This is a genomic window from Streptomyces sp. NPDC003027, from assembly GCF_053591435.1.
Genome location: NZ_JBSFTU010000021.1, coordinates 1 through 113,080 on the forward strand (window position 1 = coordinate 1; position 113,080 = coordinate 113,080).

A 113,080-nucleotide genomic window follows, 5' to 3' on the forward strand; every position below is an offset into this window, starting at 1 on the left:
CCGCGGGGGACGCGGCCGGGGGGGGGCCCGCCCCCGAGGCGGGGATGGGGCCGGGGGGGGGGACCGCGGGGGGGGGGGGGGGGGCGCGGCGGGGGCGGCGCCCCGCACCCGTCAGGTGACCGCCGCCGGGAACGTCCGGCGGGCCGCGTGGGCGTCGACGGCGCAGGCCCTCTCGACCCCGTGGCCGACGGCGGCCGGCATCAGGCTCCCTTCCTGGCGACGGCGAAGATGCGGCGGAACGGGAAGACCGTGCCGCGCGGGCCGGGCGGGTAGGCGGCGCGCAGGAGGTCGCGGTACTGGGTGAGGAAGGCTTCCGTCGCCTCCGGGTCGCCTTCCAGCGCGGTCAGGACGGGGCGCAGCGCCGTGCCCTTGACCCAGTCCAGGACGGGGTCCTCGCCCGGCAGGAGCTGGGAGTAGGTGGTCTCCCAGACTTCGGTCTCGCAGCCGAGGTCGGTGAGCCGGTGCAGATAGGCGGCCGGGTCGAGGATGTGGACGAAGCGGCGGCCTTCGCCGCCGAGGCGGTCGCGCCACCGGGGGGTGTCGCAGAGCTCCCCGAGCAGGGCGTGGCTGGGTGAGGTGAAGTTGCCGGGGACCTGGAAGGCGAGGGTGCCGCCGGGCCGGAGGCCCTCGATCCACGGCGCGAAGGACTCGGGATGGTTGGGGACCCACTGGAGCGCCGCGTTGGAGACGATCAGGTCGTACGGCTCGTCGGGGGTCCAGTGCGCGGCGTCGGCGGGCCGGAAGTCGAGCCAGCCGCCCCCCGCCGTCGTGCCGGCGTAGTCCTTCTCGGCCCGCTCCAGCATGTCGGGCGAGAGGTCGAAGCCGGTGATGTGGGCGTCGGGCCAGCGTTCGGCCAGAAGCACGGTCACATTGCCCGGTCCGCAGCCGAGGTCGGCGACCCGAGCGGGACGGTCGCCGTTGGGCAGTTGCGGTATTCGGGCGAGCAGGTCGAGGAACGGACGGGTGCGGTGGCCGGAGTGGCGGAGGTACTGCTGTGGGTCCCATGTCGGCGCGACAGAAGCAGAAGCTGGTCCGGAATGCATGTGCGAAGCCCCCTTGCTGGAACGAGTTACCGAAGCGGAACGAGGTTCCGGCCCGGTCCTTCCCCATAGTCCAGCGGAATATATCTTGACGTCAAGAGACTTTATGTCAACAGACCGTTTACACTGATCGTCATGGAGGACGAGGTCGACCGTCTGGTCGCTGCATGGCGCCGCGAGCGCCCCGACCTCGACGTGGAGCCGCTCGAGGTCCTGAGCCGGGTGTCACGGCTCGCCCGGCACCTCGACCGCGCCCGTCGGCTCGCCTTCTCCGAGCACAACCTGGAGCCCTGGGAGTTCGACGTCCTCACGTCGCTGCGCCGCGCGGGCGCGCCCTACCAGCTCTCCCCCGGCCAGCTGCTGACCCAGACGCTGGTCACCTCCGGCACGATGACCAATCGTATCGACCGGCTCACCAAGAAGGGCCTGGTCGAGCGGCTGCCCGACCCCAGCGACCGCCGAGGGGTGCTGGTCCGCCTCACCCCCGAGGGCCGCGACCGGGCCGACCAGGCGCTCGCCGGCCTGCTCGCCCAGGAGCGGGCCATCCTGGCCCAGCTCTCCGGCAGCCAGCGCGGCGAACTGGCCGGTCTGCTACGCCAGCTGACCGCCCCGTTCGACAACATCCCCGGCTAGGGCCGGTTCGGCGGGCCCGACGCCCGCCCGGCGGGCCAGGGCGACCGCCGCCAGCGTGGAGTGCACGCCCAGCTTCCCGAGCACGTTCTGCATGTGCGTACGGACGGTGTGCGGGGAGAGGAACAGCCGCTCGGCGACCGCCTTGCGCCCCAGGCCCGCCACCATGCAGCGCAGCACCTCCCGCTCGCGGGGCGTCAGCGACTCCACCAGCTCCTCGCTCTCGGTGCGGTGCCTGCGGGCCGCCGTCAGCTCCCGCAGCACGCCGGTGAGCAGCGCCGGCGGCAGATGCGTCTCGTCGCGCAGGACGCCGCGGATCACGGCGAGCAGCCGCTGCAGCGAGCAGTCCTTGGCCACCCAGCCCGTGGCGCCGGCCTGGAGCGCGAGGGCCGCGCGGCGGGCGTCGTCCCGCTCGGCGAGCACGATCGTACGGACGGCCGGGCGGCCGCCCTCGCCGACGCCCGCGACCAGCGAGATGCCGTCGACCACGCCCTCGGCGTCGTCCGGTACGGCGCGGGCGACGGCGGGCGGACCGGGGGCCGCGCCCAGGTCGGCGTCGACCAGCATCACGTCGTACCGGCGTCCCTCGGCGGCGGCGCGGTCCAGACAGCGCAGGGCGGCGGGGCCGCTGCCCGCGGCGGAGACGTCGACGTCGGGCTCCGCCGCGAGGGCGGCGGCCAGCGACTCGGCGAAGATGCGGTGGTCGTCCACCACCAGGACCCGGATACGGACCACGGACACCCCCAAGTGTCGAGGAAGGACCGGCGCGGGCACAGCGCCGGGGAGGAGGTCCGTCGTCGCACGGCCGCCGCCGTGCAGTGATCCTTACCCCACCCCGGGCGCCGTACCCGACTGGTCTCACCCCTGATCAGCACCGGCCCCCACCGGTGCTGCGCATCAGAGTACGGGCGGGGCGCCGTGGCGGAAGCCGAATCGCGGAACTGGTGGAAGACGGGGGTGACGCAGGGGTCGCTTGTGTCCGATCGTGGCGGAAGTCGTCGTTTCCCGGGGCATGTTCCGGGTGACGGGACCGCTGTCCAGGCCCGCGCCCGGGAAGCCCGTCGGCCCTCGCCCCCTCGCCCCGGCCCGTCGCTCAGAGCCTGCGCGCCCCCTGCGACGGCACCGCGGGGAAGATCCTCGGGGGCGCGAACCCCGCCTCGGCGAAGGCCTTCTCGACCGCGCCGCCCACCGCCCGGGCCGCCGCGGACTCCACGAGCACGATCGCCGAGCCGCCGAACCCGCCGCCCGTCATCCGGGCCCCGAGCGCGCCGGCGGCGTTCGCCGCCTCGACGGCGACGTCCAACTCGGCGCAGGAGACCCGGAGATCGTCCCGGAGCGAGTGGTGGCCCTCGGTGAGGACCGGGCCGACCGCCCGGACGTCCCCGGCGTCGAGCAGGGCGATCGTCCGCTCCACGCGGTGGTTGTCCGAGACGATGTGCCGGACATAGCGCCGAACCGTTTCATCATCCAAACGTGCGAGAGTGTCGGACAGGTGCGCGTACGGCACGTCGCGCAGCGCGCGCACGCCGAGCGCCCGCGCGCCCGCTTCGCACCCGGCGCGCCGCTCCGCGTACGCGCCGTCCCCGAGCGCGTGCTTCACACGGGTGTCCACCACCAGGAGCCGCAGCCCCCGGGCGGCGAGGTCGAACGGCACCTGGCGGTAGGAGAGATCGCGGGTGTCCAGGTGCAGGGCGTGCCCCTCGACGGAGCAGGCGGAGGCCATCTGGTCCATCACCCCGCACGGCACGCCGACGAAGGCGTTCTCCGCGCGCTGGGCGAGCACGGCGATCTCCGGCCGGCTCAGACCGAGGCCGAACAGGTCGTTGAGCGCCAGACCGGTGACGACCTCCAGGGCGGCGGACGAGGAGAGCCCCGCGCCGGTGGGGACGGTGGACGCGAGGTGGATGTCCGCCCCGGTGACCGCGTGCCCGGCCTCGCGCAGGGCCCAGACGACACCGGCCGGGTAGGCGGCCCAGCCGGTGCCGGAGAGGGGTTCGAGCGAGCCGGCGTCGAGCTGGACGATGCCGCCCTCGACGTCGGCGGAGTGGACGCGCAGCACCCCGTCCGTACGACGGGCGACGGCGGCGACGGCCGTGTGCGGCAGGGCCAGCGGCATCACGAATCCGTCATTGAAGTCGGTGTACTCGCCGATCAGGTTCACCCGCCCCGGGGCGGCCCAGATGCCCTCCGGCTCCACCCCGTACAGCGCCTCGAACTCCCCCATCACGCTCATGCGCTTCCCTGCTCCCTCTTCCTCGCGAACGCCCACGCGTCCTGCACGATGTCCGCCAGGTCCGGGCGGGACGGATTCCAGCCGAGGCGCTCGCGCGCCGTGTCGGCCGAGGCGACGAGCACCGCCGGGTCACCGGGCCGGCGCGCGGCCATGACCTCGGGGACCGGGTGCCCGGTCACCTTGCGCACGGTCTCGACGACCTCCCGCACGGAGAAGCCGTTGCCGTTGCCGAGGTTGCAGATCAGGTGCTCGCCCGGGTTCATGGCGCCCAGGGCGAGCAGATGGGCCTCGGCCAGGTCGGCGACGTGGATGTAGTCGCGGACGCAGGTGCCGTCGGGGGTGGGGTAGTCGTCGCCGTAGACGTTGATCGCCTCGCGCTTGCCGAGGGCGACCTGGAGGACGAGCGGGATGAGGTGCGACTCGGGGTCGTGCCGCTCACCGCAGGCCCCGTAGGCGCCGGCCACGTTGAAGTACCGCAGCGAGACGGCGGCCAGGCCGTGGGCGGCGCACTCGCCGCTGATCATGTGGTCGACGGCCAGCTTGGAGGCGCCGTACGGGTTGGTCGGCGCGGTCGGCGCGGACTCGGTGATCGGCACGGACCGGGGCTCGCCGTAGGTGGCGGCGGTGGAGGAGAACACCAGCTTGCGGACGCCCGCCTCGCGCATCGCGGCCAGCAGGGCCATCGTGCCGCCGACGTTGTTCTCCCAGTACTTCCCCGGATCGGCGACCGACTCGCCGACCTGGGAGAAGGCGGCGAAGTGCAGGACTCCGTCGTAGGAGGGGTCCAGCCATCGGGCGGCGTCCTGGATGCGGCCCTCGATGAAGTTCGCCCCGGCCGGGACGCCCTCGCGGAAGCCGGTGGAGAGGTCGTCGAGAACGGTGACCTCGTGGCCCGCCTCCAGCAGGTGGGCGGCCACCACGCCGCCCACATAGCCCGCTCCACCCGTCACCAGATATGTGCTCACTTGCTCGCAACCTCTCGGAGTCTGTCTGCCGCGGACTCCGGTGGCACGTCGTTCATGAACGCGCCCATGCCGGACTCGGTGCCCGCGAGGTACTTCAGCTTGCCAGAGGCCCGGCGGACGGTGAAAAGCTCCAGGTGCAGCGCGAGCTCCTCCCGGTGTCCGCCGGTGAACGGCGCCTGGTGCCAGGCGGCGATGTACGGCGTCGGCGGCTCGTCCGGGCCGAAGATCCGGTCGAAGCGCCGCAGGAGCTCCAGGTAGACCTGGGGGAACTCGGTGCGGGCCCCCGCGTCGAGCGCGCGGAGGTCGGGCACGCGGCGCGCCGGGTACAGATGGACCTCGTAGGGCCAGTGGGCGGCGTACGGCACGAAGGCGATCCAGTGCTCGGTCTCCAGCACGACCCGTACGGCGTCGGCCCGTTCCCGCGCGACGACGTCGTCGAAGAGGTTCTGTCCGGTCCGGGCGCGGTGCTCGGCGGCGTTGCGCCGCATGAGGGCGGTACGGGCGGTGGTGTACGGGAACGCGTAGATCTGGCCGTGCGGGTGGCCGAGGGTGACGCCGATCTCGGCGCCCCTGTTCTCGAAGCAGTACACCTGCTCGACCCCCGGCAGCTCGGCGAGTTCGGCGGTCCGGTCGGTCCAGGCGTCGAGCACCAGGGCGGCCCGTTCGGGGGTGAGGTCGGCGAAGGAGGCGTCGTGGTCGGAGGTGAAGCAGACGACCTCGCAGCGTCCGGCGCCGCCGGCGAGGGAGGAGAAGCGGTTCTCGAAGACGGCGACCTCGTAGTCGGGGGCCGGGATCTCGCTCAGCCGCCCGTCCCGGGACGGGCAGAGCGGGCACTCGTCGGCGGGCGGGTGGTACGTCCGCCCCTGCCGGTGCGAGGCGATGGCGACGACGTCCCCGAGAAGCGCGTCGTGACGGAGCTCGGAGGAGGACGCGACGGGGTCGAGGGGCCGCGCGTCGACGGCGTCGCGGACGGCGTCGACGGCGGTGTCGTAGTAGATGAGCTCGCGCCCGTCGGCGAGGGTGGTGACGGTCTTCTTCACGGGGTGTCCTCAGGCGGGGGAACCAAACAGAACCACGCACAAGGAACCACAATCAAACATCCCAGTCAACGCCGAACACCGGACCGGTGTGGCCATGGGCTCGGTGGCGGCCCCCGGACGGAATGCCGTGAGAGCAGTGCTCCCTAGGGCAGCTCCCGCCGGGCGCCCGGCACGGGGGCGTGGTCCAGCAGGCCGGTCCGCGCGGCCAGGGCGGCGGCCTCGAGGCGGGAACCCACCCCCAGCTTCATCAGCACCCGCTGCACATGCGTCCGCGCCGTACTCGGCGCGATCCCCATCCCCGCCGCGATCCCCCGCGTGTCCTCCCCCTCCGCCACCCGGAGCAGGACCTCCACCTCCCGGGGCGTCAGCATCCCCAGCAGCCGCTGCCCCTCGTCGTCCGGCTGCGCCGCCGGGTTCAGGAGCTCCATGAACGCGCCCTGCAGCAGCTGCGGCGCCACCGCCGCCTCCCCCGCCCGCGCCTTGACCAGCGCCCGCTCGACGCCCTCGATGCGCTCGTCGTGCCGTACGTACCCGGACGCCCCGGCCGCGAAGGCCGCCGCGATCCCGCGCGGGGAGGGCACCGGCCCGAGGACGACCACGGCCACCTGCGGCCGCTCGCGCTTGATCCGGACGATCGGGTCGAAGACTCCCGGCTCCGCCGGGGCGGCCGTGCCGAGCAGGCACACCTCGGGTGCCCGGCTCACCACCAGCTCCGCCGCGCCCGCCACCGGGGCGGCCGCCGCGAGCACCCGGTGCCCGCGCAGTTTCAGTGCCGAGGCGAGCGCCTCGGCCAGCAGTCGGTGGTCGTCGACCACCATGAGCCGCACGCCCATCGAGCCACCCCTCTGTCCCCCCTGGAGCCGCGTACCGGCCCAGCCACCCTGATGCCCCGGCAAGTTACACGCTCCCCCCGGCGCACGTGCGCCGAACGGCGTCCCGTACCTACGGAAGTGGGCTCCTCCGGAGGATCGGAGGAGCCCACTGCGGTGGCCGGCGGGGCGATGCTCAGCCCGCGAGCCGGAAAGCGACCACCAGGTACTTCTTGTCGTCCGTCGACGAGGACTCACGGGGCTTGCTCAACAGCGTCTGCGAGATGAACAGCCGGCCGGCGGCGTACCGGTACTCGGATCCGTTCTCGCTGAAGCTCGTCTCGGCGTCCCGTACGGGCTCGTCCGACGGGTTCTCCAGCAGCGTGGTCTGCTTCATCGTCCCGCCGTCGATCTTGACGACCTGTCCGCCCTTGTCGTACGGCGGAACCTTGTAGGCGATGATGTCGCCGCCGTCCATCCGCAGCGGGACCAGCGTGTACCGGTCGCCCGCGTCCGCCTTCTCCGGCGTCGGCTTCCCGGTGGCCAGGTCGAACGAGACGATCTCGTTGGTCTCGTCGCCGTACTCCCCGGTGGAGCCCTCGTGCTCCTCGGTCGGGAGGTAGATCCGGCCGTTGCCGACGACGACCCTGACGCACGACTCGACCTTGGTGGAGCGGCAGCTGGCCGCGTAGCGCTCCGAGTCCGCCGCGATCTTCACCTTGAGCTTGCCGGTCTTCTCGTCGAGGGAGAAGAAGTCCGAGATGCCGCTGCCGTCACCGGCCGCGTCGCCGACGTCGGCAGCCACGACCAGCGGCTTCGTCGACACGATCGACGCGTACTCCACGCCTGCGGGCATCTTATACTGGGAGATCGGGGCGCCCGTGAGCGGGTTGAGGTTCTGGATGACGACGTACTGGCTGCCGTACTCCCCGCACTTGCGCGCCGCGACGAGGCCCTCACCGCCGCCGTAGCCCATGTCGTAGCACTGCTGGGCGTTGGCCTCCGGCTTCCAGCGCGGGTTGCCGTTGGCCAGGTCGAAGGCGGCGCCGCCGTCGGTGCCGCCCGCCGCGACGGTCGTCCCGCTGAGCGTGACCTCGCTGAACCTCACCTTCTGGTCGCCGGCCGTACCGCCGGTGACGGCGGTGGACCACACCAGCTTGCCGGTGCCCAGGTCGACGACGCCGATCTCGGTGCACGGCTGGTAGAAACGCGGCCCGACGCGCTTGGTCGCCTCGAAGAGGACGGCCGTCTTGTTGTCGGCGGTGACGTGCCGCGAGGTGCCGCAGACCTGGCCGGGCAGCGGGAGGGTCCAGAGCGGGCTGCCCTTGTCGAGGTCGTAGCCGACGATCGAGTTGACGCCCGTCTTGACGAACGCCTTGTCCGTGATCCACGAACCGGACATGTCGGTGAGGTCGGTGACCTTGGGCTGGGGCAGCTGGAAGGCGAGCTGCGACTTGGGGTTGTCCGGCGCCTTCTCCTTGCCGCCACCGCCGAGCCCGTCGCCGCCCTTGCCCTGGGACGAACCGGAGCCGCCGCCCGCGGTGTTGTTCGTCTCCTCACCGTCGCCGGAGGCCGCGTACCAGATGCCGGCGCCGATGATCAGCACGACGGCCACCGCCGCGGCGATGATGATCTGGAGCTGCGCCGAGAGCTTCTTGCCGCCCGAGGGCGGGGGTGCCTGCGGGTACGGCTGCTGGGTCGGGTACCCGTACTGCGGCTGGGTCGGCGGCTGCTGGGGATAGCCGTACTGCGGCTGGGTCGGCGGCTGCTGGGGGTAGCCGTACTGCGACTGCGCCGGGGGCTGCTGCGGATAGCCGTACGAGGGATCGGCCGGCGGCTGCTGCGGCTGGGGGTAGCCGTACGGCTGCTGCTGCGGCGGGGGCGTCGGCGCGCCGAACCCGCCCGGGGGCGGATCCTGCGGTGCGCCGAACCCGCCCGGCGGAGGGCCCGGGGGCTGGTTCGGCGGCGGAGGTGGCTGTGTCATGGCGTGGATACCTCTGGAGTGTCGGGAAAACGGGCGGAAACCGGTGTCACTTGCCGAAGGCCAACAGCGTCTCCCTCTCCTGCTCCTCGGCGTCGGTCGAACCGACGACGAGACTCTTCACAAGGATGTACCGGCCGTTCTCGTACAGCGCCGGGGAGTCGTGGAACCGCGCCTCCACCCGGCCCGCCGAGCGCGGCACCCGGAGCAGTTCGACGGGCTCGGTCGCGCCCGGTGCGACGGTGGCCAGCGATCCGGGCTCGCCCACGATCGAGGCCATCCGCAGGACGAGGGAACCGCCCTCCATCCGCAGCGGCACCGTCCTGCGCCCCGCGGGTCCCTGGATGCGCCGGGTCTCGGCGCCCGTACGGAGATCGAAGGCGACGACCTCGTTGCGGGCGTTCTTGCCGCGGGTCCCGGCGGTCGCCAGATAGAGGGTGTCGCCGTCCACGACGACCTGACAGCGCTGCAGGTTGCCCTGGTGGGCGGTGTCGTCGGTGCATCCGTCGGCGAACGGGCCCTCTCCTCTGAGGGACGCGCGCTTGGTGCCGTCCTCGTTGAAGACGGCGACGCCGTACTCGCCCGTGGCGAGCTTCCGGCCCGCGACGACCAGCGGTCGCACGGAGTAGACGGCGCTGACGCGGAAGCCGACGGGGGTCCGGTACTTCCACTTCGACTTACCGGTCACGGGGTCGACCTCGTGGATCTCCTCCTGCGGCTTCTCGTGGTCGGAGGTCGGGCAGGACACCGCCGCGACGAGCTTGGGCCCGCCCGCGTAGGCGTAGGGCTGGCAGCCGTCGCCGGGCCATCTGCCGAACAGCTGCTTGCCGTCGCTGAGCCGGTAGGCGGTCGAATAGCCGTGCCGGCCCGCGGTGACGGTGTCGCCGCTGATCGCGATCGAGTACTCGAAGAAGAAGTCGAACGTGCCCTCCTTCACGATCTTCCGCTGCCAGCCGGCCTTGCCGGTGCGCAGATCGACCATCTGGAGCCGGCGGCATTCGTCGTTCTCCGCGTGGAGGCGGTCCTTGAGCGCGAGGACGACCCTGCCGTCGTCCGAGGCGAGTTGCGGTGCCCGGCAGATCTCGGTGTCCAGTGTCAGGCGCCACTTCACCGTGCCGTCGGCCACCGAGTGCGCGGTGACCGAGCGGTACAGGGCGGTGACGACCGTGTCGCCGACGAGCCACGGCCCGAAGACGTCGCCGCCCAGGCGCGGTATGTCCATGTCGTTCTTCCGGACCCAGAGCACGGAGGCGTCGCCGGGGGCGCGGCCCGCGTTGTAGCGGGCCGCGTCCGCGGCGTCGGGCGGCGGCGGGCCGACCGGCCCGGTCGGCGGGGCGGACGGCGTGGCGCTCACGGTCGCCCTGCCGTCCTCGCCGCCCTTGCCGTCGGGGGCGCCGCCGAGGCCGTACCAGCTCACCCCGGCCACGACGAGGAGCCCCGCCACGACGGACGCGACCAGCGCCTTGGAGCGGCGCCGGCCGCGCGGCGGCGGGGACTGCGGTGGCGGGGACTGCGGTGGCGGGGATGGGGACGGCGGCACCGCCGCCGGTCCGGTGGCGCCGCCCCCGTACGGGTTGAGCCGGCCGTAGGGCCCGTACGACGGTGGGGGCGGCCCGGGTTGTCGCGGTGTCGTCATCGGAGTCGGACAGCCCTCACTTGCTGAAGGCCATCATCGTCTTGGTCTCCTTCTCCGCCTTGTCGTTGCTGGCGCTCACCCGCCCGCTGGAGATCACGAAGGTGCCGTTGCCGTAGGCGTAGCCCGCGTCGTAGAAGCTGTTCTCGATCTGGGCCGTCGCCGCCGGGTGCTGGAGCAGGGTCTTGGGCGCGCCGCCGGTCGGTGCGATGGTGGCGACGGTGCCGCCCTTGTCGTACGACGGGTCGATGTACACCAGGACCTCCGAGCCCTCCATCCGCAGCGGGCTCATCGGCTGGTTGCCGGGCGCCTTCGAACGCCACTTGGGCTTTCCGGTGTTCAGGTCGAAGGCGACGACCTCGTTGGGGGTGCCGTAACCGGTCTCGGTGGCCATGTAGAAGGTGTTGGCGTCGGCCGCGACACCGGTGCATCCCGCGAGGTTCTTGCCGAAGACGACGAAGGAGCCGCCGCAGTTGGGGGCGTACTTGTCCTTTCCGCCCTGGATCTGCGAACGCAGTTTGCCGTCGGCGGTGAGGGAGAAGATCGACCACTTCTTCTCGTCGCGCTGGGTGGCGGAGACCACGAGCGGGTTGACCGAGTAGACCTTGTCGACCTCCCAGTTGGCCTGGAGCCGGAAGCTCCACCTGGGCTTGCCGGTGTTCGGGTCGACCTCGCTGACCTGCTGCTGCTTCTTGTTCACATCACCGCTGGGGCAGCTGTCGGCGGAGATCAGCTTCTCGCCGCCCGCGAAGGCGAAGGCCTTGCAGCCGCTGCTGGGGGTGGCGAAGAGCTGCTTGCCGTCGGCGAGGGAGAAGCCGTACGCGGTGCTGCTGCCGGCCGCCGTGACGGTGTTGCCGCTGATGGCGAGGGTGTTGTCGTCGAAGGCGAACAGGCCGGTGGCCTTGGGTACGGACCGCTTCCAGCCGGCCTTGCCGGTCTTCAGGTCGACCTTCTGCAGCTCGGTGCACTTGGCGCGGTCGCCGTCCTTGTCCTGGACGCCGAAGACCATGGTGCCGTCGGCCGCGGGCTGCGGCGGGGTGGCGCACAGCTCGTGGGGCAGGTCGAGGTGCCACTTGGCGGAGCCGTCGGTGAGGCTGTAGCCGTCGATGCCCTTGTACATGGCCTTGACGACGACGTCGCCGACGATCCACGGGCCGAAGACGTCGGAGCCGTTCTTGGGCAGGTCGACGCTGTTCTTGAGCAGCCAGTTGATCTTCGCCTCGCCGGGCTGGCGGCCCGCGTTGAGGTCGTCCTGCCCATTGCGGCCGTCCCCGTCGCCGCTGCCGTCGCCCTGGTCGACGGAGGCGGAGCCGGACGGCTGGGCGGTGGCGGTGCCGGACGGCTTGGCGACCGGCTCCTTCTCGTCGCCGCCGCTGAGGGCGAGCCAGGTGCCGCCGCCGATGACGAGCAGGCCCGCGACGGCCGCGGCGATGATGACGCCGGGCTTGCCCTTGAAGGGGTTGTCGCCCCCGGGCGGGGTCGGCGCGGCCGGGTACTGCGGCTGGCCCGGGTAGCCGCCGTAGGGGCCGGGCTGCTGCTGACCGTACGGGCCCGGCTGGCCGTAGGGGCCGGGCTGCTGCTGGGCGTACGGGCCCGGCTGGCCGGCCTGCTGCGGATAGCCGTAGCCGGGCGGGGGCGCCTGCTGCGGGTAGCCGTAACCGGGCTGCTGCGGCTGGTCGTACGGGCCGGCGGGCGGCGGCGTCTGACCGCCGTACGGGCCGGGCGCGGACGGCGGCGTCTGCGGGGCCTGCGGCGGGGTGGGCGGCATCGGTGGGACGCCTTGGTTCCCCTGGTCCGGATCCGGTGCTCCGAAGCCCGGCGGCTGATTGCTGGGCGGCTGGGTCATCAGCGTTCCCCCTTGATGTGAGCGGGTTTTCTTTCTACCACTCAGGGGATGGCGCAAAAGTGACCGGTCCGCCCCTTGTACCCAAGGGAGGACCGGCCCGTGATGCCCTCGTTACGCGTCCTCGGCGAGTTCGAGCCAGCGCATCTCCAACTCCTCGCGTTCCGTGGCCAGTTCTCGCAGCTCCGCGTCCAGCTTCGCCACCTTCTCGAAGTCTGTGGCGTTTTCGGCGATTTGAGCGTGCAGCTTCGTCTCCTTGTCGGAGAGCTTGTCCAGCTGGCGCTCGACCTTCTGCAGCTCCTTCTTCGCGGCGCGGGAATCGGCCGCCGAGACGGTCCTGCCGGAGGCGGCCGGCTTCGCGGCCGGGGCGGCCGGGGCCGGCACCGACGCCTCGACGGCCCGGCGGCGGCGCTCCAGGTACTCCTCGATCCCGCGCGGCAGCATCCGCAGGGTCTGGTCGCCGAGCAGCGCGAACGTCTTGTCGGTGGTGCGCTCGATGAAGAACCGGTCGTGCGAGATGACGACCATCGAGCCGGGCCAGCCGTCGAGAAGGTCCTCCAGCTGGGTCAGGGTCTCGATGTCGAGGTCGTTGGTGGGCTCGTCGAGGAAGAGCACGTTCGGCTCGTCCATGAGGAGCCGCAGAAGCTGCAGGCGGCGGCGCTCACCGCCGGAGAGGTCGCCGACCGGCGTCCACTGCTTCTCCTTGGCGAAGCCGAACTGCTCGCACAGCTGACCGGCCGTCATCTCCCGGCCCTTGCCGAGGTCGACCCGGTCGCGGATCTGCTGGACCGCCTCCAGGACCCGCAGGGAGGGAGGCAGCTCGGTGACGTCCTGGGAGAGGTAGGCCAGCCGTACGGTCCTGCCGACGACGATCTTCCCCTCGGCGGGCTGCTTCTCGCCCCGGGTGACTGCCGCTTCGGCGAGCGCGCGCAGCAGCGAGGTCTTTCCGGCGCCGTTGACGCCGACCAGGCCGATCCGGTCGCCGGGGCCGAGCTGCCAGGTGAGGTGCTTGAGCAGCGTCTTCGGTCCGGCGGTGACGGTGACGTCCTCCAGGTCGAAGACGGTCTTGCCGAGCCGGGCGTTGGCGAACTTCATCAGCTCGGAGGTGTCGCGCGGCGGCGGCACGTCGGCGATCAGCTCGTTGGCGGCCTCGATGCGGTAGCGGGGCTTGGAGGTACGGGCGGGGGCGCCGCGCCGCAGCCAGGCGAGCTCCTTGCGCATCAGGTTCTGCCGCTTGGTCTCCTCGGTGGCGGCGATGCGCTCCCGCTCGGCGCGGGCGAAGACGTAGTCGGAGTAGCCGCCCTCGTACTCGTGGACGGTGCCGCGCTGCACGTCCCACATACGGGTGCAGACCTGGTCGAGGAACCACCGGTCGTGGGTGACGCAGACGAGCGCGGAGCGGCGCTCCTGGAGGTGCTTGGCCAGCCAGGCGATGCCCTCGACGTCGAGGTGGTTGGTGGGCTCGTCGAGGACGATCAGGTCCTGCTCGTCGATGAGGAGCTTGGCGAGCGCGATGCGGCGGCGCTCGCCGCCGGAGAGCGGGCCGATGACGGTGTCGAGACCGTGCTCGAAGCCGGGCATGTCGAGCCCGCCGAACAGCCCGGTGAGCACATCGCGGATCTTGGCGCTGCCGGCCCACTCGTGATCGGCCATGACGCCGATGACCTCGTGCCGGACGGTGGCCTTCGGGTCGAGGGAGTCGTGCTGGGTGAGGACGCCGAGGCGCAGCCCGCCGCTGTGGGTGACCCGGCCGGTGTCGGCCTCCTCCAGCTTGGCGAGCATCCGGATGAGGGTGGTCTTGCCGTCGCCGTTGCGGCCGACCACTCCGATCCGGTCCCCTTCGGAGACGCCGAGAGAGACGCCGTCGAGCAGGGCACGGGTGCCGTACACCTTGCTGACAGCCTCGACATTGACCAGATTGACGGCCACTTTGACTCCTGTACGGGGGGATCGATCGACGTCCAAGGGTAGACGGCCGAACGGGTGGGAAGTCGTGCGGTGATCATCCGCCGGTGCCTCCGGCCGCCCGGCGCCGTGACCGACCCCCTGGACGCGCGGGCACGGCCGCTCAGAAACGCCCTGGTCGGACCTGGCGCCGCCCGGGCTTGACCGGGCCGGACGCGCTGCCGGGGCGCCCGGCACACTCGACCAGCAGCCAGCCGAGCAGGGCCATGGCGACGGCGGCCGGGGCGGTGATCCGGACGGCGATCAGGGTGGCGGCGTGGCCCTCCAGGAGGCCGGCGAAGCCGGTCATGGAGAGGCCGAGGACGCCGAGGAGCGCGAGGGTGATGCCAAGGGCCGCGAGCGGAGCCGAGCCGCCTTCCCGGCGGGGCGGCACCGGTTGTTCGAAGCGGCGGAAGACCGCCACGAGCAGCGCCGTGAGCAGGGCCGCGGCGGCGATGCGCGGAAGGAGCTGAAGCCACCAGGCAGCCGTGGCCGGCTCCGGCGGCTCCACTCCGAGGGCGAGGACCACGCCGTAGACGCCGAGCATCGCGGTGAGGTGCCAGAGGAACGCCGTCATCGCGACCCCGTTGGCGGCGACGACCTTGTGCCAGACGCCGGCGCGGGCCGCGAACCGGCTCCCGGGCCCCTTGAGGAGCTCGACCGCGCCCACCAGCCACAGGCCGTGGAAGAGCAGGGCGAGGGTGGGCGGGGCCATGTTGGAGACCTTCTCGCCGGGCATCCCCACCATCGACAGGGGGTACGGCCCGAGGGCGACCAGGAGGCCCGCGCCGGCGAGGCCCGTCGCGGCGAGGACCCCGGGCAGGCGGATCATGCCGTCCGCCCGCAGGAAGCCGAGCTGGTGGACGGCGAGCCAGACGAAGGCGAAGTTCAGGAACTCCACGAACGGCACCCCGGCCGCGAACCGCAGCGCGTCGACGGCGACGGCCGCGCCGACGAGGCCGGCGAAGGCCCCCCAGCCGTACCGCTCGTGGAGCTTCAGCAGCGGCGGGGTGAAGGCGACCATCGCGAGGTAGATGCCGATGAACCACAGCGGCTGGGTGACCAGCCGCAGCGCGACCCCGGTCAGTCCCCCGTCGCCGCCCGCCAGTTGGACGGCGAGCGCGGCGGCGCCCCACACCCCGATGAACACCATGGTGGGCCGCAGCAGCCGCTGGAGCCGGGCGCGCAGGAAGGTCGCGTACGGGGGCCGGGAGCGGTGGGCCAGGGCGTGCGAGAACCCGCCGACGAAGAAGAACACGGGCATGACCTGGAGTCCCCAGGTCGCGACCTGGAGCTCGGGGACGACGGCCAGCAGGTTGTCCACCCGGCCGTCCGAGCCGACGACGGCCATCAGCCAGTGGCCGAGGACGACGACCCCGAGCGAGGCGACCCGCAGCAGGTCGATGTACCGGTCCCGGGTCGCGGGCGTGGCGGCGGCGAGCTTCCGAGCGCTGATTCCCATGCGGGTACGGTGCCGGGCCCGCGCCGCCGCCCGTCAGGGCGCGAATACTCAGCCGGCGGATGAGTACGAGCCTGGCATGATCCAAACGAAAGACCCTAGAGCTCGCCGAGGACCGTCGCGCCCGGGGCCGGGGACGTCGCCGTGCGTGCCGTGCGGCAGGTGCCGGAGGCGGTCAGCGCGGCCTCGACCGCCTCCGCCGCCTCCGCGTCCTTCACCAGGAACGCCGTCGTCGGGCCCGAGCCCGAGACCAGGGCGGCGAGGGCGCCGGCCGCCGTGCCGGCCTCCAGGGTGGCGGACAGCGACGGGCGCAGGGAGACGGCGGCCGGCTGGAGGTCGTTGGTCAGGGTCGCGGCCAGCGCGGTCGCGTCTCCGGTGCGCATCGCCTCCAGGAGGGCCGGGGACGCGACCGGCTCGGGCACGTCCACGCCCGCGTTGAGGCGGTCGAACTCGCCGTAGACCGCCGGGGTCGACAGGCCGCCGTCCGCCACCGCGAAGACCCAGTGGAACGCGCCGCCCACCGGCAGCTCCGTCAGCCGCTCGCCCCGGCCGACCCCGAGCGCCGCCCCGCCGACCAGGCTGAACGGCACGTCGCTGCCGAGTTCGGCGCAGATGTCGAGGAGTTCGGCGCGCGAGGAGTTCAGGCCCCACAGCGCGTCGCAGGCGAGCAGCGCGCCCGCACCGTCCGCGCTGCCGCCCGCCATGCCGCCCGCGACGGGGATGTCCTTCGCGATGTGGAGGTGCACGTCCGGTGAGATGCCGTGGCGGGCGGCGAGGAGCTCGGCGGCCCGCGCGGCCAGGTTCGTCCGGTCCAGCGGGACCTTGTCGGCGTCCGGGCCCTCGCACGTGATGGTCAGCTCCGCCGCGGGCGTCGCCGTGACCTCGTCGTACAGGGACACGGCGAGGAAGACGTTGGCCAGGTCGTGGAAGCCGTCGGGGCGCGCCCCGCCGACCGCCAGCTGGACGTTGACCTTCGCGGGCACGCGCACCGTGACGGCGCCCGGGGTCGCCGTACCGCCGCTCACGCCTTCGCCTCCGCGATCCGCGCGAACTCCTCCACCGTCAGCGCCTCACCGCGCGCCTGCGGCGAGATCCCGGCCTTCACCAGCGCCTCCTCGGCGGCGGCGGGCGAGCCCGCCCACCCCGCGAGCGCGGCGCGCAGGGTCTTGCGGCGCTGCGCGAAGGCCGCGTCGACGACCGCGAAGACCTCCGCCTTGGAGGCGGTGGTCGCCACCGGCGCCGTACGGCGGACCAGCGACACCAGGCCCGAGTCGACGTTCGGCGCCGGCCAGAAGACGTTGCGGCCGATCGATCCGGCCCGCTTCACCTCGGCGTACCAGTTCGCCTTGACCGACGGCACGCCGTACACCTTGTTCCCGGGCCGGGCCGCGAGCCGGTCGGCGACCTCCGCCTGGACCATGACGAGGGTGCGCTCGATCGTCGGGAAGCGGTCCAGCATGTGCAGCAGGACGGGCACGGCGACGTTGTACGGCAGATTGGCGACCAGGGCCGTCGGCGGCGGGCCCGGCAGCTCCTGGACATGCATGGCGTCGGAGTGGACCAGCGCGAAACGGTCCTTCTTCGCCGGCAGGCGGGCTTCGATCGTCGCCGGCAGGGCACCGGCCAGCACGTCGTCGATCTCGACGGCCGTCACCCGGTCCGCGGCCTCCAGCAGGGCCAGGGTGAGCGAACCGAGTCCCGGGCCCACCTCCACGACCACGTCGTCGGGGCGCACCTCGGCCGTGCGGACGATCCGCCGGACGGTGTTGGCGTCGATGACGAAGTTCTGGCCCTTCTGCTTCGTGGGGCGCACGCCGAGGGCGGCGGCCAGTTCACGGATGTCGGCGGGGCCGAGGAGGGCGTCGGGGCTTTCGGGGCCGGTGGTGGTGCTCACCGGTACAGCCTACGGCCGCAGTGGGGCCACGGACTCGCCCCCCGCTGCACGTAGAGCTTCTTCGCCCGGTACGTCTGTTCCGAGGCGGGCGCGTTCTGGGCGACTCCGCTGCCGCCGAGGGAACGCCAGGTGCCGGGGTCGAACTGGTACAGCCCGCCGTACGTGCCCGACGGGTCGACGGCGGTCGGGCGGCCGCCGGACTCGCAGGCGGCGAGGGCGCCCCAGTCGAGCCCGTCCGCGCCCGCCACCGACGTGGGCAGCGGCCGGGTGCCGACCCGCACCCGCTGGGTGACGGGCTCGCGGACGATCTCCTCGCCGGTCCTCCTCGGCTTCTGCCGGACGCCGTTGACGGTCCGCAGCATGTAGGTGACCCGGCGTACGCCCTGCGCGCCCTGCCGTTCGACCACCTCGGTGCCGACGAACAGGCCGGGGTCGCGGGTGCGCTCGACGGCGTAGGGGATGGGCTCCTCCCGTACCTCCTTGCTGCCGGTGATCCGCATGACGGTGATCGTCTGTCCGTCGCGCGGGAAGGAGCCGGGCGGTACGGAGGTGGTGTCCTGGCCGGAGAGGGTGATCCCGGCCTGCTCGACGGCCTCGCGGACGGTGGCGGCGTTGGTGCGCAGGGTCCGCTCGCGCCCGTCGGCGAGGAAGGTGACGGTCCGCTCGGTGCGGATGTCCAGGGCGAGGCCCTCGCGGGAGATGGGCGCCGAGCGGGAGACGGAGAGGTACGCGCCCTCGGCCCGGACGCCGAGCTGGCGCAGAGCCTCCTCGACGGTCCGCGCGGTGGTCCACACCTGGCGGCGCTGACCGTCGAGGGTGAGCGCGACGGGCCTGCCGTAGCGGACGACGACCTCGTCCCCGCTGTCCAGGGCCTCGCCGGGGGCGGGGGCGACGAGATCGTGCGCGCCGACGGCCAGGCCTTCGTCGGCGAGGAGCTCGTCGACGTCGTCGGCGAAGGTGTGCAGGGTCCGCGGGGCGCCGTCGACGGAGAGCCGGACGGCCTTGTCGTCGGCGACGAAGGCGCTGGTGCCGCCGGCCAGGAAGGCCACGACGAGGGCCTGCGGGACCAGGCGCCGCAGGCCGTCCCCGGTGCGCGGGGCCGCCTTGCGGCGCCGGCCGGACCGCCGGGCCTCGGCGCGGGTCGCGGCGACAGGTGCGGGGGCCTGGCCGGGGACGACGAGCGGCGCCGCCAAGGTCGGCTGCTCGTGGACGGGCAGCGCCGCGGCCCGGTGTCCGCCGCGCGGGGCTCGGTGACTGCCCTGGGAAGTGCTCACGAGGCCGGGACCCTAGCGGAGGCCCGGTCACTCTCCAAAGCGACTCGACTACGCCCCGTATCCGTTATTCAGCGGTTATCGGTCAGTAATCGAAGGCGGCGGCGGTGTTGGCGGCGATCGCCGCGCTCATCTCGTCCTCTCCGATGCCGCGGACCGCGGCCATCGCCCGGACGGTGACGGGGACGAGGTAGGGGGCGTTGGGCCGGCCCCGGTAGGGCGCCGGGGTCAGGAACGGGGCGTCCGTCTCGACCAGGACCAGCTCGGCCGGGGCGACGGCGAGGGCGTCGCGCAGCGGCTGGGCGTTCTTGAAGGTGACGTTGCCGGCGAAGGACATGTAGTAGCCCTTGGCGGCGCAGATCCGGGCCATGTCGGCGTCGCCGGAGTAGCAGTGGAAGACGGTCCGCTCGGGCGCGCCCTCCTCGTCGAGGATCCGCAGCACGTCGGCGTGGGCCTCGCGGTCGTGGATGACGAGCGCCTTGCCGTGCCGCTTGGCGATCTCGATGTGGGCGCGGAAGGAGCGCTCCTGGGCGGCCATCCCCTCGGGGCCGGTACGGAAGTGGTCCAGGCCGGTCTCGCCGACGGCACGGACCTGCGGCAGGGCGGCGAGCCGGTCGATCTCGGCGAGCGCCTCGTCGAGCGCCGCGTCGCCGCCGGCCTCCCGGACGCCCTGCCGCGACCAGCCGTCCGGATCGCCGAGGACGATCCGGGGCGCCTCGTTGGGGTGCAGGGCGACGGCGGCGTGCACGTTGTCGTGCGCGGCCGCGGTCTCGGCGGCCCAGTGGGAGCCCTTGATGTCGCACCCGACCTGGACGACCGTGGTGACGCCGACGGCGGCGGCCTTGGTGAGGGCCTCCTCGACGGTGCCGGACTGCATGTCCAGGTGGGTGTGCGAGTCCGCCACCGGCACCAGCAGGGGCTCGGGCAGCGGCGGCGGGGCGTCCTTGGAACTCATGACCCCGATCGTACGAGGGGTCACGCGGTCGCTCGCGACGGGCCGGGCCTGCGCGGCGGTCAGGGCACGGCGGGCGCTACGGGGCCGGCGGCTTGCGGTGGAAGAGGTCGGACAGATGCCGGTGGCGGGGTTCCTGCGGGGTGTCCACGTGGACCGGTCCCGGAGCGTCCCGTTCCGGCCGCTTGGCGCGCTCCGTACTCCTGCGCCTCTCCCGTACCTGCCCCCGCTCCAGCTCCTGGCCGATCGGGCCGGCCGGACCGATGGGGTTCGCGGGGGCGGCGCGCCGCTCGGGCCGGGGCTCGTGCGGGTGGTGGGCCTGTTCCCACGAGTCGAGCACCGAGGACACCTGGCCCGCCTTCATGATGCGGACGACATGACCGCCGCAGTTCAGGCAGGTCGGGCTCGACAACGGGGACGGGACCCGCTTGCCGTCGGCCTTGTAGAAGACGAATTCCTTCCCGGCGGCGTCGATGTGGTGCTCGATGTCGTACGCCTGCTCCCAGCCGTAACCGCAGCGCATGCACGCGAAGGCGTACGCCTCATGCGCGACGGTGATCCCGGTGCCGGTGATCTCGCTCATGCCAGCTCCTCTCCACTGGTCCAGTGGACGCCTTTTCGGGCCGGAGCGCATCAGCGCCGGTCGAACAGGGAGAAGCTCTTTGCCTTCCCCTTGCCCGAAGGCCCTCAGGAGGCCCGCCGCGCGGGTTCAGCTTTGCCTTTCACGATAGACCTTTACCCTTCCCCGGGCCTGGCGCCGCCGCGTTCTTCGCCGCGACGACGGCGTCGAACACCTCGCGCTTGGGCAGGCCCGTCTCGGCGGCGACCGCCGCGATGGCCTCCTTGCGCCGCTCCCCCGCCTCCTCGCGCACCCGCACCCTGCGCACCAGTTCCTCCGCGTCCAGGGCGGCCGGATCGGCGGGCGGAGCGCCCTCGACGACGACGGTGATCTCACCCCGTACGCCCTCGGCCGCCCAGGCGGCCAGTTCGCCCAGCGGGCCCCGCTTGACCTCCTCGTACGTCTTGGTCAGCTCCCGGCAGACGGCGGCGCGGCGCTCGGCGCCGAAGACCTCCGCCATCGCGGCGAGGGTGTCGTCGAGCCGGTGGGGGGCCTCGAAATAGACGAGGGTGCGGCGCTCGTCCGCGACCTCGCGGAGCCGGCCGAGCCGCTCACCGGCCTTGCGGGGCAGGAAGCCCTCGAAGCAGAAGCGGTCCACGGGCAGCCCGGACAGGGCGAGGGCGGTCAGCACGGCGGAGGGCCCGGGCACCGCGGTGACCTTGATGTCGCGTTCGACGGCGGCGGCGACCAGGCGGTAGCCGGGGTCGGAGACGGACGGCATGCCCGCGTCGGTGACGAGCAGCACCCGGGCACCGCCCGCCAGCGCCTCCACCAGTTCGGGCGTACGGGCGGATTCGTTGCCCTCGAAGTAGGAGACGACCCGGCCCGAGGTGTGCACGCCGAGGGCGCGGGTCAGGCCGCGCAGCCGCCGGGTGTCCTCCGCCGCCACGATGTCGGCGGTCTGGAGCTCCGCCGCGAGCCTCGGCGGCGCGTCCGCGATCTCCCCGATGGGTGTCCCTGCAAGTACCAGCGTTCCTGTCACATGGGCCATCCTCGCAGCCCGGACAGGCGACTCGCACAGGCACGTTCCCTACGATGGCGCGGTGACCAGTACCGCACCTGAGGCCCTGCAGGGTCAGCACGCCGTGGAAGAGCCCCCGCCGTGGCAGCAGCGTCTGCGGCGCTTCGGCTACGCGCCCCCGGCCGGGAGCGCCGCCGGGCCCGGGCTGCGGGAGCGTCTCGTACCGCCGTACACCCGGCCCTCGGAGCGGCTGTGGTCGCTGCTCGGGATCTCGCCGGGCGGCGCGGACCGGCTGTGGCGGCTGGCCCCCTGGGGCGGTCCCCTGCTGGTGGCGGCCTTCGCGGGGCTGCTGCGGTTCTGGAACCTGGGCAAGCCGCACGCGGTGATATTCGACGAGACGTACTACGCCAAGGACGCCTGGGCGCTGATCAACCAGGGGTACGAGGGGGCGTGGCCGAAGGACGTCGACAAGACGATCCTGACGGACCCGGGCTCGGTCGTGATCCCGACGGAGCCCGGCTATGTGGTCCATCCGCCGATGGGCAAGTGGGTCATCGGCGTCGGCGAGAAGCTCTTCGACTTCACGCCGTTCGGCTGGCGTTTCATGGTGGCGCTGCTCGGCACCCTGTCGGTGCTGATGCTCTGCCGGATCGGCCGGCGGCTGTTCCGCTCGACGTTCCTGGGCTGTCTGGCGGGCACGCTGCTCGCCGTGGACGGTCTGCACTTCGTGATGAGCCGTACGGCGCTGCTCGACCAGGTGCTGATGTTCTTCGTCCTCGCGTCGTTCGGGTGTCTGCTGATCGACCGTGACTGGGCGCGGCGAAGGCTGGCGGCGGCGCTCCCGGTGGACGAGGAAGGGCTGCTGCGGCCGGACGCGACGGTCGCGGGGACGTTGCGGCTCGGGTGGCGGCCGTGGCGGCTGGCGGCGGGGGTGATGCTGGGTCTGGCGTTCGCCACGAAGTGGAACGGCCTCTACATCATGGCCGCGTTCGGTGTGATGGCGGTGCTCTGGGACGCGGGCGGCCGGCGGACGGCGGGCGCGGTCCGCCCGTATCTCGCGGTGTGCAGGCGGGACCTGGTGCCGGCGTTCGTCTCGGTGGTCCCGGTCGCGATCCTCACCTACCTCGCCACCTGGACGGGCTGGATCGCCTCGGACAAGGGCTATTTCCGCAACTGGGCGGCCGAGCAGGACAAGCTGACGGGCGGCGGTCTCTGGGCGTGGCTGCCGGACTGGCTGCGCAGCCTGTGGCACTACGAGACCGAGGTCTACAACTTCCACGTCAGTCTGACCTCGCACCACACCTACCAGTCGAACCCGTGGAGCTGGATCGTCCTGGGCCGGCCGGTGTCGTACTTCTACGAGAGCCCGTCACCGGGCGAGGCGGGCTGCCCGGCGAACGCGACGGAGAAGTGCGCCCAGGAGGTCCTGGCGCTGGGCACACCCCTGCTGTGGTGGGCCGCGTGCTTCGCGATCCTCTACGTCCTGTGGCGCTGGTTCTTCCGCCGGGACTGGCGGGCGGGCGCGATCGCCTGCGGCATCGCGGCGGGCTGGGTGCCGTGGTTCCTCTACCAGGAACGCACCATCTTCCTCTTCTACGCGGTGGTCTTCGTGCCGTTCCTGTGCCTCGCCGTGACGATGATGATCGGGGCGATGGTGGGGCCGCGGGGCTCCTCGGAGAGACGGCGGACCTTCGGGGCGGTGGGTGCCGGAGTCCTGGTGCTGCTGATCGTCTGGAACTTCATCTACTTCTGGCCGCTCTACACCGGGCAGGCGATTCCGATGGACCAGTGGCGCAACCGGATGTGGCTCGACACCTGGGTCTGACGGCTGCTTGACTGCGGCGACCACCTGGGGAGGGGAGCGCCGAGATGCGCAGTGGAGCCAAGGTCGCCATAGTCGGGGGAGTCTTCGTCGTCGTCGCGGGCGGTATGGGGTACGGGGGCTACAACCTCTGGAACGGGATCAGCGGGGGTGCGGGCGGCTCCGGGGTGAGTTCCCGGGCGGGGGCCGAGGAGAAGCGGACCGGGCCCCTCACCGAGGACGAGATCACGCGGACCGCCGAGGAGTTCCTGGCCGCCTGGGCGGCCGGGGAGTCGGACCGGGCCGCGCAGTCGACCGACGACCCGGTCGAGGCGGGGCCCGCCGTGCTCAACCATCGCGAGGGGGCGATGGTCTCCAAGGCCGTCATCACCCCCGGCGCGGCCGTCGGCGCGAAGGTGCCGTTCACGGTCAGCGCCACCGTGACGTACGAGGGGCGGTCGGCGCCCTGGACGTACGCCTCGGAGCTGACCGTGGTGCGCGGGCTGACCACCGGGCGGCCGCTGGTCGACTGGACGCCGGCCGTCATCCACCCCAAGCTCACCAAGGGCACGACCCTGCGGACCGGGACGGCGAAGAGCGCCGCCGTCAAGGCGGTCGACCGCCGGGGCGTCGAGCTGACGAAGGAGAAGTACCCGTCGCTCGGGCCGGTCCTCGACCAGCTCCGCGAGAAGTACGGTGAGCGGGCCGGCGGGACGCCCGGGGTCGAGACCTGGATCGAGAGTCCCACCGAGGGCGTCGCGAACACCACCCTGCTGACCCTCGCCAAGGGCAGGGAGGGCGAGCTGAGGACGACCATCGACGCGGACGTGCAGGCGGCCGCGGAGCGGGCGGTGGCGCGGTACGGGCAGGCGTCGGTGGTCGCGGTCAGGCCGTCGACGGGCGAGGTCCGGGCCGTCGCCAACAGCCCGGCGGGCGGTTACAACACGGCCTTCCTCGGCAAGCAGGCGCCCGGCTCGACCCTGAAGATCGTCACGGCCGCGCTGCTCCTGGAGAAGGGGCTGGTGAAGGCGGACCGGGCCACCGAGTGCCCGAAGTACGCCCTGTACCAGGGGCGCCGCTTCCACAACCTGCGGGAGTTCGAGCTCGGGAACGTCCCCTTCGCGAAGAGTTTCGCCCAGTCCTGCAACACGGCCTTCATCAAGAAGATCGACGACGTCGGGGACGACGCGGCGCTCGGCGAGGAGGCCCGGGACGTCTTCGGGATCGGCCTCGACTGGCAGACCGGAATCCCGTCCTTCGACGGCAGCGTCCCGGCGGAGACGGGCGGTGAGGCGGCCGCGCAGTACATCGGTCAGGGCACCGTCCAGATGAACGTGCTGAACATCGCCTCGATCACCGCCACCACGAAGGACGGAACGTTCAAGCAGCCGTTCCTCGTGCCCAGGAGCCTGGACGACCGGCAGTTCGCCACCGCGTCCCGCGAGCTGCCCGACCCGGTGGCCCGACAGCTGCGCGACATGATGCGGCTCACCGCGACCGGCGGCACGGGTGCGAAGGCGATGGCCGGTGTGGGCGGCGACAAGGGCGCCAAGACGGGATCGGCCGAGGTGGGCGGGCAGTCCACCTCCAACAGCTGGTTCGCCGGCTTCTCCGACGACCTCGCCGCCGCGGCCGTCGTCCAGGAGGGCGGGCACGGCGGGGACGCGGCGGGGCCGGTGGTGGCGAGCGTGCTGAAGGCGGGGTAGGGGCGGGAAGGGGCTCGGGCGCCACTGCGGGCGGCGTCCGGGAAAGGTGCTCGCACGGCCCGTACGCGTGGAGCGGTGCCGCTGCGGGCGGGCGCGGGCGTCGAGCGCGGGCGTCAGGAGGGGGGAGCCGAGATCACCATGACCACCTCGAACTCCTCGACCGACCGCAGGGTCGCCCGCGTCTTGGTGGTGACCTCGCCCCGCATCGCGGCGGCGGGGCCCCGGGATGCCGCGAAGCTGCCCCGGTCGGCGTAGATCGCGCCCACGATGCCGCGCCCGCCGGCGCGGTCGATGAGCAGTGATCCGCCCAGGAACCCCGGCATGGCCTGGAGTCGGGGCAGGACACCGTCCCTGAAGGAGTCGACCAGGGGGTCCGTGTGGGACGGGTCGAACTCCACGCGGGTCAGCCGGAAGCAGGCGCCCTCGCCGACCGACTCGGCTCGCTGCGCGACCGCGGCCTCCCAGTTGTCGACGGTCAAGGTGGTGGCGAACGGCGACAACATCTCGGACCGCAGCTGCCCCATGCGCTCGGCACTGCTCCGCAGGGCTTCCTCGTCCTGCCACCACGTGCCGACCATGAGCTTCCCGAGCTCCCGGTCCACGAACACGCCCGCCCCAACGAAGCCCGGCGTCTGCTCCAACGGCTCCCTGCCTTCCGTGGTCAGCTTGCGCACGGCCTCGTCGAGCTTGGCCGGATCACCCGTCGCATAAGTCGTCCGAACGAACATGACACCCTTTCCCCACTGGACCGATTCTGTTCTCCATACGACGGCCGCCACGCGCCTTCGGCAAGGCGACCGGGGCGTTCGGGTGTCCGCCCGCGGCCGCTCCGGGGTCGCGTCGCCGCCGGGGGCATCGGCGACATACCGAGGGCCCTGCCCCCACCGTGGTGGTGGGGGCAGGGCCCTGAGGTGATGACGGCGCCGTGCGGCGCTCCTACATGTAGTAGCCGAACAGGTCGGCGATCACATGCGCGCTTCCGTTGTTCACCCGGAAGTCGATCTTGCCGTTGACCACCGGGACGGTCACCAGGTTCGCCACCGTCTGGCCGGTCGTCCAGTTGAGGTTGGACGCGTTCGGCAGCGGGGTCCCGTCCGGCCACACGGTCATGAAGCCGGGGGCCGTCGGGGCCGTGACGGTGACGTTGAGGACCACGGCCTTGGCGTTCGCCAGGGTGTGGCCGTCGTTGAGGTTCAGCACCAGGTTGCTGCCCGCGGCGAGCGGTGCGGCCTTGGCCGTGCCGAGCGCGGAGCGGGTGTCGAGCAGCCGGCTCGGGCCCGCCGTGTGGAAGGACGAGCCCTCCGCCTGGGTGTAGTAGCCGAAGACGTCGGCGATGAAGTGCACGGTGCCGTTGCCGAAGTTGTGCAGGTTCACCTTGCCGTCGGCGCCGATCGGCAGGACGACCATGTTCGGACGGGTCTGGCCCGTGAGCCAGTTGATGTTCGAGGCGGTCGGGCGGGCGGCGCCGCTCGGGTACGCGATCAGGTGGCCGTTGGAGGCCGGCGCGGTCGCGGTGACGTTGAGGACCACCGCGGTGGCGCCCGTGGCGGGCACCCCGCCGGCTCCGGCGACCTGCAGGGAGACGGTGCCCTTGCCCGCGACCGGGGTCTTGCCCGCGACGCCGATGGCGTTGCGGGTGTCGAGGATCCGGGCCGGGCCCTTGGGCGTGTAGGTGCTGCCGCCGTCGGCCGTGGAGTAGTAGCCGGCGACGTCCGCGATGAGGTGGGTCGTACCGCTGCCGTGCGTGTAGAGGTCGATCGACCCGTCCTTGCCGACCGGGACGGTCACCAGGTTCGGGATGGTCTCGCCCTTGAGCCAGTTCATGTTCGACGAGACCGGGCGGGTGGTGCCGCTCGGGTACGCGATGAGGTGGCCAGTGGCGGTCGGCGCGGTCGCGGTGACGTTGACGACGACCGCGGTGACGCCGGTGGCCGGGACGCCGCCGACGCCCGCCACCTTCAGCTTGACCGTGCCGGACGGGGCGACCGGGGTGGTCCCGGGGCGGCCGACGCCGTAACGGGTGTCGAGGACACGGGCCGGGGTGAGCGCGTTGAACGTGGCGGCCGGGGAGCGCGGGACGGCCTGGCAGAGGCCCTTGACGATCTCGCGGCCGTTGGGGGTGCCGAGGCCGGTGGCCAGGTCGTAGCCGGCGGTGGCCTGGTAGAGCCCGCTGAAGTTGCCGGAGTCCGTCAGGTTGTTGTGGCCGGTGGTGACGTCACGGAACGCGGTGTCCGGGAGCTTGTACAGCGCCGGGTGGACGTAGCCGACCGAGCCGTTGGCCTGGCAGGCGAGGTCCTGGTTGGCCTGGGCCATGAGCGCGGCCCAGACCGGGGCGGCGCCGCTGGTGCCGCCGATGACCCACCACCACTGGCCGCCGTCCTGCCCGAAGGCGACCGGATAGCCGGTGGCGCTGTCGCCCACGGCGGAGACGTCCGGCACCTGGCGGCAGACCGTGCCCTCGCCGGCGGCGCAGGCGTCGCTGTAGCCGAGGCCGCTGCGGTTCTGGAAGCCGTCGGAGGGCACCGTGTGGTGCCGCGAGACGCCGCCGCCGGATCCGGTCCAGGTGGTCTGGTCGGCGACGGAGGTGCGCATGGTGGTGCCGCCGACGCCGAGGACGTACGGCGAGTTGGCCGGGCTGTCGGCCACCAGCTGGTCGCCGTTCGGCTGGTCGGGGACGCCGTTCTGGTCGTGGTCGAAGTAGCAGCCGGTCGAGCCGCTGTCGCCGGAGGCGGCGACGACGGTCTGGCCCTGTGCCGCGGCCTGCTGGAAGGCGAGGTTCTCGGCGTCCATGACCTCGGCCGGGGTGTTCATCTCGCAGCTGCCCCAGCTGACGGAGACGACCTTGGCACGGTTGTCCGTGACGATCTTGCGGAAGACGTCGACGCCGTCCTTCCAGGTGTTCGGGCCCTGGTAGACGAGGATCTTGGACTGCGGTGCCAGACCGATGACGGTCTCGACGTCGAGCGCGGTCTCCATGCCGGCGCCGGTGTCCAGGCCCGCGGGCTCCTGGGGCCCGCCGTTGACCCGGATGTCGGTCACCGGCACCTTGGTGCGGTGGCAGGCCTGGTAGCTCGCGATGTCCCGCCGGTCGTAGTTCTCCAGCGAGTAGATGGCGACCGTGGTGCCGTTCTGCACGTTCGGCTGGTCCGCCATGTTGTACTGCGCCGCCAGGGACCGGGCGCTCCAGTAGTCCTTGGTGTCGTACATCGGCGGGTACTCGGGGTCGGACGCGTCCGCGAACATGTTCTTGATCTCGGCGCACATCGTCCCGGTGGTCCCGGTCAGCCGGGGCTGGCGGGCGACCTCGCCCGAGTCGCCCGTCCGCTGCACGCGGGCCGCCCGCTTCGAGCCGGTGTTGCGCGGCTCGTACGCGCCGAGGGTGCTCAGGCCGACGACACCGCGGACGGCCTTCGCCGTCTCGCCGTCGAACCGCGGGGCGGCCGTGTTGGTGAGGCCCTGCTCGCCGTTCTCCAGCCGGTAGCCGTCGAACTCGGTCGCGAAGGCCTTCGCGGCCTCGCCGACCGACGCGCGCACCGGCAGGGTGAGGCCGTCCGCCTCCAGTTCGCCGACCGTGAGGCCCTTGGCCTCCAGCTCGGCGCGGACCTTCGCCACCGCGGCCGGGTCGGCGCCGAAGGTGGCCGCGAACTCGCCGGTACCGAGGTACTGGCGGTACAGCGGCGACTTCGGGTCCGAGACCCCGGCGACGAAACGGTTCAGCGCGGCCTGGTCGCGCGGCTGAAGCACGATGCTCAGGTCGAGCGTCCGGCCGGCCGCCGGGTCCGCCGTGCGGACGGCGCCGTGCGGAACCTTCGGGGCCGAGCCGACCCGCTTCGGGGCGGGCTCGTCCTCGGTGGCCGCGTACGACGCCGGCATCCCGGCTGCGGTGACGGCCAGGGCGGCGACGGCCGCCGCGCCCCATCTGAATGCCTTCTCACGGGCGGTTCGGCCCATGCACACTCCCTCTCACGATCCCCGTCGCCGGCCGCGAGAGCAGGGCGAGACCGCGGAAGGGGTGCGCACCGGCCCGCGTGCGGGCACGGCGCGAGCATGGAGTGGCGGTTCGTGGGTCCGGGCACGGCCCGGGACCGAACTGCGTGAAGCCCCCCCGGCGGTGTCACCGCTCCCGAGCGGCGGACGACGGCCAGGAGTGAATCTCTATCAGGAGCGAAAACGGTTCAGCGCACCGGGTTTCGATGGTTACCGGACCGTGATCATGACATATCGGTACGCAGGTGACGCCGCCGGAGCTTCGGGGTGGCTCACACCACCGAGCGCACCGCCCGCACCAGGGCCTGGGCGCGCGGGTCGGCCGTCACCGTCCTGCGCATCCCGTTCGTGACGTAACCGAAGGCGATCCCCGACTCCGGGTCGGCGAAGCCCAGCGAACCGCCCCGGCCCGGGTGGCCGAAGGAGGTGGGGCCGAGGAGCGGGGAGGCGGGTCCGTGGAGCATGTGGCCGAGGCCGAAGCGGGTGGAGACGATCAGGACGCGGTCGGGTCCGGTGGACTCCTCGGTCCGGGCGAGCGTCAGGGTCGCCGGGGCGAAGAGGCGGACGCCGCCGTCGACGGGGCCGAGGGTCGAGGCGTAGAAGCGGGCCAGCGCGCGGGCCGTGGAGACACCGGCGGAGCCGGGGAGTTCGGCCGCCCGGTAGACCGGGTCGTTCTCGTCGGGCTGCGGGTCGATCGCCCCGAAGGCGCGCCTGGTCAGCGAGTCGGGGTCGCGGTACGCCTCGGTGACGGAGCGCTTGGGGCGCAGCTTCAGGGCGCCGCCGCCGGGCGGCTCGGTCTCCTCGACCGGGCCCAGGCGGCCGACCCGGTGGGCCTCGTCGTGCGGCAGCCCGATCCACAGGTCGAGGCCGAGCGGGCGGGCGATCTCCTCGGCGACCCAGCGGCCGATGGTGCGGCCGGTGACCCGGTGGACGAGGCCGCCGAGCAGCCAGCTGAAGGTGTGGGCGTGGTAGCCGTGGGCGGTGCCGGGTTCCCAGACGGGTGCCTGGGCGGCGACGGCGGCCTGGGCGGTCTCCGGGTCGACGGCCTCGGCGAGGGTCAACGGCCGGTCGAGGACCGGCACTCCCGCCTGGTGCGCGAGCAACTGCCGTACGCTCACGCGGTCCTTGCCGGCCGCCTTGAACTCCGGCCAGTACGTGCCCACCGGGGCGTCCAGGTCGAGCTGGCCGCGCTGGTGCAGCAGCAGGGGTACGGCGGCGGCGACGCCCTTGGTGGCCGAGCGGACCACCTGTGCGGTGTCCACGGCCCAGGGGGCCTGCCGGGCGTCGCCGTCGGCGTCCCGGGCGCCCGCCCACAGGTCCACGACCTTGACGCCGTCGCGGTAGACGGCGACGGCCGCGCCGCGCTCCCCCCGGTGTTCGAAGTTGTGCAGGAACGCGTCCCTGACCGGCTCGAATCCCGCCGCCACCGTGCCCCGGACGTCCACGTCCCACACTCCTTCTCGTTCACTGCTCCCGCCCCATGGTGCAACGCCGGCGGTGAGGGCCCGATTCCGGGGCGGTCAGGAGACGGACTGCGGGACGAACCCGTACGGCAGTTCCAGGCGGTGGCGGCCCATCAGCTCGGCGTCGGCCAGGATCTTCCCCGTCGGGCCGTCCGCGGCGATCACCCCGTCGCCGAGGATCACCGACCGGGGGCAGAGCTCCAGGGCGTACGGAAGGTCGTGGGTGACCATGAGGACGGTGACGTCCAGGGAGCGCAGGATGTCGGCGAGCTCGCGGCGCGAGGCCGGGTCGAGGTTGGAGGAGGGCTCGTCCAGGACGAGGATCTCCGGCTCCATCGCGAGGACGGTCGCCACCGCCACCCGCCGCCGCTGCCCGAAGGAGAGGTGGTGCGGCGGCCGGTCGGCGTACCGCGCCATGCCGACGCGCTCCAGCGCCCGGTGGACGACGGACTCCAGGCGTTCCCCGCGCAGTCCGGCCGCGGCCGGTCCGAAGGCCACGTCCTCGCGCACGGTCGGCATGAAGAGCTGGTCGTCGGGGTCCTGGAAGACGATCCCGACGCGGCGCCGGATCTCGGCGAGGTTCCGCTTCTCGACGGGCAGTCCGGCGACCGCGACGGTGCCGGCGCCCGCGGTGAGGATGCCGTTGAGGTGCAGGACGAGGGTGGTCTTGCCGGCGCCGTTGGGGCCCAGGAGCGCCACCCGCTCGCCGCGTTCGACGGTCAGGTCGACGCCGAAGAGGGCCTGGTGTCCGTCGGGGTAGGCGTACGCGAGGCCGCGCACGTCGAGGGAGGGGGGAGGGGTCATGGCATCCGTCCGAGGAGGCAGATCAGGAGGGCCGGGCAGGGGTCATGGCGTCCGTCCGAGGAGGCAGATCAGGAGGGCCGCGGCGGGCAGGGCGGCGGCGTGGAGCCACTGGGCGCGGGTGGCGGTCACCTCGTCGATGACCGGCATGGAACCCGCGTACCCCCGGCTGACCATCGCGAGGTGCACGCGTTCGCCGCGCTCGTACGAGCGGATGAAGAGCGCACCCGCCGAGGTGGCGAGGACGCCCCAGTGGCGGACGCCTTTCGCCTCGAAGCCGCGCGAGCGGCGGGCGATGGACATGCGGCGCATCTCGTCGGTGATCACATCGCCGTACCGGATCATGAAGGAGGCGATCTGGACGAGCAGGGGCGGCAGTCTGAGCCGCTGGAGGCCGAGGAGCAGGGCGCGCAGTTCGGTGGTGGAGGCGAGGAGCACGGAGGCGGCGACGCCGAGGGTGCCCTTGGCGAGGACGTTCCAGGCGCCCCACAGACCGGGGACGGAGAGGGAGACGCCGAGGACGGTCGTCTGCTCGCCCGGGACCACGAAGGGCATGAGGAAGGCGAACGCCACGAACGGGACCTCGATCACCAGGCGCCGCAGCAGGTAGCCGGCCGGGATGCGGGCGACCGCCGCCACGCCGCCGAGCAGGGCGGCGTGGAGGGCGAAGGCCCAGACGGCCTCGCGGGGTGTGGAGACGACGACGATCACGAAGCCGAGGACGGCGACGAGCTTGGTGTGCGGGGGCAGCGCGTGGACCGGCGAGTCTCCCGGCCGGTAGAGCTTGTGCGCGTGCCCCGCACCCATGTCAGACGCTCTCGGTCGTACGGGACTCGGCCTCGGCGGCCTTGCGGCGGCGTACGGCCCAGAAGGCGCCGGTGCCGACGGCGAGGGTCGTGCCGACGCCGATCACGCCGGCCAGGCCGCCCGAGAGGCGGGCGTCCTCGACGTCCTTGACGCCGTAGTCCGCGAGCGGCGAGCCGGCGGCGGCGTGTTCCTCGACGTTCTTGTCGATGCCCTGGTCGGCGGCGACCTTCTCCAGGCCGTCCGGGTCGGCGGAGGCGTAGAAGGAGACGAAGCCGGCCAGGAGGAGTGCGGTGGCCAGGCCGCCGATCCAGACCTTCTTCGGGGAGCCGGCCGGGGCGGGCGCCGCGGCCGGGGCGGCGTCGACCAGTTCTCCGTCGACGCGCAGCTTGAGCGGGGCGGTCAGGCCGCGGGCGCCGTACACGAGGTCGGGCCGTACGGCGACGACCGCGCCGACGGTCAGCATGGTGATCACGGCCTCGCCGACGCCGATCAGGGTGTGGACGCCGACCATCGCGGTGAGCACCTTGCCGATCGGTACGTCGGTGGTGCCGCCGATCGCGTAGACGAGGGTGAAGGCGGCGGCCGCGGCCGGTACGGAGACGAGCGCGGCGACGAAGGAGGCGGCGGTCACCGAGCGGCGGGTGCGCGGCAGCACGAGGACGAGGCCGCGGAAGAGGGCGTAGGCGACGACGACCGTGACCACGCCCATGACGGTGATGTTGACGCCGAGCGCGGTCAGGCCGCCGTCGGCGAAGAGGATGCCCTGCATGAGCAGGACGACGGCGATGCAGAGCACGCCCGTGTACGGCCCGACCAGGATGGCGGCGAGGGCTCCGCCGAGCAGATGTCCGCTGGTCCCGGCGGCGACCGGGAAGTTCAGCATCTGCACGGCGAAGACGAAGGCCGCGACCAGCCCGGCGAGCGGCGCCGCCCGCTCGTCGAGTTCGCGGCGGGCTCCGCGCAGGGAGACGGCGACGGCGCCCGCGGCGACGACTCCGGCGGCGGCCGACACGGGGGCGTTGATGAATCCGTCGGGTACATGCACGGCGTCGATGATAGGCGCTACCTGCAAAGGGCTTGCAAGAGCGCACAGGTCACAGAAGCGCTCGACCCGCACGCCCCGAAGTATGGGACATTAGGGATAAATGAGACGAGTGTGAGGAGTCGGCCGATGCACCCCGCCGCGGATGACCATCCCGTCGAAGATCACGCCAAAGGCAGGATCATCACCGACGCCCCGCTCTCCCGACCCGTCCCCGTCGCCCTGCGCTTCGACCCGCACTCCGACCCCGCCACCGTGCGCTTCGTCTTCCCCGGCAACATCGAGTGGTCCTTCCCGCGCGCGCTCCTCGAGACCGGGATGCGCGCCCCCGCCCGCCGCGGGGACATCGGGGTGTGGCCCTGCGGCCGGGTCCAGACGATCGTGGAGTTCCACACGGCGGACGGCGTCGCGGTGGTCCAGTTCGACTCCACCGCGCTGCTCCGCTTCCTCCGGCACACCTACGCCGTCACCACGTCGCGTTCGACACGGTGACGGCGCGGGGGTGCCTCGCCGGTCCTCAGGACCGATCGGCGGATCAGCTCTTCACGAGCTCGCGCTCCTGGCCGGGGGCGGCGTCCCGGGACGCCGCCAGCCCCTCGCCCTCCACGTCGACGTTCGGCAGCGCCCGGTCCAGCCACTTCGGCAGCCACCACGCCTTGTGGCCGAGCAGCGCCAGCACCGCCGGGACGATCGCCATCCGGACCACGAAGGCGTCGAAGAGGACGGCGATCGCGAGACCGAAGCCGATCATCTTGATCATCTGGTCGGTCATGCCGATGAAGCCGGAGAAGACCGCGATCATGATCACGGCGGCGGCGGTGACCACCCGGGCGCTGTGCCGGAAGCCGGTGACGATCGCCTCGGCGGGGCGCTCCCCGTGGACGTACGCCTCGCGCATCCGGGTGACGAGGAAGACTTCGTAGTCCATCGCGAGACCGAAGACGACACCCACCATGAAGATCGGCATCATCGACATGATCGGGCCGGTCTGCTCCACCCCGAACAGCGAACCGAGCCAGCCCCACTGGAAGACCGCGACGACCGCGCCGAGGGCCGCGACCACCGAGAGCAGGAAGCCGAGGGCCGCCTTCAGCGGGACCAGGACGGACCGGAACACGACCATGAGCAGCAGGAAGGCGAGTCCGACCACGAGCGCCAGGTACGGCACGAGCGCGTCGTTCATCTTCTGCGAGAAGTCGATGTTCATCGCCGTCTGACCGCTGACCAGGACGTTGTCACCGGTCGCCCCGCGGATGTCATGGACCAGCTCCTCGGTGGCGACCGAGGAGGGGCGATCCTTCGGGATCACCGTGATCATCGCCGTGTCGCCGGCCTTGTTGGGCGTCGGCGGCATGACGGCCACGACGCCGTCCAGGCCCTCGATCGCCTCCGCGGTGGAGTCGGCAGCGGCCTTGTCCCCGTCGACGACGACCATCAGGGGGCCGTTGAATCCCGGGCCGAAGCCGTCCGAGAGCAGGTCGTACGCCCGGCGCTCGGTGGCGGAGACGGGCTTGGCGCCGTCGTCCGGCAGGCCCATCTCCAGCGAGGCGGCGGGCAGCGCGATCGCGCCGAGGCCGAGGACGCCGACGAGCAGGACCATGATCGGACGCCGGAGGACGAACCGCGCCCAGCGGGTGCCCGCGTTGGGCTTGCCGCCCTCGCTCTCGGTCTTCCTCCCCTGGCCCTTGCGCTCCTTGCGGCCCAGGACCTTGGCGCCTGCGAACCCGAGCAGCGCCGGTACCAGGGTCAGCGCGATGAGGACGGCGATCACGACCGTGCCGGCCGCGGCGAAGCCCATCTTCGTCAGCATCGGGATGTTGACGACGGCGAGACCGACCAGGGCGATGACGACGGTCAGACCGGCGAAGACGACGGCCGAGCCGGCCGTGCCCACCGCGCGGCCCGCGGCCTCCTCGCGCTCGCGGCCCTCGGCCAGCTCGGCGCGGTAGCGGGAGACGATGAAGAGGGCGTAGTCGATGCCGACCGCGAGGCCGATCATCATCGCGAGGGTGGAGGTGGTGGAGCCGAGGTCGAGGGCGTTGGCGAGCGCCGTGATCGTCGAGACGCCGATGCCGACGCCGATGATCGCGGTCAGCAGCGGGAGTCCGGCGGCGACGAGCGAGCCGAAGGTGATGACGAGCACGATGCCGGCGATGATCACGCCGACGATTTCGCCCGCGCCGGTCGCCGGCATGGTCTGGAGCGCGTCACCGCCGATCTCGACGGTCAGCCCCTTGCCCTGCGCGTCCTGCCCGGTCCGCTCCAGGGCCTCACGGGTCGCGTCCGTCAGCTCCATGCCGGAGACCTTGTAGCTGACGGAGACGTACGCGGTCGAGCCGTCCCGGGAGACCGCCTGGGCGGTGTACGGGTCGGTGACGCGGGCGACCTGGTCCGAGCCGGCCTTCAACTCGCCGACGACCTTCTGGACCTCGGCCTTGTGGGCCGGGTCGGTCATCTTCTGGCCGTCGGGGGCCTGGAAGACGACCCGGGCGGTGGCCCCGTCGGCGTTGCCGCCGGGGAAGCGCTGTTCGAGCAGGTCGAAGGCGCGCTGGGCCTCCGTGCCGGGTATCGAGAAGGAGCTGGAGGTCGCTGCGGGCGCGGTGGCGGCACCGGCTCCGGCGAGCGCGAGGAGCGCCACCCAGAGCAGGGCGACGAGCCGTCGGCGCCGGAAGGCGGACCGGCCGAGCTTGTAGAGGAACGTGGCCACGGGGGCGTACTCCCGGTGTTGAGGGTGACAGGGCATGGGGAGCCGGCCCGACGGCGTGAGCGGTGCGCGGCGTCAGGAGGGTGCGGGTGGGGACGTATCGGTGGCACCGGCCGGGGAAACCGGTGCGAGCGGGGCTGTCAGACGCCGAGTGAGGGGAGCACGACGGCGTCGAAGTAGCCGCTGAGGAAGGCGTGGTCGACCGCCCGGTCCTCGATCAGCGGGCGGGCGACGAACGCTCCGATCAGCATGTGGGGGACGAGCCTCAGGGCCGGGTTGTCGGCGCTGACCTCGCCCCGGTCCACCGCTCGCCGCAGCACTTCGTCGAGTCCGGTCATCTCGGGTTCGATGAGCAGCTCGCGCAGCGCCTGGAGCAGTTCGGGGTTGTCGTGGACGGCATGGGCCAGGCCCCGCATCAGCGCGGAGTCCTTCTCCATCTGGCAGTCGTCGGTCCGCTCCAGCAGTGCCCGGAAGTCGCCGCGCAGGGAGCCGGTGTCGATCTCGGCGAGACTGACGGGCTTGTTGTGGCGCAGGGCCCTGGCGACCAGTTCCGGCTTGCTCCCCCACTGGCGGTAGAGGGTGGCCTTGCTGGAGTGGGTGCGGGCGGCGACGGCGTCCATGGTGAGGGCGTCGTAGCCGACCTCGCGCAGCAGGTCGAGCACGGCTTCGTACAGCTCCGCCTCACGTTCCGGTGTGAGCCTGCTGCGCGCCATGCCGTGACCTCCGTCGCTACGGATACGTGAACGAAACGGTTTCGTACAGCTCGAAGATACCCAGCCTTCGAGCGAAACGAAACCGTTTCGTACGTGGCCTGGGCCACAACGCGTACGCACGTACGAGTTGCCGCGCCCCCGCCACGCGGAAAGCATGAGGAGGTGAGTGAAAGCGCCGCGTACCTCCGCTTCCCGCATCTCCACGACGATCTGCTGTGCTTCGCGGCAGAGGACGATCTCTGGGTCGCCCCGCTCGTGCCCGAGGGCCGTCCGCCCGGCCGGGCCTGGCGGCTCACCGTCGACCGGACGCGGGTGGGCCACCCGCGCTTCTCGCCCGACGGGCGTCACATCGCGTACACGAGCTGGCGCAGCCTCGACCCCGAGATCCATCTCGCGCCGGTCGACGGCGGGCCGTCCCGACGCCTCAGCCACTGGGGATCCACCGACACCCGGGTCTGCGGCTGGTCGCCCCCGGACAAGGACGGGAAGTCCGACATCCTCGCCGTCTCCTCCCACGGCCAGCCCTTCTCGTACTTCTCCTGGGCCTACACCGTCCCCACCGACGGCTCCCCCGGCCGCCGGATGCCCTGGGGCCCGGTCTCCGACATCGAGGTCGCCGACATCGACGGGGAACGCCGCACCCTCCTGCTGACCGGCAAGCCGCCGCACGAGCCCGCCGCCTGGAAGCGGTACCGGGGCGGGGCCATGGGCCGGCTGTGGCTCCACGGCGAGCAGCTGCTGCCGGACATCGGCGGGCACCTGGACTCGCCGATGTTCGTCGCCGGGCGGATCGCGTTCCTCTCCGACCACGAGGGCGTCGGCAACCTCTACTCCTGCCTGCCCGACGGCACCGATCTGCGGCGCCACACCGACCACGACGCCTTCTACGCCCGGCACGCCGCCAGTGACGGGCGCCGGGTCGTCTACCAGTGCGCGGGCGACCTGTGGATCGTCGACGCCCTGACCCCGGACTCCGTCCCGCGCAGACTGGAGGTACGGCTCGGGGGCCCGCGCGCCGGGCGGCGCCGCTACCAGGTCCCGGCCGCCCACCACGTCGACGCGATCTCGGTCGACGAGACGGGCCGGGCCAGCGCGGTCTCGGTCCGCGGCAGCCTGTACTGGCTCACCCACCGCGACGGGCCGGCCCGCACGATCACCGACACTCCGGGGGTACGCGTCCGGCTGCCCGTGATGCTGGGCAGCGGCGGCCAGGTCGCCTACGTCACCGACGCCGAGGGCGAGGACACCGTCGAGGTCGCCTATCTGCCGCGCGCCAGCGGCGACCGGGAGCCGCGCCGCCTGGCCTCCGGCGAACTGGGCCGGGTCGAGGAGCTGGTCTCCGACCCGGAGGGCGAACGGCTCGCCCTGGCCTCCCACGACGGCCGGCTGCTCCTCATCGACGCGAGCGAGGAGTCGAACGGCGAGGTCACCGAGTTGATCCGGTCCCTCAACGGACCGGTCCGCGATCTCGCCTTCTCCCCCGACGGGGCCTGGCTCACCTGGTCGCACCCCGGCATCGGGCGTTCCCTGCGCCAGATCAAGATGGCCAGGATCTCCGGCCCCGGCGCCCGCACGGTCGTCGACGTCACCAACGGCCGCTTCGAGGACGAGAACCCGGTCTTCACCCGCGACGGCCGCTATCTCGCCTTCCTCTCCTGGCGGGGCTTCGACCCGGTGTACGACGTACACACCGGGGACCTGTCCTTCCCGCTGGGCTGCCGCCCCTACCTCGTACCGCTGTCCTCGACCACCCCGTCCCCCTTCGCGCTGCTGCCCGACGGGCGCCCGGCGGCCGGAGGCCTGGACCCGGGCGACAGCGAGGCGGAGAGCGGCGGGGAGGGCACCGTGATCGTGGAGGTGGAGGGGCTGCCCGACCGGGTCACGCCGTTCCCGGTGGCGGCCTCGAAGTACTCCGCGCTCCATCCGGTCAGCGGCGGCGGGCTCGTCTGGCTGCGCTGGCCCATCTCCGGCGCGCTGGGCGAGACGTTCGCCAACCCGGCCGACACCACGGGCCGGCCCACCCTGGAGCACTTCAACATCACCAAGGCCCGCAAGAGCGAACTCGTCCAGCATCTCGACTGGTTCGCGGTCAGCGGCGACGGGACACGGCTCGTCGTGGTCGACGAGGGCGAGCTGCGGGCCGTGCCGTCCACCGAGTCCGGCGACAGCGACTCGACGGTCTACCTGGACCTGCGGCGGATCCTGCACGAGGTCGACCCGGAGGCGGAGTGGCGGCAGGCGTACGGCGAAGCGGGCCGGATCATCCGCGCCTACTTCTGGGAGCCGGACATGTGCGGGGTCGACTGGACGGCGGTCCTCGACCAGTACCGCCCGCTGGTCGAACGGGTCGCCTCCCCGGACGAGTTCGCCGACCTGCTCCGTGAGGTCCTCGGCGAGCTGGGCACCTCCCACGCGTACGTCACTCCCGCGCGCCGCAACGAGGGCCCGCCGCACTACCAGCGGCCGATGGGCCTCCTCGGCTCCAACCTGGTCTGCCGGGACGGCCGCTGGATGGTCAAGCGCATCCTGCCCGGCGAGTCCTCCGACTCCAAGGCGCGCTCTCCGCTGGCGGGTACGGGCATCCGCGAGGGCGCGATCCTCACCCATGTGGACGGCCGGCCGGTGGACCCGGTGTGCGGCCCGTACCCGCTGCTCGCGGCCTCCGGTGGTACGACGGTGGAGCTGACGTTCCAGCCCGCGGAGGGCGAGGGCCGGGCGCGGCGGGTCGCGATCGTGCCGCTCGTCGACGAACGGCCGCTGCGCTACCAGGACTGGGTGGCGAAGCGGCGCGCGGTGGTGCGCGAGGTCAGCGGCGGCAAGTGCGGCTACCTCCACATCCCCGACATGGGCGGCTCGGGCTGGGCGCAGTTCAACCGCGACCTGCGGATGGAGGTCTCCCGCCCGGCCCTGATCGTGGACGTGCGCGGCAACGCGGGCGGGCACATCAGCGAGCTGGTCGTCGAGAAGCTCACCCGCAAGATCCTGGGCTGGGACCTGACCAGGAACGCGCAGCCCGTGTCGTACGCCTCGAACGCCCCCCGAGGCCCGGTCGTCGCCCTCGCCGACGAGGCGACCTCGTCGGACGGCGACATGATCACGGCGGCGTTCAAACTCCTCGGGCTCGGTCCGGTGGTGGGTCAGCGGACCTGGGGCGGGGTGGTCGGCATGACCGGCCGCCACCGGCTGGGCGACGGCACGCAGATCACGGTGCCGATGAACGCGGCCTGGTTCCCGGAGTACGGCTGGTCCGTGGAGAACCACGGCGTGGAGCCCGATCTGGCGATCCTGCGCACCCCGCTCGACTGGGCCGAGGGCCGCCACGCCCAGCTCGACGACGCCGTCGAGCTGGCGCTCTCCCTCCTCGAACAGACCCCGGCGGCCACCCCGCCCGGCTACTCCGACGTCCCCGACCGCTCCCGTCCGAAGCTCCCGCCGAGGTCCAGCTCGTAGGCGGTCCCCGCACGTCCGTCGAGCGTCACGCTCCCCACGGCCCCGAACCCGACGCGCCCGAGCACGGCCCTCGACGCCGGATTGTCGAGGGTCGTGGCGGCCGTCAGCCGCCGCAGCCCGTACACCTCCACGGCCAGCCGGCACACCTCGCGCACGCCCTCCGTGGCGACCCCACGGCCGGTGGCCTTCTCGGCGACCCGGTAGCCGAGCTCCGCGCTCCCGTCGGCCACGTCGACCAGATTGAACCGCCCGAGGACCTCCCCGCCGTCCCCGACGAGGACATGGAAGTGGCACGCCCCCGCCTCCTGCTCGTCGAGCAGGGCGCGGTGCCGCGCGTCGAACTCCTCGAACCAGGCGTCACCCCGGTCGGGCACGGACGCGGCGAAGAACCCCCGGTTCTCCCGCTCGAACGCGAGCAGAGCGGGGGCGTGTTCGGGTCGGAGTCGCTGCAGGTCGGCCATGGCCGCCAACGTACGCGGTGGGGCGCCCGGCGGTCACCGGCTTCGCGGAACGCGCGAAAAGGCGCACCCGGCGTCCCGGGTGCGCCTGTTCAGCGGACGGACGTCAGGCGTCGTAGTCCTCGTCGAAGCGGCGCTGCGCCTCCTGCGGGGAGCGGCTCGGCTCCTCCTCGGAGCGGCCGCTCTTCGCCCGGGAGGCACGCTCGGACGCTTCGTCCCTGGCGTTGCTCATCCTCTGCTTCGCCTGCTGGGTCGCCTGCTGCGCCTTGTCCTTGAACTGTTCTGCCTTGCCCATGAAGTTCACTCCTCGATGGGTGAGAGGGGTCGGGGCGGGTCGCCCCTTGGGCCTCGACCAGCGTGGCACGGCAGAACAATCCGCGCATTTCGATCGGTTACTCCCCGCTACCGCCGGGAGCCGCCCCCCGTGCGCTCCTGCTCGTCGGCCGCGCCTCCCGCGCCCACCAGCCCCTTGGGGACACCGGCGAGGCGCGGGTCGAAGCGGCGCATCTCGCGCTGTCCGACGGTGGCGATGATCCCGGGCAGGCAGCCGCGGAACGACTGCATCCCGCGCAGCCACCACTGGGCGTACACATGTGCCGAGCGCCGCTCGATGCCCGCGACGATCCGGTCGACGGCCGGGCCCAGGGGATAGGTGCGGTTCGACGGCCAGGGCAGCCGCCGGCGCAGCTCCTTCATCACATCGTCCTGGTCCGCGCCCCGGACCATGTCCGTGTCGGTCCAGGAGAGGTAGCCCACGCCCACCTTCACCCCCTTGTAGCCGACCTCGGCGCGCAGGCTGTGCGCGAACGCCTCCACGCCCGACTTCGACGCGCAGTACGCCGTCATCATGGGCGCCGGCGTGATGGCCGCGAGCGAGGCGATCTGCAGGAAGTAGCCCCGGGACTCCATCAGTACGGGCAGGAAGGCCCGGCCGGTCACCGCGCCGCCGATGAGGTTGACCTCGATGACCCGCCGCCAGGCGACCGGGTCGGAGTCGACGAACGGTCCGCCCGCGGCCACACCCGCGTTGGCGACGACGATGTCGACCTTGCCGAAGCGCTCCTTGACCTCGCCCGCGACCCGGGCCATCGCCTCGTGGTCGGTGACGTCCGCGTGCCACCAGTCGGCCTCGGTGTGCAGCCGGCCCGCGACCTGCTTCAGCTCCTCCGGCTCCAGCCCGACCAGCGCGACCTTCGCGCCGCGCGCGGAGAGCTTGCGGGCGAGGAGTTCACCGACACCGCGGGCCGCTCCGGTGACGACCGCGACCTGCCCTTCCAGACCCACCCTGCTCATGCTTGCTCCTTCACACCCAGGTATGTGACGGACAGTTCGCGGATCCGCGCGGTGACGGCCTCCGGCGCCTCCACCGGAGTCATGTGCCCCATCCCCGGCAGCTCGACGAGACCGACGCACCGTGGCAGCGCCGCCGCCATGGCGCGCGAGTGGGCGGGCGGGGTCATCCGGTCCTCGGTGCCGACGAGCACGGCCACGGGCAGTTCAAGACCCCGTACGCCGGCTTCGAGATCGAGCTCGGCGAGGACGTGCGACCAGGCCACCCGGGACCTGCGCGGGCAGGCGTGCACGATCCGGGCGCAGGTGGCGACCCGCTCGGGCGCCGAACCCGGCCCCATGGTGGCGTACTTGAGGAGCCTCTTCGACACGGGCGTCACCGGACCGAGAGGCAGCCTGGCACCGAGGATCCCCCCGGTGAGCCGGGTCCTCAGGCCGCCCGCCCGCAGCGGTACGACGAGGGATTCGGCGGTGAGCCGTGCGGGGCCCGTGGAGCAGAGCAGGACGGCGGCCGCGTGCTCCCGGAAGCCGGGCCGGCCCGCGGCGGCCATCAGCGTCATGCCGCCCATGGAGTGCCCGGCCAGGACGGCCTTCTCGCCGGGCTCCAGGGTCGCGGCGAGGACGGCTTCGAGGTCGTCGGCGAGCGCCCGCGTCGAGTATCCGGAGCGGCCGACCGGGGGCGTACGGCCGTGGCCGCGCTGGTCGTAGGCGATGACCCGGTGGTCGGCGGCGAGGTCCCGTATCTGCTCGGCCCAGAAGGCGGTCGAGCAGGTCCAGCCGTGGGCGAGGACCACGGCGGGGGCGCCCTCGGGCCCGTGCGCCTCGACGTGGACGCGCGAGCCGTCGGCGGAGACGGCGGTCAGCTCCCTGGGGGGTGCGAGCCGGCTCATTTGACCGTCTCCTTCTCCAGGGGGGTACGGGCGGGCTCCTGCGCGGGGGCGGGGCGCAGCACCTCGTACTCCGCGAGGTCGACCCGGCGGGTCTCGCGCCGGAACTCGCCGGTCGTGCCCGGCCAGAGGGTGGTGTTGCGCCCGTTGGCGTCGAGGTACCAGCTGTCGCAGCCGCCGGCCTTCCACACGGTCCGCTCCATCCGGCCCTGGACCTTGCGGTTCCAGGCACCGACGGCGGACGGCCGGGCGGCGAGGGCGGCGCGCCCTCCGAGGACGTCCAGCTGGCGCATGTAGTCGGCCAGGTAGTTCAGCTGGGACTCGATCATGAGGATCATGGAGGAGTTCCCCAGGCCGGTGTTGGGGCCGATGATCGTCATCCAGTTGGGGAAGCCGGCGGCGGTGGCACCGCGCAGCGACTCCATGCCGTCCTTCCAGGTCTCGGCGAGCGTGCGCCCGTCGGCGCCGACGACCCGTTCGGCGATCGGCATGTCGGTGACGTGGAATCCCGTACCGAAGATGATCGCGTCGACCTCGGTCTCGGTGCCGTCGGCGGCCACGACGGTCGAGCCGCGGACCTCGCGCAGGCCGGAGGCGACGACGTCCACGTTGGGGCGGGCGAGGGCCGGGTAGTACTCGCTGGAGAGCAGGATGCGCTTGCAGCCGATGCGGTACGACGGGGTCAGCTTGGCGCGCAGCGCCGGGTCCTTGATCGCGCGGGCCATGTTGGCCTTGGCGAGGGACTCGACCAGGCCGAGTTCGTTGGGGCGCTTGGTGAAGGCGCTGACCTGGAGCTCCCGGATGCCCCAGAGGATGCCCCGGCGGGCGGTCCCGGTGGCGGGGAGCGTGCGGTGCAGCCAGCGCTCGGCCCCCGTGATGGCGCGGTCCAGGCGCGGCATCACCCAGGGGGGCGTGCGCTGGAAGAGGGTGAGCGTGCCGACCTTCGGCTGGATCGCGGGCACGATCTGGATGGCGGAGGCGCCGGTGCCGATCATGGCGACGCGCTTGCCGGTCAGGTCGTAGTCGTGGTCCCAGCGGGCGGAGTGGAAGACCTTGCCGGGGAAGCCGGCGAGGCCGGGGACGTCGGGGATCTTGGGGTCGGAGAGCGGGCCGGTCGCGGAGACGACCACGTCGGCGGTGAGGGAGCCCCGGCTGGTCTCGATCTCCCAGCGCAGCTCGTCGCCGTCCCAGCGCATCCTCATCACCTCGTGGTTCAGGCGGATGTGCGGGCGGAGCCGGAAGGTGTCGGTGACGTGCTCCAGATAGGCCCGGATGTGGCGCTGTCCGGAGAAGGTCCGCGGCCAGTCGGGGTTGGGTGCGAAGGAGAAGGAGTAGAGGTGCGAGGGGACGTCGCAGGCGCAGCCGGGGTAGCTGTTGTCCCGCCAGGTGCCGCCGACGGAGTCGGCCCGCTCCAGGACGACGAAGTCGGTGATCCCCTCGCGGCGCAGCCGGACGGCGGCTCCCAGGCCACCGAACCCCGATCCGATCACCGCCACTCGTACATGCTCGTGCTTCGCCATGCCGCCTCCCGTGCGCCCGGCCAAGATTCCGCCAGCAATCACTGGCACGATTGGGAGAGTAGAGCAGCTCCTTACCGAGCGGTAGGGGTTGGACGAGGGAAAGTTACCGACGGTACGTCATAGGCTGGCGGGCGTGGCAGAACGATCGGAGCAGGCGAGGAACCGGGCGGCGGACCGGACGGCGGGGGTACGCGAGTACCGCATGGAGGAGCTGGCGGCCGCCGCCGGCATCACCGTGCGCACCCTGCGCTTCTACCGCGAACGCGGCCTGATCCCGCCACCCCGCCGCGAGGGCCGGATCGCCTGGTACGACGACCACCACCTGGCCAAGCTGCGCACGATCGCCGCCCTGCTCGAACGCGGCCACACCCTCAACGGCATCGCCGACCTCAACACCGCCTTCGAGAGCGGCAAGGACGTCAGCGAGGTCCTCGGCCTCGGGGAACCCACAGAGGAGGAGCCCGTCCGGCTCACCCCGCAGGAACTGGCCGACTACTTCGCCGGCGAGGTCACCCCCGAGAACCTGATGGCCGCCCTCGACCTCGGGTACATCGCCACCGACGGCGACACCATCGTCCACCTCAGCCGCCGGCTGCTCGACGTCTCGGCCACCCTGGTCAAGGAGGGCATCCCGCTCGCCGCCGTCCTGGAGGCGGGCCGCGCGGTCCGTGAGCACGCGGACGCGATGGCCGGGATCTTCACGGAACTGATGCGGACGCACGCCGAGGAGAAGGACGTCGAGCGGCTGCGGCCGCTGGCCAAGAGCGTGGTGGACGCGGAGCTGTCGATGGCGCTGGACCGGCGGCTGCGCGAGCCGTCCTGACGCATCCGCCACGGGCGCGCGCCGATCGCATGACCGGCTGACAGGTTCTTCAAAGGTTCTTCATCATCTCCGCCGTACGGTCGGCCTGCCCGCCGCACCCGCGGCCGGGCCCGACAGGACATGCGGGAGAACCGATGAGGACGAACCGGGTACTGCTGGCCGCCGCGGCGTCGGTGATGGCGTTCGCGCTGACCGGCTGCGGCGGCGACGACGGCGGCTCGAAGGTTCCCACGGCGGGCGGTGGGAGCGCCTCGGCGGGCACGGGATCGGGCTCCGGCTCCGGGGACACCGCGGGCGGCGGAAGCGAGCAGAGCGAGATCGCCGAGTACGTCGCCGTCAAGCGCAAGTGGGTCGCGTGCATGCGGGAGAACGAGATCGACCTCCCCGACCCGAACTCCCTGGGCCAGGTCGACACGGGCGACAACCGCGGCCTCAAGCTGAACCCGAAGTTCGCGACGGCCCAGGAGAAGTGCGAGGAGTTCAACGCCACCGTCCCCGCGAGCGTCGAGAAGGCCATGCGCCCCAAGCTCACCCCCGAGCAGATCAAGGTGCAGCGCGAGTACGCCGACTGCATGCAGAAGAACGGCGCCCCCGACTTCCCCGACCCCGACGCCGACGGCTACGCGCCGGTCGACAACGACGACTCCCCCGACTGGGACCAGTCCTCGGCGGGCGCCAAGCGGGCCGCCCGCACCTGCGCGCCGATCGTCGGCGACCCGGTCGACCAGGGCCCGGGCAAGGGCTGAGCATGAGCGGGACGTTCAGCATGGAGGAGACGGAGCCGGGCACGGAGGTGGCAGTGCCCGACGCCCCCGCCGGCCCCGGGCGGCGCCGACGGCGCACCCTGCTGCTCGCCGCCGCCGTCGTGACCGTCGCGGCGGTCGCCGTGGTCGGCGCGCTCGGTCTCGGCGGCGGCGGGGACGAAACTCCCGGCGCCCCGCCCCGGGCGGGCTCCACCGTGCAGGTGACCCGGGGGACACTGACCGAACGCACCGCCGTGGACGGGCAGTTGGGGTACGGCACGGAGATACCGCTGCCGGTCAAGGCGACCGGCACGGTCACCTGGCTGCCCGAACCGGGCACGACGGTCGCACGCGGCGAGGAACTGCTGCGGGTGGACGACCGGCCCGTGGTGCTGCTGTACGGAACACTCCCGATGTACCGGGAGCTCGGACTGGCCGCACCGCAGCCCCCGACGGACGGCAGCGGTGGCGGTGGCGGTGGCGGGCAGAGCCTGCCGTCCAAGAGCGGGTCCTCCGGGACCCCCGATCCCTCCGGGTCGCCGGCGCCGGGGGGCGCCGGGACCGGAGGTTCGGGCGGCGGAACGGGCGGCGCGAGGGGAGGGACAGCCGGGACGCAGGCGCCGAGGGAGCCGCGCGGCATGGACGTCATGCAGTTCGAGACCAACCTCGCCGCCCTCGGCCACACCGGCTTCACCGTCGACGAGAGGTTCACCACCGGAACCGCCCGCGCGGTCAAGCGCTGGCAGAAGTCGCTCGGACTCCCCCAGACCGGCACGGTCGGCGTCGGGGACGTCGTCTACTCCTCCGGCACCGTACGGATCGGCCAGGCCGGCGTCCGGCTCGGCTCCGCCGTCGGCGAGAACGCCCTCACCTACACCGGTACGGCACGCAAGGTCGTCGTCAACGCCTCCGCCCGGGAGGCCTCCTGGGCCGTTCGCGGCACGGCCGTCACCGTCAAGCTGCCCGACGGGCGACCCGTGAAGGGCAAGGTCGCCGCGGTCGGCAAGGCCGCGACCGCGCCCGAGGGCGGAGGCGGGGACGGCGGCGACACCGGGGCGCCGACGATCCCGGTGACCGTCACCATCGAGGACCAGAAGTCCGTCGGACAGCTGGAGAGCGGCCCGGTCAGCGTCGAGTACGTCGGACGGGAACGCAAGGACGTGCTCACCGTCCCGGTCGCCGCGCTCGTCGCGCTCGCCGAAGGCGGCCACGGCCTGGAGACCACGGACGGCACCTTCGTCGCCGTGAAGACGGGGCTCTTCGCCGACGGCAACGTGGAGGTGAGCGGTCCCGCGGTCCGCGAGGGCATGAAGGTGAGGATCCCGCAGTGAACGACCGGTCCGAGGCCGTCGCGGTCGTCGAGTTCGACGCGGTCTCCAAGACGTATCCGGGCGGGGTGGCGGCGGTACGGGACGTGAGCCTGCGCATCGGACGCGGCGAACTCGTCGCGATCGTCGGCCCGTCGGGCTCGGGCAAGTCCAGCATGCTGAACCTGATGGGCAGCCTCGACCGCCCGACCGCGGGCCGCGTGCTGGTCGACGGCCACGACGTGGCGAGCCTGACCGACCGGGAGGTCTCCGCGCTGCGGGCCACCCGGATCGGCTTCGTCTTCCAGCAGTTCCACCTCGCGTTGGGCGTACCGGTCCTGGACTCCGTCGCCGACGGCCTGCTGTACGCCGGTGTCCCGATGCGCCGGCGCAGGGCCGAGGCCGCGGCCGCGCTCGCCCGCGTCGGGCTCGACCACCGCGTCCACCACCTCCCGCACCAGCTGTCGGGCGGCGAACGCCAACGCGTCGCGGTCGCCCGGGCGGTGGTCGGCGAGCCGGCGGTCCTGCTGGCGGACGAACCCACCGGCAACCTCGACTCCGCCTCGGGTGCCGCCGTACTGGCGCTGCTGCGCGAGCTCCACACCGCCGGGACCACGGTCGTGATCATCACCCACGACCGCGAGATCGCGGCCGCGCTCCCCCGCCGTATCGACATGCGCGACGGCCGCGTGGTCGCCGACACGACAGCGAGCACGACGATCGGGGCGCCGCGTTGACGGACCGTACGAGAGACCTCCCCGGCCCGGACGACCGCAACGGCCCGGACGACCGCAACGGCCAGATCGACCGGGACGGCCAGGACGTCCGCGACGGCCAGGGCGATGGCAACGGTCTGGACCGGCCGCGGTCCGGCCCCGCCCTGCGGCCCGCCCGGCTGCGCCCCGTCGACATCGTGCGGCTCGGCGGAACGGGACTGCGGACCCGGCCGCTGCGGGTGTTCCTGTCCGCGCTCGGCATCGCGATCGGCGTCGCCGCCATGATCGCGGTGGTCGGCATCTCCGGCTCCGGACAGGCGGAGGTGGACCGGCGGCTCGACGCCCTCGGCACCAATCTGCTGCGGGTGGCGCCCGGCAACTCCCTGAACGGCGAGAAGGCCGAACTCCCGCTGGAGACCGTCCGCATGATCGACCGCGTACCGCCCGTGCGGCAGGTCGCCGCCACCGGCGCCGTCGACGCCCACGTCTACCGCAACGAGCACATCGTCGTCGGCCGTACCGGATCCCTGGAGGTCCTCGCGGCCGGCTCCGAGCTGCTCCCGGCCGTCGGCGGCCGGATCGGCAAGGGCCGGTGGCTGGACTCCGCGACCGAGAAGTACCCGGCGGTCGTGCTCGGTTCCACGGCCGCCAACCGGCTCGACGTCCACACGCCGGGGACGCGGCTCTGGATCGGCGGGCGCTGGTTCTCCCTGGTCGGCGTCCTCGACCCCGTACCCCTCGCACCCGAGCTGGACGCCGCCGCGCTGGTCGGCTGGCCCGCGGCCCGCACGTACCTCCGCTTCGACGGTCATCCGTCGACGGTCTACGTCCGCGCCGAGGACAGCCGGATCGCGGCGGTACGCGCGGTGCTCCCGGCCACGGCGCACCCGGAGAAGCCCGGCGAGGTCCAGATCTCCCGGCCCTCCGACGCGCTCGCCGCCCGCGAGGCCACCGAGTCGGCGCTCACCGGCCTGCTGCTCGGGCTCGGTGGCGTCGCCCTGCTGGTCGGAGGCGTCGGCGTCGGCAACACGATGGTCATCTCCGTCCTGGAACGCCGCCCGGAGATCGGTCTGCGGCGCGCGCTCGGCGCGACCAGGGGACAGATCCGCACCCAGTTCGTGACGGAGTCCCTGCTCCTGTCGGTGATCGGCGGACTCGGCGGCACCGTCCTCGGGACGCTGATCACCGCCCTCTACGCCCTGTCCCGCGACTGGCCGACGGTCGTGCCGGTCTGGGCGACGGCCGCGGGCGTGGGGGCCACACTCCTGATCGGCGTGATCGCGGGGCTGTATCCGGCGGTCCGAGCGAGCCGGCTGGCACCCACGGAAGCACTGGCCGGCACCTGAACGAGACCGTCCGGGGGTGAAAAGCGGCCAAGCTTTTCCACCGGCCCACCGGCGCGTCCTTCTGTTTCCCGGCGGGCCGGAATTCCCACCTCCGACGGAGCGGAGCGATCCGTTGCGGACCGGCGCTCCGTCCACCCGCTGACGGGGCGCCGGAGGCCGCCCCGAGCCGCCCTGGAACGGAATTCAGGCACTCCCCATAAGCGATCAAGAAAGGGCCGCGGAATGCTTCCGACCGGCTGCCACCGAAAAGCAGCGGCGCTTTTTCGACGCCGTTGAAATCCAGGCGGCCGCCCGGCAATTCTTCTTCTGCACTCGAACGAACCCGTCCCGCTCACCGAGTGGGCAGCAGACCAGAGTTCAGGAGAGATTGATGCGTCTTCGGACGAAGCTCGCCGCGGTGGCCGTCGGTGCCGTCGCGGCCACCGGTGGCCTTGTCATGCCTACAACGGCCGCTATCGCCGCCCCGGACGGTGCCGCCGCCTGCACCAACCCCGGCTGGTCCAACAAGGACGGTCGGGCCGGCAAGACCAACACGAACAACGTCAACATCCGCTCCGGCCCCACGACCGAGTGTCAGTCCAACGGGCAGGCCCAGACGAGCCACAGCCTCACGCTGCACTGCTGGGTGTACGGCCAGGACGGCACCTGGTCGCACGTCCGCGACAACAGCACCGGCGTCTCGGGATGGATCAAGGACAGCCTGCTGGTCAACTACGGGTCGAACGTCAAGTGCTGACCCGGCGCTGATCCGCGCTGACACGCGCTGACCTCGCGCTCACGGCCGTGACGGCCCGCGCGACGGGCCCCCCTTCCCGCCCCCAGGGCCCGGGAGGGGGGTCCAGTGCTCCCCCGGCCTCCCACCGGGCTCTCACACCCGCCCCGCCGACCGGCCGCTCCGGCTCTCCTCCCGCGGGCCGGATCCGCCCGTGGGCGCCGGCAGCACGACCGTGAAGACCGTCCCCACGCCGACCTCGCTCGCCACCTCGATGGCCCCGTGGTGGTCCGCCACGATCTGACGGGCGATCGAGAGGCCGAGACCGCTGCCCCCGGTGGCCCGCCCGCGCGCCGCGTCCGCCCGCCAGAAACGGTCGAAGAGATGCGGCAGATCGTCCGGCGGGATGCCACTGCCGGTGTCCCTGACCGCGATCCGCACCATCTCGTCCCGCTCGGCCAGTTCCAGCCGGACGCCGCCCCCCGGAGCCGTATGCCGCACCGCGTTGCCGACCAGGTTGCTCAGCGCCTGACGCAGCCGCCCGGGATCGCCGTACAGCGGTACGGGCCCGGCGGCAACGGTGTCGAGCCGGACCCCGGCCGCCGCCGCCAGCGCGCTGTGCGCCGTACGGCAGGTCTCGATCAGCTCGCGCGCGTCGAGTTCGGTGCGGTGGTACGTCAGGACGCCCGCCTCCGCCAGCGCCAGGTCCTGCAGGTCGTCGACGATCCGCTGCTGGAGCAGCACCTCCTCGTGCAGGGAGTCGAGCAGCTCCGCGTCGGCCTCCAGCACCCCGTCGCGCAGCGCCTCCAGATAGCCGCGCAGATTGGCCAGCGGGGTGCGCAGTTCGTGCGCGATGTCACCGACCAGCCGGCGCTGGCGCTCCTCGCTGGCCTGGAGGGAGTCCGCCATACGGTTGAAGGCGCGGCCCAGTTCCCCGATCTCGTCCTTCCCGGAGACCGGCACGCGCCGCCCGAGGTCCCCCTCGCCGAGGCCCCGGGAGGCCCGGGTGAGAGCCCTCACCGGCCGCAGCACGGCACGGCTGAGGAGCAGGGCGCAGGCGACGGCGGCCGCCGCGACCCCGGCCGACACGGCCGCGGTCGGGCCGACGGCGAGGCTCTGCCCCGCGTCGTCCAGGGCACCGAGGTGGACGGTGAGCGGCTGGGGGGCGACGGCGGCGGTCCGCTCGTGGAAGACCCTGCGCAGGCAGGCGGTCCGCTCGTCGCCCAGCACCGAGGCGCAGGTGCCGACCGCTTCCACATCGGCCTCGAAGGCGGCTTTCGAGGCGGCTTCCCCCTTGACGCAGGCGGCGGCTCCGCCCGTGGCTCCCGCCGCCTTCCCCCGGTCCGTGAAGACGGGCACGCCCATCTGGTCGGTGCTCACGTCCACCTCGTGGCCCGCCCGGGTCAGGCACGCGGCATAGGTCACGCCGGCGACGTAGTCACCGATGGCGCCGGCGGTCACCTTGGCCAGCGAGGGGAAGAAGTCCCAGGAGGGAAAGGTCAGCTCGGGGCGGGGGTCCACGAGGAGCGGCGGCGCGGTGCCGCCCGGGCGCGGGTCCCGGCCGAGCAGCGCGTCGGAGTCGGCGATCTGCCCTTCGGCGTCGCCGCTGATCCGGATGCGCTGCCCGGTGTCGCGGGCGAGGGTGCGTACGGTCCCGGCGACGCCGTCCCAGGTGCCGTGCGTCCGCCCGTACCGCAGCAGTTCGTCGGTGATCCGCGCGAGGTCCTGCCGGTCGGCGGCGGCCGACTCCTGGACCTGCCGGGTGGCCTGGCGCAGGGTCAGCCAGGCGGTCGCGGCGGTGGCGGCCACCGCGACGAGGAGGATGAGCGCCAGCACCCGTATACGGAAGCTCACGCCCCCTCCCCGAACGAGTGCCGACCCCGGGGGGAGGGCCCCCGGCGAGGCGGTTCGTCGCCGGGGGGTCCCGACGACCCGCGCGGGTCGTCACCCGGGGCGCTGGACCCGTCCGCCAGCCGGTACCCCCGTCCGTACACCGTCTCCAGATGCCGCGGCCGCCCCGGATCGGCCTCCAGCTTCCGCCGCAGGTTCATCACATGCGCGTCGACGGTCCGCTCGAGGACGTCCCGGTCGAAGCCGAAGACGCGCTCGATGATCTGCGCCCGGGTGAAGACCCGGCCCGGCTCGCGGGCCAGGGTCTCCAGGATGGAGAACTCCTTCGAGGTCAGCGCCACCGGCCGCCCGGCGACCCGGACCTCGAAGCGCGCGGTGTCCAGCTCCACCTCGCCGACGCGCAGGAGCGTGGGCTCCCCCGCCCCGGCTTTCCTGGCCCGGCGCAGCAGCGCCCGTACCCGGGCGGTGAGTTCGCGGGGGCTGTACGGCTTGGTGAGGTAGTCGTCGGCGCCGAGGTCGAGGCCGAGGAGCATGTCCTCCTCGGTCGTCCGGGCGGTCAGCAGCAGAATGGGAACATCCGATTCCGTACGCAGAATGCGGCACACGTCGAGTCCGTCGACGAGCGGAAGCATCACGTCCAGAACAATGAGATCCGGCCGGGTCGAGCGGGCCCGTTCCAGTGCGGCCCGGCCGTCGGCCACGACCTGCACCGCGTTTCCTTCTCGTTCCAGGTAAATCCGGATCAGCCGGGACTGTTTTTCGTCGTCCTCGGCGACCAGAATTCGCGCGCTCAACGTCTCTCCCCACCCAGGCCCTGCGGCATTCCAGCACGGTAATACAGAACGCCCCCGGGAAAGCGCACGCGACCGAAAACCGCCCCCGCCTTCTACAGCCCGTAGACCGCGGTGACGGGCGCGTGGTCGCTCCACCGCTCGGCGTGCGCGGCGGCGCGCTCGACGTACGCCTTCACGGCCCGGTCCGCGAGGCCGGGCGTGGCGATCTGGTAGTCGATGCGCCAGCCGCTGTCGTTGTCGAAGGCGCGGCCGCGGTACGACCACCAGGAGTAGGGGCCCTCCTGGTCCGGGTGGAGGGCGCGGACCACGTCGACGTACCGCGCCTCGTCGAGGACACGGGTCAGCCACGCGCGCTCCTCGGGGAGGAAGCCGGCGTTCTTGCGGTTGGCCTTCCAGTTCTTCAGGTCGGCCTCGCGGTGGGCGATGTTCCAGTCGCCGCAGACGACGACCTCGCGCCCGTCGGCGGCGGCGCGCTGCCTCAGCTCCTTCAGATAGGGCAGGAACTCGCCCATGAAGCGCAGCTTCTCGTCCTGCCGCTCGGTGCCGACCTCGCCGGAGGGCAGGTAGAGACTGGCGACGGTGACGCCGGGCAGGTCGGCCTCGATGTAGCGGCCGGCGGCGTCGAACTCGCTCGACCCGAACCCCACGCGCACCTGGTCGGGTTCGCGCCGGGTGTAGAGGGAGACACCGGCGCGCCCCTTGGCGGCGGCCGGGGCGTGCGCGGTGAACCAGCCCTCGGGCGCCCGCACCTCCGCGGGAAGCTGGGATTCCTCCGCGCGGACCTCCTGGAGGCAGACCACGTCGGCGGAGGTGCCGGCCAGCCACTCCACGAAGCCCTTCTTGGCGGCGGCGCGGAGGCCATTGACATTGACGGACGTCACAGTGAGCATCCGGGGAGAATACCGACACTCCCCGCTCGCATAGATGTACGATACTCCGCATGCATATTCGTCCAACTCCGTACGACCATCCTGACGCGGTCAAACTCAACGACGCCGTCCAGCTGGAGTACGCCGCCCGCTACGACGACGAGGGCGATGTCACACCGCTCGACGCGAGCATGTTCATACCGCCCGTCGGTCTCTACCTCCTCGCGTACGACACCCAGGACCGCCCCGTCGCCACCGGCGGCTGGCGCACCCAGGACGAGAACGACGAGGGCTACTCCGACGGCGACGCCGAGCTGAAGCGGATGTACGTGGTCCCCGAGGCGCGCGGTCTCGGCCTGGCGCGCCGGATCCTCGCGGCCCTGGAGGAGGACGCGCGGGCGGCGGGCCGGACGCGGATGGTCCTGGAGACCGGCACCATGCAGCCGGAGGCGATCGGCCTGTACCGGTCGAGCGGCTACGAGCCCTGCGCCAAGTTCGGCCACTACCGCGAGTACGAGAACAGCCGCTGCTTCGCCAAGCTTCTCTGACGCGCTCCTGACAAACGTCTCACCATCTGGCACGCTGCCTCACGCATGTCTGTCCGCACCGTTCTCATCCCCACCTGCCCCGGCAGAAGGAGACCTGCGTGAGACGCCATCGCACAGCCCTGACCGTCCTGTCGGCCGTCGGAGCCCTGCTCACCGGAGCGCTGACCGCCACGACGGCGCAGGCGGCCGACGCCGCCCCCGCCACGACGGCCGCCCCCGCCGCCCGCTCCGTCACCGCGACGGAACAGCAGCGGGCGAGCACCTTCTGGACGCCGGCCCGCATGCGCGCGGCCGCCCCGCTGGACCTCGACGCCACCCCGGGCGCCCCCAGGCAGGTCGCCCGCTCGGCCACCCCGACCACCATCGCCCCCACGACCTCGCCGACCGGGATCAGCCCCACGGCCTTCCCCCAGCAGGGCGGCCCCTGGACGGGCGGCGGTGCGGTGGTGAAGACCTCGGGCCGGGTCTTCTTCACCTTCCAGGGCCGTACGGCCTCCTGCTCCGGCAACGCGGTCACCAGCCAGAACGCCAGCACCGTGATCACGGCCGGGCACTGCGTGAAGTACCAGGGCGCCTGGCACACGAACTGGGTCTTCGTCCCGGCGTACGACAACGGCAGCGCGCCGTACGGCCAGTGGACGGCGACCAAGACGCTCACGACCCCGCAGTGGGAGGCGAGCGAGGACATCAACCACGACGTGGGCGCGGCGGTCGTCGCCCCGCTGAACGGCCAGAAACTGACCTCGGTCACGGGCGCCCAGGGCATCCAGTTCAACGGCGGTTACAACAAGCCGATGTACGCCTTCGGCTTCCCGGCCGCGTCCCCGTACGACGGTTCGAAGCTGATCCACTGCTCGGGGAACTCCTCCAAGGACTTCCTCTTCTCCCAGGACCACAGCCTGGCCTGCAACATGACGGGCGGTTCGAGCGGCGGCCCCTGGTTCACCGGCTTCAACGAGGCCACGGGCACCGGCCTCCAGGTCTCGGTGAACAGCTTCGGCTACACGTTCCTCCCGAACCGCATGTTCGGCCCGTACTTCGGCAACGACGCGAAGGCCCTGTACGACCGGGCCCAGGCATCCTGATCCACGCACCGAGCCGGTGGGCCCCAAACCCCTTCGCTCCTCACCGGAGCGAGGGGGTCTTCATCAACAACGAAGATCCCGCCCGATCTTTCGATCGGACGGGATCTCGTCACCATTCCCGAGCTGACTCAGAAACAGTCGCTTGTGGACCTGTGGGGATTTGAACCCCAGACCCCCTCGATGCGAACGAGGTGCGCTACCAGACTGCGCCACAGGCCCTTGCGACGTGTGAAACATTAGCATCCCGATCGGCGTACTCGGAAATCGCCTCACTCGTTGGCCGCGCGGGGCCTGTCCTCGTCCGCGTACTGGTCGAACAGGGGGGTTCGGCCGTGATCGCGGGTGCGTGGCTTGGGGGTCGTGCGTTGGCGTGGGGCCTGTTGCGGGGCGGGAGCCGGGGGCGGGGTCGGGTCCGCGGCCGTGGAGGAGCGGGCCGAGCTCCAGGTCTCCGGGTCCGTGATGTCGACGCCACCCGTGGCGCGCGGGGCGACCGGGGCCGTGACGTACGTAGGGAGCGGGACCGGGACCGGGTCCCAGCTGTCGCCGCGGGCCGGGCCGCGCTCGCGCTGCTGGTCCACCCACTCCGCGTGGTCCGTCTGCTCGACGAGCGCGCGGCGGCCCGCCTCCTGCGGGGAGACCGCGGGGGCCGGTTCCGGTTCGGGGCGGCTCGTCTCGCCGTCCGGCTCCGGCGCGGACGGCCGCCGTTGCGGCCGGCTCTCGCGCAGCCGCGCGGCCGCCGCCTCGGCGCGCCGCCGGTCCATCACGTACACGAAGCGCCGCCGCTCCTGTGTGCGCAGATGCACGATGTACGCGCTCAGGAGCACCGCCGGCACCCCGGGCGCCCACAGGAACGCCAGGCCGCCGACCGCCGCGACGATCGCGCCGAGGGTGAAGGCGAGGAAGAGGACCACCGTGGTGCGCCGACGCCTGGCGAGGACCTTGCCGCGCCGGGCGCGCTCGGCCGCCGCCTTGGACGGCCGCCGGACCGGGGCCGGTTCGGGGATTTCGAGCCGCGCCTCCGTCCTGGCCGGGGGCGCGGAAAAGGCCCGGACGTCGACCGAACTGAGATGCTCGGTCGCCGCGTCCGGGTCCACGTCGGGTTCCACGTCGTCCGCCGTACGGTCCCGTTCCTTCAGCTCCTTGGCGTACCGGCGCTCCATTCCCGCCCGTCCGGACAGCAGCCGGATGGCGGTGCTGAAGCGTTCCGTCGGACGAGCTTCGTTCAGCTCGTCCTGCCTGCGGAGCCACATCGGCACCAAGTAGGCGGCCCAGGCCCCGACGATGACTGCGTAGATGAGGCCGCTGCTGCTCACGCCTCACACCGTAGAGGGGTTCGCGCAAGGGCATCGGCCAATTGGCCCGGTGTGTCGCACGATCTGGCTGATATCACTGAACTTTTTTGTGATTGTTCAGTTCGATTGATGCCCGGCCGATGGTCCACTGCCGACCGAATTCGAACGTCTATTTCATTTCTCCGGGCTTCGCCGACTCCTGCCGCTGCGTCCGGTGCCAGCGGCGCAGCAGGCCCTCGGGCACTTCCTCGGCGGTGAGCGCGAAGACGAGATGGTCCCGCCACGCCCCGTCGATGTGGAGGTAACGGGGGCGCAGCCCTTCCTCCCGGAATCCCAATTTCTCCACGACCCGTCGCGACGGGCCGTTCTCGGGTCGAATGCAGACCTCCATCCGGTGCAGCCCGACCACCCGGAAACAGTGGTCGACGGCGAGTGCCACCGCCGTCGGCATGACACCCCGCCCGGCCACGGCGCTGTCCACCCAGTAGCCGACATGGCCCGAGCACATCGAGCCCCAGGTGATCCCGGCCACGGTGAGCTGGCCGACCAGCTGCCCTCGGTACTCGATCACGAACGGCAGCATCCGGCCCGCGTTCGCCTCGTTCCGCAGATGGCGCACCATCTGGCGGTACGTGGGGCGCTGGGCGACCGGGCCGCCCGGCCCGGCCGGAGGGATGGTGGCCTCCCAGGGGCGCAGCCAGTCGCGGTTGCGCCGGTTCACCTCGCGCCACACCCGCTGGTCACGCAGCTTTATCGGACGGAGGACCACATCGCCGTCCGAGAGCACCACGGGCCAGGTCGTGATCATGACGGCCGGCCCGGATCCGACCCCGGTCTTGGGTGGTCGCCGCCGCGGAGCTGGTCGACGGCGTGGACGAGGAGCGGCTCCAGGACGGCGAGGCCGTCGCGGACCCCGCCGGGCGAGCCGGGGAGGTTGACGATCACCGTGCCGCCCGCGACGCCCGCGAGGCCCCGGGAGAGGGCCGCGGTCGGCACCTTCTCCCTGCCGTAGGCGCGGATCGCCTCGGGGATGCCGGGGATCTCGTGGTCGAGGACCCGGCGGGTGACCTCGGGGGTCGCGTCGGTCGGCGAGATGCCGGTGCCGCCGGTGGTGAGGATGACGTCGTAGCCCGCCTCGACGCCGGCGCGCAGCGCCGCCCCCACGGGCTCGCCGTCCGGGACCACCTGCGGGCCGTCGACGGCGAAGCCCATCCGCCGCAGGCCCTCGGCGAGCAGCGGGCCGCCCTTGTCCTCGTACACCCCGGCGGCGGCCCGGTTGGAGGCCGTCACGACCAGTGCGGCGTAGGGCGCGGAGAGCGCGCCGCCGAGCGCGGACCGCCCGGCGCCGGGTGCCGGGGCGGCCGGGCCCTCGGCCGCGTGCTCCGCGCGCGCGCCCTCACCGGAGGGCCCGTGGTGCGCCTCCGACACGCGCCCCGCGCGCACGCGCGGCACGGTGGCCGCCGCCTCGCCCGCCGGGGGCCGGATCCCCGCCGTCATGCCGTCGGCTCCGTCCGCGTCCACGTGCCCGACTTGCCGCCCGTCTTCTCCTCGACCCGTACGTCGGAGATGACCGCGCCCTTGTCGACCGCCTTGATCATGTCGACGACGGTCAGGGCGGCCACCGAGACCGCCGTCAGGGCCTCCATCTCGACGCCCGTGCGGTCCGTGGTCTTCACCGTCGCCAGGATCTCGACCGCGTCGTCCGCGACCGTCAGGTCGAGTGTCACGCCGGAGACGGACAGCGGGTGGCAGAGCGGGATGAGGTCGGGGGTCTTCTTGGCCCCCATGATCCCGGCGATACGGGCCGTCGCGAGCGCGTCGCCCTTCGGGACGCCCTCGCCCCGCAGCAGTTCGATCACGCGCGGCGAGACGAGGACGCGGCCACTGGCGCGCGCGGTCCGCGCCGTCACGTCCTTCGCGGAGACGTCGACCATGCGGGCCGCACCCGCCTCGTCGATGTGGGTGAGTCCTTGCTGCGTGCTCATGGCTGTGACGCTCCCGGTCGCTGTGTGGGAAGTCACGGTACCGCCACCAGGCCCTCCTCAGCCGAGGAGGACCACGTCCAGCTCGCTGCCCGGCTCCACCGATTCCCGCTCCTCCGGTACGACGAGCAGGGCGTCGGCGTGGGCGAGCGCGGCGATCAGATGGGAGCCGGCGCCGCCCACCGGGGTGACGGTGCCGGACTCGGCGTCGTACCTCCCGCGCAGGAACTGGCGGCGGCCGGCCGGTGAGGTCAGCGGCCGGTCCGCCTCCAGGACGGCGCGCACCCGGGGGCGGTGCAGGTCCCCGAGGCCCATCAGCGCCCGGATCGCGGGCCGGACGAAGATCTCGAAGGAGACGTACGAGGAGACGGGGTTGCCCGGCAGGGCGAGCAGCGGGGTGTGCTCGGGGCCGATCGTGCCGAAGCCCTGGGGCTTGCCCGGCTGCATCGCGAGCTTGCGGAAGTCGACCCGCCCGTCGGCGGTCAGCGCCTCCTTGACGACGTCGTACGCGCCGACGCTCACGCCGCCCGTGGTGACGATGAGGTCGGCGCGGATCAGCTGGTCCTCGATGGTGGCCCGCAGGGTCTCGGCGTCGTCGGTGACGGCGCCGACGCGGTAGGCGATGGCTCCGGCGTCGCGCGCGGCGGCGGCGAGCGCGAAGCTGTTGGAGTCGTAGATCTGGCCCTCGCCCAACTCCTCGCCGGGCTGGACCAGTTCGCTGCCGGTGGAGATCACGACCACGCGCGGGCGGGGACGCACCCGCACCGTGCCGCGACCGATCGCGGCCAGCAGCCCGACCTGCGGCGGCCCGAGGACCGTGCCGGCCTCCAGGGCCAGGTCGCCGGCCTGGACGTCGCTGCCGCGCGCGCGGACGTGCGCGCGCGCCTCCGCGGCGCGGTGCACCCGGACCTCGCCGCCCGCGCCCTCGGGGGCGGCGCTGGCGGCGCGCATCCCGCTCGCCGCTCCCCCGCCCGTGCCGCCGTCGGTCCACTCGACCGGGACGACGGCCTCGGCGCCGGGCGGCAGCGGGGCTCCGGTCATGATCCGGGCGGCCTCGCCGGGGCCGACGACGGGCAGGCCGCCGGCACCGGCCGCCACGTCACCGACCACGGTCAGAACGGCAGGGAACTCCTCGGTGGCACCGGCGACGTCGGCGACCCGGACCGCGTACCCGTCCATGGAGCTGTTGTCGAACGGGGGCAGCGCCACCGGCACCGTCACGTCCTCGACCAGGACGCAACCCTGTGCGTCGGGCAGTTGCAGCTCGATGGGTTCGAGCGGAGAGACCGCCGCGAGGATGTCGTCCAGGTGCTCGTCGACGGACCAGAGACCGTGCGAGGGCCCCTCGCAGGGACCGTGGGACGGACCGCGGGACAAGCCGTCGGACGCCGGTGCCGTACTGCTGCTCAAGGTGACTACATCTCCTCGTCGACGTAACTGCGGAGCCAGGTCCGGAAGTCCGGTCCCAGGTCTTCACGTTCGCACGCGAGTCTGACAATGGCACGCAGATAGTCCCCGCGGTCACCGGTGTCATAGCGCCGGCCCTTGAAGACGACGCCGTGGACCGGGCCGCCGACCCGCTCGTCCTTGGCGAGCTTCTGCAGCGCGTCCGTCAGCTGGATCTCACCGCCGCGCCCCGGCTCGGTCTCCCGCAGTATCCCGAAAACGGCCGGATCCAGGACATAGCGGCCGATGATCGCGTAGTTGCTCGGCGCCTCCTCCGGATCGGGCTTCTCCACCAGGTCGGTCACCTTCACGACATCGGAGTCGACCGTCGCCTCGACCGCCGCGCAGCCGTACAGGCCGATCTGCGCGGGCTCGACCTCCATCAGCGCGATGACGCTGCCGCCCTCGCGCTCCTGGACCTCCACCATCCGCGCCAGCAGCGGGTCGCGCGGGTCGATCAGGTCGTCGCCGAGGAGGACGGCGAACGGCTGCTCGCCGACGTGCGGGGCGGCGCAGAGGACGGCGTGGCCGAGCCCCCGCGGGTCGCCCTGACGCACGTAGTGCATGGTGGCGAGGTCGTTGGACTCCTGGACCTTGGAGAGCCGCTCGGCGTCGCCCTTGCGGGTCAGCGCCTCCTCCAGCTCGTAGTTCCGGTCGAAGTGGTCCTCCAGCGGGCGCTTGTTGCGGCCGGTGATCATCAGGACGTCGTGGAGCCCGGCCTCGACGGCCTCCTCGACGACGTACTGGATCGCCGGCTTGTCGACGACCGGCAGCATCTCCTTGGGCGTCGCCTTGGTGGCCGGGAGGAACCGGGTGCCGAGGCCCGCGGCCGGGATGACAGCCTTGGTGATCCTGGGGAGGGACTGAGTCATGCGGAGCACCTTAGCCGCTCGTAATGAGAGGAAGATGGGGGTCCCATCAAGTTCCTCCGCATAAGAGCAGGTACGAGAAGGTCGTTGAATCCAGGGAGCTCCACAGTGAAAGCCGACATGTCCGGAAAGGCTGTTCTGCGTCTTCAGTTGCTGGCCGCCCGCGCCCTGCTGAGCAGCCATGATGCCGAGGCCGCCGCCGAGCGGCTCGGCCGGGGTGCGCTGGAGCTGCCCGAGTTGGCGGGGGCGTCGACGGTCGCCGCCTATGTGTCGGTGGGCCGGGAGCCGGGCACGCGCGCGTTGCTGGACCTGCTGCGGGCGCGGGGGACGCGCGTGCTGCTGCCGGTGCTGCTGCCCGACAACGACCTCGACTGGGCCGCGTACGAGGGGCCGGAGCGGCTGGCGAAGGCGGGCCGGGGCCTGCTGGAGCCGACGGGGCCGCGGCTCGGCCCGGACGCCGTGTGCGAGGCGGACGTGGTGCTGCTGCCGGGGCTCGCCGTCGACGAGCGCGGGATGCGCCTCGGCCGGGGCGGCGGTTCGTACGACCGGGTCCTCGCCCGGCTCGCGCGGGCGGACGCGCATCCGGCGCTCGTGGTGCTCCTCTACGCGAACGAGGTGGTCGCCCGGGTCCCGGAGGAACCGCACGACCACCCCGTGCACGCGGTGGTGACCCCGCAGGGGGCCCGGCGCTTCACGCGCCTCTAGAAGGCCGTCAGGACCTGTCCGGCCGATCAGCGCCGGACAGGGCCCGGGAGGCCGTCAGGGCCTCAGGGCCTCAGGACCAGCGTCTCCTTCGTCGAGGCGTCGACGGCCGCCTTGCCGAAGGACCAGTCGAGCAGCTCGCCGTTCACCCACTTCTCCGTCTGGTCGGCGTAGTGGGAGTGGTACGCGTGCCCCGAGGCGCCGGTCAGGTTGATCCAGCGCGACCGGTCCCAGTCGCCGACGTTGACGACCATGCGCATCGACGGCACCCAGATGACCTCGTAGCCGCCGGCCGCGTTCCAGCCGGTCGCGTTGACCGCGGCCTCGCCGCCGCCCAGGTTCCACGGGCCGCGGTTGAGCATCGTCCGGATGAAGTCCGGACCGGCGGTGCCGAGGGTCTTGTTCTCCAGGGTCAGCTGGTGCAGCCGGCCCCAGCTCCAGGTGGAGACGTCCTTGCCGAGCTTGGCGGTCAGCTCCCAGCGGGCGTCCTCCATGGCGCGGGCGAGCAGCTGGTCGCGGTTCTCGGTGGCCTGGTCCGTGCGGTTGGCCTCGGTCTTCCACCACTCGCTGTCCTCGTCCTTCAGCAGCGGGCGGACCACCTCGTACCAGCGGTCGCCGCCGTCCGGCTGCGCCGACTCCGCGTCCCGCTGGCCGCACTCGCGTACCAGCCTGTTCTGCTCGTCGACCGGGCCGGTGGGGTCGGCCGGGCGGACGTTGATGCAGTCCCCCTCGGCCCGCAGCTCCTTGGGCAGCTTGTCGCCGAAGGCGAGCTTGAGAACGTTGCGCCACACCGCGTTGAAGTACGCGGCGGCGGCCGAGTCCGGCTCCTGGGTGTAGTCCCAGCCCTCCAGCAGCTTCTGCGCCTCGCGGACGTACCGATCCGAGATGTCGATCTTCAGCAGGAGCGGGTTGAGCAGGGTCGCGATCTCGCTGCGGTTGTCCATCTGCATGGTCCGCATGTCGTCCGGCGAGATCTTCCCGCCGTCCTTGGTCTTCGACTCGATGAGGTCGTTGATCCGCTGGCTGCGCGAGCCGTACCCCCAGTCCTTCGTCAGCAGGGCGGGGTACGCGTCGGCGCCGGTCACGGCCTGGTTGGCGGTGACGATGTAGCCGCGCTCCGGGTTCTCCTCGTAGGGCAGCTCCTCGTAGGGGATGTAGCCCTTCCATCGGTACGAGGAGTCCCAGCCCGGCGCCGGGAGTGTGCCGTCGCCCTTCGCGCGCTCCGGGATCCTGCCCGGCGCCTGGTAGCCGATGGTGCCCTCGGTGTCGGCGTAGATCAGGTTCTGGGAGGGGACCTGGAACTTCTTGGCCGCGGCGCGGAACTCCTTGAAGTTCTTGGCGCGGTTGAGCTCGAAGACGGCGTCCATGGACGTGCCGGGCTCCAGGGCCGTCCACTGGAGGGAGACGGCGTAGCCGGTGCCGCGGTCGGGTGCGGCGTTGCCGACGGGGGCCTTCTGGCCGACCTTCTCCAGCTCGGAGGAGCGGTCGGAGACCACCGGGCCGTGGCCGGTCGAGCGGACCGTGATCAGCCTGCTGCCGCCGCCCGCGATCTTGATCGTCTCCTCGCGGGTCGTGAACGGCTTGGTCCGGCCGTCGACGAGGTACCCCTCGCCGCTGACCTTCTCGAGGTACAGGTCGGTGACGTCGGCGCCGAGGTTGGTGAAGCCCCAGGCGATGGTGTCGTTGTGGCCGATGACCACGCCGGGCATGCCGGAGAAGGTGTAGCCGGCGACGTCGTAGCGGCAGGTCGCCGAGACGGAGCGGCAGTGCAGTCCCATCTGGTACCAGAGGGACGGCATCTGCGGCGCGAGGTGCGGGTCGTTGGCGAGCAGCGGCTTGCCGGAGGTCGTGTACTTGCCGGCGACGACCCAGGAGTTGGAGCCGATGCCGTTGCCGTTGGGGCCCAGCAGCGCGGGGATCTCGTCGAGCGAGTCGGAGAGCGCGCCGAGCTGCGACTGCATGCCCTGGAGGGCGCTGTCGACGGAGCCGCCGTTCGTGGAGCCGCTGGTGCCGTTTGAGCCGTTTGAGTCGTTTGCGGACGCCGTGGAGCCGCTGGTGTCGGAGTCGCCGCTCCCCGAGGCCTTGGCCTTCGGGTCGAACTCGCCCTTCGCCTCGTCGACCGCGCCGCCCTCGACGATCGGCTGGTGCAGCTCGTACGGGTACGCCGGGTACAGCTGCTTGATCTGCGCCGGGCTCAGCCGGCTCGTCATCAGCGAGCGGTCGATCTCGTCCTTCATGTTGCCGCGCAGGTCCCAGGCCATCGCCTTGAGCCAGGCCACGGAGTCGACCGGCGTCCAGGGCTCGATCTCGTACGTGTGGGAGAAGGAGAGCGCCGCGTACTCCACCGAGACGTCGGAGGGGTCCCGGTCCTTGAGGTAGGCGTTGACGCCTTCCGCGTACGCCTGGAGGTTCTTCTTCGTCTCCGGCGACAGGACCTTGTCGTACTCCTCGCGCGCGATCCGGTGCCAGCCCAGCGTGCGCAGGAAGGCGTCGGTGTTCACCTGGCTCTTGCCGAACATCTCGGAGAGCCGGCCCGACGTCATGTGGCGCCGGACGTCCATCTCGTAGAAGCGGTCCTGCGCCTGGACGAAGCCCTGCGCGCGGAAGAGGTCGGCCTCGGTGTCGGCGTAGATCTGCGGGACGCCGTACGCGTCCCGCTTGACCTCGACCTGACCGGAGAGCGCGTCGAGCCGGATCGTGCCCGTCGTCTGCGGGAACGAGCCCCGGACGGTGCTGACGCCCCAGTACCCGCCGAAACCGACGCACCCGACCAGGGCGAGGACCAGGACGAGGACGAACAGGCGGGCGCGTCGCCCCTTCTTCTTGGCGGGGGACGCGGTCGTGTTGGAGGGCATCGCTGTCCTTCGAGGGGCAGGGTGTTCCTGGAGTACGGAAGCAACCTTAGGCGCAGGGCCGGGCCGGGCCGGACTCGGTGTGGGCGCGAGGGGCCGCGCGCGCGTCCGCCTGGCACGGGACGGGTGGTCGAGGAGAGGCCGGGACGGCGTCAAGAGAACGTTAAAGATTAGGTAAGGTAACGAAGTGTCGACTGCTGGAACGATCCGGCTGCGCGCGAGGGGAAGGAACGGCCACTGACTGTCCACCAGCTCAATGAACTCCTGCTCATCTGCTCGCTCGTGCTGCTCATCGCTGTCGCGGCGGTGCGGATCTCGTCCCGGAGCGGGCTCCCCAGCCTGCTGCTGTATCTCGGGATCGGGATCGCCATAGGGCAGGACGGCATCGGCAACGTCGCCTTCGACAACGCCGAACTGACCCAGGTGATCGGCTATGCCGCCCTCGTGGTGATCCTGGCCGAGGGTGGCCTGGGGACGCAGTGGAAGGAGATCAAACCCGCGTTGCCCGCGGCGGTCGTGCTGTCGACCGTCGGCGTCGCGGTGAGCGTGGGCATCACGGCGACCGCCGCCCATTACCTGGTCGGCCTGGAGTGGCGGCAGGCCCTGATCATCGGCGCGGTCGTCTCCTCGACGGACGCCGCCGCCGTCTTCTCCGTCCTGCGCAAGGTGCCGCTGCCCTCCCGGGTGACCGGTGTGCTCGAGGCCGAGTCCGGCTTCAACGACGCCCCCGTCGTCATCCTCGTCGTCGCCTTCTCGACGGTCGGTCCGGTCGACAGCTGGTATCTCCTCGTCGGCACGATCGTCCTGGAACTGGCCATCGGCACGGCCATCGGCCTCACGGTCGGCCTCCTCGGCGCGTACGGGCTCCGGCACGTGGCCCTGCCCGCCTCCGGCCTCTACCCGATCGCCGTGATGGCCATCGCGGTCGTGGCGTACGCGGCCGGCGCCATGGCGCACGGCTCGGGCTTCCTCGCCGTCTATCTGGCCGCGCTGGTGCTCGGCAACGCCAAGCTGCCGCACGCGCCCGCCAACCGCGGATTCGCCGAGGGGCTCGGCTGGATCGCCCAGATCGGCATGTTCGTCCTGCTCGGACTGCTGGTGACGCCGAGCAAGCTGTTCGCCGACTTCTGGCCCGCGGTGGTCATCGGCCTGGTCCTGACGATGGTCGCCCGCCCCTTGGAGGTCCTCCTCAGCCTGCTGCCCTTCCGCATCCCCTGGCAGGAACAGGCGCTGATGTCCTGGGCCGGCCTGCGCGGAGCGGTCCCCATCATTCTCGCGACGATCCCGATGGTCTCCGGGATCGAGGGCAGCGAGCGGGTCTTCAACATCGTCTTCGTGCTCGTCGTGGTCTACACCCTCGTCCAGGGCCCGACCCTGCCGTGGCTGGCCCGTGCGCTGAAGCTGGGCGACGGGGCGGAGGCGGCCGACCTGGGGGTCGAGTCGGCGCCCCTGGAGCGGCTGCGCGGACACCTGCTGTCGGTCGCCATCCCCCCGGGCTCCCGGATGCACGGCGTCGAGGTCGCGGAGCTGCGCCTTCCGGCCGGGGCGGCGGTCACCCTCGTCGTACGCGACGACAAGAGCTTCGTACCGGGTCCGACCACCGTCCTGCGGCGCGGGGACGAGCTGCTCGTGGTGGCGACCGATCCCGTGCGGGACGCCGCCGAGCGGCGGCTGCGGGCCGTGGGGCAGGGCGGAAAGCTCGCCGGATGGCTGGGCACGGGCGGGGCCACGGCGGTCACCGAACACCGGCGGCACGGCCACCGGCATGGCGAGGACGGGACCGACGGGCGGACCCATCGGCCCATCCGCAAGCGAACGTCCGGTTAATCACAGGCATCGATCGTACGAGAAGGGCGTTTTCTCAGGCGGGACGGCGCTCTTCCCTGTACCATGAAGGCACACCTGATCGAACCAACTCTGCCTGACGCAGAGCTGGCGCGACCGTATGGCGGCCGAGGCACCCTTCGCAGTGGAGCCCGGCATCTACCGCAGTTCCGCGCATGAGGACAGCTCTCGGCGACACCCGCACCACCGTGCACGGGGCGCGCTACCAGGCGGCAGAAAGGCAAGGACCGTGGTGTCCACGGTCACCTCCGACAAGCCTGCGGCGGCTGAGACGTCTGCGACGTCCGACACATCCGTAACACCTGCGACGTCCGTAACACCTGCGACGTCCCAGCCCCCCGCCGAGAACACCGGCCGGGTGGGGAAGCCCCGCAAGCGGGCCGGAAAGCGGGCGGCCGGTTACGGCCGGCTGCTGCGCACACCCGGCGCACTGTCGTTCCTGCTGCCCGGCTTCGCCGCCCGGCAGCCGTTCGCGATGCTGACGATCGGCATCGTCCTGCTCGTCCAGCACACCACCGGCTCGTACGGCAGCGCCGGCGCCGTCGCCGCCGCCACCGGCGTCTCGATGGCGCTGTTCGCCCCGCAGAGCGGCAAGCTCGCGGACCGCTTCGGCCAGCGCGCCGTCCTGATCCCCGGCGTCCTGATCCACTCGGCCGCCGTCGCCACCCTGACGGCGCTCGCCCTGGCCGGCGCCCCGATGTGGGCGCTGTTCCTCGCCGCCGTGCCGGCCGGTGCCTCGGTGCCGCAGGTCGGCCCCATGGTGCGCGCCCGCTGGGCGGCGAAGCTGGAGGGTTCGCCGCTGATGCCGACGGCCGCGGCCTTCGAGTCGGTGACGGACGAGTTCACGTTCGTCGTCGGCCCCGTTCTGGCGACGGCGCTGTGCACCGGCGTCCACCCCGCCGCCGGTCTGATCGCCGAAGCCTCGCTGACGCTCTTCGGCGGCCTGTTCTTCGCCGCCCAGCGGCGCACCCAGCCCGCCCACGGCCTGGTCGCGGCGGCCTCCGCCGGACCGCGCGTCTCGGCGCTCTCCATCCCCGGCGTCCGGGTCCTGGCCATCGCCTTCCTGGGCATCGGCTCGGTCTTCGGCGGCATGCAGGTCTCCCTGACCGCGTTCTCCGAGGAGATCGGCAACCCCGGCGCCAACGGTCTGCTGTACGGGATCTTCGCCGCGGGCAACATGCTCGCGGGCATCGCCTGCGGCGCCGTCGCCTGGAAGATCGGCCCGCGCAAGCGCCTGATCCTGGGCTACGCCGGACTGACCGTGGCGGCCTCGCTGCTCTGGTCCGTCCACTCCGTGCCGCTGCTCGGCGCCCTGGGTCTGGTGGTCGGCCTGTGCATCGCCCCGGCCCTGATCACCGGCTACACCATCGTCGAGACCCTGGTCCCGGCCAACGCCCGGACCGAGGCGTTCACCTGGCTCACGGGCGCGGTGGCCCTCGGCCAGGCCGGCGCCGTCACGGTCGCCGGCCGGCTGGCCGACGGGCACGGCGCGAGCACCGGATTCCTGGTGCCGCTGGTGGGCACGGCGCTCGCGCTGGCCACGCTCCTCGCGCTGCGTTCGCGCCTTGCCCCCCAGGCGTCCGGACGGGTCGCCGCACGTGGTATCGGTCACCGAGTGCCGGTGACGGTGGACTGATCCCGCGGAATAGGTCACTATGGATCGTCGTTAGCACTCGATGAGTGTGAGTGCCAGGAGGAAGACAGTGCCGACCTACCAGTACCAGTGCACCGAGTGCGGCGAGGGCCTCGAGGCGGTGCAGAAGTTCACCGATGACGCGCTGACCGAGTGCCCGAGCTGCAAGGGACGCCTCAAGAAGGTGTTCTCGGCGGTCGGCATCGTGTTCAAGGGCTCCGGGTTCTACCGCAACGACAGCCGCGGCTCGTCGTCCAGCAGCTCGCCCGCCGCCTCGTCGTCGAAGCCGTCCACGGCTGCCACCTCCGCGTCCTCGGACGCGAAGCCGGCCGCGTCGTCGAGCACGACGTCCAGCACGTCGAGCGGCTCCAGCTCCGCCAGCTCGGCCGCCTGAGCCTCCGTCTTTCCGTAGCCCCTTCCAAAAGCCCCACCGCTGTGCGCGGTGGGGCTTTTTGGCGTTCCGGGCTCCGGCTCCGAACTGCCTCGGGTCACCCTGAGGGGTGAGGGAGTTGTCCACAGGAGCGGGTCGGTCCACAGGCCGGAGCGGGAGGCGCGCGAAGCCGGGAAGGTGGGGAGCGGCTCTTCGGATCTCCTGACAGGTGGTGCTCGCGATGACGACCTCCCCCGGCCACACCCGGCCTCACACCCCCAGCCACACCCCCGGCCACACCCGGCCTCACACCCCCGGCCGCACCCACACCTATGGCCCGGTCGGGACCGACACGCACAGCCGGGCCCGGCCCCCTTTCCTCTCGCCCGTTCCGGCGACGTGCGGTGTTCCGCAGTTCGAACCTCTACGGGTGCGGGGCGGGCGGCAGCGTCTGCGACGGGCCCTGCGGCGCAGGAGGCGTGCGCCCGCCGCCGTGCTGGCCCTGACCGCGGCGGCGCTGGCGGTGGCCGGGGCCGGGGAGGTGTCCGCGGATCCTCCGCCGCACCGGGAGGCGCGGGAGCGGCCCCGGCCTCCCGCGGTGCGGCTGGTGTCCGCTCCGGTACGGATCGCCGACGCGGCGGCCGTGGCGCTGCTGCGCCCCGGTGACCGCGTCGACGTGATCGCGGCGCCGGACTCGGCGGCGGGCGAGGCGGGGAAGCCGCGTGTGGTCGCCACGGCCGCCCGGGTGGCCGACGTCCCGCGCCCGGGTGGGGCGCGTCCGGACGGTGGGGCGCTGGTCGTCCTGTCCGTGCCGCGGTCGACGGCGACGGCTCTGGCCGGTGCGGGGATCACGTCCCAACTGGCGGTGACCCTGTGCTGATTCGTACGGGCAGCGTGCCGGGTAGCCGGTCCGGGTGCACCGATTGGACGCCTCCGCGCCGGTCGCGGCCTAATGGCTCCGTCAACTGCACACGCGGCGAAAGGCATCCGGGTGACCCCGAAGAAGGAGAGCGTGCTGGCGGGCTTCAAGGCCTTCCTGATGCGCGGGAACGTGATCGACCTGGCGGTGGCGGTCGTCATCGGCGCCGCGTTCACCAACATCGTGAACTCGGTGGTGAAGGGGGTCATCAACCCTCTGGTCGGCGCCTTCGGGACCAAGGACCTGGAGAGCTACAAGTCCTGTCTCAAGGCACCGTGCACCATGGTCGACGGCGAGATGCGGGGTATCGAGATCCAGTGGGGCCTGGTCCTCAGCTCGATCCTGAGCTTCCTGATCACCGCGGCCGTCGTCTACTTCCTGATGGTCCTGCCGATGGCCAAGATCCTGGCCAAGCGGGCGGCCCACGACAAGGCGAAGGAGGGCGTCCAGGAGACCATCGAGGTCAGCGAGCTGGAGGTCCTCAAGGAGATCCGCGACGCGCTCGTGGCGCAGCGCGGCGGGGACGGTGGCTCGGGCGGCACGCCGGGTGGCACGCCCGGCGGTGGCCCGGGCGGCGGTGGCCCGGGCGGCGGTGGCCCGGGCGGCGGCTCAGCGGCCGGGGGCGGCACGGGGGCGCACATCACCCCTTAGCCGACGGCTCGCGCCGGCGTCAGAGGTGGTGCGGCGGCTTCTCGTCGAGGAAGCGCGCGAGATCGGCGGCACTGTCGCCGCCGTGAGGAGGCCGCTCGCCCCACCCGCGGTCCGTGTCGTCCGCGGACTGCTGGTCCAGCGGATCATCGAAGATCAGTGCCGGCTTCGGTCGCGGTCGTGGATCGTCGTCGGACTGCTTCGCGTTGCGCGGGCCGTGGGTGGGGGCGGTGCTCATACGTCCAGGGTACGCCCGGAATTCGGCCTCGCTCCCGGGTGATTTGGGGGTCATCGGCGGTCCCTCGGGCCGAGCTCCCCGGCTGGCGACGACCAGGATCGACAGCCCCACGATCCTCAGCCCGACGGTCGTCAGCGCGCGTGATCGCGAGCCCGACGGTCGTCAGCGCGCGTGATCGCGAGCCCGACGATCGTCTGCGCGCATGATCGTGAGCCCGCGATCGTCTGCCCCGCGCCTGCCGAGCCCGACGGTCAGGGCGGGGAACGGTCGGCGCCGGAGCCGAGGGGCGTGGTACGCAGGGGCCATGACGAAGCACGACGCACTCACGGACGTGAGCGGCCTCCGGGTCGGCCACGCGCACGTGGCCGGGCCGGACGCGCTCAGCGGCACCACCGTCGTCCTCGCCCCGGAGGGCGGGGCCGTGGCGGCCGTGGACGTACGCGGCGGGGGCCCGGGCACGCGGGAGACCGACGCGCTCGACCCGCGCAACGTCGTCCAGCGGATCGAGGCCGTGGTCCTGACCGGCGGCAGCGCGTACGGCCTGGACTCGGCGGCCGGTGTGATGGCCTGGCTGGAGGAGCGGGGCCGGGGGGTGCGGGTGGGGCCCGACCCCTCGCATGTGGTCCCGGTCGTCCCCGCGGCGTGTGTCTTCGACCTGGGCCGCGGCGGGGACTTCACCGCCCGTCCGGACGCGGCCACGGGGCGCGCGGCGGTGGAGGCGGCGGCCGCGACGGAGCTCCACGCGCGCGTGGAGACCGGGGCGGTCGGCGCGGGCACCGGAGCCGTCGTCGGCGGGCTCAAGGGCGGGGTCGGTACGGCGAGCACGGTCCTCGCCTCGGGCATCACCGTCGGCGCCCTGGTCGTGGCCAACGCGGTGGGGTCGGCCGTCGATCCGGAGACGGGGGTGCTGTACGGGCGGTACTTCCAGGGCCGTCCGGACTATCCGGAGCCGGCCGTCCACGAGGCGGCGCGGCGGCGTCTCGCCCAGGCGCGGGCGACTTACGCGGCGCCGCCACTCAACACCACGCTGGCGGTCGTCGCCACGGACGCCGCCCTCACCCGCGCGCAGGCTCAGAAGCTGGCGGGCACGGCGCACGACGGCATCGCGCGGGCCGTTCGCCCCGTGCACCTGCTGAACGACGGGGACACCGTCTTCGCCCTCGCGACGGGGGAGCGGGAGCTGCCCGCCGAGGCCGGGCCGCTCGCCCTGAACGACATCCTGGCGGCGGGCGCGGACACCGTGACCCGGGCGATCGTGCGGGCGGTCCTGGAGACGGCCGCGGGCGTGTCGGGCCCGGGCGGGGACTTCCCCGCGTACCGGGAACTGTACGGCGGGACCGGCGACCCCGACTTCCCCTGACCGGAAGGCAGTTGGGGCCCGCGGCGAGGGGGACGAGGGGGCGCGCGGGAACTTCGCTTACGCCCCCGCCGTTTTCCCGAACACCGGACACGATGTCAGACCCAGGCACTACGTTAAGCAAGCACCAAGTGACATGCGGCGACGGCCTGGAGACCCTCTTGAACGATCCGCGTGATCCTCACGTTCCGTACGAGACGACCGAGACGCACGTCGAGCGGCTCCTCGGCCGGGCGCTCAACTCCTTCGATCTCCCCGACACGACGGTCGAGCACCTGGAGACGGCGCTCGCCCACTCCAGCGCGCTGCACTCCTCGCACCACAGCGCGTCGCTGCACCGCTCCATGTACCGGCACACCTATCTGCTCGCCGACGGCACGGCCCTGACCCTGTGGGAGCTGGTCCACAACACCGGCCGGGACGGCGCCGAGCGCCACGAGCTGTACGCGGAGGAGGGCGAGGCCCGGCTCGCCGCGTCGCGACTGCTGCCGACCGGCCTGGACCCGGGCTGGGACGTGGAGCGCGCCGACGGGTTCGACCTCGACGACGGCGACCTGGAGTCGCTGAGCGCGCTGCTGGCCCGGCCGATACCGACCCAGCCCCGGATGTACGTCCCGGACAACTCCGCGGACCACGCGCGCCGGGTGCTGCGGCGCGCGGAGAACGCGGACCGGCCCGGCGAGGGGACGGCGCGGCGGCTGAGACTGGCGTTCGCCCACCACATCACGCAGGCGTTCGGACGCCAGTGCCCGGCGGAGAGCCGCCGGGGTGCCGGATTCACGCTCTACGAGCACGCGTTCCTGCTGCTCGACGGCAGCGAGTTGAGCCTGTGGGAGGTCGAGCACACGGCGACACCGGACGGCCGCCACATGTGCGAGGTGTACGAGGGCGAGCGAGCGGCACGCGACGCGATGGAGCACCGGGCGCGGGTGCGCTGACGGTCTCAGGTCGCTGCGGGGCCGCCGAGCCGCCTGACTGACGGAAGAAGGAAGGAGTGGGCCGCGCCCCGCCCGTGCCACCTGCGTGGACGAGCGGGGCGGGCCTCACTTCCCCGCGGGTACGGCCGTGCCACGCGGAAGGGTCGGTCAGCCCCGCGCGGCTCGACGTGGGCTCACCTCACCGGCGACGCGGAAATCCTGCCGACGCCGCCGGATGGATGCCATGTACGTGGTCAGAGACACGACGACAATCGTGACGCTCAGGCCGAGGATCAGCAGGTCGACGCTCGGCACCTGGGTCAGCGCATAGGCGATGCCCGCGATCACGACGCAGACCCCCAAGCCCTTGAGGGAATTCATCTCTCTCCTTGATTCATTTCCACGCGGATACGCGTGTCACATAAGACTTCACGATGGATGAGGCAAGCCAGTACGTCCGCACGACGGTGAACACCAGCTCCGGAATGAGCAGGGCCTCGACGAGCATCGCCTTCCAGCCGAGATTCCGTACGCGAAGGGCCGGATAGATGATCCAGAAGGCGAAGAGCGCCAGGAAGAGTGGCTGCTGGGAGAAACCGTGCTTCGCGGCTAGCACCAGTTGTGTCGATCCCCACCCCAGAATGTAGATGGCGCCCAAGAGGCCCAGAATCACAGTCGAGATGGAGTGCCAGGTGAATTTCGTCCACCCTCGGGCACGCAAGGTGTCCACGGTGCCACGGCTCCACCGCTCACGCTGCTGGATCAGCTCGCGCAGGGTGGGCATGAGGTCGGTGTAGGCGATGCAGAGCTGGTTGGCCGTGACCTTCCAGCCGGACTCCTTGAGCGCCAGCGTGGTCTCGTAGTCCTCGACCAGATTGGCGTGGTCCTCCCAGAAGACCTCGCCCCGCCAGTCGAGAAGGCTCTGCAGGGCTTCGGCCCGGTAGAAGGAGCCGGCACCCGACATGGTGTGGACGTCCCTGCGGTAGCGGGCGTTGGCGGCTCGGCCGTACTCGATGATCTGCATGCCGAGCAGGTAGCGCTGCCACGGGTTGCGCCACAGGCCGGTACGGCCGAGGCAGGCGGCACTCACACCACCGAGCTCCGGGTCGGAGGCGATGACGTTGCGGGCTCGCTCGACGAACCGCGGGTGCAGCTCGGTGTCGGCGTCCATGACGAGGACGTGTCGCACCCCGCCGGTCAGCCGTCCACCGACGGACTCCCTGAGCCACTGCAGGCCGTGGTTGAGCGCACCCGCCTTCTTGTGCGGGTTGTTCGGAAGGTCGAGGACCACCGTGAGGGGCGAGTTCGGGTCGTCGGCGAACTGGCGCGCGAACTCCTCGGTACGGTCGGTCGAGTTGTTGACCACCACGATGATGAGGTCGGGGCGCCGGCTCTGGCCGGCCAGGGACTCCAGCGACGTGAGGACGCCGACTTCCTCGTTCCGCGCCGGGACCAGGATGACGGTGTCGTAGAGGGTCTCGCCCCCCTCATGGGGGGACACGCGGCCTCGACGGTGCCGACTGCCGGACGCGCGCGGCGCTTCAACGCGCGCGCGACGCACACGAGTGCCTGACAAAAGCCTTCTCCCCCACCCAGATCAAGCGCCCAGGATCGTCATACTGTGTTGATCCTGTGAAAGCATGTCGAGAAGATACCGCACGCGCGTACGACCATCCGCCCGGAAGGGACGCGACCGCGCGTGGAGGGTCTCCGCAGGTGAACCAGGGCGATCACACAGCTGAACGCCTCGCATCAACCTCGTCCGGCAAAACGCGACAAGCCAGACGCTTCGACACACAGGCGGAGCGCCGATCGGTGATCGAGATCACTCCCGCAGGACCGCGGCCCCCCGGCCCCGCCCCCAAGGCCATGGCGCGTGAGTCCGGGTGGCGACAGAGATGGGCGAACCGCGCCCAATCGGTCACACCGGTGATCTTTTAAGCGTCTCCCGAATTGTGGTCAATCATGGTTACGATGACGCCGCTTATAAGACTCGACCAGTCGCAGACCTGATGCGAAGCGCGCGTTTCCGAAATCGCACTTGCATCTCACCAAGGAGCTTCCGTGAGCCGTGCCCGCCGCCAACGCCCTCGTCGCGCGTGGACCGTGCTCAAATTGCTGCTCGTCGTGGCGGTACTCGCCGGTGGCGCCACCGCGATCTATCCCATGTGGCGTGCCGCCAATCCCGAACCCACCGAACTCACCGTCCGCTACAAGACCGATGGCTCGGCCACGGACACGGTGGCCAAGCCATGGCTGGAAGTCACCAACACGTCCGACAAGACCGTGCCTCTCAGCGACGTGACACTGCGGTATTACTTCGCCGCCGATGACGGCGCCACATACGGATCCAATTGCGTCCAGACGTACGTCGGTTGCACGAACGTCACCGCGAAGATCGGCGCACTGACCGATCCCGCGTCCACCGCCAGCCATTACCTTCAGATCGGCTTCTCGTCCGCGGCCGGCAGTCTGAAGCCGGGTGAGACCACCCAGGGGATCGGGCTTCAGCTCTACCGCCTCGACCACAAGGCGCTGAACCAGGCGGACGACCACTCGTTCAACGGCGAGCACACGCACTACACCGAGTCGAAGCTGGTGCCGGCGTACCTCCGTGGCACGCGCGTCTGGGGCGACGAGCCCGGCGAGGGCACCACCGCGCAGGGGCAGGGCGCGCCCTCGGCCGCCGCCGGCTCCGTGCCGGCTCGGGCCGTGAGCGCGCCGCCGGCGGGCGTCCTGTTCGACAACTTCCACTACACCGGTCCGAACGACCCCGCGCTCGCGGCCAACGGCTGGGAGGTCCGCACCGGCGAGGGCGGCCCGGGCATCAAGGACACCTGGGCGCCCTCGCACATCAGCTTCCCCTCCACAGCGGACACCAAGGGCGGCCAGGCACTCCAGCTGCGGCTCACGACCGACGGAACCAAGCAGGGCACCAAGCAGTCCGAGCTGCTGACCACCAAGCCCGACTTCTCCACGGGCACCCTCGCCGCCCGCGTCCACTTCAGCGACAAGCCGACGGACGGCCGCGACGGCGACCACATCAACGAGTCCTTCTTCGCGATCTCGCCCGACCACCGGTCGACGAAGTACAGCGAACTCGACTTCGAGTACATGCCCAACGGGGGTTGGGGTGCCGTGGGCCCCCGCCTGGACACCACGAGCTGGCGCAGCAGCACGCAGGGAGACCGGGTCACCCGCTCCCTGGAGAACAAGTCCCTCAAGGGCTGGCACACCATGATGATCAGCGCCGTGGACGGGAAGGTCGTCTACTCCATGGACGGACGCGAGCTGTTCAGCCACGGCAGCGAGCACTTCCCGCGCGAGCACATGAGCATCCACTTCAGCGCGTGGCTCGTCGACCTTCCCTTCAAGGGCGACCGCACCTGGGACATGCGGGTCGACTGGACCTACTACCAGGCCGGCCAGAAGGTGTCCCTGGAGGACGTCGAGAAGGCAGTGGACGGCTTCCACGCCGACGGCACCAACTACGTGAACACCCTGCCCAAGTCCTGACCGAACGCGGTACGCGGGAGGGGCGGTGCGCTGGTGATGCGCACCGCCCCTCCCGCTGCGGTCATGCGGCGCCCTGTCCGTGGGGCCGGGCCGGGTCAGGCCGCCACGGCCACCTTCGTGTCGGTGCCGGCCGGCTCCGGGTTGTCGCTCGGGGCGGCCTCGGGGGCCGGTCGGCGTGCGCCCTTGAGGAGGACGACCAGGGCGGCGCTGACGAGTGTTCCCGCCACGATCGCGACCAGGTAGAGCAGCGGGTTGCCGATCAGCGGGATCACGAAGATGCCGCCGTGCGGGGCCCGCAGGGTGCACTCGAAGAGCATCGACAGGGCGCCGGTGACCGCGCCGCCCGCCATCGCCGACGGGATGACCCGCAGCGGGTCGGCCGCGGCGAACGGGATGGCGCCCTCGCTGATGAACGAGGCTCCGAGGACCCAGGCCGCCTTGCCGTTCTCCCGCTCGGTCCTGGTGAACAGCTTCCCGCGCACGGTCGTGGCGAGTGCCATCGCGAGCGGCGGGACCATTCCGGCGGCCATCACGGCGGCCATGACCTTGAGGGAGCCCTCGTTGGGGTTGGCGAGGCCGCCCACGGCGAAGGCGTACGCGACCTTGTTGACGGGGCCGCCGAGGTCGAAGCACATCATCAGGCCGAGGATGACGCCCAGGATGATCGCGTTGGCGCCGGAGAGGCCGGACAGCCAGTCGGTCAGCGCCTTCTGGAGGCTCGCGATCGGCTTGCCGATCACCAGGAACATCAGGAAGCCGACGACGATCGACGACAGCAGCGGGATCACCACCACGGGCATGATGCCCCGCAGAGCGGTGGGCACCCTCGCCTTCTGGATGGCGAGGACCGTGCCACCGGCGATCAGACCCGCGGCGAGACCGCCGAGGAAACCGGCGTTGATGGTGAGCGCGATGGCACCGCCGACGAAGCCGGGGACGAGACCGGGCCGGTCGGCCATGCCGTAGGCGATGTAACCGGCGAGGACCGGGACGAGGAAGCCGAACGCGAGGCCGCCGATCTGGAACATCAGGGCGGCCCAGCTGTCGGCCTGGCCCCAGGCGAAGTACTCGGCGACGGAGGGCGCCTTGTCGATGTCCCAGCCGCCGACGGCGAACCCGAGGGCGATGAGCAGACCGCCGGCGGCGACGAACGGCACCATGTAACTGACGCCCGACATCAGCCACTTGCGGAGCTTGGTGCCGTAACCCTCGTGTGGCCCGCCCGCGTTCTCGACGGGAGTGCCGTGCTTCGCGGCGGCGGTGACCTCGCCGCGGGCGGCCTTCTCCTTGACCTCGGCGATCAGTTCGGCGGGCCGGTTGATGCCGGCCTTGACGCCGACGTCGACGGTGGGCTTCCCGGCGAACCGCTCCTTGTCGCGGACGGGCACGTCGTGCGCGAAGATCACGCCGTCGGCCGCGGCGATGACGGCGGGGTCGAGGCGGGTGAACCCGGCGGACCCCTGCGTCTCGACGACGACCTCGGCCCCCGAGGCCGGACCGGCCTTCTCCAGGGACTCGGCGGCCATGTAGGTGTGGGCGATACCGGTGGGGCAGGAGGTGACGGCCACGATCCGGAAGGCCGGCGCGGCCCTGTCACCGGCCGCTCCCGCCGGCTCCCCGGCGTCCGCGTTGCCCGCACCACGCGGGGCGGCGGGGGCGGCCGGGGCCGCCCCGTCGGCGGCGGGCTCCGTGGCATCCGCCTCGCCCGAGGCAGGCTCCGAGGCGGGCGCCGTGCCAGGCTCCGAGGCGGGCTCCTCGCCGGAGACGGGCCCGGTGACCGACCCCCCGCCGGAGCCCGTGCTGGACGACCCTCCGGCGGCGGTCGTACCGCTCGCCGCCCCTCCCGGGGTGGCGTCGCCCGCGATCAGCGCCGCCGCCTCCGCCGCCGAAGTCGCCCCGCGCAGCGCCCCCGTGAACTCCTCGTTCATCAGCTGGCGGGCCAGGGACGACAGGATCGTCAGATGGGCGTCGTCGGCGCCCGCCGGGGCCGCGATCAGGAAGATCAGGTCCGCCGGGCCGTCCGGGGCGCCGAAGTCGACGCCCTCGCGCGAGCGGCCGAAGGCCAGGGTCGGCTCGGTGACGTGCGCGCTGCGGCAGTGCGGGATGCCTATGCCGCCGTCCAGGCCGGTCGGCATCTGGGCCTCGCGGGCGGCGACGTCCGCCAGGAAGCCGTCGAGGTCGGTCACCCGGCCGAGCCCCACCATGCGCTCCGCGAGCGAGCGGGCCGCCGCTTCCTTGGTGCCGACGGACAGGTCGAGATCGACCAGGTCCGCGGTGATCATCTTGCTCATCGCGGGCTCCCTTGCTCGCTGAGTACTCGGTCGAGGGGTACGTCCGCGGTCACGGTGACCGCCGACGGGTTCAGATCGGCAGGCGTCGGCATCTCACTGCCCGGCAGCTGGACAGCCGCGGCGCCGTGCGCCACCGCCGCCGCCAGGGCGTCCGGGCCTTCGCCGCCCGCCGCGAGGAATCCGGCCAGGGAGGCGTCGCCCGCGCCCACGTTGGAGCGGACCGCCTCCACGGACGCCGTGCCGTACCAGGTGCCGGTGTCCGACACCAGCACCTGGCCGTCCGCGCCCAGGCTCGCGAGCACCGCGCCCGCGCCCCGCTCCCGCAGCTCCTCCGCCGCCTTCACGGCGTCGCCGACGGTGGCCAGCGGACGGCCCACGGCCTCCGCCAGCTCCTCCACGTTCGGCTTGACGACGTCCGGCCGGGCGGCGAGCGCGGCGAGGAGCGAGGGCCCGGAGGTGTCGAGCGCGATCCGGGCGCCCGCGCCGTGCGCGCGGGTGACCAGCTCGGCGTACCACTCGGGCGCGAGGCCCCGCGGCAGGCTGCCGCAGCAGGCGATCCAGTCGGCGGCGGGCGAGTACGCGCCGACCGTGGCGAGGATCGTCTCGGACTCCTCCGCGTTCAGCTCCGGCCCGGGCGCGTTGACCTTGGTCAGCGTGCCGTCCGGTTCGGCGAGGGCGATGTTGGAACGGGTGTGTCCGGCGACCGGCACCGGCGCCACCTCGATCCCCTGCCCGGCGAGGAGCTGGGCGACCAGCGCGCCGGGGGCTCCGCCGAGCGGGACGACGGCGACCGTACGGTGTCCGGCGGCGGCCACGGCCCGGGAGACGTTGACGCCCTTGCCGCCGGGGTCCATCCGCTCGGCGGAGGCGCGGAGCACCTCGCCGCGGTCCAGGGCCGGTACTTCGTACGTCCGGTCCAGCGACGGGTTGGGGGTGACGGTGAGGATCATGCGCGTACGACTTCCGTTCCCGCGGCCTCGATCGCCGCGGCGTCCTCGGGGCTGAGCCCGCTGTCGGTGATGAGCAGGTCGACGTCGGCGAGGTCTCCGAAGCGGGCGAAGTGCTCCTGGCCGTGCTTGGCCGAGTCGGCGAGCAGCACGACCCTGCGGGCGGAGGCGACGACGGCCCGCTTGACGGCGGCCTCGGCGAGGTCGGGGGTGGTGAGACCGTGTTCGGGCGAGAAGCCGTTGGCGCCGAGGAAGGCGACGTCGGCGCGGATCTCTCCGTACGCCCGCAGCGCCCACGCGTCCACGGCGGCCCGGGTGCGGTGCCGGACGCGCCCGCCGACGAGGTGGAGATCGATGCCGGGGTGGTCGGCGAGGCGGGCGGCGACGGGCAGGGCGTGGGTGACGACGGTGAGCCCGCAGTCGAGGGGGACGTCGGCGGCGAGCCGGGCGACGGTGGTTCCCGCGTCGAGGACCACGCTTCCCGCCTCGGGCAGTTCGGCGAGGGCGGCCCGGGCGATCCGGTCCTTCTTGTCGGCGGCGGTGGTCTCGCGTTCGGCGAGGTCGGGTTCGAAGTCGAGCCGCCCGGCGGGTATCGCGCCGCCGTGCACCCTGCGGACGAGTCCGGCCCGGTCGAGGGCCTTGAGGTCGCGCCGTACGGTCTCGGCGGTGACCTGGAACTCCTCGGCGAGGGAGAGGACGTCGACGCGTCCGCTCTCGCGGGCGAGCCGCACGATCTCTTGCTGTCGCTCGGGTGCGTACATGTGGCTTTACGTCCGTTCCATGCCCGAACCTGTGGTTTCACCAGCAGGCTACGCCCGCGTGTCGGCAAAGTAAACACACTCGGGCATACGGACGGACACGATCGGGCAGTCGACGACAGCAGAAGACCCGGGCCCCTGGCACCCGGGTCTCCTCGGTACGTCACCGGTTCAGTGGATGAGCGCCGGCTCCTTCGCGAGCTCCTCCACCAGTTCGTCCTCCACCGCTTCCGCACCCTCCACGTGCTGCTTCGGCTTCGCCGGCAGGGCGAACATCACCAGGAAGATCGCGACGAGCACCGCCACCACCCACCCCAGCGCGTTCTGGAACGCGTCCGCGAACACCGTCCCGATCTCCCCCGGAGCCGCCGCCAGCCGCTCCTCGTCGATCACGCCGTAGAAGACGACCGACACAAGACCCAGCCCCAGCGCGTTGCCCATCTGCCCGGTCGTGTTGATGAGACCCGACGCCGAACCGGCGTGCTCCCTGGGTACGTCCGACAGCACCGCGTCCGTCAGCGGGGCGACGATCAGTCCCATGCCCAGGCCCATGATCACGAGGGGCGCGATCATCTGCCAGGGGTGGACGGAGGTGCCGTACCGGCCGGCCTCCCAGAGGTAGAGCAGCACACCCGCCGCCATCGTCAGCGCGCCCGCCTGCAGCACCTTCCGGCCGAAGCGCGGCACCAGCTTCTGCACCGACAGGCCCGCCGCCACCGAGACGGCGATCGAGAACGGCACCCCGGTCAGACCCGCCTTGAGCGGGCTCCAACCCAGCCCGATCTGCATGTACAGCGTCCAGACCAGGAAGAAGATGCCCATCACGACACCGAAGGTCAGCTGCACCGCGATACCCGCCGCGAAGCTCTTCACCTTGAAAAGCGACAGCTCGACCAGCGGGGAGCCGTCCTTCCTCGTCTTGTACTTCTCGTACGCGACGAGGGCGCCGAAGACGACGAGGCTGCCGGCCATGCACAGGTGGCCCCACAGCGGCCAGTCCAGCTCACGGCCGCGCGTCAGCGGATAGATCAGCATCAGCAGCGCGAGGGTGACGAGCAGGACGCCGACCAGGTCGAGGCGGAGCGCCTTGGGAGCCTTGGACTCGGTGATGAACTTGCGGCCCAGGATCAGGCCCGCGATGCCGACCGGCAGGTTGATCAGGAAGATCGGCCGCCACTCCAGGCCGAAGAGGTTCCACTGCGTCAGCAGTGCGCCGAGCAGCGGCCCGGACACGGCGCCCAGGCCGATGATCGCGCCGAACATCCCGAAGACCTTGCCGCGCTCGTGGGCGGGGAAGGTGACGTGGACGATCGACAGGACCTGCGGCACCATCATGGCCGCCGCCGCGCCCTGGAGAAGGCGGGAGGCGACCAGCATCTCCGGGTTGACGGCGAAGCCGCAGAGGGCGGAGGCGAGGGTGAAGGCGCCCGTGCCCAGGAGGAACAGCCGCTTGCGGCCGTAGATGTCACCGAGCCGGCCTCCGGTGATCAGGCCGGCGGCGAACGCGAGGGCGTACCCGGCGGTGATCCACTGGATGGCCCCGAACGAGGCGCCGAGGCCGCGCTCGATGCTGGGGATCGCGATGTTGACGATCGTGGCGTCGACCAGGTCCATGAAGGCGGCGGTCATGACGATGGCGAGGGCGATCCATCGCCTGCGGTCGGTGCCGGGTCCGGCGGCGTCGTGTGAACTCATAGGAAGAAGGTAGAAGTCATCTAGGTCAGTCCATGTCCTAGATGAGCGGCATCCTGGTCTCCATGACGGACACCCCCGCACGACTCCTGAATCTGCTGTCGCTCCTCCAGACGCCGCGCGAGTGGCCCGGCAGCGAGCTGGCCGAGCGGCTCGACGTCTCGCCGCGCACGATCCGCCGGGACATCGACCGGCTGCGGGAGCTGGGCTACCCGGTCGAGGCGTCGAAGGGCGCGGTGGGCGGATACCGCCTGGTGGCCGGTACGGCCATGCCACCACTGCTCCTCGACGACGAGGAGGCCGTGGCGATCGCGGTGGGCCTGCGAGCGGGCGCCGGCCATGCGATCGAGGGCGTGGAGGAGGCGTCGGTACGGGCTCTGGCGAAGCTGGAGCAGGTACTGCCGTCCCGGCTGCGGCACCGGGTCTCCACGCTGCAGCACGCGACGATCCCGCTGACCCGGGGCGACGGGGCGACGGTCGCCCCCTCCACGCTGACGGCGCTCGCGGGGGCGGTGACGGGGCAGGAGAGGCTGCGCTTCGGCTACCGCGCCGGGGACGGTACGGAGTCGAAGCGGCTGGTGGAGCCGTACCGGCTCGTGTCGACCGGGCATCGGTGGTATCTCGTCGCGTACGACCTGGGGCGCGAGGACTGGCGTACGTTCCGGGTCGACCGGGTGAGCGACCCGTTCGCCACGGGCGCCCGTTTCGCGCCGCGTGAGCTGCCCGCGGGCGGGGCGGCGGAGTTCATGACCCGCTCGATGTCGCGGACGCAGCCCGAGTTCGAGCTGAACGTCGACTTCGCCGCCCCCGCCGAGTTCGTCGCGGCCCGGCTCCCCTCGCACCTGTCCCCCACCGCCACGGGCCCGGACACCTGCCGGCTGCGCTCCCGCACGGCCGACTCCGTCGAATGGATCGCGCTCCGCCTCGCCCTGGTCGACTGCGACTTCACGGTCCACGCGCCGGACACGCTGGTCAGGTACGTGAGGGACCTCGCGGCCCGGCTGGCGTCGTCGGTGGCCTGAGTCGCGTGCCGGCCGGCCCGGCAGCCGAAAGTCGGGCCCCAGCGGCCACCCGCGGCCCGGCTCGCCGCGCTCCGAGGCGTCCCGGCCCGGAGCCCCGGGCCCGGTCTGCCGGCGGCCACTCCGGGGCCTGTCCGGCGGGTCGGGGCCGGTCAGGTCCTCGGGAGCCGTCCTGCCGATCGGGCCGGACGCACCTAGGCCACCGCGTCGAATCCGGTGTCGCGGGCCATCTTCTTCAGTTCCAGCAGGGCGTGCTTCTCGATCTGGCGGATGCGCTCGCGCGTCAGGCCGTGCTCCTTGCCGACCTCCGTCAGCGTGCGCTCCCGGCCGTCCTCGATGCCGTACCGCATCCGGATGATCGAGGCCGTGCGGTGGTCGAGCTTGTCGATCAGGTCGTCGAGCTCCTCGCTGCGCAGCAGCGTGAGCACCGACTGCTCCGGCGAGACCGCCGAGGTGTCCTCCAGCAGGTCACCGAACTGCGTCTCGCCCTCGTCGTCCACCGACATGTTCAGCGAGACCGGATCCCGCGCCCAGTCGAGGACGTCCACGACGCGCGCCGGTGTCGAATCGAGCTCCGCCGCGATCTCCGCCGGCTCCGGCTCACGGCCGTTCTCACGGTTGAACTCGCGTTGGACGCGCCGGATCCGTCCCAGCTCCTCCACCAGGTGGACGGGGAGCCGGATCGTGCGCGACTGGTCGGCTATGGACCGCGTGATGGCCTGCCGGATCCACCACGTGGCGTACGTGGAGAACTTGAAGCCCTTGGCGTAGTCGAACTTCTCGACCGCGCGCACCAGGCCCGCGTTGCCCTCCTGGATCAGGTCGAGCAGGGGCAGTCCGCTGCGGGGATAGCGGCGGGCCACCGCGACGACGAGGCGGAGGTTGGACTTGATGAAGAGGTCCTTGGCACGCTCGCCCGCGGCGACGAGCGCCTCGAGCTCCTCACGGGACGCTCCGGCCGCGTCGCTCTCGACCTCTCCGTCGAGGATCTGCTGGGCGTACACACCCGCCTCGATGTCCTGGGAGAGCTCGACCTCCTTGGCGGCGTCGAGCAGGGGCGTACGCGCGATCTCGTCGAGGTACATGCCGACCAGGTCGCGGTCGGCGATCTCCCCGCCCACGGCGCGAACGCTGCTTGCCCTCGAGCGGCTGCCGCTGGGGGCGGACGAACGACGGGCGACGGCACGGGTTGCCATGCGTGCTCCCTTGCTGAGTAGGTCGCGACACCCTTACGGGTGCCCTGCATCCGACGGAAACAACGACTGGAATCGGGACAGAATTCCCACGCACCGCATCGATTTTCGCGATCATGCAGTACCCTGTGCCGCCGCCGGGGCGCTCGCACGGTGCCGGATCGTACAGAGGCGCAGGTCAGCGCGGTAAGGAGGCTGGACGCCGTGCCCGCCGACGGGTGAACCGCCGCGTCCGCCCCGCCCGTGAAGACGGCGCGCGCACTCTTCTGGTTGCTCCGCGCCGGCCCGGGCGCGGGCGGGTCAGCCGAACTGCACCGAGCGCTTGGCGAGGCCCATCCAGAAGCCGTCGATGACGCTCCGGCCGCCGTCCAGGTCCCCCGCCGCGTCCGCGGCGCCCAGCGTCACGAAGAGTGGCGCGAAATGCTCGGTGCGGGGGTGGGCGAGACGGCCGGCCGGGGAGGTGTGTGCGAAGTCGAGGAGCGCGTCGACGTCCCTGGCCTCCAGCGCCCGGCGGCCCCAGTCGTCGAACTCCGCCGACCAGCCCGGCACCCCGCCGCCCGCGTGCCGCAGGGCCGCCAGGTTGTGGGTGAAGAAGCCGCTGCCCACGATGAGCACCCCTTCGTCCCGCAGAGGCGCGAGCCTGCGCCCGATCTCCATCAGCTTCGCCGGGTCGAGGGTGGGCAGGGAGATCTGGAGTACGGGAATGTCGGCGTCCGGGAACATCTCCACCAGCGGTACGTACGCGCCGTGGTCGAGGCCCCGGTCGGGGACGTCCTGCACCGGCGTACCGGGCCCGTGCAGCAGCTTGCGGACGGACGCGGCGAGCGCGGGGGCGCCGGGGGCCGGGTAGCGCACGCGGTAGTAGTGCTCGGGGAAGCCCCAGAAGTCGTACACGAGCGGCAGGGTCTCGGTGGCGCCGAGGGCGAGCGGAGCCTCCTCCCAGTGCGCGGAGACCATCAGGATCGCCCGGGGGCGGGGCAGCCCGGCCGACCAGGCGGCGAGCTCGCCGGGCCAGACGGGGTCGTCGGCGAGTGGCGGGGCGCCGTGCGAGAGGTAGAGGGCGGGCATCCGTTCGAGCGTGGCGTCCATGACGACCGCCTCCCAGAATTCGGCAAGCGCGAGGTGCTTTAAGGTTCAAGCTCATCTGACATGACAAGCTTAGGCCTCATTTAGTTCAACTTTCAAGGATGGGTCGTAGGATAGATACATGACCAACGCATCCAAGAGCGGGCCCCGCTGGCTCAGCGACGAGGAGCAGGGCGTCTGGCGCGCATACCTCCACGCCACCACCCTCCTCGAGGACCACCTCGACCGCCAGCTCCAACGCGACGCCGGGATGCCGCACATCTATTACGGACTCCTCGTCCAGCTCTCCCACGCACCCCGGCGGCGGCTGCGGATGACCGAGCTGGCCAAGGGCGCGAAGATCACCCGCTCCCGGCTCTCGCACGCGGTGGCCCGCCTGGAGAAGAACGGCTGGGTGGCGCGCGAGGACTGCCCCTCCGACAAACGCGGGCAGTTCGCCCACCTCACGGACGAGGGCTTCGCGGTCCTGGAGCGGACCGCGCCCGGCCATGTCGCCGCCGTACGGCAGGCGATGTTCGACCGGCTCACCCCGCGCCAGGTGGAGCAGCTCGGCGAGATCATGCGGCTGATGGCGGAGGGCCTGGAGCCCTCGGACCCCAACGCGGACCTGCCCTGGCTCCGCTGAGGAGCCAGGGCAGGCGGCGTGGTGCGGGGGACGGAGAGTCGTACGGGACCCGTCCCTGCGGGCAAGGCCGGGGCGCCCGGGTCGGGAGCGCCGTGCGGCCGGGCTCAGTGCGCGATGGCGGGGATCTTCACCTCGTCCTCGACGCCCTCGCCGGTACCGGTCCCGGCGACCGCCCCGGCCCCCGGCTTCCCGGTGTTGATGAAGGTGACGGCGATCGCGGCCGAGACGACCAGGATGCCGACCGCCCACCAGATGGCCGCCGCGTAGCCCTCGACCATGCCCTGGAGCTGGAGCAGCTTCTGGGCGGCCGGGGTGGTGGCGCCCGCCGCGTTGTCGGTGAGGAACGCGGTCGTCGCCGAGGCGGCGATGGTGTTGAGCAGTGCCGTACCGATGGCGCCGCCGACCTGCTGGGAGGTGTTGACCATGGCGGAGGCCACACCGGCGTCCCGCGGGTCCACGCCGTGCGTCGCCAGCGACATCGCCGGCATGAACGCCGTACCCATGCCGAGGCCGAGCAGCAGCTGCGCGGGCAGGATCAGACCGGCGTAGGAGGTGCCGACCTCCAGCTGGGTGAGCAGCAGCATGCCGGCGCCCGCGGTCAGGAAGCCGGGGCCCATCAGCCAGCGCGGGGGAACCCGCGTCATCAGCCGCGTACCGATCTGGGTGGAGCCGACGATCATGCCCGCGATCATCGGGAGGAACGCGAAGCCCGTCCTGACCGGCGAGTACCCCTTCACGATCTGGAGGTAGTACGTCAGGAAGAGGAACAGGCCGAACATCGCGATGACGGCGAGACCGAGGGAGAGGTAGACACCGCCGCGGTTGCGCTCGGTCAGGACGCGCAGGGGCAGCAGCGGGGACTTCACCCTCGCCTCGGTGAGCACGAACGCGGCCAGCAGCACGGCCGAGCCGACGAAGAGGCCGATGGTGGTGGCGTCGGACCAGCCCTCGGACTCGGCACGGGTGAAGCCGTAGACGAGCGTGACCAGGCCGAGCGTGGACAGGACGACGCCCGGGATGTCGAGCGGCGAGCGGTTGCGGCCGCCGGCCGGCTCACGGATCACGAGGTACGCGCCGACGGCGGCGACGATCGCGAAGGGGATGTTGACGAAGAAGGTCCAGCGCCAGTCGAGGTACTCGGTGAGGAAGCCGCCGAGGATCAGACCCACGGCGCCACCGCCACCGGCGATCGCCCCGTAGATGCCGAACGCCTTGGCGCGCTCCTTGGTGTCGGTGAACATCACCGCGAGCAGCGACAGCGCGGCCGGCGCGAGCAGCGCGCCGAAGGCGCCCTGGAGCGCGCGGGCGCCGAGCATCATCGCCTCGCCGGTCGCGGCTCCGCCGAGCGCGGAGGCGGCGGCGAAGCCGATCAGGCCGACGACGAAGGTGCGCTTGCGGCCCCACAGGTCGGCTATGCGGCCGCCGAAGAGCAGTAGACCGCCGAAGGCCAGGGCGTAGGCCGTGATGACCCACTGCCGGTTCCCGTCCGAGATCCCCAGGTCCTGCTGGGCGGAGGGCAGCGCGATGTTCACGATCGTCGCGTCGAGCACGACCATCAGCTGGGCGAGGGCGATGAAGACCAGCGCTTTCCAGCGCCTGGGATCCGTTTCGGACATGGGGGTAGCCACCTCTTGGTGCGTAAAGGGAAAAGCGGACGTACTGAGTGACGTACTAAGGGACGTGCTGAGTAAGGAAGTTCAGGAAGCCGAGGGAGTTACGGGACGGAGGACCGTGTGCGGGACGGCCGGCTCGCGGTCATGACGGGCGGGGTCGGTCACCGCCCCGCAGATCCTCCAAGGTGGCGGCCGAGCCGGGCAGGACGGAGCGCGCGGGCGCTTCGAGGCCGTCCAGGAACAGCTGTAGATGACGGTGGACGAAGCGGTCCATGTTCAGGCAGGCGGTGCCCGGGAGCGGGCGGGTGAGCTGGGAGAGGGCCACCATCAGATCGCCGACGCCCACGTCGGCGCGGAGCCTGCCCGCCCGCTGCGCGCGGGCGACGAGATCCTGGACGGCCTCCTCCAACCGCTCGCGCCCGGCGTCCAGTTCGGGGTGGTCCTTGTCGAAGGTGCCGTCGAGCATCGGGCAGAGGGCGCCGATCCGCTCGTCGGCGGCGGCGTGGGTGAAGCGGCGCAGCGCCTCGAAGGTGTCGGCCTCCTCGGCGACCGCCCGCTCCGCCAGCTCGGTGGTGCGGGCCATGACGGAGACGACGACCTCGCGGATGAGCTCGGAGCGGTCCGGGAAGTTGCGGTAGAGCGTGGCGTTACCGACGCCGGCGCGGCGCGCGATCTCGTCCAGGGGTACATACGGGCCGAACTCGACGAACATCTCGCGGGCCGCGGCCACGATCCGCTCGCGGTTGCGCAGGGCATCGGCCCGCGGGCGCGGGGCACGGCGGGCGGGTGCGGCGCCGGCGGTGCTGGTGCTCACGCCACGGCCTCCTTCGGTGTTCCTTGGGTGGTGCTTCAACGTTCCTTCGGCGCCCTGGCGACGGTCGACGCCCACGGTTGCCACCGATCCGGGGATTGGGTCCCCGTTTCCTCGGACACGGGCGTAAACGGGGAGGGACTCCCCGGTTATTTCCGCCTCGACATGTGACCTGGGTCACGTATGCCCGGAAGTCCGGAATACCCACGATCGGGCCACCCGGCGCGCGCCCCCGCACCTCCCGCCACAGGCTGATCGAACAGTGCGGCACGGATCACCCGTGGAACGGATCCTCAGGGAGGCGACCGTATGCAGCAGTCCAGCCGGCGGATACGCAGACCCGTCACCCTGGCCGCGGCGGCGGCCCTCACGCTCGCCGCCCTGGCCTCCGCCAGCACGAACCTGCCCGGGCCGGCTCCGGCCTCGGCCGGACCCGTGGCCACCACGCCGGGGAACTCGCCGCTCGAACCGTGCCGGATCGCGACGACGATGGGTGTGCAGATGTCGGAGGGGCTGCCCACCGCCCCCGGATACGCCCGCTCCACGGGCCGCCTCAGGGCCCTCAACCTGATGATCGACTTCCCGGACGCGCTCGGCGAGGGCACGGCGCTCGGCCGGTACGGCGAGTTCTTCCCCCAGACCACCGACTGGTTCCGCACCAGCTCCTACGGACGGCTCCGCTACCACCCCGAGACCCCGATACGCGACTGGCTGCGGATGCCGAAGCCGTTCTCCTCGTACGGGATAGAGCGCGGCGCACCGTACGAACCGGGCTATCGCTCGCTCGTCGAGGACATCGTCAAGGCCGCCGACCCGAAGGTGGACTTCAGCGCGTACGACCTGGTCAACATCCTGGTGACCCCGAACGCGGGACCGTCGGCGCTGGACACCGTGCTGTCCGTCACCTTCTCGGGGAACGACGACGCCCCCTACGCGGACGGGGTCCCGCTCTCCCACACGTCCTTCGTCTACAGCCGCCAGGACGACGGCTCGGGGACGTACGCCGAGACCGGCTACCGGGTCCTGCCGCACGAGAACGGCCACGCCTTCGGGCTTCCCGACCTCTACACCGTGGACGGCGGCGGCACGGTCGGGCACTGGGACATCATGTCCGAGGACTGGGGGGCCAACAACGACTTCCTCGGCTGGCACAAGTGGAAGCTGGGCTGGCTCGACAACCACCAGGTCGGCTGCGCGTCCCGGCCGGGCACCACCGAGTACGCGCTGACCCCGCTGGCCACCGCCGGGGGCCTGAAACTCGCCTTCGTACCGCTCTCCGGCACCTCCGGCTACGCCGTCGAGGTCCGCACCCAGGACGGCAACGACGAGGCCGTCTGCCGGCCGGGGGTGCTGATCTACCGCGTCGAGTCGGACGTGGACACCGGGCACGGCCCGGTGACGGTCGCGGACAGCAGGCGGGACAGCGGCGGCTGCACCCGGCGCCCGAACGTCCACGCGGAGCTCTCGGACGCTCCGTACCGGCCGGGCGAGAGCTTCACGGACCGGGCGAACGGGATCAGGATCACGGTGCTCGACAAGGACGGGAAGGGTCGCCACCGCGTCCGTGTCACGCGGAGCTGACGCGGCGCGGGGGGCGCGTGCGGCGGCCCGGTTCCGCGGTGCGTTCGAGGCTCCTACGCGAACGCGGTGGTGGCCCTCAGCTCGCGCTTGAGGATCTTCCCGGCGGGGTTGCGGGGCAGCTCGGTGTCCCGTACGACGATGTGCGCGGGCACCTTGAAGCCGGCGAGGGACGCGCCCACGTGCGCCCGCAGCTCTTCGGCGGTGACCGACGCTCCCTGGCGCAGCCGTACCACCGCGGCGACCTCCTCGCCGAGCGCGGGGTGCGGCACCCCGAGGACGGCGGCGTCGACGACGTCGGGGTGGTCGTGGAGCACGGCCTCGACCTCGACGCAGTACACGTTCTCGCCGCCCCGGATCACCATGTCCTTGAGCCGGTCGACGACGGTGACGCGCCCCTCGCGCAGGTGGGCCAGGTCCCCGGTCCGGAACCAGCCGTCCTCGGTGAAGGCGTGCCGGGTGGCGTCCTCGTCGCCCCAGTAGCCCCGGAAGAGGGACTGGCCCCGGAGTTGGAGCTCGCCCACGCCGTCGGCGTCGGGCCGGTCGATCCGCACCTCGACGGCGGGGGCGGGCCGGCCCACGCTGCGCGGGTGCGCGCGGTACTCGGCACCGAAGTGGGCGAGGACGCCGCCGCAGGTCTCGGTGAGGCCGTAGCCGTTGCGCGGCTCGACGCGGTCCCCGTAGCGGGCGGTGATCCGGGCGACGATCTCCGGCGGGGCGGCGGCGCCACCGGTGTTGAGCATGGTGAGGCTCTCCAGCGGATCGTCGGTGCGCTCGGCCAGGTCGAGCAGTTGCAGGGCGGTGGTGGGCACGCCGGCGTAGTGCGTGACCCGGTGCTCGCGGATGAGCGCGAGGGCCCGGGCGGGGTCCCACTTCCGCATGAGCACGAGGGAGCCGCCCGCGGCCATGACGGAGAAGAGGGAGGTGAAGGCGGCGACGTGGAAGAACGGGAAGGTGGTGAGCGAGACGGGAGCGGCGCCCTGGCCCGGGATCGTGCCGCGCGCGAGGGCGGAGGCGGCGGCGAAGTACCGCGGGTTCATCGCGGCCCCGGCCTGGGCGAGGTGCGTGGCGACGGCCCCCTTCGGCCGGCCGGTGGTCCCGGAGGTGTAGAAGATGGTGGCGTCGTGCTCCGGCAGCACGTCGACGAGGGGTGGCCCGAGACGGGGGTCGGTGTCGGGCACGTACGCCTGGAACCCCTCCGGCGCCTCCCCGTGGAAGACGATCCCGGGAACGCCGTGCTCGCGGGCCCAGCGCTCGACCCTGCCGGCCCGCTCGCCGTCGACGAGGAGGATGCCGGGCGCGCAGTCGTCGAGCGCGTACGTGAACTCCTCCTCGGTCCACCAGGCGTTGAGGGGGACGGCGACGAGCCCGGCGAGCTGGGCGGCCCAGAAGGCGATCTGCCACTCGGGGTGGTTCCGCATGGCGACGACGGCCCGGTCTCCGGGCCGCAGGCCGTGCTCGTCGACGAAACTCCGGGCCAGGCCGCAGGCGGCGTCGAAGAACTCCCGATAGGTCAGCGTCCCGCCCTCGGACACCAGGAACGGCCGGTCGCCGTACGCCCAGGTGACCTCCACGAACTCCCGCAGCGTGCGGGCCCCGTCGACATACACGCCACCCTCGACGGCGAACGGCGCCCCGTCGGCGGTCAGCCGCGCGTCGGCGTCCCGCGCCGCGCCCCCTCCGGACGACCCGGCGTGCGTCGCCACGACCACCCTCACCTTCCACCAAGCGCCCGCTCGGCCCCTGCCGGGCCTCGGGCGGAATCCTATGCGGCCGATGTCGGCCGCCCGTGCGATCATGCGGCGAACTCCGCGACGACGATCGCGACGACACTGCTCCTGGGGGGACCGGGAATGCCACGACCGCCGGTTACTGCGCCGAGATCCGCGCCGTACACCGCTCTGCTCGCCACAGTCACGCTGGTGCTGTCCCTGCTGCTGCCGATCCTGCCGAGCGGCACGGCGGCGACGGCACAGGCCGAGGACCTGCCGGACCTCGCCGACTGCGTGACCGTGCCCGTGAACGACTACGGCTCGGCCCCGACGGCCACGGCATCGGCCGAGACCTGCAAGGCGTTCACGGCGCCCACCACAGGCCCGTACGACGTGTTCGGCGTCACGGAGGCGGAGGGCCGGCGCGCACGCCTGACGGTGTACGACGCGGCGGGCGCTGCCGTCTGCGCCCCCGACGGGGGCTGCCGACTGACGGCAGGCGGCACCTACCGGGTGGTCACCGACCAGCTGACCCTGGTTCTCGACCGCTCCTCGGCACAGGGGTGCGTCCCGGCGTCGCCCGGCCCCCTCACGGGTTCCGCCGAGGCGCCCGGCGCGATCAACTGCCTGACGCTGTCCCTGCCCGAAGGGGCGCACGTGGAGGCCCTGACGCCGAAGGGGTCCGCGCACACAGCCGAGGTCGTGGACGGAACGGGCACGAAGCTCTGCGACGCGGGCGGGCTGAGTGCGACCACGTGCGAGCTGACCGGTCCCGCACCGCACCGGCTGCTGGTCTCCCCCAACGATGTCGAGGCGCCGACCAGCGAGTACCGCCTCGCGCTGTACCGCACGGATGTGCCCAACGAGTGTCCGGTCGTCCCGGTCGGCGACTTCACGGCGTCGAGCCCCAAGGCGACGGTCGCCGGCGCGGCCGATGTCTTCGCGTACTGCTTCACGATCACGGCGGACGACCACCCGAGGCACGAGTTCATCAGGACCGAGGCCCTCGACGGCGCGTGGGTCAGAACGGGCCCGGCCACGGGCGAGCCCAGCAGGGTGTCGTCGGCCGAACACTCCGTCCTGGACGCGAACGGCGTGCGGGTGTGCGGCGCTTCCTGCTCCCTCGCGCCGGGCGCCGCGTACACGGTGCTCGTCCGCGCCCAGCTCTGGGGCGGGTTCTCCCTCGTACGCCGCGACCTGACCAGTGACCGGGGCTGCGTGGCGCAGCCCGCTGCCGCGGTGGGTGGTCCTTCGAAGGGCGGCCCGCTGGGCATCTCGGGGACGATCACCTGCCACCAGGTGACCACCGACGACGCCGGGGACGTGCTGTACGTCGATGTCCGGGACGTCAAGGCGGGTGCGACGGCAAGCGTGTACGACGAGGCCGGCCGGGTGACCGCGTGCGGCACCACCTCGTGCACCGTCACCGGAGCCACGCGCTACAAGGTCCTCGTCCACGCTCCGTACCGCCCGGCACCCTCCTACCGTCTCGACGTGCTGCGCATCGCCACCCCGGCGGGCCCGGCCTCGGAATGCGAGAAAGTGCTGAACCTCCGCGACGGGTACGGGCCGATCAGGGGCACGTTGGACGAGGAGCACACCGCCGTCTGCGCTTCGCTGCCCACCGCGTCCCACGATGACCTGTGGGTGTGGGTCAGAGACCCCGCGGGGACGGCGACGACGGCCGTCCCCTCACTGTGGGACGCGAAACTGAACAACACGTGCCACGCCGAGCGGGGCGGCCGGCGCTGCACGCTCGGGGGCGAATCCGGGGCGGTGGTGCCCTCCCCGAGCATCCTGGTGCTGGGGATGCCCGAGAGCGCGTCCCAGGCCTCCTACCGTGCCGAGGTCGCATGCAACCGGGACACCACACGGCTCTGCGGCGGTGTGCCGGTGTCCGTCTCGTCCGTCTCCCCGACGTCCGCCCCGCGCGGCTCGCTGGCGACGCTCACCGTGCACGGCACCTCGCTGAGCATCAAGGACACCGTCCAGTTGACACGGGACGGGCAGACACTGACGGCAAAGCCGGTGGCGGTCTCCCCCGACGCCCGCTCCCTCACCGTGACGGTGGGTCTGAGCGTCGCCGAGCCGGGCGACTGGAACGTCCACGTCTACGCGTTCCGCAAGTCGTACGCGATGGGTACGTTCACGGTGACGCCGGCCGTCTCGGGACTCGGCAGCTACAAGCCGCTGACCCCGACACGTGTGATGGACACGCGTTACGGCATCAACGCGTATACGGCCAAGGTCGGGCCGGGGCAAACCGCCACGTTCCTCATCGCCGGCGCCGGCGGTGTCCCGGGCAAGGGCGTCAGCGCCGTCGTCCTCAATGTCACGGCGACCGGACCGACAGCCGCCGGCTTCGTCTCCGTCTTCCCGGACGGTACGGCCAGGACGTCCGCCTCGAACCTCAACTTCAAGGCCGGTCAGACCATTTCCAACCTGGTCGTCGTGCCGGTGGTCAACGGCTTGGTGAGCTTCTACAACAGGGCGGGGTACGTCGACCTGATCGCCGACGTGTCCGGCTACTACGTCACTGACGGCTCGGGAGCCACGTACAAGCCCGTGACGCCGTCCCGGCTGATGGACACCCGGGACGGGACCGGCGTGGCGAAGGCGAAGGTCGGGACGCGGCAGTCGGTCACCCTGAAGGTGACGGGCAGCGCCGGGCTTCCCGCCACCGGGGTCACGGCCGTCGTGCTCAACGTGACGGCGGTGGCGCCCACCGCGGCGGGCTTCGTCGCCGTCCATCCGGCCGACACGGCCCGCACATCCGCGTCGAACCTGAACTTCACCGCCGGGCAGACGATCCCGAACCTCGTCGTCGTCCCTGTCGGGGAGAACGGAGAGGTGACCTTCTACAACCACGCCGGATCGGTGGACCTGATCGCCGACGTCGCCGGGTACTTCACCATGGACGCCACGGGCTCCGGGTACCGGGCACTGACGCCGGCACGGCTGATGGACACCCGGGACGGAACCGGCGTGGCCAAGGCGAAGGTCGGGCCCCGGGAGACGGTCACCCTGCAAGTCGCCGGGAAGCCGGGAATCCCGGCCACCGGGGTCACGGCAGTGGTCCTGAACGTGACCGCCGTCGCGCCGACGGCGGGCGGCTTCGTATCCGTCTTCCCCGACGGAACGGTCCGCACCTCCGCGTCCAACCTGAACTTCACCACCGGCACGACCATCCCCAACCTGGTCGTCGTCCCCGTCGTGAACGGCAAGGTGAACTTCTACAACCACGCGGGGTCCGTGGACCTGCTCGCGGACGTCGCGGGGTACTACGTCTCGTAGAACCCGCGACGGAGGGGCCGCGGCGAGCTCTCGCAGTGGCCCCTCCCGCCGATCAGTGACAGAGCCGGAGCGCAGCCCCAGCGCCGACACGTACCGCTCCTGCGACCTGCTCCCGTGCCCGTGCCGCCACGGCGATCACACGCTGCGCGCGGCCAAGCGGTGATCACCCCAGCGGACAACCGCGCGCGTCCGCTAGGCTGTCCCCGGTACCTCTCCTGGCCATCCCACAGGAAGGGCCGAGGCCACGCACGACGGGCCCCGCCCCACCTGAGACCAGGAACCGGGCGCCGATGCCTTCGTAGCTCAGGGGATAGAGCACCGCTCTCCTAAAGCGGGTGTCGCAGGTTCGAATCCTGCCGGGGGCACCAGCACGAAGGCCCCGGACCGGTCACGGTCCGGGGCCTTTGACATCCAGGTCTGACATCAACGGCGGTGGTCACTCACGGCCGGGCCGCTTCTTGAGCAGCCGGTCCATGTGGCTGATCGCTTCTCGCTGCGTGTCCTGGACGACGTGCGTGTACACGTCCATCGTGATGCTGATCTGGCTGTGCCCGAGGACCTCCATCACCACACGGGGGGTCACCCCGGCCGCGGTGAGCAGCGTGGCGCAGCCGTGCCGCGCATCGTGAAGTCGGATCACGCGGAGGCCGGCCGCTTTGGCGACGCGGGTGAACGACCGGTACACGTTGCGCGGCTCAACCGGGCGACCGTTGCGAGTCGCGAAGACGTACCCGCCCTCATCCCAGGACTCCCCGGCGCGCTGTTTGGCGGCGGCCTGCCGCATCCGGTGCCAGCGGAGCGGCGCGATGCACATGGCCGGGAGGGGGAGCGCGCGACGGCGGCGGTTCTTGGTCTCGTCGTCGTAGAGAACGCCGCGCCGTCGTTGGGTCTGCTGCCGGACGAAGATGATCCGGTTGTCCAGGTCGACGTCGACCCAGCGCAGACCGACGATCTCACCCCGACGCAGGCCCATGGCTATGGCGAGGACGAAGGCCGCGTACAGCGGGTCCCTACGGGCTGCGGCAAGGAAGTCCAGGGTTTCGTCGAGCGTCCAGGGGCTCAGCTCCCGGGACTTGGCTCGCGGTGGCTCCACCAAGCTGGCCACGTTCCGGGTCACCAGCTCCTCGCGGCAGGCGGCAGCGAGAGCCGTCCGGAGGACGCGGTGCGACTCCTTGGCGGTGGCGGCGGTGGTCTTCTTCTCAAGCTGTACGAGGAAGCGCCGCACCTCGGCGACGCCGAGGGATTCGAGCCGCTTCGAGCCGAGCATGGGAACGAGGTAGAGCCGGACGTGTGCCTCGTACTTGTCGAAGGTGCTGAGCTTGCGCCGGGGCTTGACGATGTTGTGCAGCCAGTAGGGCAGCCACTCGGAGAGCTTCGCCGACCGGGTAGGGATGGGCACCCCCTGGTCCACCTTGTCGAGCAGTTCACGACGCTTGGCGTCGCACTCGGCCCAGGTCTTGCCATAGGCGAACTTGCGAGCTCGGGTGCCGTCCGGCTGGAGGACGTAGACGGCGGCCTGGTAGCGGCCGTCCTTGCGCTTGGTGATGGTGCCCGCGCCGTTGGGATTGCGCTTGCGCTGCGTCGCCATCAGGCAGCCTCCTCGATCTGCCCGAGGATGAAATCCCGTAGGGCATCGGCGGGGATGCGCCGGGCACCGTCAATCTTGATCGAGACGAGGCGGTGTGAGCGGATCAGGTCGTACACCTTGGAGCGCCCGAGCTTGAGCCGCGCCATGACTTCCGGCACGGTCAGCAGTTCGGCGGTCGCGGTGGTCATGCTGCGGCTCCTTCCAGGGCGAGTAGGTCGTGCAGGGCTTCGCGGGCGGTCTCGCGGTTGGTCTGGATCTCGCGGGCGATGGTGGCGGCAAGGGCGGATTCGCCGGGGGTGTGACCGTGGCCGGCGTATTGCCAGTCGGCGAGGACGAGCACGGTGTTCGGCTCGGTGGCGTCGAGGCCGAGGGCATCGCGTTCCTGGGCGGCGCGGTAGTCGGCTCGGGCCTGGCGGAGGGCGCCGAGGGTGGTGGAGTAGTGCCGGGACTTGGAGGAGAAGTGACCGCGGAAGCCGAGCATGTGGGCCCAGGCCCACAGCCGCCGGTCCGGGTAGAGCGGATCGAGGTCACGGCATGCGGTGATCAGGCGCCGGGCGTGGTCGGGGACGTGGTGGCAGTCGAGTTCGGCGAGTTCGCCGATGCGGCGGTCGAGGGTGCCGGTGTTCTCGGCGGCTTTGGTGGCGTACTTGGCGACGTAGGAGGCCACGGCTTGTTCGGTGATGTCGGAACCGTCGCCGAACGCCTTGATGGGGCATACGTCGAGTTGGGTGCCCCAGCGGAAGGTTCGGGCCGGTTGGTCACCAGCGGCCGGGACAGTGACGCTCGTGTACGCGTGGCGGGCGGCGGCTCGGATGGCGTCAGCGAGGAGCCGGACGCTTGCCCAGGAGGGGGGCGGGGTGTCGGGTCCTTCGGGTCCGTCGAGGCGGATCACGGCGTGGAAGTGGACGGCGCCGCGCTTCTGGAACTCGGCGACCTTGCCGTACGACAGGCGGACGGTGTCGGCGAGTTCGCGTTGCGTCAGTCCGGCGCGGGCGGCGACCTCACGGCGGAGCCGGTTGGTGAAGCGCTGCCACAGGGCCCCCGCGTGGTTGTTGAACAGGACCGCGCCCGCGTAGTCGTACGTGGCCGGGTCGAGGGCGGTGCCGAGCGCCGGATCGTCGGCGGCGTGCCGGACGCCGCACCGGCAGACGCCGAAGTCGGGGCGGTTGTGGACGGGGCCGAAGGACGGGGCGGTGAGGGTAGCGAAGACGCGGGGGTGATCGCGCACGGTGGTGGGGATGTCGCGGCGGTCGTCTCCGGCGAGTCCGGCGCGGATCAGGTGGTAGGTGTCTCCAGCGTAGGTCCAGGCGCAGGCCGGGCAGCGGGAGGCGCGGCGGTTTCCGCACGCGATCCGGAGCCGTCCGCCGGGCTCACCTTCGGTCGTGTAGCGGTGGAGCGTCTCGCCCGTGACGCGGTCCTTGGTCACCGTCCAGCCGGTCAGGTGGATCGGGTCAGCGCAGCCCCCGGTACGCCGGACTTGCTCTTGCCAGCGGTGGAAGCCGGGGTTCCCGGCCACCCGCAGCATGTCGCCGAGGGTGACCGGGTCCAGGCCCGCGAAGGTCGCGGTGTTGGTCATGCGCGGCCCCCGGCGAGGGAGGGGACGCGGGCGGGCAGGTGTCCGGTGCCGTGGCAGGTCGGGCAGTGGACGGTGATGGTGCGCAGGTGGCCGTGACGGTCGCGGCCGCCGAGGGTGACGGCAGCGGAGGCGAAGCCGTCGCAGGCCGGGCAGAGCCGGGGCGTGGGCGGTGTGCGGTCGGTCATGATGGTGCTTCCTTCCGGATCAGTGGTTCGGACAGGGACGGCGCCCGGGCGGCGGAGACTTGGCGGTTTCAGGGCCGCCCGGGGGCCGGTCAGCGGCGCTTGCTGTCGGCGGTGATCAGCGAGCGGGCGACGAGCGCGCAGACGGCGACGGACGCGGCGGTGATGGCGACCGCGAGGAGCATCGAGACGAGGACGGCGCCGACGACGAGGACCACAGCGGTCCCGCCACTGATGACGGCGAGCAGAGCGCCGGGGGTGAGTTGAACCGTGGGCCGGGTCGACGCCGAGGCGACCGGGGCCGGGGCGGGCGCCGGGGTGTGCTGGATGACGGTGGTCGGCTCGATGACGGCGGGCGGGGTGACGAGGCCGGTCGGCAGGGGGTTGGTCGGGATCTTCGGGCGGAACATGGCGGGCTCCCTTCGGCGGTTACTTGACGGCGGTGTCGATGACGGGGGCGAGCAGGCTGTCGGCGAGGAGGTAGCCGCCGAGCAGCAGGACGGCGACGAGCCACCAGGGCGGGCGGATGAGCTTGATGCCGAGCCAGCCGATGACGATCAGGGCGAGCCAGAGCGGGACGTCCATGGCGGGTCTCCGTTCAGTCGGCGAGGTGGCAGCGGTGGGTGCGGGCGGCGAGCTGGGCGGCGGACGAGGTGGAGTAGTCGGCGGACCAGCCGCAGCGGTCGGCGGTGCACACGGCGGCGTGCTTGGTCCGGCCGTGGCGGTCGCGGTGGGTGCCGATCTGCACGGGTCCGATCCGCATCACGGAGTGGAAGTGGTCGCGGGCGGGCATGGGTGGTTGTCTCCCTTCGAGATCAGGTGAGTTGGGCGGCGATGGCGTCGGCCATCGGGGCGGGTACGCCCAAGCGGGCGCGGAGTGTGTCGGTGTCGATCTGAGTGCCGGTGCGGGCGCGGTGGTCGGCGGCAACCTTGCGGGCGTGGTCGACCAGCGCAGCCGGAACGGCAGGGATTGGTGCCGGTTCGGGCGTGGAGGGCAAAGCCGGGGCCGGTTCGGTGTCGGTGACCGCGGCGGGTTCCGGCTCAGGCTCGGTTGGTTCCGGTGCGGGCGCCGGCCGAACCGGCACCCGGTCCCCAGCCGAGTGGGCGAGGAGGGTTCCGCCGAGGAAGGCGAGGGCGGGCCATCCGGCGACACCGAAGCGGAGCCAGGCCGTGGGGTGGGCCAGGTCGAGGAATCCGGCGGTGGCGACGTTGGCTCCGAGCGAGGCGAACAAGGCGATCAGGAACCAGCACCAGGCCAGCCGGGAGGGGCCGTCGCTGCGGAGCCGTCGCCACGCGGCGACCAGGAGCAGGTCGACGCTGATCGGGTAGGCCCATGCCTTCCAGCCGTCTTGCCCGGCAGCAGCGGCCAGGTCGTGCAGGTGGGCGAAGGACAGGGCTCCGGCGATCACGGCCTGGACGAGTACGGCATCAAGCCGGATCGAGCGGGTCATGGTCTTCACCTCCTTTGCGGGGTTGGAGCCGGGACGGGGCGGGGGCTCACAGGTCCTGCCGCCCGGTCCCGGCGGTGGTTCAGTCGGTGGGTTCGGTGCCGGAGCCGAAGCAGGTCAGGCACAGCGCGGCCTGCCGGTCACCGGTTTCGCGGGGTTTGCGGGCGGAGCCGACGCGCACGGTCTCGGTGATCTCGCCGGTGCCCTTGCAGTCGGGGCACTTCTTGGCCCGGGGCTTGCGGCTGGTGGTCTTCCGCGTGGCCACGGTCAGCACCCGCAGCCGGGGTAGTCGGGGCCGTCGTTCGGGTCGTAGCCGGGCGGGAAGGGCGGCAGCACGCTGGGCGGCAGAGACGCGGCCAGCGCCGGACCGACCAAGGCCACGAAGTCCTGATCGGCACCGAGTAGGTGCGCGTACAGGGCCAGGGCACCGAGCAGGTTGACCGTGCGGTCGAAGTCCTCGTAGGGGTCCATGGGGTGTCGCCTCCTGTTTCAGGCATGGAGGGGGTAGGGACCTGGCGCGATGCCGTCACGCCGACCGGTCAAGCGAGGTGGGTCAGACCGTGGCCGGGGCGGGTTCGACCGCCGGAGCAGGAACCTTGGTCAGGCTCGGCAGAGCGGGGCGGAAGGCCGCCAGCGCGGGCAGATCCGGAGTACGGTCGGCGTGCCGGTTGCAGACGTTCACGGCCTGCCGCAGCGTGGTGTGCGGGGTCCGGATACGGGCCCAGCCGCCGGAGGAGTCACCGGTCACGGCGACGCCGGGGGCGTCGGTGGGGATCTGGATCGCGGCCAGGACCGCGTCCGGAGCGATGTCACCGAAGGCCATGTTGGCGGAGGATTCGTCGTTGACGCGGTGGGCGGTGCGGCCGGTGAGCTGGGCGCGGAGCATCGTGATGCCCTTGCCGAGTTCGGAACCGAACCGCTGCCCGCAGACCTCCAGATAGATGCCGGCAGCGCGGCCGAGCTGGGCGAGCCGTGCCAGGGCGGTGATGATCCGGTCCCGCCGCTTCTCCTCATCCTTGGTGGCGAACAGCGCCAGTTCAGCGACCTCATCGACCAGGACGACGATCGGCACTGGACGCAGATCGGCGGGCAGGTCCCAGATGTCGGCAGCGATCTCGGCATCCGGCACGTCAGCAGTGATGCGCTGTTCCGTGCGGATCAGTTGGTAGACGCCCTCCATGTGCGACACGAGCGCGTCCAGGAGTTCGGCAGCGGTGTCGGGATTGTCGGCGAGTGCCGAGAACCGGCGGGCCAAGGGATAGAGCTCCACACCCTGCTTGCAGTCGATGCCGACCAGGGCGACGTCCTGCCCGGCGAGCTCCGCGACCAAGTTGCGCTGGTACACGGACTTGCCGGACTTGGTCGCACCCAGGGTCAGGGCGTGCGGCACGACGCGGTAGTCGCGGTAGTGCACCGCCCCGTCCTCACGCAGAGCCACCGGCACCCGCATCGGCGCACGCTCGACCTTGGCGGGCATCTGCACCCGCTTGAGCACGTCGTAACCGGTCATGCGCAGCTCCACCACGCCAGAGCGAAGCTCGCGGGAGGTGACGCCGTACATGCCGAACGAGTGACGCAGCCGGTCGCACGCCGCAGCGACGTCGAAGGCGTCCTGACCAGGGCGGAGCTTGAGCCGCAGCACCAGCCCGGTCCGGGTCGGCCGCAGCCGCAGAATGCGCGGCGGGCGGGACTCGGGCACCGGCCGGTTGGTCATCCGTGCCAGGGCCAGACGCCAGCGGGAGAGTGGGACGGTGAGCCCGCAGGCGTCCATGACCGAGGCGTAGCGGACCAGGACGCGCAGCGCGGCGAGGGTGACCCCGAAGGTCAGCCAGTACCAGGCGGGGCGCCGCCAGCGCAGGAGACCCGCGACGGCGACGACCAGCAGCAGTAAGACCCAGGTCCACGACATGATCAGGCAGCCTTCGAGGACGAGACGCCAGCGGCCAGCGAGGTGACGGCGACCGCGCGGAAGGCGATCCCATGACGGCGCTGACCGTTGAACTCGTTCTCCCACGGCCGGGCGATCAGGCCGGTCAGCGCGACCGGCGTGCCCATCACCAGCTCACCGGAGATACCCGACTCCGGCACGGTCACCGACAGGATCTCAACCTCGTCGTTCGCCGCGAACATCACGTCCACGGTCATGAGCGTCGCGCCGGTCTGGGCGTCGGTAGCGACCTCACCGGAACGGCGGTCCTTGACCTTGGGCTGCGGGGGCTTGGCCACCATCACGGAGGCAGCGGAGGTGTCGACGGGAATCTGACGCATGATGGAACTCCCTTTCACGGGGCGGGAGCGGCGTACTTGCTTGGCGGTGGGTCGCCGCTCCTGTGCGTTGACGTTGGCCCGAGGCAGACGCCTACGGGCGTTTGCGTTCCCAACTGGTGCGCACCAGTAGGTTGCATCTGGTGCGCACCAGTTGTCAAGCGTTGTCGCCGGTCCGGCTTCTCAACTCGCCGTCTTGCGACGCTTCTAGGGAACCGTGCGTATCAACGCCCCGGTAGCCAACAGGGGTTAACAGGGATCGGGTTAACCCCTGACGACCTGCACTGATGTGCGGCATGCTGCTGTTACGGCTCACAACTCACATGCAGGGCGGTGCACGTGGTGAACGGACTCCGGGCAGCGAGGAGCGCGCGAGAGTGGTCGCAGGAGCGGTTGGTCCGTGAGATCGAGCGCCATGCTCGACAGCACATGCTCACGGTCGCGTCCACAGCGAGCCTGCATGTGTACGTGTCCGAGTGGGAGAACGGCAAACGCCCGATCTCGGAGCGGTACGCCAAGATCCTCCGGGCATTGCTTGGAGTCACCGACGACGAGCTGTACGGCAGGCGGGACGCCTCACCGGTGACCATCGAGGTGGACGGGTACGACGAGCTCGTGAGCCGGATTGACGCGGCACGGAACGTCAGTCTCACCATGGTGAAGACGTTCATGGACCAAACCGAACTACTGCGGACCATAGACCGCCAGATGGGCGCAGCAAGCCTTGTTGATCAGATGACCGGGCACCTGTCGACGCTTGAGGACGCGCTTACCTTCGCCGTACTCCCCGAGACAAGGGCGCCCTGTAGCTCGCGCTCTGGCCGGTGCTGCGACGCTGGCCGCGTGGCAGGCCCTCGATGTGGGAGCGGTCGAACGCGCTTGGCGCCATTACGAGTTAGGCAAGCGTGCGGCCCAGGAAGCTGACGAACCAATGTATCTCGCGCATGCAACGGCCGAGCAGGCATACGTGCTCTGCGATGCAGGACGCCCGGCCATCGCTGTGGAGTTGGTGCGGGACGCTCAGCGCGTCGGTGGCAAGGCGATGTCCCCGCGGCTTAAGGCATGGCTGTACGCGGCCGAGGCGGAGATCTGCGCGCGGGCGGGCATGCCTGATGACTGCCGCCGAGCGTTGGACAAGGCCGTGCAGTGCCTGCCGCCGGGGGAAGAGGCTCGTGACCCCGACATGCTGAGCATCTTCCTGAACGAGGGGCACCTCAGCCGCTGGCGTGGGAACGCCCTGGCGATGTTGGGCGACGATGATGCCGTAGACAGCCTGTACAGCGCCCTGGACGCCGTCGACCCGACATTCATCCGGGCCACCGCTGGACTGCGTTGCGATCTCGCTCAGGCTCACTTGGCGCGAGGTGAGTACGACCAGGCCCACGAACATCTCCGGCAGGCGCGCTTGCTGGCGAACCGAACCGGATCAGTGCGTCACCGTCGACGGATCGAGCAGCTCACGCAGCGGTTGTAGGCGTGCCGGCCGCCCTGGAGGCAAGGACGTGCAGGAGGGCTACGAGAGTGCCCGAGCCCATGAGCTCACCTCGTGCCATCAGCTCAGGAACATCAGCGAGCGGCACCCAGGCAACGTGTCCGGCCTCCTCCAGGTCGGTCGGCTCGCCAACGTGCTTCGCACCACGACCGACGTAGATCTCGTGCGGCGAATCGACCATGCCGACCATGGGTTGGTAGGTGACGACGTGCTCTAGGGAGTCCGGCCGCCAACCGGTCTCTTCTTCCACCTCACGGAGTGCGGTCGCAGCAGGATCTTCGCCTTCATCCACGATGCCGCCGGGCAGTTCCCACCCGAAGGACTGGGGAACGAAGCGGTATCGCCACAGCATGAGGACGCGGTCCTGGTCATCGAGGACGGCGGCGATCGCCACATGGTGGAGACGCACAACATGGTGCTCAAACCGCTCCACGCCGGGGGGCTCGACGTCGACAAGGCCGAGTTTCACCCAGCGGTTGTCATAGACGGTGCGCTCCCCGTGGATCTGCCACGGCTCCAGGTCAGTCGGCGCCTGAACAGTGGGCGGCCGCTCCGGTACCCGGTACGAGCTGCGGCCGTGCACTTCAATGGTGCCCTCGGAGACCAGTTTCGCGAGGACCTGGCGGAGCTGGGTCCGACCGATGTCGAGATCCTCGGACAGCGACCGCTCAGACGGGATCTTGGACCCCGGCGGATACTTGCCCGTCGCGATCCATTCGCGAATCGTGCGGTACACCCGCTCGGACTTGGGTCCCATCCCCTGAGCACGCTCCCTGAGTTTTGTGTCGGCCGACACAAGCCTAGCTGCGGGGGTCGGTAGCCAACAGGGAAGCTCGGCTCCACGCCACGGCGCGGTAGAACTTTCTCTACCTCATCAAGGCCCGCGCACGGCGCGGGCGCGCGCCGCCTCTGCGGCGCGGCCTGCCTCCTGTCTGCGCCCCGGCTGGCCGCGCCCGGCGGCGCGCTCGGCGGCTGCGGGCATGAAGTGGGGAGGAACCCTCTGTGGCTGGGGCGGTCGGCTCCACGACTTTAGCCAGCCACTTTGGCGCGAGCCTCGAAGATCATGGCCCCAACGTCGTGCTTTAGCGGGCAGGTCCACAGACTGCCCGACGCGCCGGAAGCTTACGGGGCCATGATCACTCGCGCCAAAGCAGCTCCCGGCCAAAGTCGCTACGCCGACCTCAGCTAGGAGGGTGCTGGAGGATCAACCGGGCCCCGTTCGCGAATTCGTCCGTCGCCCGAGCCGCCTCAGCCATCAGCGGATTAAGGTCGGACGCTGCTCGTAGCTCACTCGGGGTATCAACCTCCAAGAGCCGCTCTCCGGCCTCAGTCACCTTGACTGAGGCTTCATGCGCCAGTTCATGCACCCAATCCGGGCCTGCCAACCCCACCTGTGCACTCAAGGTCAACAGGTCGTGGAGCTGGCGTTTCAACTGATCACTAAGCGCCTCGCGACCTTCGGTCCCGAAGGCTGCCACAAGGCGCCTGAAGGAGTCGATCACCTCATACGCCCCAGTGACGAAGCCTTCGTAGGCCTCGCGCTGCATCTGGCGACTCCAATGCTGGTGCTCAATGACTGCTTGAGCGCGCACCTGCTGGCGAGCGCCCCACACGGCAGCGGCTCCACCGATAGCGGCACCGATGAGCCCGAAGCCTCCAGCCACGAACGCCGCCAGCCCTTGATCCACAGCTATGCTCTCCCTCCCTGCCGTACGGCTAGCGAGCGCCAATAAGTCCACATTCTACGAAATGGGCGCATTGTCAAGCTGCGAGGCCCGGGGGCGGGCGCACATGCCCTTTGCGTGCCCGATCGAGGAGGAGGCATCGGGGAACCACGGGGAGCGCTGGGAAGTATCCCGAGAGTACGCAGGTCAGCGTCTTGCCAGCTCAGCCGCGATCCACATACGCGATCTTCCAAACTGACGCTCCTGAGAAGTCCGGCTGGACTCGACCATTGAGACTCCACCGACCTCCTACGTACGGCAAGATGCCGTCGTGTGAACGGAGCATGGGGTTACCTGCTGGGAGCTGCTGTCACTGCGTTCAGCTTGCTCTTCAATCAATGGCGCGCGGACCAGAGAGACAAGGCTCGCATGCGACACGAAAGTGAACAGGCAGACGCCCAGCGGCGCCACGAGATAGCCGAGGAACGCGAGCGATGGACCCGCGAAGACAACCGGCGCTGGGTGGAAGAGAGGCGTCAAGCTTCATTGGATCTCCTCAGCAAGCTAGATCCTTGGATCGTGCACCTACGCCGCTGGGGACATCCATGGCCGCAATCAACACCCGAAGATTTGGAAAGAGAGAGGCGCGAACTACGCCAATTCGACTGGCAAGTAGTCCACGAACAAGTTGGTGACGCTTGGGCAGTCCTTGAGCTTGTCGGGTCGGATGAAGTTCGACAGGCATACAAGGCTCTCGTGGCGCAGATGTTCGCGACGCAGGCGACCACGTACGGCCCCATCAACCAGGATGCCTTGGACCGGATGGTGGCAACCGTGAACCAACGACATGATGAGCTCCTGGCTCGCATTAGGTCCGACCTTGGCGTCTCCCTCCCCCTCACTAGCGATACCTGACGGAAACGCTAGGTGCGCTCGCGGCTATGACATCCACATTTGACATCAACAACGTTGGACAGCCGTAGCCCAGAGCACCCGTGGGCGGATCCGTCACCCAAGCATGGGGACGCCGCAGACGGTACCGAAGCGAACTCCTAAAGCGGGTGTCGCAGGTTCGAATCCTGCCGGGGGCACAGCACTAAGGGCCAGTTCAGAGGGGCGATTCCCTCGAACTGGCCCTTTGCCATGATCACGGCCGTGCCACCTACGTGCCAGAAGGCCTGTCCTTACGGGCTTGGCGGATCATCTCTCCGAGCTTCCCCGCGATGTCCTGATCACGGTCGCTCGTCATGTGCTGGTAGATCAGCGCGGCCCGCGTCGTGCTGTGGCCCATCCGCGTCATGAGCTCACGCGTGCTGGCCCCGGCACTGGAGGCAAGGGTGTTCCCGGTGTGGCGCAGGTCGTGGAAGTGCACACCGTCATGGACGCCTGCTTTGTCGCGGGCCGAGGTCCAGTCGTCCCGGAAGTTGCTGCGCCGAAGCAGGCCGCCGCGGGGGCCTTGGAAGAGGTGGCCGTCCTGGCCGGCACCGGCGAAGTGCTCCAGGTGGTGAGCGAGCTCGGGGACGAGTTCGGCGGGGAAGGCGACCGGTCGGACGCCGGCGGCGGACTTCGGTGCCTTGTCGGCCAGCTTGCCGTTCTGCAGCTCGGACTGGGCACGGCGGACGAGGACGACGCAGCGGGTCAGGTCGAGGTCACGGCGACGGAGCGAGGCCAGTTCACCGAAGCGGAGCGTGGTGAAGGCGGCGAGCAGGATGAGCACCCGGTAGTGCGGCTGGATGGCGTCGGCCACCGCGTACACCTCGGCAACGGTGAGGACGGGCCGCTCCGGGACGTCGTAGCGGTCGGCGCCCTTGATGCGGCACGGGTTGCGGCGGATCAGTTCGTCGTCCACCGCAGTGTTCAGGATCGCTCGGAGAAGCTGGTACGCCTTGACGACGGTCGGCTCGCCTACGCCGTTTTCCAGCAGGGCGGTGCGCCAGGCTCGGACGCGGGGTGTGGTGATCGCGGCCAATGTCCCGGCGCCGAAGGTCGGCTTGATGTGCAGCCGGATCACGCTCTCGTTCCGTTCCCGGGTGCGGTCCTCAAGCTTGCGGTGCTTCAGCCAGTCGTCGGCGTACGGCCCGAAGGCGACCTTGCCCGCGTCGGGCGCCTGGTAGCTGCCTCGGACGATCTCCGCCTCGATGGTGGTCAGCCAGACGTCGGCGTCTGTCTTGGTGTCGAAGGTGTGCGGTGCGGACTTCACCTCGCCCGACAGCGGATCGCGGTAGCGAGCCTGCCAGCGGCCGGACGCAAGCTGGCGCACACTGCCGAAGCGGCGACGCCTTCCCTTGCGGTTCGCCATCAGGCCACCGCCCCGAACCGACGCTCGACGGGCTGCACGGTGTGGGTCTCGATGTACGCCTCGACGGCGGGCTCCGGGATGCGGACATGACGGCCGACCTTGACGAACGTGATCCGCCGTTCCTCGATCAGGCGCCGGGGGAACCGGACCGAAGTGCCGAGCAGTTCGGCGACCTGGTCGACGGTGAGCAGACGTGCGGACATGGTCACCACTCCCCTTCGGTGGAGGATTCGAGCTCGGATCGGATCTCGCGGGCGAGTTCGCGGTTGTGCTGGAGGTCCCGGCGGACGTTGGCGGCGAGCCAGGATTCACCGGGTGTGGCCCCGTGACCGGCGTAGGTCCAGTGGGCGACGACGAGGACGGTTGCCTCGGGGTGTTCGTCGGGGTCGGGCAGGCCGAGTGCGTTGCGTTGCTGGGCGGCGCGGTAGTCGGCGCGGACCTGGCGTAAGGCGCCGAGGGTGGTGGAGTAGCGGCGGGACTTGGTGGAGAAGTGGCCGCGGAAGCCGAGCATGTGAGCCCATGCGCGCAGGCGCCGGTCGGGGTAGGCCGGATCGAGGTCCATGCAGGCCTCCATGAGGCGCCGAGGGTGATCGGGCACGTCCAGGAGGATGAGCGCTTCCTTGTTGCCCACCCGGTGGTCCACGCTGCCGGTGGTCTCGGCGGCCTTGGTGGCGTACTTGGCGACGTAGGCGGCGACCGCCTGCTCCGTCAGCTCCTCGCCGTTCCCGAACGCGCCGATGGGCTGGACGTCGATCTGCTCGCCCCACGTGAGAGTCACGTCCTGGTCGACGCCGTGCGCGGGCGCGGCTGGAACGACCACGTGAACGCGGGCGGCGGCGGCGCGGATGGCGTCGGTCAGCAGGTCGAGAGCGGCCCAGGCGGGCGGTGGGGTGTCGGGTCCTTCGGGGCCGTCGAAGCGGATGACGGCGTGGAAGTGGACGGCGCCGCGCTTCTGGTACTCGGCGACCTTGCCGAAGGAGACGCGGGACTGCTCGCGGGCGGCTTTCTGGGTGAGGCCGGCGCGGGCGGCGATCTCGCGGCGGAGGTAGATCGTGAAGTAGCGCCACAGCTCGGAGGCGTGGTTGTTCCACAGGACCGCACCGGCGTAGTCGTAGGTGTCCGGGTCGAGGGGGGTGCCGAGTTCGGGCGCGTCCTCCTGGTGCTGTTTCCCGCAGCGGCAGGGCCGGGTGCCGGGCCGATTGTGAACGGGGCCGAACGAGGGTGCGGTTAGGGTGGCGAAGACGCGGGGGTGGTCACGGATTGTCTCCGGGGTGCCCTTGTCGGGAGCGCCGACGAGTCCGGCGCGGATCAGGTGGTAGGTGTCGCCCGCGTAGGTCCAGGCGCAGGCGGGGCAGCGGGAGGCCCGCCGGTTGCCGCAGGCGACCCGCAGGACGCCGCCGGGCTCGTTGTCGGTGGTGTAGGCGTGAAGCACGGTCTTGGTGACCGGATCGAGCAGCTTGCTGCCCCCAGAGAGACGGATAGGTGCGGCGCATCCTCCGGTGCGGCGGATCTGGTCGGTGAGGCGGTCGAAGCCGGGGGACCCGGCCACCCGGAGCAGATCGCTCAAGGTGTCCGGGTCCAGGCCCGCCGCGGTGGCGGTGTCAGTCAAGGCGGTCACTTCCCGGCGCGGACGAGAGCGGCCGGGGCGGTGCGGGTGCCGGTTCCCTTGCAGGCCGGGCACGTCGCGGGAAGGGTGCGGCGGCTCCCGTTCTGGGTGCTGGCCCCGGTAGTGATGTGGACGACAGGGAAGCCGTCGCAGTGGGAGCAGACGGGCGTGGTCTGGGGCTGGGGCATCATGGGCTTTCCCTTTCGGGTCCGTTGGATCTGAAGTGGGGATTCAGGCGCCCGGGGCGGCGGAAGTTTGGCGACCGAGGCCGCTCCGGGGGCCGCTCAGTGTGTGTTGCGCCTGCCGTGGCCCTTGGCCAGGTACATCGAGGCGTCGGCGGCCGAGAGGGCGTCGGTGAGGACCGGGACCGGCAGGTGTTCGCGGTGGCAGTGACCGACCGAGGCTGAGACCCGCAAGGTGTGCCCGCGGTACGGGACCGGCCGATCGAGGGCGGCGCGGAGGGCCGAGAGGCCGGAGGTGTGGCCGGGGTGGGTGACGATGGCGGCGAACTCGTCTCCGCCGAGGCGGGCGGCGATCCCGTGGCGCCCGCACCAGTCGGTGAGCCGGTCGGCGGTCGCGGTGAGCACTTGGTCTCCGGCGGCGTGGCCGTGGGTGTCGTTGATGGCCTTGAAGTCGTCCAGGTCGACCAGGACCACGAGCGCGTTCGCGTGCCGGGTCATGAGGTGTTCGGCGCGGGCGGTCCATCCGGCGCGGGTATGCAGGCCGGTCAGCGGGTCTCGGCGAGCGGTGGCCAGGCGGCGGGCAAGCATGCTGCCGTGGAGTGCCCAGCCCAGGGCCGGTAACCCGGCGGCGGCAATTGTGTACGTGTCCATGCGGTCACCGGCCCCTCTGCATGTCCTGGATGATCAGTCGCAGCACGACCGCGACGAGGGCGACGGAGACGCCGGTGATGGCGACGGCCAGGAGCAGCGAGACCAGGACGGTGCCGATGACCAGGACCACGGCGCCACCGCCGGCGGCGAGGGCGACCGCGCTGCCCGGGGTGAGCTGGACCGTCGTACGGGCCGGGGCAACCGGAGCCGGGACCGGGGTGAGCGGCACAGGGGCGGCGGTGTGCTCGGCCACCGGCTGGACCGGGATGTAGGTGTCGGGGGCGGGGTACTTCGGGGTGAACATGGGTGGGTCTCCTCTCAGGCCTTGCAGCGATGGGTGCGGGCGGCGAGTTCGGCGGCTGGGCGGGTGAAGTAGTCGGCGGAGAAGTCGCAGCCGGGGGCAGTGCACACGGCGGTGTGCTTGGTACGGCCCCGGCCGTCGTGATGGGTGCCGACGCGCACCGGGCCGAAGCGGACGACGTTGTAGAAGCGGTTCGGGCGCACGGGTTTTCTCCTTTTCGGCTCAGGCGAGTTGGAGGGCGATCGAGTCCGCGAGCGCGGGCGGGACGCCGAGGCGGCTGCGCAGGGTGGCGGTGTCGATCGGAGCGCCGGTCTCGGCGTGGTGGGCGTCCGCGATCTTCCGGGCGTGGTCGAGCAGCGCGGGCGGCACCGGTACGGCGGGAGCCAAGGGAGCAGGCTCGGGCGGAACTTCCTGTGGTGCGGGAGCGGCCGGTGGGAGTTCAGGTGCCGGTTCGGAGGCGCGCTCCACGGTCAGGTCCGGCACCGGTTCGGCGGTGGGCTCCTCTACGGGCGGCGAGGCCGGTTCGAGCTTCGGCGATGGGGCGGGTGCGTGGGCGAGGAGTGTGCCGCCGAGGAACGCGAGGGCGGGCCATCCGGCGACGAGGATGCGAAGCCAGGCCGGGACGTTGTTCATGTCGAGCATTCCGGCGGTGGCGACGTTCGCGCCGAGTGACGCGGTCAGGGCGATGGCGAACCAGAGCCAGGCATCGCGGTTGCCCCCATCCGTGCGCATCCGGCGCCAGGCGGCGACCAACAGCAGGTCGACGCTGACCGGGTAGGCCCATGCCTTCCAGCCGTCCTGTCCAGCGGCGGCCGCCAGGTCGTGCAGGTGGGCGAAGGACAGGGCGCCGGCGATGACGGCCTGGATGAGTACGGCGTCGAAGCGGAGGGTTCGGAACACGGTTCACCTCCTTTCGGGCATGGGTCGGGTAAGGACCTGGCGTGAGACGGTCACGCCGACCGAGGGGAAGCAGCTGTCAGTCCGTCGCCGGGACCGGCTTCACCAGCGGGACGGGCTCAGCGGACTCGACCGGAGCGGCGACCGTCGGCCGATACGCCGCGAGGGCGGGAAGGTCCGGGGTCAGATGCGCGTAGCCGGCACAAATCTCAGCGGCCTTGGCCGCACTCAACTCGGGGGTGCGAATCCGGGACCAGCCCCCGGAGGAGTCACCAGCCACCGCGACACCGGGCCGGTCGGGCGGGATCGTCGTCACGGCCACGACCGCGTCGGGGGCGATGTCGCCCAAGCCCATATCGGCGGTCTGCTTGTCGTTGACGCGGTGAACGACACGGCCGGTGAGCTGAGCGCGCAGGGTGGTGGCGCCCTTGCCGAGGTCGGACCCGAACCGCTGGCCGCAGACCTCCAGGAAGATGCCCGCCGCGCGGGCCATCTGCCCAAGGCGGATCATCTGCATGACCATCCGGTCCCGGCGTTCCTCGTCCTTCTTCCCCGCCACGAGGAACAGCTCCGCGACCTCGTCCACCAGGACCACGACCGGCACCGGACGCACCTTCTCCGGCAGCGCCCACACATCAGCGGCACCTTGCTCGCTCAGCAGGTCGAAGCGCGCTTCCATCTCGTCCACGAGCGCGTCCAGAAGCCCGGACGCTTCCTCGGGCGTGATCGCGAGAGCCGAGAGACGGGGCGAGTATCCCCGCTGCTCGACGCCCCGCTTGCAGTCGATCCCCACCAGGGCGACATCCAGCCGTGCGAGCCCGGCGACGAGGTTGCGCTGGTACATCGACTTGCCCGACTGGTTGGCTCCGAGCGTCAGTGCGTGCGGCACCTTCAGGTAGTCCCGGACGAACGCGGTGCCGTCCTCCCTCAGCGCGACCGGAACCGTCATCGGCCCGGAGCGCTCCCGGCGCGGCATCTTCACCCGCCGCAGTACGTCATAGCCGGTCATCCGCAGCTCCACGAACCCCGGCTTCGTCTCGATCACGTTGACCGAGTGGACGCCCCAGGCGTGCCGTAGTCGCTCGGAGGCGGCCATCACGTCGGCGGGCTCAAGACCGGCCGGAAGGCGAAGCGTCACCCGCATCCCGGTCGAGGTCCCCCGCACCCGACGGATCTTCGGCGGCACGGGCTGCACGTCGCTGCGGCGGGCCACGCTGCGGACGAGGAAGGCGCGGAAGCGGGAGGGCTGAACGGTCAGCCCGCACACGTCCATCGTCGAGCGGTACGTCATGGCCAACCGCACCTGGGTGACCGGCAGCCCGACCAGCGACCAGAACACACGCGGCGCCCGCACCTTCGCGTACCCGAGACCACCGGCCGCGGTGAGCGGGAGGCCGACCTCCCATAACGTCGACAGGTCCGTCATGATCAGGCCCCGATCGGCGTGACCGCGACGGCCCGGAACGAGATCCCGTGCCGGGTCTGGCCGTTAAACGTGTTCTCCCAGTCCCGGGCCTTGAGGCCGATCACCGACACGGGCATGCCCGGCGCCAGATTGTCGGGGAGGCCGGTCTCCGGAACGGTCACCTGGTAGAGGTTGCCCTCCCCCTCGTCCGAGATCAGCAGACCCACGGTCGAGAGGCCGGCGCCGGTCTCCCGGTCCATGGCGCGCTCACCGGTCTGCTTGCTCACCAGCTTCGGGACGGGGGCAGTGGCCACGAACACCACGGCGGTCGAGGTGTCCACCTTGAACGAAGGCATGGCTTCTCCTTGGAGATGGCAGGAAGGGGCTAGATGACCAACTTGGCTATCCTGGTTGGCCACATCTCGAAGGTAAGAGACATGGCTAGCCATGTCAACAACATGACTGGCATGGCTGTCCTGCCCCAGGGCTGTCGCCTACCATCGACCCATGACCTTCGTCCCCGAGCCGCTAGACCCCGACGACGACCGAGCCCCCTACGAGCAGGTGGCCAGCAGCCTCAGTGCTGCCATCCGAACGAGGCGGCTCAGCCCTGGTGAGAAGCTCCCGTCCCACGCAAAACTGACGGAGCTTTACGGGTTCGCCCGGGCGACGATTCAGCGCGCACTGCGCGACCTCGAAGACGAGGGACTCGTGGTCTCCCGCAAGGGCAGCGGCGTCTACGTCCGCAACCGGACCGAGAGGCCAGCGGGGCTGCGGCCGTACGTCGAGCAGGCTTTCTCCAAGGATCAGGTGACCATCGACTTCGCCGGATTCTCCAGCGAGACCCTGCACGGGGCGCTTCAAGAACCGCTCGACAAGATCCGGGTCGGCAGGCTCACCCCGTCGAGCATCACCATGCGGATACTCGTCCCGGACATGTCCGTGCCGCAGGCCGCACCCGTCCGCATGGAGGATGGAGCCGACGACAAGCGGCTCCGCGACCGCATGCACGACATCATGGTCAGCTACACCCGCAGCATCCGTGACGCCATCGCCGAGTTGGAACACCTCGGGCTGGTGGCCGAGACCAGGATCGACGTCCGCGTTCACAGCGGTACGCAGTTCTTCAAGCTGTACGTGATCAATAACGAGGACGCGTTCTTCGGGTACTACCCGATCCGCCCCAACAAGGTCGTCGCCCAGGGCGAGACCATCGAGATCTACGACCTGGTAGGCAAGGACACCACGCTCTTCCACCACTCGATCAACGACGGCGAGTCCTCCAGCGGAGCCCAGCAGGTGCAGCAGGCCCGCATGTGGTTCGACAGCGTCTGGGAGACCATCGGAAGGGACTTCGACCTTGACGCACGATGACCAGCTCCTGACGGTCCTGGCGAACGCGCGAGTCATCTTCTTCGACTTCGACGGACCGGTATGCGACGTGTTCGCCGGACTGCCCGCCCATGAGGTCGCCAAGCAACTCACGACGCTGCTCTCATCCCATGACCCAGCCGCGGGCGCGAGGGCTGCCGAGACCGACGACCCGATCGAGGTCCTGCGCATCGCTCACGAGGCGAACGCCGAGCTGGGCCAAGAGGTCGAGCGAGCACTGACGGCAGCCG

General features: G+C 71.7%; 104 protein-coding genes, 2 tRNA genes and 1 pseudogene (1 of these 107 cut by a window edge). 30 read left to right on the forward strand and 77 right to left on the reverse strand.

Annotated features, from left to right (window positions below; all coding sequences use genetic code 11):
* Positions 1-200: 200 nt before the first annotated feature.
* Positions 201-1,043: a trans-aconitate 2-methyltransferase gene (locus ACWDX6_RS16960; RefSeq protein WP_451485689.1), complete on the reverse strand. Its 843-nt coding sequence runs from the start codon at positions 1,041-1,043 to the stop codon at positions 201-203.
* Positions 1,044-1,175: 132 nt separating this feature from the next.
* On the opposite strand from ACWDX6_RS16960, the gene ACWDX6_RS16965 reads away from it, so the two are divergent.
* Positions 1,176-1,673, forward strand: a complete 498-nt coding sequence (locus ACWDX6_RS16965) for a MarR family winged helix-turn-helix transcriptional regulator (RefSeq protein WP_356889098.1) — start codon at positions 1,176-1,178, stop codon at positions 1,671-1,673.
* Here ACWDX6_RS16965 and ACWDX6_RS16970 read toward each other — a convergent pair.
* The 16 genes from ACWDX6_RS16970 to rsmI form a co-directional block, all read right to left on the reverse strand.
* Positions 1,632-2,405, reverse strand: coding sequence for a LuxR C-terminal-related transcriptional regulator (locus ACWDX6_RS16970; protein ID WP_451485781.1), 774 nt, complete (start codon positions 2,403-2,405; stop codon positions 1,632-1,634). The two genes, ACWDX6_RS16965 and ACWDX6_RS16970, sit on opposite strands and share 42 nt — an antisense overlap.
* 358 nt (positions 2,406-2,763) lie before the next feature.
* Positions 2,764-3,903 carry a galactokinase gene (gene galK / locus ACWDX6_RS16975; RefSeq protein WP_451485690.1) on the reverse strand — a complete coding sequence of 380 codons (1,140 nt, stop codon included), beginning with the start codon at positions 3,901-3,903 and terminating at the stop codon, positions 2,764-2,766.
* Complete coding sequence (galE, locus tag ACWDX6_RS16980) at positions 3,900-4,868, reverse strand: UDP-glucose 4-epimerase GalE (RefSeq protein ID WP_451485691.1); 969 nt, start codon at positions 4,866-4,868, stop codon at positions 3,900-3,902. The genes galK and galE overlap by 4 nt, the downstream gene beginning before the upstream one ends.
* Entirely contained in the window at positions 4,865-5,908 is a 1,044-nt protein-coding gene (gene galT, locus ACWDX6_RS16985; RefSeq protein WP_451485692.1) for a galactose-1-phosphate uridylyltransferase, read from the reverse strand. The genes galE and galT overlap by 4 nt, the downstream gene beginning before the upstream one ends.
* A 143-nt stretch (positions 5,909-6,051) precedes the next feature.
* Complete coding sequence (locus ACWDX6_RS16990) at positions 6,052-6,741, reverse strand: helix-turn-helix transcriptional regulator (RefSeq protein WP_403293326.1); 690 nt, start codon at positions 6,739-6,741, stop codon at positions 6,052-6,054.
* Between the two features lie 172 nt (positions 6,742-6,913).
* Entirely contained in the window at positions 6,914-8,701 is a 1,788-nt protein-coding gene (locus tag ACWDX6_RS16995; RefSeq protein ID WP_451485693.1) for an outer membrane protein assembly factor BamB family protein, read from the reverse strand.
* A gap of 46 nt (positions 8,702-8,747) precedes the next feature.
* Positions 8,748-10,334 (reverse strand): outer membrane protein assembly factor BamB family protein, encoded by a 1,587-nt coding sequence (locus ACWDX6_RS17000; RefSeq protein WP_451485694.1) that lies wholly within the window; start codon positions 10,332-10,334, stop codon positions 8,748-8,750.
* 16 nt (positions 10,335-10,350) lie between these two features.
* Positions 10,351-12,177, reverse strand: a complete 1,827-nt coding sequence (locus ACWDX6_RS17005; RefSeq protein WP_451485695.1) for an outer membrane protein assembly factor BamB family protein — start codon at positions 12,175-12,177, stop codon at positions 10,351-10,353.
* 111 nt (positions 12,178-12,288) lie between these two features.
* Positions 12,289-14,103, reverse strand: a complete 1,815-nt coding sequence (locus ACWDX6_RS17010; protein WP_451485696.1) for an ABC-F family ATP-binding cassette domain-containing protein — start codon at positions 14,101-14,103, stop codon at positions 12,289-12,291.
* Positions 14,104-14,242: 139 nt separating this feature from the next.
* Positions 14,243-15,580: an acyltransferase family protein gene (locus tag ACWDX6_RS17015; RefSeq protein WP_451485697.1), complete on the reverse strand. Its 1,338-nt coding sequence runs from the start codon at positions 15,578-15,580 to the stop codon at positions 14,243-14,245.
* A 95-nt stretch (positions 15,581-15,675) separates the two neighbouring features.
* Positions 15,676-16,602 (reverse strand): 4-(cytidine 5'-diphospho)-2-C-methyl-D-erythritol kinase, encoded by a 927-nt coding sequence (locus ACWDX6_RS17020; protein WP_451485698.1) that lies wholly within the window; start codon positions 16,600-16,602, stop codon positions 15,676-15,678.
* The gene (gene rsmA / locus ACWDX6_RS17025; RefSeq protein WP_451485699.1) at positions 16,599-17,471 is read right to left on the reverse strand and encodes a 16S rRNA (adenine(1518)-N(6)/adenine(1519)-N(6))-dimethyltransferase RsmA; all 873 of its coding nucleotides are present in this window, start codon (positions 17,469-17,471) and stop codon (positions 16,599-16,601) included. Before rsmA ends, ACWDX6_RS17020 begins: the two co-directional genes overlap by 4 nt.
* Positions 17,468-18,745 (reverse strand): ubiquitin-like domain-containing protein, encoded by a 1,278-nt coding sequence (locus ACWDX6_RS17030; RefSeq protein WP_451485700.1) that lies wholly within the window; start codon positions 18,743-18,745, stop codon positions 17,468-17,470. Before ACWDX6_RS17030 ends, rsmA begins: the two co-directional genes overlap by 4 nt.
* Positions 18,746-18,827: 82 nt before the next feature.
* Entirely contained in the window at positions 18,828-19,697 is an 870-nt protein-coding gene (locus ACWDX6_RS17035) for a TatD family hydrolase (RefSeq protein ID WP_451485701.1), read from the reverse strand.
* Positions 19,698-19,773: 76 nt separating this feature from the next.
* Positions 19,774-20,277 (reverse strand): hypothetical protein, encoded by a 504-nt coding sequence (locus tag ACWDX6_RS17040; protein WP_451485702.1) that lies wholly within the window; start codon positions 20,275-20,277, stop codon positions 19,774-19,776.
* Between the two features lie 139 nt (positions 20,278-20,416).
* Positions 20,417-21,304: a 16S rRNA (cytidine(1402)-2'-O)-methyltransferase gene (rsmI, locus tag ACWDX6_RS17045; protein WP_451485703.1), complete on the reverse strand. Its 888-nt coding sequence runs from the start codon at positions 21,302-21,304 to the stop codon at positions 20,417-20,419.
* A gap of 52 nt (positions 21,305-21,356) precedes the next feature.
* On the opposite strand from rsmI, the gene ACWDX6_RS17050 reads away from it, so the two are divergent.
* Positions 21,357-23,099, forward strand: coding sequence for a dolichyl-phosphate-mannose--protein mannosyltransferase (locus ACWDX6_RS17050; RefSeq protein WP_451485704.1), 1,743 nt, complete (start codon positions 21,357-21,359; stop codon positions 23,097-23,099).
* A 44-nt stretch (positions 23,100-23,143) separates the two neighbouring features.
* Positions 23,144-24,781: a penicillin-binding transpeptidase domain-containing protein gene (locus ACWDX6_RS17055; protein ID WP_451485705.1), complete on the forward strand. Its 1,638-nt coding sequence runs from the start codon at positions 23,144-23,146 to the stop codon at positions 24,779-24,781.
* 113 nt (positions 24,782-24,894) lie between these two features.
* Here ACWDX6_RS17055 and ACWDX6_RS17060 read toward each other — a convergent pair whose 3' ends face one another.
* The 6 genes from ACWDX6_RS17060 to ACWDX6_RS17085 form a co-directional block, all read right to left on the reverse strand.
* Positions 24,895-25,509: a hypothetical protein gene (locus tag ACWDX6_RS17060; RefSeq protein WP_451485706.1), complete on the reverse strand. Its 615-nt coding sequence runs from the start codon at positions 25,507-25,509 to the stop codon at positions 24,895-24,897.
* A 208-nt stretch (positions 25,510-25,717) separates the two neighbouring features.
* Positions 25,718-28,732 (reverse strand): S53 family peptidase, encoded by a 3,015-nt coding sequence (locus ACWDX6_RS17065; RefSeq protein WP_451485707.1) that lies wholly within the window; start codon positions 28,730-28,732, stop codon positions 25,718-25,720.
* Between the two features lie 308 nt (positions 28,733-29,040).
* A complete protein-coding gene (locus ACWDX6_RS17070; RefSeq protein WP_451485708.1) occupies positions 29,041-30,213 on the reverse strand; it encodes a serine hydrolase domain-containing protein in 1,173 nt (390 codons plus the stop codon).
* A gap of 75 nt (positions 30,214-30,288) precedes the next feature.
* Complete coding sequence (locus tag ACWDX6_RS17075) at positions 30,289-31,035, reverse strand: energy-coupling factor ABC transporter ATP-binding protein (RefSeq protein WP_451485709.1); 747 nt, start codon at positions 31,033-31,035, stop codon at positions 30,289-30,291.
* Positions 31,036-31,077: 42 nt separating this feature from the next.
* A complete protein-coding gene (cbiQ, locus tag ACWDX6_RS17080; protein WP_451485710.1) occupies positions 31,078-31,839 on the reverse strand; it encodes a cobalt ECF transporter T component CbiQ in 762 nt (253 codons plus the stop codon).
* Between the two features lies 1 nt (position 31,840).
* On the reverse strand, positions 31,841-32,884 hold the full coding sequence (locus ACWDX6_RS17085; protein WP_451485711.1) for an energy-coupling factor ABC transporter permease: 1,044 nt from the start codon (positions 32,882-32,884) through the stop codon (positions 31,841-31,843).
* Positions 32,885-33,010: 126 nt separating this feature from the next.
* On the opposite strand from ACWDX6_RS17085, the gene ACWDX6_RS17090 reads away from it, so the two are divergent.
* On the forward strand, positions 33,011-33,373 hold the full coding sequence (locus ACWDX6_RS17090; protein ID WP_403293292.1) for an SsgA family sporulation/cell division regulator: 363 nt from the start codon (positions 33,011-33,013) through the stop codon (positions 33,371-33,373).
* 43 nt (positions 33,374-33,416) lie between these two features.
* On the opposite strand, the gene ACWDX6_RS17095 is transcribed toward ACWDX6_RS17090, so the two are convergent.
* Entirely contained in the window at positions 33,417-35,588 is a 2,172-nt protein-coding gene (locus ACWDX6_RS17095; protein WP_451485712.1) for an MMPL family transporter, read from the reverse strand.
* 137 nt (positions 35,589-35,725) lie between these two features.
* The gene (locus ACWDX6_RS17100; protein ID WP_451485713.1) at positions 35,726-36,298 is read right to left on the reverse strand and encodes a TetR/AcrR family transcriptional regulator; all 573 of its coding nucleotides are present in this window, start codon (positions 36,296-36,298) and stop codon (positions 35,726-35,728) included.
* A gap of 162 nt (positions 36,299-36,460) precedes the next feature.
* Here ACWDX6_RS17100 and ACWDX6_RS17105 point away from each other — a divergent pair, with 162 nt between their 5' ends.
* Positions 36,461-39,748, forward strand: a complete 3,288-nt coding sequence (locus ACWDX6_RS17105) for a S41 family peptidase (RefSeq protein WP_451485714.1) — start codon at positions 36,461-36,463, stop codon at positions 39,746-39,748.
* Here the strand turns inward: ACWDX6_RS17105 and ACWDX6_RS17110 are convergent.
* The 5 genes from ACWDX6_RS17110 to ACWDX6_RS17130 form a co-directional block, all read right to left on the reverse strand.
* A complete protein-coding gene (locus ACWDX6_RS17110; RefSeq protein ID WP_451485715.1) occupies positions 39,691-40,209 on the reverse strand; it encodes a GNAT family N-acetyltransferase in 519 nt (172 codons plus the stop codon). The genes ACWDX6_RS17105 and ACWDX6_RS17110 overlap by 58 nt on opposite strands.
* 103 nt (positions 40,210-40,312) lie before the next feature.
* Positions 40,313-40,501, reverse strand: a complete 189-nt coding sequence (locus tag ACWDX6_RS17115) for a hypothetical protein (protein ID WP_451485716.1) — start codon at positions 40,499-40,501, stop codon at positions 40,313-40,315.
* Between the two features lie 107 nt (positions 40,502-40,608).
* Positions 40,609-41,499: an SDR family oxidoreductase gene (locus ACWDX6_RS17120; protein WP_451485717.1), complete on the reverse strand. Its 891-nt coding sequence runs from the start codon at positions 41,497-41,499 to the stop codon at positions 40,609-40,611.
* Positions 41,496-42,386: an alpha/beta fold hydrolase gene (locus ACWDX6_RS17125; protein WP_451485718.1), complete on the reverse strand. Its 891-nt coding sequence runs from the start codon at positions 42,384-42,386 to the stop codon at positions 41,496-41,498. The genes ACWDX6_RS17120 and ACWDX6_RS17125 overlap by 4 nt, the downstream gene beginning before the upstream one ends.
* Positions 42,383-43,903, reverse strand: coding sequence for a flavin-containing monooxygenase (locus ACWDX6_RS17130; RefSeq protein ID WP_451485719.1), 1,521 nt, complete (start codon positions 43,901-43,903; stop codon positions 42,383-42,385). The genes ACWDX6_RS17125 and ACWDX6_RS17130 overlap by 4 nt, the downstream gene beginning before the upstream one ends.
* Positions 43,904-44,105: 202 nt before the next feature.
* On the opposite strand from ACWDX6_RS17130, the gene ACWDX6_RS17135 reads away from it, so the two are divergent.
* The 6 genes from ACWDX6_RS17135 to ACWDX6_RS17160 all read left to right on the forward strand — a co-directional run bounded on the left by ACWDX6_RS17135 (position 44,106) and on the right by ACWDX6_RS17160 (position 49,574).
* On the forward strand, positions 44,106-44,726 hold the full coding sequence (locus ACWDX6_RS17135) for a MerR family transcriptional regulator (protein WP_451485782.1): 621 nt from the start codon (positions 44,106-44,108) through the stop codon (positions 44,724-44,726).
* A 134-nt stretch (positions 44,727-44,860) separates the two neighbouring features.
* Positions 44,861-45,472, forward strand: coding sequence for a hypothetical protein (locus ACWDX6_RS17140; protein ID WP_451485720.1), 612 nt, complete (start codon positions 44,861-44,863; stop codon positions 45,470-45,472).
* A gap of 2 nt (positions 45,473-45,474) precedes the next feature.
* Positions 45,475-46,800: a peptidoglycan-binding protein gene (locus ACWDX6_RS17145; protein WP_451485721.1), complete on the forward strand. Its 1,326-nt coding sequence runs from the start codon at positions 45,475-45,477 to the stop codon at positions 46,798-46,800.
* A complete protein-coding gene (locus ACWDX6_RS17150) occupies positions 46,797-47,513 on the forward strand; it encodes an ABC transporter ATP-binding protein (RefSeq protein ID WP_451485722.1) in 717 nt (238 codons plus the stop codon). The genes ACWDX6_RS17145 and ACWDX6_RS17150 overlap by 4 nt, the downstream gene beginning before the upstream one ends.
* 116 nt (positions 47,514-47,629) lie before the next feature.
* Positions 47,630-48,838: an ABC transporter permease gene (locus ACWDX6_RS17155; protein WP_451485783.1), complete on the forward strand. Its 1,209-nt coding sequence runs from the start codon at positions 47,630-47,632 to the stop codon at positions 48,836-48,838.
* Positions 48,839-49,208: 370 nt separating this feature from the next.
* The gene (locus tag ACWDX6_RS17160) at positions 49,209-49,574 is read left to right on the forward strand and encodes an SH3 domain-containing protein (RefSeq protein WP_451485723.1); all 366 of its coding nucleotides are present in this window, start codon (positions 49,209-49,211) and stop codon (positions 49,572-49,574) included.
* 132 nt (positions 49,575-49,706) lie between these two features.
* On the opposite strand, the gene ACWDX6_RS17165 is transcribed toward ACWDX6_RS17160, so the two are convergent.
* The 3 genes from ACWDX6_RS17165 to ACWDX6_RS17175 all read right to left on the reverse strand — a co-directional run bounded on the left by ACWDX6_RS17165 (position 49,707) and on the right by ACWDX6_RS17175 (position 53,085).
* Positions 49,707-51,404 carry a sensor histidine kinase gene (locus ACWDX6_RS17165; protein WP_451485724.1) on the reverse strand — a complete coding sequence of 566 codons (1,698 nt, stop codon included), beginning with the start codon at positions 51,402-51,404 and terminating at the stop codon, positions 49,707-49,709.
* A complete protein-coding gene (locus tag ACWDX6_RS17170; RefSeq protein ID WP_451485725.1) occupies positions 51,401-52,195 on the reverse strand; it encodes a response regulator transcription factor in 795 nt (264 codons plus the stop codon). Before ACWDX6_RS17170 ends, ACWDX6_RS17165 begins: the two co-directional genes overlap by 4 nt.
* Before the next feature lie 92 nt (positions 52,196-52,287).
* Positions 52,288-53,085, reverse strand: coding sequence for an exodeoxyribonuclease III (locus ACWDX6_RS17175; RefSeq protein ID WP_451485726.1), 798 nt, complete (start codon positions 53,083-53,085; stop codon positions 52,288-52,290).
* A gap of 50 nt (positions 53,086-53,135) precedes the next feature.
* On the opposite strand from ACWDX6_RS17175, the gene ACWDX6_RS17180 reads away from it, so the two are divergent.
* Entirely contained in the window at positions 53,136-53,612 is a 477-nt protein-coding gene (locus tag ACWDX6_RS17180) for a GNAT family N-acetyltransferase (protein WP_451485727.1), read from the forward strand.
* A 98-nt stretch (positions 53,613-53,710) separates the two neighbouring features.
* Positions 53,711-54,697 (forward strand): trypsin-like serine peptidase, encoded by a 987-nt coding sequence (locus ACWDX6_RS17185; protein WP_451485728.1) that lies wholly within the window; start codon positions 53,711-53,713, stop codon positions 54,695-54,697.
* A gap of 145 nt (positions 54,698-54,842) precedes the next feature.
* Here the strand turns inward: ACWDX6_RS17185 and ACWDX6_RS17190 are convergent.
* The 7 genes from ACWDX6_RS17190 to galU all read right to left on the reverse strand — a co-directional run bounded on the left by ACWDX6_RS17190 (position 54,843) and on the right by galU (position 60,289).
* Positions 54,843-54,916 (reverse strand) — tRNA-Ala (locus ACWDX6_RS17190).
* A 50-nt stretch (positions 54,917-54,966) separates the two neighbouring features.
* Positions 54,967-56,010 carry a divisome protein SepX/GlpR gene (sepX, locus tag ACWDX6_RS17195; protein WP_451485729.1) on the reverse strand — a complete coding sequence of 348 codons (1,044 nt, stop codon included), beginning with the start codon at positions 56,008-56,010 and terminating at the stop codon, positions 54,967-54,969.
* Between the two features lie 148 nt (positions 56,011-56,158).
* Positions 56,159-56,797: a GNAT family N-acetyltransferase gene (locus tag ACWDX6_RS17200; RefSeq protein ID WP_451485730.1), complete on the reverse strand. Its 639-nt coding sequence runs from the start codon at positions 56,795-56,797 to the stop codon at positions 56,159-56,161.
* Positions 56,794-57,486 carry a MogA/MoaB family molybdenum cofactor biosynthesis protein gene (locus ACWDX6_RS17205; protein ID WP_451485731.1) on the reverse strand — a complete coding sequence of 231 codons (693 nt, stop codon included), beginning with the start codon at positions 57,484-57,486 and terminating at the stop codon, positions 56,794-56,796. Before ACWDX6_RS17205 ends, ACWDX6_RS17200 begins: the two co-directional genes overlap by 4 nt.
* Positions 57,483-57,974: a cyclic pyranopterin monophosphate synthase MoaC gene (gene moaC / locus ACWDX6_RS17210; RefSeq protein WP_356889046.1), complete on the reverse strand. Its 492-nt coding sequence runs from the start codon at positions 57,972-57,974 to the stop codon at positions 57,483-57,485. The genes ACWDX6_RS17205 and moaC overlap by 4 nt, the downstream gene beginning before the upstream one ends.
* 57 nt (positions 57,975-58,031) lie before the next feature.
* A complete protein-coding gene (gene glp, locus ACWDX6_RS17215; RefSeq protein WP_451485784.1) occupies positions 58,032-59,348 on the reverse strand; it encodes a molybdotransferase-like divisome protein Glp in 1,317 nt (438 codons plus the stop codon).
* 38 nt (positions 59,349-59,386) lie between these two features.
* Positions 59,387-60,289: a UTP--glucose-1-phosphate uridylyltransferase GalU gene (gene galU / locus ACWDX6_RS17220; RefSeq protein WP_451485732.1), complete on the reverse strand. Its 903-nt coding sequence runs from the start codon at positions 60,287-60,289 to the stop codon at positions 59,387-59,389.
* A gap of 117 nt (positions 60,290-60,406) precedes the next feature.
* On the opposite strand from galU, the gene ACWDX6_RS17225 reads away from it, so the two are divergent.
* Positions 60,407-60,991 (forward strand): 5-formyltetrahydrofolate cyclo-ligase, encoded by a 585-nt coding sequence (locus ACWDX6_RS17225; protein ID WP_451485733.1) that lies wholly within the window; start codon positions 60,407-60,409, stop codon positions 60,989-60,991.
* A 62-nt stretch (positions 60,992-61,053) separates the two neighbouring features.
* Here ACWDX6_RS17225 and ACWDX6_RS17230 read toward each other — a convergent pair whose 3' ends face one another.
* Positions 61,054-63,843 (reverse strand): penicillin acylase family protein, encoded by a 2,790-nt coding sequence (locus ACWDX6_RS17230; protein WP_451485734.1) that lies wholly within the window; start codon positions 63,841-63,843, stop codon positions 61,054-61,056.
* A 234-nt stretch (positions 63,844-64,077) separates the two neighbouring features.
* Between ACWDX6_RS17230 and ACWDX6_RS17235 the strand changes: the two genes are divergently transcribed.
* The 5 genes from ACWDX6_RS17235 to mscL all read left to right on the forward strand — a co-directional run bounded on the left by ACWDX6_RS17235 (position 64,078) and on the right by mscL (position 69,258).
* Positions 64,078-65,667, forward strand: coding sequence for a potassium/proton antiporter (locus ACWDX6_RS17235; protein ID WP_451485785.1), 1,590 nt, complete (start codon positions 64,078-64,080; stop codon positions 65,665-65,667).
* 376 nt (positions 65,668-66,043) lie between these two features.
* Complete coding sequence (locus ACWDX6_RS17240; RefSeq protein WP_451485735.1) at positions 66,044-67,321, forward strand: MFS transporter; 1,278 nt, start codon at positions 66,044-66,046, stop codon at positions 67,319-67,321.
* Between the two features lie 67 nt (positions 67,322-67,388).
* Positions 67,389-67,712, forward strand: a complete 324-nt coding sequence (locus ACWDX6_RS17245; protein WP_451485736.1) for an FmdB family zinc ribbon protein — start codon at positions 67,389-67,391, stop codon at positions 67,710-67,712.
* A gap of 469 nt (positions 67,713-68,181) precedes the next feature.
* Positions 68,182-68,568, forward strand: coding sequence for a hypothetical protein (locus tag ACWDX6_RS17250; RefSeq protein ID WP_451485737.1), 387 nt, complete (start codon positions 68,182-68,184; stop codon positions 68,566-68,568).
* A gap of 111 nt (positions 68,569-68,679) precedes the next feature.
* Positions 68,680-69,258: a large conductance mechanosensitive channel protein MscL gene (mscL, locus tag ACWDX6_RS17255; RefSeq protein WP_451485738.1), complete on the forward strand. Its 579-nt coding sequence runs from the start codon at positions 68,680-68,682 to the stop codon at positions 69,256-69,258.
* A gap of 19 nt (positions 69,259-69,277) precedes the next feature.
* Here the strand turns inward: mscL and ACWDX6_RS17260 are convergent, their stop codons facing one another.
* Complete coding sequence (locus ACWDX6_RS17260) at positions 69,278-69,493, reverse strand: hypothetical protein (RefSeq protein ID WP_403293226.1); 216 nt, start codon at positions 69,491-69,493, stop codon at positions 69,278-69,280.
* 304 nt (positions 69,494-69,797) lie between these two features.
* On the opposite strand from ACWDX6_RS17260, the gene ACWDX6_RS17265 reads away from it, so the two are divergent.
* Complete coding sequence (locus ACWDX6_RS17265) at positions 69,798-70,853, forward strand: P1 family peptidase (protein ID WP_451485739.1); 1,056 nt, start codon at positions 69,798-69,800, stop codon at positions 70,851-70,853.
* A gap of 158 nt (positions 70,854-71,011) precedes the next feature.
* Positions 71,012-71,788 (forward strand): DUF6227 family protein, encoded by a 777-nt coding sequence (locus tag ACWDX6_RS17270; protein ID WP_451485740.1) that lies wholly within the window; start codon positions 71,012-71,014, stop codon positions 71,786-71,788.
* Positions 71,789-71,935: 147 nt separating this feature from the next.
* Here ACWDX6_RS17270 and ACWDX6_RS17275 read toward each other — a convergent pair whose 3' ends face one another.
* Positions 71,936-72,148: a hypothetical protein gene (locus ACWDX6_RS17275; protein ID WP_451485741.1), complete on the reverse strand. Its 213-nt coding sequence runs from the start codon at positions 72,146-72,148 to the stop codon at positions 71,936-71,938.
* A gap of 13 nt (positions 72,149-72,161) precedes the next feature.
* The gene (locus ACWDX6_RS17280) at positions 72,162-73,268 is read right to left on the reverse strand and encodes a glycosyltransferase family 2 protein (RefSeq protein ID WP_451485742.1); all 1,107 of its coding nucleotides are present in this window, start codon (positions 73,266-73,268) and stop codon (positions 72,162-72,164) included.
* A gap of 563 nt (positions 73,269-73,831) precedes the next feature.
* Here ACWDX6_RS17280 and ACWDX6_RS17285 point away from each other — a divergent pair.
* Positions 73,832-75,283, forward strand: coding sequence for a cellulose binding domain-containing protein (locus ACWDX6_RS17285; protein ID WP_451485743.1), 1,452 nt, complete (start codon positions 73,832-73,834; stop codon positions 75,281-75,283).
* 95 nt (positions 75,284-75,378) lie between these two features.
* Here the strand turns inward: ACWDX6_RS17285 and ACWDX6_RS17290 are convergent, their stop codons facing one another.
* The 4 genes from ACWDX6_RS17290 to ACWDX6_RS17305 all read right to left on the reverse strand — a co-directional run bounded on the left by ACWDX6_RS17290 (position 75,379) and on the right by ACWDX6_RS17305 (position 80,974).
* Positions 75,379-77,574 carry a PTS fructose transporter subunit IIABC gene (locus ACWDX6_RS17290; protein WP_451485744.1) on the reverse strand — a complete coding sequence of 732 codons (2,196 nt, stop codon included), beginning with the start codon at positions 77,572-77,574 and terminating at the stop codon, positions 75,379-75,381.
* On the reverse strand, positions 77,571-78,524 hold the full coding sequence (gene pfkB, locus ACWDX6_RS17295) for a 1-phosphofructokinase (protein WP_451485745.1): 954 nt from the start codon (positions 78,522-78,524) through the stop codon (positions 77,571-77,573). The genes ACWDX6_RS17290 and pfkB overlap by 4 nt, the downstream gene beginning before the upstream one ends.
* A complete protein-coding gene (locus ACWDX6_RS17300) occupies positions 78,521-79,282 on the reverse strand; it encodes a DeoR/GlpR family DNA-binding transcription regulator (protein ID WP_451485746.1) in 762 nt (253 codons plus the stop codon). Before ACWDX6_RS17300 ends, pfkB begins: the two co-directional genes overlap by 4 nt.
* A gap of 168 nt (positions 79,283-79,450) precedes the next feature.
* Positions 79,451-80,974: an MFS transporter gene (locus tag ACWDX6_RS17305; RefSeq protein ID WP_451485747.1), complete on the reverse strand. Its 1,524-nt coding sequence runs from the start codon at positions 80,972-80,974 to the stop codon at positions 79,451-79,453.
* A 62-nt stretch (positions 80,975-81,036) separates the two neighbouring features.
* Here ACWDX6_RS17305 and ACWDX6_RS17310 point away from each other — a divergent pair, with 62 nt between their 5' ends.
* A complete protein-coding gene (locus ACWDX6_RS17310) occupies positions 81,037-81,993 on the forward strand; it encodes a helix-turn-helix transcriptional regulator (protein WP_451485786.1) in 957 nt (318 codons plus the stop codon).
* 191 nt (positions 81,994-82,184) lie between these two features.
* Here ACWDX6_RS17310 and ACWDX6_RS17315 read toward each other — a convergent pair whose 3' ends face one another.
* Together ACWDX6_RS17315 and ACWDX6_RS17320 are read right to left on the reverse strand one after the other, a co-directional pair.
* Complete coding sequence (locus ACWDX6_RS17315) at positions 82,185-83,186, reverse strand: sigma-70 family RNA polymerase sigma factor (RefSeq protein WP_451485748.1); 1,002 nt, start codon at positions 83,184-83,186, stop codon at positions 82,185-82,187.
* A gap of 297 nt (positions 83,187-83,483) precedes the next feature.
* Positions 83,484-84,272 carry a dioxygenase family protein gene (locus tag ACWDX6_RS17320; protein ID WP_451485749.1) on the reverse strand — a complete coding sequence of 263 codons (789 nt, stop codon included), beginning with the start codon at positions 84,270-84,272 and terminating at the stop codon, positions 83,484-83,486.
* Positions 84,273-84,390: 118 nt separating this feature from the next.
* Here ACWDX6_RS17320 and ACWDX6_RS17325 point away from each other — a divergent pair, with 118 nt between their 5' ends.
* Positions 84,391-84,894: a MarR family winged helix-turn-helix transcriptional regulator gene (locus ACWDX6_RS17325; protein WP_451485750.1), complete on the forward strand. Its 504-nt coding sequence runs from the start codon at positions 84,391-84,393 to the stop codon at positions 84,892-84,894.
* A gap of 104 nt (positions 84,895-84,998) precedes the next feature.
* On the opposite strand, the gene ACWDX6_RS17330 is transcribed toward ACWDX6_RS17325, so the two are convergent.
* Both ACWDX6_RS17330 and ACWDX6_RS17335 read right to left on the reverse strand, forming a co-directional pair.
* A complete protein-coding gene (locus ACWDX6_RS17330) occupies positions 84,999-86,510 on the reverse strand; it encodes an MFS transporter (protein WP_451485751.1) in 1,512 nt (503 codons plus the stop codon).
* 139 nt (positions 86,511-86,649) lie between these two features.
* Entirely contained in the window at positions 86,650-87,321 is a 672-nt protein-coding gene (locus tag ACWDX6_RS17335) for a TetR/AcrR family transcriptional regulator (protein ID WP_451485752.1), read from the reverse strand.
* 306 nt (positions 87,322-87,627) lie between these two features.
* Here ACWDX6_RS17335 and ACWDX6_RS17340 point away from each other — a divergent pair, with 306 nt between their 5' ends.
* Positions 87,628-88,899: a M6 family metalloprotease domain-containing protein gene (locus ACWDX6_RS17340; RefSeq protein WP_451485753.1), complete on the forward strand. Its 1,272-nt coding sequence runs from the start codon at positions 87,628-87,630 to the stop codon at positions 88,897-88,899.
* 53 nt (positions 88,900-88,952) lie between these two features.
* Here the strand turns inward: ACWDX6_RS17340 and ACWDX6_RS17345 are convergent, their stop codons facing one another.
* Entirely contained in the window at positions 88,953-90,602 is a 1,650-nt protein-coding gene (locus tag ACWDX6_RS17345; RefSeq protein WP_451485754.1) for a class I adenylate-forming enzyme family protein, read from the reverse strand.
* 216 nt (positions 90,603-90,818) lie between these two features.
* Between ACWDX6_RS17345 and ACWDX6_RS17350 the strand changes: the two genes are divergently transcribed.
* Both ACWDX6_RS17350 and ACWDX6_RS17355 read left to right on the forward strand, forming a co-directional pair.
* A complete protein-coding gene (locus ACWDX6_RS17350) occupies positions 90,819-93,902 on the forward strand; it encodes a hypothetical protein (RefSeq protein ID WP_451485755.1) in 3,084 nt (1,027 codons plus the stop codon).
* Positions 93,903-94,194: 292 nt separating this feature from the next.
* Positions 94,195-94,270, forward strand: a tRNA-Arg gene (locus tag ACWDX6_RS17355).
* Positions 94,271-94,338: 68 nt separating this feature from the next.
* On the opposite strand, the gene ACWDX6_RS17360 is transcribed toward ACWDX6_RS17355, so the two are convergent.
* The 12 genes from ACWDX6_RS17360 to ACWDX6_RS17415 form a co-directional block, all read right to left on the reverse strand.
* Positions 94,339-95,490, reverse strand: coding sequence for a tyrosine-type recombinase/integrase (locus ACWDX6_RS17360; RefSeq protein ID WP_451485756.1), 1,152 nt, complete (start codon positions 95,488-95,490; stop codon positions 94,339-94,341).
* Positions 95,490-95,678, reverse strand: a complete 189-nt coding sequence (locus ACWDX6_RS17365; protein WP_451485757.1) for a helix-turn-helix domain-containing protein — start codon at positions 95,676-95,678, stop codon at positions 95,490-95,492. The genes ACWDX6_RS17360 and ACWDX6_RS17365 overlap by 1 nt, the downstream gene beginning before the upstream one ends.
* Entirely contained in the window at positions 95,675-97,066 is a 1,392-nt protein-coding gene (gene repSA, locus ACWDX6_RS17370) for a replication initiator protein RepSA (protein ID WP_451485758.1), read from the reverse strand. Before repSA (ACWDX6_RS17370) ends, ACWDX6_RS17365 begins: the two co-directional genes overlap by 4 nt.
* A complete protein-coding gene (locus ACWDX6_RS17375; RefSeq protein WP_451485759.1) occupies positions 97,063-97,251 on the reverse strand; it encodes a hypothetical protein in 189 nt (62 codons plus the stop codon). Before ACWDX6_RS17375 ends, repSA (ACWDX6_RS17370) begins: the two co-directional genes overlap by 4 nt.
* A gap of 89 nt (positions 97,252-97,340) precedes the next feature.
* Entirely contained in the window at positions 97,341-97,658 is a 318-nt protein-coding gene (locus ACWDX6_RS17380; RefSeq protein WP_451485760.1) for a SpdD-like protein, read from the reverse strand.
* A 19-nt stretch (positions 97,659-97,677) separates the two neighbouring features.
* Positions 97,678-97,833, reverse strand: a complete 156-nt coding sequence (locus ACWDX6_RS17385) for a hypothetical protein (protein ID WP_451485761.1) — start codon at positions 97,831-97,833, stop codon at positions 97,678-97,680.
* Positions 97,834-97,846: 13 nt separating this feature from the next.
* Positions 97,847-98,041, reverse strand: a complete 195-nt coding sequence (locus ACWDX6_RS17390; RefSeq protein WP_451485762.1) for a mobile element transfer protein — start codon at positions 98,039-98,041, stop codon at positions 97,847-97,849.
* Positions 98,042-98,063: 22 nt separating this feature from the next.
* Positions 98,064-98,699 carry a DUF2637 domain-containing protein gene (locus tag ACWDX6_RS17395; RefSeq protein WP_451485763.1) on the reverse strand — a complete coding sequence of 212 codons (636 nt, stop codon included), beginning with the start codon at positions 98,697-98,699 and terminating at the stop codon, positions 98,064-98,066.
* A 79-nt stretch (positions 98,700-98,778) separates the two neighbouring features.
* Positions 98,779-98,961, reverse strand: coding sequence for a hypothetical protein (locus tag ACWDX6_RS17400; protein WP_451485764.1), 183 nt, complete (start codon positions 98,959-98,961; stop codon positions 98,779-98,781).
* 2 nt (positions 98,962-98,963) lie between these two features.
* A complete protein-coding gene (locus ACWDX6_RS17405; protein WP_451485765.1) occupies positions 98,964-99,167 on the reverse strand; it encodes a hypothetical protein in 204 nt (67 codons plus the stop codon).
* Between the two features lie 82 nt (positions 99,168-99,249).
* Entirely contained in the window at positions 99,250-100,605 is a 1,356-nt protein-coding gene (locus ACWDX6_RS17410; RefSeq protein ID WP_451485766.1) for an FtsK/SpoIIIE domain-containing protein, read from the reverse strand.
* Between the two features lie 2 nt (positions 100,606-100,607).
* The gene (locus ACWDX6_RS17415; protein ID WP_451485767.1) at positions 100,608-100,964 is read right to left on the reverse strand and encodes an SCO3933 family regulatory protein; all 357 of its coding nucleotides are present in this window, start codon (positions 100,962-100,964) and stop codon (positions 100,608-100,610) included.
* A 426-nt stretch (positions 100,965-101,390) separates the two neighbouring features.
* Here ACWDX6_RS17415 and ACWDX6_RS17420 point away from each other — a divergent pair.
* Positions 101,391-102,435, forward strand: a pseudogene (locus tag ACWDX6_RS17420) (XRE family transcriptional regulator).
* Here the strand turns inward: ACWDX6_RS17420 and ACWDX6_RS17425 are convergent.
* The 12 genes from ACWDX6_RS17425 to ACWDX6_RS17480 form a co-directional block, all read right to left on the reverse strand.
* Positions 102,419-103,210 carry an NUDIX domain-containing protein gene (locus tag ACWDX6_RS17425; RefSeq protein WP_451485768.1) on the reverse strand — a complete coding sequence of 264 codons (792 nt, stop codon included), beginning with the start codon at positions 103,208-103,210 and terminating at the stop codon, positions 102,419-102,421. The pseudogene ACWDX6_RS17420 and the gene ACWDX6_RS17425 sit on opposite strands and share 17 nt — an antisense overlap.
* 424 nt (positions 103,211-103,634) lie before the next feature.
* Positions 103,635-104,141, reverse strand: coding sequence for a hypothetical protein (locus ACWDX6_RS17430; protein WP_451485769.1), 507 nt, complete (start codon positions 104,139-104,141; stop codon positions 103,635-103,637).
* 1,138 nt (positions 104,142-105,279) lie between these two features.
* Positions 105,280-106,416: a tyrosine-type recombinase/integrase gene (locus ACWDX6_RS17435; protein WP_451485770.1), complete on the reverse strand. Its 1,137-nt coding sequence runs from the start codon at positions 106,414-106,416 to the stop codon at positions 105,280-105,282.
* Positions 106,416-106,619 carry a helix-turn-helix domain-containing protein gene (locus tag ACWDX6_RS17440; protein ID WP_451485771.1) on the reverse strand — a complete coding sequence of 68 codons (204 nt, stop codon included), beginning with the start codon at positions 106,617-106,619 and terminating at the stop codon, positions 106,416-106,418. The genes ACWDX6_RS17435 and ACWDX6_RS17440 overlap by 1 nt, the downstream gene beginning before the upstream one ends.
* A 2-nt stretch (positions 106,620-106,621) precedes the next feature.
* Positions 106,622-108,025, reverse strand: a complete 1,404-nt coding sequence (gene repSA / locus ACWDX6_RS17445; RefSeq protein WP_451485772.1) for a replication initiator protein RepSA — start codon at positions 108,023-108,025, stop codon at positions 106,622-106,624.
* Between the two features lie 5 nt (positions 108,026-108,030).
* Positions 108,031-108,213 carry a hypothetical protein gene (locus tag ACWDX6_RS17450; protein WP_451485773.1) on the reverse strand — a complete coding sequence of 61 codons (183 nt, stop codon included), beginning with the start codon at positions 108,211-108,213 and terminating at the stop codon, positions 108,031-108,033.
* Between the two features lie 93 nt (positions 108,214-108,306).
* Positions 108,307-108,855, reverse strand: coding sequence for a GGDEF domain-containing protein (locus ACWDX6_RS17455; RefSeq protein ID WP_451485774.1), 549 nt, complete (start codon positions 108,853-108,855; stop codon positions 108,307-108,309).
* A gap of 4 nt (positions 108,856-108,859) precedes the next feature.
* Positions 108,860-109,159: a hypothetical protein gene (locus tag ACWDX6_RS17460; protein WP_451485775.1), complete on the reverse strand. Its 300-nt coding sequence runs from the start codon at positions 109,157-109,159 to the stop codon at positions 108,860-108,862.
* 14 nt (positions 109,160-109,173) lie between these two features.
* Positions 109,174-109,359, reverse strand: coding sequence for a mobile element transfer protein (locus ACWDX6_RS17465; protein WP_451485776.1), 186 nt, complete (start codon positions 109,357-109,359; stop codon positions 109,174-109,176).
* A gap of 19 nt (positions 109,360-109,378) precedes the next feature.
* The gene (locus tag ACWDX6_RS17470) at positions 109,379-110,056 is read right to left on the reverse strand and encodes a DUF2637 domain-containing protein (RefSeq protein ID WP_451485777.1); all 678 of its coding nucleotides are present in this window, start codon (positions 110,054-110,056) and stop codon (positions 109,379-109,381) included.
* 76 nt (positions 110,057-110,132) lie between these two features.
* Positions 110,133-111,479: an FtsK/SpoIIIE domain-containing protein gene (locus ACWDX6_RS17475; protein ID WP_451485778.1), complete on the reverse strand. Its 1,347-nt coding sequence runs from the start codon at positions 111,477-111,479 to the stop codon at positions 110,133-110,135.
* Positions 111,480-111,481: 2 nt separating this feature from the next.
* Positions 111,482-111,814, reverse strand: coding sequence for an SCO3933 family regulatory protein (locus ACWDX6_RS17480; RefSeq protein ID WP_451485779.1), 333 nt, complete (start codon positions 111,812-111,814; stop codon positions 111,482-111,484).
* 151 nt (positions 111,815-111,965) lie between these two features.
* Between ACWDX6_RS17480 and ACWDX6_RS17485 the strand changes: the two genes are divergently transcribed.
* Together ACWDX6_RS17485 and ACWDX6_RS17490 are read left to right on the forward strand one after the other, a co-directional pair.
* Positions 111,966-112,832 (forward strand): GntR family transcriptional regulator, encoded by an 867-nt coding sequence (locus ACWDX6_RS17485; protein WP_393492689.1) that lies wholly within the window; start codon positions 111,966-111,968, stop codon positions 112,830-112,832.
* On the forward strand, positions 112,819-113,080 hold the 5' end (the start) of the coding sequence (locus ACWDX6_RS17490) for an HAD family hydrolase (RefSeq protein WP_451485780.1). 431 nt of this gene lie beyond the right edge of the window; the window shows 262 of its 693 coding nt (coding positions 1-262); its start codon is at positions 112,819-112,821; the stop codon falls past the right edge of the window. Before ACWDX6_RS17485 ends, ACWDX6_RS17490 begins: the two co-directional genes overlap by 14 nt.

What these genes read in the sequence shown, in the direction of transcription:
- ACWDX6_RS17300 (WP_451485746.1), bottom strand. Translation starts at nt 79,282, where the DNA reads ATGTACGCACCCGAGCGACAGCAAGAGATCGTGCGGCTCGCCCGCGAG.
- ACWDX6_RS17435 (WP_451485770.1), bottom strand. Translation starts at nt 106,416, where the DNA reads ATGGCGAACCGCAAGGGAAGGCGTCGCCGCTTCGGCAGTGTGCGCCAG.
- ACWDX6_RS17375 (WP_451485759.1), bottom strand. Translation starts at nt 97,251, where the DNA reads ATGACCGACCGCACACCGCCCACGCCCCGGCTCTGCCCGGCCTGCGAC.
- ACWDX6_RS17365 (WP_451485757.1), bottom strand. Translation starts at nt 95,678, where the DNA reads ATGACCACCGCGACCGCCGAACTGCTGACCGTGCCGGAAGTCATGGCG.
- ACWDX6_RS17290 (WP_451485744.1), bottom strand. Translation starts at nt 77,574, where the DNA reads ATGAGCAAGATGATCACCGCGGACCTGGTCGATCTCGACCTGTCCGTC.
- ACWDX6_RS17075 (WP_451485709.1), bottom strand. Translation starts at nt 31,035, where the DNA reads ATGACCCCTCCCCCCTCCCTCGACGTGCGCGGCCTCGCGTACGCCTAC.
- ACWDX6_RS17160 (WP_451485723.1), top strand. Translation starts at nt 49,209, where the DNA reads ATGCGTCTTCGGACGAAGCTCGCCGCGGTGGCCGTCGGTGCCGTCGCG.
- ACWDX6_RS17275 (WP_451485741.1), bottom strand. Translation starts at nt 72,148, where the DNA reads ATGAATTCCCTCAAGGGCTTGGGGGTCTGCGTCGTGATCGCGGGCATC.
- ACWDX6_RS17060 (WP_451485706.1), bottom strand. Translation starts at nt 25,509, where the DNA reads ATGTTCGTTCGGACGACTTATGCGACGGGTGATCCGGCCAAGCTCGAC.
- ACWDX6_RS17100 (WP_451485713.1), bottom strand. Translation starts at nt 36,298, where the DNA reads ATGGCGCGCAGCAGGCTCACACCGGAACGTGAGGCGGAGCTGTACGAA.
- ACWDX6_RS16995 (WP_451485693.1), bottom strand. Translation starts at nt 8,701, where the DNA reads ATGACACAGCCACCTCCGCCGCCGAACCAGCCCCCGGGCCCTCCGCCG.
- cbiQ (WP_451485710.1), bottom strand. Translation starts at nt 31,839, where the DNA reads ATGGGTGCGGGGCACGCGCACAAGCTCTACCGGCCGGGAGACTCGCCG.
- ACWDX6_RS17320 (WP_451485749.1), bottom strand. Translation starts at nt 84,272, where the DNA reads ATGGACGCCACGCTCGAACGGATGCCCGCCCTCTACCTCTCGCACGGC.
- ACWDX6_RS17340 (WP_451485753.1), top strand. Translation starts at nt 87,628, where the DNA reads ATGCAGCAGTCCAGCCGGCGGATACGCAGACCCGTCACCCTGGCCGCG.
- ACWDX6_RS17475 (WP_451485778.1), bottom strand. Translation starts at nt 111,479, where the DNA reads ATGACGGACCTGTCGACGTTATGGGAGGTCGGCCTCCCGCTCACCGCG.
- ACWDX6_RS17480 (WP_451485779.1), bottom strand. Translation starts at nt 111,814, where the DNA reads ATGCCTTCGTTCAAGGTGGACACCTCGACCGCCGTGGTGTTCGTGGCC.
- ACWDX6_RS17040 (WP_451485702.1), bottom strand. Translation starts at nt 20,277, where the DNA reads ATGAGCGAGATCACCGGCACCGGGATCACCGTCGCGCATGAGGCGTAC.
- ACWDX6_RS17140 (WP_451485720.1), top strand. Translation starts at nt 44,861, where the DNA reads ATGAGGACGAACCGGGTACTGCTGGCCGCCGCGGCGTCGGTGATGGCG.
- ACWDX6_RS17405 (WP_451485765.1), bottom strand. Translation starts at nt 99,167, where the DNA reads ATGGACCCCTACGAGGACTTCGACCGCACGGTCAACCTGCTCGGTGCC.
- ACWDX6_RS17425 (WP_451485768.1), bottom strand. Translation starts at nt 103,210, where the DNA reads ATGGGACCCAAGTCCGAGCGGGTGTACCGCACGATTCGCGAATGGATC.
- ACWDX6_RS17000 (WP_451485694.1), bottom strand. Translation starts at nt 10,334, where the DNA reads ATGACGACACCGCGACAACCCGGGCCGCCCCCACCGTCGTACGGGCCC.
- ACWDX6_RS17485 (WP_393492689.1), top strand. Translation starts at nt 111,966, where the DNA reads ATGACCTTCGTCCCCGAGCCGCTAGACCCCGACGACGACCGAGCCCCC.
- ACWDX6_RS17110 (WP_451485715.1), bottom strand. Translation starts at nt 40,209, where the DNA reads ATGGCCGACCTGCAGCGACTCCGACCCGAACACGCCCCCGCTCTGCTC.
- ACWDX6_RS17455 (WP_451485774.1), bottom strand. Translation starts at nt 108,855, where the DNA reads ATGGACACGTACACAATTGCCGCCGCCGGGTTACCGGCCCTGGGCTGG.
- ACWDX6_RS17395 (WP_451485763.1), bottom strand. Translation starts at nt 98,699, where the DNA reads ATGACCCGCTCGATCCGGCTTGATGCCGTACTCGTCCAGGCCGTGATC.
- galK (WP_451485690.1), bottom strand. Translation starts at nt 3,903, where the DNA reads ATGAGCGTGATGGGGGAGTTCGAGGCGCTGTACGGGGTGGAGCCGGAG.
- ACWDX6_RS17035 (WP_451485701.1), bottom strand. Translation starts at nt 19,697, where the DNA reads ATGAGTTCCAAGGACGCCCCGCCGCCGCTGCCCGAGCCCCTGCTGGTG.
- ACWDX6_RS17225 (WP_451485733.1), top strand. Translation starts at nt 60,407, where the DNA reads ATGTCCGGAAAGGCTGTTCTGCGTCTTCAGTTGCTGGCCGCCCGCGCC.
- ACWDX6_RS17230 (WP_451485734.1), bottom strand. Translation starts at nt 63,843, where the DNA reads ATGCCCTCCAACACGACCGCGTCCCCCGCCAAGAAGAAGGGGCGACGC.
- ACWDX6_RS17265 (WP_451485739.1), top strand. Translation starts at nt 69,798, where the DNA reads ATGACGAAGCACGACGCACTCACGGACGTGAGCGGCCTCCGGGTCGGC.
- ACWDX6_RS17305 (WP_451485747.1), bottom strand. Translation starts at nt 80,974, where the DNA reads ATGAGTTCACACGACGCCGCCGGACCCGGCACCGACCGCAGGCGATGG.
- ACWDX6_RS17125 (WP_451485718.1), bottom strand. Translation starts at nt 42,386, where the DNA reads ATGAGCCGGCTCGCACCCCCCAGGGAGCTGACCGCCGTCTCCGCCGAC.
- ACWDX6_RS17090 (WP_403293292.1), top strand. Translation starts at nt 33,011, where the DNA reads ATGCACCCCGCCGCGGATGACCATCCCGTCGAAGATCACGCCAAAGGC.
- ACWDX6_RS17410 (WP_451485766.1), bottom strand. Translation starts at nt 100,605, where the DNA reads ATGTCGTGGACCTGGGTCTTACTGCTGCTGGTCGTCGCCGTCGCGGGT.
- ACWDX6_RS17330 (WP_451485751.1), bottom strand. Translation starts at nt 86,510, where the DNA reads ATGTCCGAAACGGATCCCAGGCGCTGGAAAGCGCTGGTCTTCATCGCC.
- ACWDX6_RS17115 (WP_451485716.1), bottom strand. Translation starts at nt 40,501, where the DNA reads ATGGGCAAGGCAGAACAGTTCAAGGACAAGGCGCAGCAGGCGACCCAG.
- galU (WP_451485732.1), bottom strand. Translation starts at nt 60,289, where the DNA reads ATGACTCAGTCCCTCCCCAGGATCACCAAGGCTGTCATCCCGGCCGCG.
- ACWDX6_RS17460 (WP_451485775.1), bottom strand. Translation starts at nt 109,159, where the DNA reads ATGTTCACCCCGAAGTACCCCGCCCCCGACACCTACATCCCGGTCCAG.
- ACWDX6_RS17440 (WP_451485771.1), bottom strand. Translation starts at nt 106,619, where the DNA reads ATGTCCGCACGTCTGCTCACCGTCGACCAGGTCGCCGAACTGCTCGGC.
- ACWDX6_RS17450 (WP_451485773.1), bottom strand. Translation starts at nt 108,213, where the DNA reads ATGATGCCCCAGCCCCAGACCACGCCCGTCTGCTCCCACTGCGACGGC.
- ACWDX6_RS17055 (WP_451485705.1), top strand. Translation starts at nt 23,144, where the DNA reads ATGCGCAGTGGAGCCAAGGTCGCCATAGTCGGGGGAGTCTTCGTCGTC.
- ACWDX6_RS16990 (WP_403293326.1), bottom strand. Translation starts at nt 6,741, where the DNA reads ATGGGCGTGCGGCTCATGGTGGTCGACGACCACCGACTGCTGGCCGAG.
- ACWDX6_RS16965 (WP_356889098.1), top strand. Translation starts at nt 1,176, where the DNA reads ATGGAGGACGAGGTCGACCGTCTGGTCGCTGCATGGCGCCGCGAGCGC.
- ACWDX6_RS17200 (WP_451485730.1), bottom strand. Translation starts at nt 56,797, where the DNA reads ATGATCACGACCTGGCCCGTGGTGCTCTCGGACGGCGATGTGGTCCTC.
- ACWDX6_RS17065 (WP_451485707.1), bottom strand. Translation starts at nt 28,732, where the DNA reads ATGGGCCGAACCGCCCGTGAGAAGGCATTCAGATGGGGCGCGGCGGCC.
- rsmI (WP_451485703.1), bottom strand. Translation starts at nt 21,304, where the DNA reads ATGGCCCATGTGACAGGAACGCTGGTACTTGCAGGGACACCCATCGGG.
- ACWDX6_RS17325 (WP_451485750.1), top strand. Translation starts at nt 84,391, where the DNA reads ATGACCAACGCATCCAAGAGCGGGCCCCGCTGGCTCAGCGACGAGGAG.
- ACWDX6_RS17390 (WP_451485762.1), bottom strand. Translation starts at nt 98,041, where the DNA reads ATGCCCGCCCGCGACCACTTCCACTCCGTGATGCGGATCGGACCCGTG.
- ACWDX6_RS17015 (WP_451485697.1), bottom strand. Translation starts at nt 15,580, where the DNA reads ATGGGAATCAGCGCTCGGAAGCTCGCCGCCGCCACGCCCGCGACCCGG.
- ACWDX6_RS17415 (WP_451485767.1), bottom strand. Translation starts at nt 100,964, where the DNA reads ATGCGTCAGATTCCCGTCGACACCTCCGCTGCCTCCGTGATGGTGGCC.
- moaC (WP_356889046.1), bottom strand. Translation starts at nt 57,974, where the DNA reads ATGAGCACGCAGCAAGGACTCACCCACATCGACGAGGCGGGTGCGGCC.
- ACWDX6_RS17130 (WP_451485719.1), bottom strand. Translation starts at nt 43,903, where the DNA reads ATGGCGAAGCACGAGCATGTACGAGTGGCGGTGATCGGATCGGGGTTC.
- ACWDX6_RS17180 (WP_451485727.1), top strand. Translation starts at nt 53,136, where the DNA reads ATGCATATTCGTCCAACTCCGTACGACCATCCTGACGCGGTCAAACTC.
- ACWDX6_RS17260 (WP_403293226.1), bottom strand. Translation starts at nt 69,493, where the DNA reads ATGAGCACCGCCCCCACCCACGGCCCGCGCAACGCGAAGCAGTCCGAC.
- ACWDX6_RS17145 (WP_451485721.1), top strand. Translation starts at nt 45,475, where the DNA reads ATGAGCGGGACGTTCAGCATGGAGGAGACGGAGCCGGGCACGGAGGTG.
- ACWDX6_RS17310 (WP_451485786.1), top strand. Translation starts at nt 81,037, where the DNA reads ATGACGGACACCCCCGCACGACTCCTGAATCTGCTGTCGCTCCTCCAG.
- ACWDX6_RS17360 (WP_451485756.1), bottom strand. Translation starts at nt 95,490, where the DNA reads ATGGCGACGCAGCGCAAGCGCAATCCCAACGGCGCGGGCACCATCACC.
- ACWDX6_RS17315 (WP_451485748.1), bottom strand. Translation starts at nt 83,186, where the DNA reads ATGGCAACCCGTGCCGTCGCCCGTCGTTCGTCCGCCCCCAGCGGCAGC.
- ACWDX6_RS17380 (WP_451485760.1), bottom strand. Translation starts at nt 97,658, where the DNA reads ATGTTCCGCCCGAAGATCCCGACCAACCCCCTGCCGACCGGCCTCGTC.
- ACWDX6_RS17175 (WP_451485726.1), bottom strand. Translation starts at nt 53,085, where the DNA reads ATGCTCACTGTGACGTCCGTCAATGTCAATGGCCTCCGCGCCGCCGCC.
- ACWDX6_RS17385 (WP_451485761.1), bottom strand. Translation starts at nt 97,833, where the DNA reads ATGGACGTCCCGCTCTGGCTCGCCCTGATCGTCATCGGCTGGCTCGGC.
- ACWDX6_RS16960 (WP_451485689.1), bottom strand. Translation starts at nt 1,043, where the DNA reads ATGCATTCCGGACCAGCTTCTGCTTCTGTCGCGCCGACATGGGACCCA.
- pfkB (WP_451485745.1), bottom strand. Translation starts at nt 78,524, where the DNA reads ATGATCCTCACCGTCACCCCCAACCCGTCGCTGGACCGGACGTACGAA.
- ACWDX6_RS17005 (WP_451485695.1), bottom strand. Translation starts at nt 12,177, where the DNA reads ATGACCCAGCCGCCCAGCAATCAGCCGCCGGGCTTCGGAGCACCGGAT.
- ACWDX6_RS17205 (WP_451485731.1), bottom strand. Translation starts at nt 57,486, where the DNA reads ATGACGGCGGGGATCCGGCCCCCGGCGGGCGAGGCGGCGGCCACCGTG.
- ACWDX6_RS17120 (WP_451485717.1), bottom strand. Translation starts at nt 41,499, where the DNA reads ATGAGCAGGGTGGGTCTGGAAGGGCAGGTCGCGGTCGTCACCGGAGCG.
- repSA (WP_451485758.1), bottom strand. Translation starts at nt 97,066, where the DNA reads ATGACCAACACCGCGACCTTCGCGGGCCTGGACCCGGTCACCCTCGGC.
- ACWDX6_RS17135 (WP_451485782.1), top strand. Translation starts at nt 44,106, where the DNA reads ATGGAGGAGCTGGCGGCCGCCGCCGGCATCACCGTGCGCACCCTGCGC.